Annotated in this window: 106 protein-coding genes and 1 pseudogene; 54 read left to right on the top strand and 53 right to left on the bottom strand. The window is 71.7% G+C overall.

Going from position 1 to position 103,474, the window contains the following annotated elements; genetic code table 11:
- From ABD296_RS16275 to rimP, 4 genes are all read right to left on the bottom strand, one after another.
- On the bottom strand, positions 1-423 hold a 423-nt coding region (locus ABD296_RS16275; protein ID WP_344267304.1), incomplete at its 3' end, for a translation initiation factor IF-2 N-terminal domain-containing protein.
- Between the two features lie 108 nt (positions 424-531).
- Positions 532-834, bottom strand: coding sequence for a YlxR family protein (locus tag ABD296_RS16270; protein WP_344267302.1), 303 nt, complete (start codon positions 832-834; stop codon positions 532-534).
- Between the two features lie 4 nt (positions 835-838).
- A complete protein-coding gene (gene nusA / locus ABD296_RS16265; protein ID WP_344267314.1) occupies positions 839-1,906 on the bottom strand; it encodes a transcription termination factor NusA in 1,068 nt (355 codons plus the stop codon).
- A gap of 25 nt (positions 1,907-1,931) precedes the next feature.
- Positions 1,932-2,579, bottom strand: a complete 648-nt coding sequence (gene rimP, locus ABD296_RS16260) for a ribosome maturation factor RimP (protein WP_344267301.1) — start codon at positions 2,577-2,579, stop codon at positions 1,932-1,934.
- A gap of 170 nt (positions 2,580-2,749) precedes the next feature.
- On the opposite strand from rimP, the gene ABD296_RS16255 reads away from it, so the two are divergent.
- The 3 genes from ABD296_RS16255 to ABD296_RS16245 all read left to right on the top strand — a co-directional run bounded on the left by ABD296_RS16255 (position 2,750) and on the right by ABD296_RS16245 (position 5,660).
- Entirely contained in the window at positions 2,750-3,808 is a 1,059-nt protein-coding gene (locus tag ABD296_RS16255) for a ferritin-like domain-containing protein (protein WP_344267299.1), read from the top strand.
- An 86-nt stretch (positions 3,809-3,894) separates the two neighbouring features.
- The gene (locus ABD296_RS16250) at positions 3,895-4,512 is read left to right on the top strand and encodes a hypothetical protein (RefSeq protein ID WP_344267297.1); all 618 of its coding nucleotides are present in this window, start codon (positions 3,895-3,897) and stop codon (positions 4,510-4,512) included.
- Positions 4,513-4,607: 95 nt separating this feature from the next.
- Positions 4,608-5,660 carry a TRM11 family SAM-dependent methyltransferase gene (locus ABD296_RS16245; RefSeq protein WP_344267295.1) on the top strand — a complete coding sequence of 351 codons (1,053 nt, stop codon included), beginning with the start codon at positions 4,608-4,610 and terminating at the stop codon, positions 5,658-5,660.
- A gap of 22 nt (positions 5,661-5,682) precedes the next feature.
- On the opposite strand, the gene ABD296_RS16240 is transcribed toward ABD296_RS16245, so the two are convergent.
- Positions 5,683-6,384 carry an HAD family hydrolase gene (locus ABD296_RS16240; protein ID WP_344267293.1) on the bottom strand — a complete coding sequence of 234 codons (702 nt, stop codon included), beginning with the start codon at positions 6,382-6,384 and terminating at the stop codon, positions 5,683-5,685.
- A gap of 111 nt (positions 6,385-6,495) precedes the next feature.
- Here ABD296_RS16240 and ABD296_RS16235 point away from each other — a divergent pair, with 111 nt between their 5' ends.
- From ABD296_RS16235 to ABD296_RS16220, 4 genes are all read left to right on the top strand, one after another.
- Complete coding sequence (locus ABD296_RS16235; protein ID WP_344267291.1) at positions 6,496-8,043, top strand: hypothetical protein; 1,548 nt, start codon at positions 6,496-6,498, stop codon at positions 8,041-8,043.
- Positions 8,044-8,125: 82 nt separating this feature from the next.
- The gene (locus ABD296_RS16230) at positions 8,126-8,395 is read left to right on the top strand and encodes a hypothetical protein (protein WP_344267289.1); all 270 of its coding nucleotides are present in this window, start codon (positions 8,126-8,128) and stop codon (positions 8,393-8,395) included.
- A gap of 157 nt (positions 8,396-8,552) precedes the next feature.
- Positions 8,553-9,833: a lysylphosphatidylglycerol synthase transmembrane domain-containing protein gene (locus ABD296_RS16225; RefSeq protein WP_344267287.1), complete on the top strand. Its 1,281-nt coding sequence runs from the start codon at positions 8,553-8,555 to the stop codon at positions 9,831-9,833.
- Positions 9,834-10,045: 212 nt separating this feature from the next.
- Positions 10,046-10,552, top strand: coding sequence for a flavin reductase family protein (locus ABD296_RS16220; RefSeq protein WP_344267285.1), 507 nt, complete (start codon positions 10,046-10,048; stop codon positions 10,550-10,552).
- A 40-nt stretch (positions 10,553-10,592) separates the two neighbouring features.
- On the opposite strand, the gene ABD296_RS16215 is transcribed toward ABD296_RS16220, so the two are convergent.
- From ABD296_RS16215 to ABD296_RS16190, 6 genes are all read right to left on the bottom strand, one after another.
- The gene (locus ABD296_RS16215) at positions 10,593-11,834 is read right to left on the bottom strand and encodes an ROK family transcriptional regulator (protein WP_344267312.1); all 1,242 of its coding nucleotides are present in this window, start codon (positions 11,832-11,834) and stop codon (positions 10,593-10,595) included.
- Positions 11,834-12,592 carry an ATP-binding cassette domain-containing protein gene (locus tag ABD296_RS16210; protein WP_344267283.1) on the bottom strand — a complete coding sequence of 253 codons (759 nt, stop codon included), beginning with the start codon at positions 12,590-12,592 and terminating at the stop codon, positions 11,834-11,836. Before ABD296_RS16210 ends, ABD296_RS16215 begins: the two co-directional genes overlap by 1 nt.
- Positions 12,593-12,832: 240 nt before the next feature.
- Entirely contained in the window at positions 12,833-14,116 is a 1,284-nt protein-coding gene (locus tag ABD296_RS16205; protein ID WP_344267281.1) for a sugar ABC transporter permease, read from the bottom strand.
- Between the two features lie 13 nt (positions 14,117-14,129).
- Positions 14,130-14,915 carry an ATP-binding cassette domain-containing protein gene (locus ABD296_RS16200; protein ID WP_344267280.1) on the bottom strand — a complete coding sequence of 262 codons (786 nt, stop codon included), beginning with the start codon at positions 14,913-14,915 and terminating at the stop codon, positions 14,130-14,132.
- 113 nt (positions 14,916-15,028) lie between these two features.
- Positions 15,029-16,117, bottom strand: coding sequence for a sugar ABC transporter substrate-binding protein (locus ABD296_RS16195; protein WP_344267278.1), 1,089 nt, complete (start codon positions 16,115-16,117; stop codon positions 15,029-15,031).
- Positions 16,118-16,672: 555 nt separating this feature from the next.
- A complete protein-coding gene (locus ABD296_RS16190; protein ID WP_344267276.1) occupies positions 16,673-16,969 on the bottom strand; it encodes a hypothetical protein in 297 nt (98 codons plus the stop codon).
- Between the two features lie 220 nt (positions 16,970-17,189).
- On the opposite strand from ABD296_RS16190, the gene ABD296_RS16185 reads away from it, so the two are divergent.
- The gene (locus ABD296_RS16185; RefSeq protein ID WP_344267274.1) at positions 17,190-17,804 is read left to right on the top strand and encodes a hypothetical protein; all 615 of its coding nucleotides are present in this window, start codon (positions 17,190-17,192) and stop codon (positions 17,802-17,804) included.
- A 63-nt stretch (positions 17,805-17,867) separates the two neighbouring features.
- Here ABD296_RS16185 and ABD296_RS16180 read toward each other — a convergent pair whose 3' ends face one another.
- Positions 17,868-18,539, bottom strand: a complete 672-nt coding sequence (locus ABD296_RS16180) for a hypothetical protein (RefSeq protein WP_344267272.1) — start codon at positions 18,537-18,539, stop codon at positions 17,868-17,870.
- A gap of 178 nt (positions 18,540-18,717) precedes the next feature.
- On the opposite strand from ABD296_RS16180, the gene ABD296_RS16175 reads away from it, so the two are divergent.
- The gene (locus ABD296_RS16175; protein WP_344267270.1) at positions 18,718-19,794 is read left to right on the top strand and encodes a hypothetical protein; all 1,077 of its coding nucleotides are present in this window, start codon (positions 18,718-18,720) and stop codon (positions 19,792-19,794) included.
- A 4-nt stretch (positions 19,795-19,798) separates the two neighbouring features.
- Here the strand turns inward: ABD296_RS16175 and ABD296_RS16170 are convergent, their stop codons facing one another.
- Positions 19,799-20,740, bottom strand: a complete 942-nt coding sequence (locus ABD296_RS16170; protein ID WP_344267268.1) for a UbiA family prenyltransferase — start codon at positions 20,738-20,740, stop codon at positions 19,799-19,801.
- A gap of 212 nt (positions 20,741-20,952) precedes the next feature.
- Here ABD296_RS16170 and ABD296_RS16165 point away from each other — a divergent pair, with 212 nt between their 5' ends.
- Entirely contained in the window at positions 20,953-21,930 is a 978-nt protein-coding gene (locus ABD296_RS16165) for a zinc-binding dehydrogenase (RefSeq protein ID WP_344267266.1), read from the top strand.
- A gap of 18 nt (positions 21,931-21,948) precedes the next feature.
- On the opposite strand, the gene ABD296_RS16160 is transcribed toward ABD296_RS16165, so the two are convergent.
- Positions 21,949-22,536 carry an HAD family hydrolase gene (locus ABD296_RS16160; protein ID WP_344267264.1) on the bottom strand — a complete coding sequence of 196 codons (588 nt, stop codon included), beginning with the start codon at positions 22,534-22,536 and terminating at the stop codon, positions 21,949-21,951.
- Between the two features lie 129 nt (positions 22,537-22,665).
- Here ABD296_RS16160 and ABD296_RS16155 point away from each other — a divergent pair, with 129 nt between their 5' ends.
- Positions 22,666-23,328: a TetR/AcrR family transcriptional regulator gene (locus ABD296_RS16155; RefSeq protein WP_344267262.1), complete on the top strand. Its 663-nt coding sequence runs from the start codon at positions 22,666-22,668 to the stop codon at positions 23,326-23,328.
- Here ABD296_RS16155 and ABD296_RS16150 read toward each other — a convergent pair.
- Entirely contained in the window at positions 23,325-23,747 is a 423-nt protein-coding gene (locus tag ABD296_RS16150; RefSeq protein ID WP_344267260.1) for an MMPL family transporter, read from the bottom strand. The genes ABD296_RS16155 and ABD296_RS16150 overlap by 4 nt on opposite strands.
- Positions 23,720-25,450, bottom strand: coding sequence for an MMPL family transporter (locus ABD296_RS16145; RefSeq protein ID WP_344267258.1), 1,731 nt, complete (start codon positions 25,448-25,450; stop codon positions 23,720-23,722). The genes ABD296_RS16150 and ABD296_RS16145 overlap by 28 nt, the downstream gene beginning before the upstream one ends.
- Before the next feature lie 258 nt (positions 25,451-25,708).
- Between ABD296_RS16145 and ABD296_RS16140 the strand changes: the two genes are divergently transcribed.
- A complete protein-coding gene (locus tag ABD296_RS16140; protein WP_344267256.1) occupies positions 25,709-25,936 on the top strand; it encodes a hypothetical protein in 228 nt (75 codons plus the stop codon).
- Here ABD296_RS16140 and ABD296_RS16135 read toward each other — a convergent pair.
- The 3 genes from ABD296_RS16135 to ABD296_RS16125 all read right to left on the bottom strand — a co-directional run bounded on the left by ABD296_RS16135 (position 25,911) and on the right by ABD296_RS16125 (position 27,653).
- Positions 25,911-26,585 (bottom strand): response regulator transcription factor, encoded by a 675-nt coding sequence (locus ABD296_RS16135; protein WP_344267254.1) that lies wholly within the window; start codon positions 26,583-26,585, stop codon positions 25,911-25,913. The two genes, ABD296_RS16140 and ABD296_RS16135, sit on opposite strands and share 26 nt — an antisense overlap.
- Before the next feature lie 284 nt (positions 26,586-26,869).
- Complete coding sequence (locus ABD296_RS16130; protein ID WP_344267252.1) at positions 26,870-27,169, bottom strand: Dabb family protein; 300 nt, start codon at positions 27,167-27,169, stop codon at positions 26,870-26,872.
- 28 nt (positions 27,170-27,197) lie between these two features.
- Complete coding sequence (locus tag ABD296_RS16125) at positions 27,198-27,653, bottom strand: flavodoxin family protein (RefSeq protein WP_344267251.1); 456 nt, start codon at positions 27,651-27,653, stop codon at positions 27,198-27,200.
- 194 nt (positions 27,654-27,847) lie between these two features.
- Here ABD296_RS16125 and ABD296_RS16120 point away from each other — a divergent pair, with 194 nt between their 5' ends.
- The 4 genes from ABD296_RS16120 to ABD296_RS16105 all read left to right on the top strand — a co-directional run bounded on the left by ABD296_RS16120 (position 27,848) and on the right by ABD296_RS16105 (position 32,239).
- The gene (locus ABD296_RS16120) at positions 27,848-29,506 is read left to right on the top strand and encodes a bifunctional lysylphosphatidylglycerol flippase/synthetase MprF (protein ID WP_344267250.1); all 1,659 of its coding nucleotides are present in this window, start codon (positions 27,848-27,850) and stop codon (positions 29,504-29,506) included.
- Positions 29,507-29,628: 122 nt separating this feature from the next.
- A complete protein-coding gene (locus ABD296_RS16115) occupies positions 29,629-30,432 on the top strand; it encodes an SMP-30/gluconolactonase/LRE family protein (protein ID WP_344267248.1) in 804 nt (267 codons plus the stop codon).
- A gap of 41 nt (positions 30,433-30,473) precedes the next feature.
- Positions 30,474-30,989, top strand: a complete 516-nt coding sequence (locus tag ABD296_RS16110; protein ID WP_344267246.1) for a nitroreductase family protein — start codon at positions 30,474-30,476, stop codon at positions 30,987-30,989.
- Between the two features lie 80 nt (positions 30,990-31,069).
- A complete protein-coding gene (locus ABD296_RS16105; protein WP_344267244.1) occupies positions 31,070-32,239 on the top strand; it encodes a serine hydrolase domain-containing protein in 1,170 nt (389 codons plus the stop codon).
- A gap of 6 nt (positions 32,240-32,245) precedes the next feature.
- Here ABD296_RS16105 and ABD296_RS16100 read toward each other — a convergent pair whose 3' ends face one another.
- Positions 32,246-32,980 carry an SDR family NAD(P)-dependent oxidoreductase gene (locus ABD296_RS16100; RefSeq protein ID WP_344267242.1) on the bottom strand — a complete coding sequence of 245 codons (735 nt, stop codon included), beginning with the start codon at positions 32,978-32,980 and terminating at the stop codon, positions 32,246-32,248.
- 95 nt (positions 32,981-33,075) lie between these two features.
- Between ABD296_RS16100 and ABD296_RS16095 the strand changes: the two genes are divergently transcribed.
- From ABD296_RS16095 to ABD296_RS16085, 3 genes are all read left to right on the top strand, one after another.
- The gene (locus ABD296_RS16095; protein WP_344267240.1) at positions 33,076-33,762 is read left to right on the top strand and encodes an endonuclease V; all 687 of its coding nucleotides are present in this window, start codon (positions 33,076-33,078) and stop codon (positions 33,760-33,762) included.
- 108 nt (positions 33,763-33,870) lie between these two features.
- Entirely contained in the window at positions 33,871-34,440 is a 570-nt protein-coding gene (locus tag ABD296_RS16090; RefSeq protein WP_344267238.1) for a TetR/AcrR family transcriptional regulator, read from the top strand.
- A gap of 106 nt (positions 34,441-34,546) precedes the next feature.
- Positions 34,547-35,308 (top strand): glucose 1-dehydrogenase, encoded by a 762-nt coding sequence (locus ABD296_RS16085; protein ID WP_344267236.1) that lies wholly within the window; start codon positions 34,547-34,549, stop codon positions 35,306-35,308.
- 18 nt (positions 35,309-35,326) lie between these two features.
- Here the strand turns inward: ABD296_RS16085 and ABD296_RS16080 are convergent, their stop codons facing one another.
- Positions 35,327-36,721, bottom strand: a complete 1,395-nt coding sequence (locus ABD296_RS16080) for an amidase (protein ID WP_344267234.1) — start codon at positions 36,719-36,721, stop codon at positions 35,327-35,329.
- A gap of 74 nt (positions 36,722-36,795) precedes the next feature.
- Here ABD296_RS16080 and ABD296_RS16075 point away from each other — a divergent pair, with 74 nt between their 5' ends.
- The 3 genes from ABD296_RS16075 to ABD296_RS16065 all read left to right on the top strand — a co-directional run bounded on the left by ABD296_RS16075 (position 36,796) and on the right by ABD296_RS16065 (position 38,627).
- A complete protein-coding gene (locus ABD296_RS16075) occupies positions 36,796-37,356 on the top strand; it encodes a TetR/AcrR family transcriptional regulator (RefSeq protein ID WP_344267232.1) in 561 nt (186 codons plus the stop codon).
- A gap of 415 nt (positions 37,357-37,771) precedes the next feature.
- The gene (locus tag ABD296_RS16070; protein ID WP_344267230.1) at positions 37,772-37,993 is read left to right on the top strand and encodes a hypothetical protein; all 222 of its coding nucleotides are present in this window, start codon (positions 37,772-37,774) and stop codon (positions 37,991-37,993) included.
- The gene (locus ABD296_RS16065; RefSeq protein WP_344267228.1) at positions 37,986-38,627 is read left to right on the top strand and encodes a DUF2637 domain-containing protein; all 642 of its coding nucleotides are present in this window, start codon (positions 37,986-37,988) and stop codon (positions 38,625-38,627) included. The genes ABD296_RS16070 and ABD296_RS16065 overlap by 8 nt, the downstream gene beginning before the upstream one ends.
- A 63-nt stretch (positions 38,628-38,690) precedes the next feature.
- Here the strand turns inward: ABD296_RS16065 and ABD296_RS16060 are convergent, their stop codons facing one another.
- Both ABD296_RS16060 and ABD296_RS16055 read right to left on the bottom strand, forming a co-directional pair.
- Positions 38,691-42,254 carry an NACHT domain-containing protein gene (locus ABD296_RS16060; protein WP_344267226.1) on the bottom strand — a complete coding sequence of 1,188 codons (3,564 nt, stop codon included), beginning with the start codon at positions 42,252-42,254 and terminating at the stop codon, positions 38,691-38,693.
- A gap of 404 nt (positions 42,255-42,658) precedes the next feature.
- Positions 42,659-43,429, bottom strand: coding sequence for an XRE family transcriptional regulator (locus ABD296_RS16055; protein WP_344267224.1), 771 nt, complete (start codon positions 43,427-43,429; stop codon positions 42,659-42,661).
- A gap of 175 nt (positions 43,430-43,604) precedes the next feature.
- Here ABD296_RS16055 and ABD296_RS16050 point away from each other — a divergent pair, with 175 nt between their 5' ends.
- From ABD296_RS16050 to ABD296_RS16040, 3 genes are all read left to right on the top strand, one after another.
- Entirely contained in the window at positions 43,605-43,967 is a 363-nt protein-coding gene (locus ABD296_RS16050; RefSeq protein ID WP_344267222.1) for a hypothetical protein, read from the top strand.
- Positions 43,968-44,138: 171 nt separating this feature from the next.
- On the top strand, positions 44,139-44,729 hold the full coding sequence (locus ABD296_RS16045) for a GntR family transcriptional regulator (protein ID WP_407061478.1): 591 nt from the start codon (positions 44,139-44,141) through the stop codon (positions 44,727-44,729).
- Between the two features lie 53 nt (positions 44,730-44,782).
- Positions 44,783-45,337 (top strand): HD domain-containing protein, encoded by a 555-nt coding sequence (locus ABD296_RS16040; protein WP_344267218.1) that lies wholly within the window; start codon positions 44,783-44,785, stop codon positions 45,335-45,337.
- Between the two features lie 4 nt (positions 45,338-45,341).
- On the opposite strand, the gene ABD296_RS16035 is transcribed toward ABD296_RS16040, so the two are convergent.
- A complete protein-coding gene (locus ABD296_RS16035) occupies positions 45,342-45,818 on the bottom strand; it encodes an NUDIX domain-containing protein (RefSeq protein ID WP_344267216.1) in 477 nt (158 codons plus the stop codon).
- Between the two features lies 1 nt (position 45,819).
- A complete protein-coding gene (locus tag ABD296_RS16030; RefSeq protein WP_344267214.1) occupies positions 45,820-46,566 on the bottom strand; it encodes a helix-turn-helix domain-containing protein in 747 nt (248 codons plus the stop codon).
- Positions 46,567-46,746: 180 nt separating this feature from the next.
- Between ABD296_RS16030 and ABD296_RS16025 the strand changes: the two genes are divergently transcribed.
- On the top strand, positions 46,747-47,010 hold the full coding sequence (locus ABD296_RS16025; protein WP_344267316.1) for a hypothetical protein: 264 nt from the start codon (positions 46,747-46,749) through the stop codon (positions 47,008-47,010).
- Positions 46,968-47,423 (top strand): tyrosine-type recombinase/integrase, encoded by a 456-nt coding sequence (locus ABD296_RS16020; protein ID WP_344267310.1) that lies wholly within the window; start codon positions 46,968-46,970, stop codon positions 47,421-47,423. Before ABD296_RS16025 ends, ABD296_RS16020 begins: the two co-directional genes overlap by 43 nt.
- Before the next feature lie 349 nt (positions 47,424-47,772).
- Here the strand turns inward: ABD296_RS16020 and ABD296_RS16015 are convergent, their stop codons facing one another.
- Positions 47,773-48,189, bottom strand: coding sequence for a hypothetical protein (locus ABD296_RS16015; RefSeq protein ID WP_344267212.1), 417 nt, complete (start codon positions 48,187-48,189; stop codon positions 47,773-47,775).
- 235 nt (positions 48,190-48,424) lie between these two features.
- A complete protein-coding gene (locus ABD296_RS16010) occupies positions 48,425-49,024 on the bottom strand; it encodes a TetR/AcrR family transcriptional regulator (protein ID WP_344267211.1) in 600 nt (199 codons plus the stop codon).
- Positions 49,025-49,105: 81 nt separating this feature from the next.
- Here ABD296_RS16010 and ABD296_RS16005 point away from each other — a divergent pair, with 81 nt between their 5' ends.
- From ABD296_RS16005 to ABD296_RS15985, 5 genes are all read left to right on the top strand, one after another.
- On the top strand, positions 49,106-50,305 hold the full coding sequence (locus ABD296_RS16005) for an alpha/beta fold hydrolase (RefSeq protein WP_344267210.1): 1,200 nt from the start codon (positions 49,106-49,108) through the stop codon (positions 50,303-50,305).
- Between the two features lie 411 nt (positions 50,306-50,716).
- Positions 50,717-50,896 (top strand): DUF4236 domain-containing protein, encoded by a 180-nt coding sequence (locus ABD296_RS16000; protein ID WP_344267209.1) that lies wholly within the window; start codon positions 50,717-50,719, stop codon positions 50,894-50,896.
- Positions 50,897-51,042: 146 nt separating this feature from the next.
- Positions 51,043-51,480: a DUF6069 family protein gene (locus ABD296_RS15995; protein ID WP_344267207.1), complete on the top strand. Its 438-nt coding sequence runs from the start codon at positions 51,043-51,045 to the stop codon at positions 51,478-51,480.
- A 160-nt stretch (positions 51,481-51,640) separates the two neighbouring features.
- Positions 51,641-52,132, top strand: coding sequence for an SH3 domain-containing protein (locus ABD296_RS15990; protein WP_344267205.1), 492 nt, complete (start codon positions 51,641-51,643; stop codon positions 52,130-52,132).
- Between the two features lie 54 nt (positions 52,133-52,186).
- On the top strand, positions 52,187-52,684 hold the full coding sequence (locus ABD296_RS15985) for a DinB family protein (RefSeq protein WP_344267203.1): 498 nt from the start codon (positions 52,187-52,189) through the stop codon (positions 52,682-52,684).
- On the opposite strand, the gene ABD296_RS15980 is transcribed toward ABD296_RS15985, so the two are convergent.
- Both ABD296_RS15980 and ABD296_RS15975 read right to left on the bottom strand, forming a co-directional pair.
- Entirely contained in the window at positions 52,685-54,028 is a 1,344-nt protein-coding gene (locus tag ABD296_RS15980; protein ID WP_344267201.1) for a sensor histidine kinase, read from the bottom strand. It lies immediately after the preceding gene.
- Positions 54,025-54,711 carry a response regulator transcription factor gene (locus tag ABD296_RS15975; RefSeq protein WP_344267199.1) on the bottom strand — a complete coding sequence of 229 codons (687 nt, stop codon included), beginning with the start codon at positions 54,709-54,711 and terminating at the stop codon, positions 54,025-54,027. The genes ABD296_RS15980 and ABD296_RS15975 overlap by 4 nt, the downstream gene beginning before the upstream one ends.
- A gap of 39 nt (positions 54,712-54,750) precedes the next feature.
- On the opposite strand from ABD296_RS15975, the gene ABD296_RS15970 reads away from it, so the two are divergent.
- Positions 54,751-55,251, top strand: a complete 501-nt coding sequence (locus ABD296_RS15970) for a hypothetical protein (RefSeq protein ID WP_344267197.1) — start codon at positions 54,751-54,753, stop codon at positions 55,249-55,251.
- Positions 55,252-55,328: 77 nt separating this feature from the next.
- Here the strand turns inward: ABD296_RS15970 and ABD296_RS15965 are convergent, their stop codons facing one another.
- Positions 55,329-55,727, bottom strand: a complete 399-nt coding sequence (locus ABD296_RS15965; RefSeq protein ID WP_344267195.1) for a hypothetical protein — start codon at positions 55,725-55,727, stop codon at positions 55,329-55,331.
- Positions 55,728-55,737: 10 nt separating this feature from the next.
- Positions 55,738-56,295 carry a hypothetical protein gene (locus ABD296_RS15960; protein WP_344267193.1) on the bottom strand — a complete coding sequence of 186 codons (558 nt, stop codon included), beginning with the start codon at positions 56,293-56,295 and terminating at the stop codon, positions 55,738-55,740.
- Between the two features lie 515 nt (positions 56,296-56,810).
- On the opposite strand from ABD296_RS15960, the gene ABD296_RS15955 reads away from it, so the two are divergent.
- On the top strand, positions 56,811-57,815 hold the full coding sequence (locus ABD296_RS15955; protein WP_344267191.1) for a DUF1259 domain-containing protein: 1,005 nt from the start codon (positions 56,811-56,813) through the stop codon (positions 57,813-57,815).
- Between the two features lie 293 nt (positions 57,816-58,108).
- The gene (locus ABD296_RS15950) at positions 58,109-59,443 is read left to right on the top strand and encodes an MFS transporter (protein ID WP_344267189.1); all 1,335 of its coding nucleotides are present in this window, start codon (positions 58,109-58,111) and stop codon (positions 59,441-59,443) included.
- Between the two features lie 24 nt (positions 59,444-59,467).
- Here the strand turns inward: ABD296_RS15950 and ABD296_RS15945 are convergent, their stop codons facing one another.
- Positions 59,468-60,100 carry a PaaI family thioesterase gene (locus ABD296_RS15945; RefSeq protein WP_344267187.1) on the bottom strand — a complete coding sequence of 211 codons (633 nt, stop codon included), beginning with the start codon at positions 60,098-60,100 and terminating at the stop codon, positions 59,468-59,470.
- 191 nt (positions 60,101-60,291) lie between these two features.
- Here ABD296_RS15945 and ABD296_RS15940 point away from each other — a divergent pair, with 191 nt between their 5' ends.
- Complete coding sequence (locus tag ABD296_RS15940) at positions 60,292-60,792, top strand: DUF4870 domain-containing protein (RefSeq protein WP_344267185.1); 501 nt, start codon at positions 60,292-60,294, stop codon at positions 60,790-60,792.
- A 7-nt stretch (positions 60,793-60,799) separates the two neighbouring features.
- Here the strand turns inward: ABD296_RS15940 and ABD296_RS15935 are convergent, their stop codons facing one another.
- Positions 60,800-61,624 (bottom strand): TIGR03619 family F420-dependent LLM class oxidoreductase, encoded by an 825-nt coding sequence (locus ABD296_RS15935; RefSeq protein ID WP_344267183.1) that lies wholly within the window; start codon positions 61,622-61,624, stop codon positions 60,800-60,802.
- 150 nt (positions 61,625-61,774) lie between these two features.
- On the bottom strand, positions 61,775-62,200 hold the full coding sequence (locus ABD296_RS15930; RefSeq protein WP_344267181.1) for an ATP-binding protein: 426 nt from the start codon (positions 62,198-62,200) through the stop codon (positions 61,775-61,777).
- 148 nt (positions 62,201-62,348) lie between these two features.
- On the opposite strand from ABD296_RS15930, the pseudogene ABD296_RS15925 reads away from it, so the two are divergent.
- The 3 genes and pseudogenes from ABD296_RS15925 to ABD296_RS15915 form a co-directional block, all read left to right on the top strand.
- Positions 62,349-63,116: pseudogene (locus ABD296_RS15925) on the top strand (helix-turn-helix domain-containing protein); the annotation flags it as partial.
- Positions 63,117-63,147: 31 nt separating this feature from the next.
- Positions 63,148-63,333 (top strand): DUF397 domain-containing protein, encoded by a 186-nt coding sequence (locus ABD296_RS15920; protein WP_344267179.1) that lies wholly within the window; start codon positions 63,148-63,150, stop codon positions 63,331-63,333.
- Between the two features lie 299 nt (positions 63,334-63,632).
- Positions 63,633-64,124 (top strand): DinB family protein, encoded by a 492-nt coding sequence (locus ABD296_RS15915; protein ID WP_344267177.1) that lies wholly within the window; start codon positions 63,633-63,635, stop codon positions 64,122-64,124.
- 9 nt (positions 64,125-64,133) lie between these two features.
- Here the strand turns inward: ABD296_RS15915 and ABD296_RS15910 are convergent, their stop codons facing one another.
- Positions 64,134-64,889, bottom strand: coding sequence for a PP2C family serine/threonine-protein phosphatase (locus tag ABD296_RS15910; RefSeq protein WP_344267175.1), 756 nt, complete (start codon positions 64,887-64,889; stop codon positions 64,134-64,136).
- A gap of 182 nt (positions 64,890-65,071) precedes the next feature.
- Here ABD296_RS15910 and ABD296_RS15905 point away from each other — a divergent pair, with 182 nt between their 5' ends.
- The gene (locus tag ABD296_RS15905; RefSeq protein WP_344267173.1) at positions 65,072-66,151 is read left to right on the top strand and encodes a hypothetical protein; all 1,080 of its coding nucleotides are present in this window, start codon (positions 65,072-65,074) and stop codon (positions 66,149-66,151) included.
- On the opposite strand, the gene ABD296_RS15900 is transcribed toward ABD296_RS15905, so the two are convergent.
- The gene (locus ABD296_RS15900) at positions 66,148-66,813 is read right to left on the bottom strand and encodes a cyclase family protein (protein ID WP_344267171.1); all 666 of its coding nucleotides are present in this window, start codon (positions 66,811-66,813) and stop codon (positions 66,148-66,150) included. The genes ABD296_RS15905 and ABD296_RS15900 overlap by 4 nt on opposite strands.
- 45 nt (positions 66,814-66,858) lie before the next feature.
- Between ABD296_RS15900 and ABD296_RS15895 the strand changes: the two genes are divergently transcribed.
- A complete protein-coding gene (locus ABD296_RS15895; RefSeq protein ID WP_344267169.1) occupies positions 66,859-67,686 on the top strand; it encodes a HipA family kinase in 828 nt (275 codons plus the stop codon).
- Complete coding sequence (locus tag ABD296_RS15890; protein WP_344267167.1) at positions 67,683-68,084, top strand: DUF3037 domain-containing protein; 402 nt, start codon at positions 67,683-67,685, stop codon at positions 68,082-68,084. Before ABD296_RS15895 ends, ABD296_RS15890 begins: the two co-directional genes overlap by 4 nt.
- A gap of 4 nt (positions 68,085-68,088) precedes the next feature.
- Here the strand turns inward: ABD296_RS15890 and ABD296_RS15885 are convergent, their stop codons facing one another.
- From ABD296_RS15885 to ABD296_RS15835, 11 genes are all read right to left on the bottom strand, one after another.
- On the bottom strand, positions 68,089-68,997 hold the full coding sequence (locus ABD296_RS15885; RefSeq protein WP_344267166.1) for a hypothetical protein: 909 nt from the start codon (positions 68,995-68,997) through the stop codon (positions 68,089-68,091).
- A gap of 116 nt (positions 68,998-69,113) precedes the next feature.
- The gene (locus ABD296_RS15880; RefSeq protein ID WP_344267165.1) at positions 69,114-70,055 is read right to left on the bottom strand and encodes a hypothetical protein; all 942 of its coding nucleotides are present in this window, start codon (positions 70,053-70,055) and stop codon (positions 69,114-69,116) included.
- A 92-nt stretch (positions 70,056-70,147) separates the two neighbouring features.
- Entirely contained in the window at positions 70,148-70,990 is an 843-nt protein-coding gene (locus tag ABD296_RS15875) for a GNAT family N-acetyltransferase (protein ID WP_344267308.1), read from the bottom strand.
- Positions 70,991-71,182: 192 nt separating this feature from the next.
- Entirely contained in the window at positions 71,183-72,778 is a 1,596-nt protein-coding gene (locus ABD296_RS15870) for an alpha/beta hydrolase (protein ID WP_344267164.1), read from the bottom strand.
- A 139-nt stretch (positions 72,779-72,917) separates the two neighbouring features.
- Entirely contained in the window at positions 72,918-74,522 is a 1,605-nt protein-coding gene (locus tag ABD296_RS15865; RefSeq protein ID WP_344267163.1) for an alpha/beta fold hydrolase, read from the bottom strand.
- A gap of 295 nt (positions 74,523-74,817) precedes the next feature.
- Positions 74,818-76,470 carry an alpha/beta hydrolase gene (locus ABD296_RS15860; RefSeq protein WP_344267162.1) on the bottom strand — a complete coding sequence of 551 codons (1,653 nt, stop codon included), beginning with the start codon at positions 76,468-76,470 and terminating at the stop codon, positions 74,818-74,820.
- Between the two features lie 353 nt (positions 76,471-76,823).
- Positions 76,824-78,017 carry a flavodoxin-dependent (E)-4-hydroxy-3-methylbut-2-enyl-diphosphate synthase gene (gene ispG / locus ABD296_RS15855; protein ID WP_344267161.1) on the bottom strand — a complete coding sequence of 398 codons (1,194 nt, stop codon included), beginning with the start codon at positions 78,015-78,017 and terminating at the stop codon, positions 76,824-76,826.
- A gap of 109 nt (positions 78,018-78,126) precedes the next feature.
- Positions 78,127-79,329, bottom strand: coding sequence for a M50 family metallopeptidase (locus tag ABD296_RS15850; protein ID WP_344267160.1), 1,203 nt, complete (start codon positions 79,327-79,329; stop codon positions 78,127-78,129).
- A 107-nt stretch (positions 79,330-79,436) separates the two neighbouring features.
- On the bottom strand, positions 79,437-80,657 hold the full coding sequence (dxr, locus tag ABD296_RS15845; protein ID WP_344267306.1) for a 1-deoxy-D-xylulose-5-phosphate reductoisomerase: 1,221 nt from the start codon (positions 80,655-80,657) through the stop codon (positions 79,437-79,439).
- A 629-nt stretch (positions 80,658-81,286) separates the two neighbouring features.
- The gene (locus ABD296_RS15840) at positions 81,287-82,510 is read right to left on the bottom strand and encodes an extracellular solute-binding protein (RefSeq protein WP_344267159.1); all 1,224 of its coding nucleotides are present in this window, start codon (positions 82,508-82,510) and stop codon (positions 81,287-81,289) included.
- Positions 82,511-82,978: 468 nt separating this feature from the next.
- Entirely contained in the window at positions 82,979-83,326 is a 348-nt protein-coding gene (locus ABD296_RS15835; protein ID WP_344267158.1) for a hypothetical protein, read from the bottom strand.
- Between the two features lie 360 nt (positions 83,327-83,686).
- Here ABD296_RS15835 and ABD296_RS15830 point away from each other — a divergent pair, with 360 nt between their 5' ends.
- The gene (locus tag ABD296_RS15830) at positions 83,687-85,222 is read left to right on the top strand and encodes a hypothetical protein (RefSeq protein ID WP_344267157.1); all 1,536 of its coding nucleotides are present in this window, start codon (positions 83,687-83,689) and stop codon (positions 85,220-85,222) included.
- Here the strand turns inward: ABD296_RS15830 and ABD296_RS15825 are convergent.
- Together ABD296_RS15825 and ABD296_RS15820 are read right to left on the bottom strand one after the other, a co-directional pair.
- Positions 85,158-86,675, bottom strand: coding sequence for a CoA-acylating methylmalonate-semialdehyde dehydrogenase (locus ABD296_RS15825; protein ID WP_344267156.1), 1,518 nt, complete (start codon positions 86,673-86,675; stop codon positions 85,158-85,160). The genes ABD296_RS15830 and ABD296_RS15825 overlap by 65 nt on opposite strands.
- A complete protein-coding gene (locus ABD296_RS15820; RefSeq protein ID WP_344267155.1) occupies positions 86,675-88,006 on the bottom strand; it encodes an aspartate aminotransferase family protein in 1,332 nt (443 codons plus the stop codon). Before ABD296_RS15820 ends, ABD296_RS15825 begins: the two co-directional genes overlap by 1 nt.
- Before the next feature lie 170 nt (positions 88,007-88,176).
- On the opposite strand from ABD296_RS15820, the gene ABD296_RS15815 reads away from it, so the two are divergent.
- The 4 genes from ABD296_RS15815 to ABD296_RS15800 all read left to right on the top strand — a co-directional run bounded on the left by ABD296_RS15815 (position 88,177) and on the right by ABD296_RS15800 (position 92,703).
- Positions 88,177-89,808, top strand: a complete 1,632-nt coding sequence (locus ABD296_RS15815) for a PucR family transcriptional regulator (RefSeq protein ID WP_344267154.1) — start codon at positions 88,177-88,179, stop codon at positions 89,806-89,808.
- Between the two features lie 81 nt (positions 89,809-89,889).
- Positions 89,890-90,669, top strand: coding sequence for an alpha/beta fold hydrolase (locus ABD296_RS15810; protein ID WP_344267153.1), 780 nt, complete (start codon positions 89,890-89,892; stop codon positions 90,667-90,669).
- Between the two features lie 40 nt (positions 90,670-90,709).
- On the top strand, positions 90,710-91,477 hold the full coding sequence (locus tag ABD296_RS15805; protein WP_344267152.1) for a methyltransferase domain-containing protein: 768 nt from the start codon (positions 90,710-90,712) through the stop codon (positions 91,475-91,477).
- A gap of 89 nt (positions 91,478-91,566) precedes the next feature.
- Positions 91,567-92,703 (top strand): carboxylate-amine ligase, encoded by a 1,137-nt coding sequence (locus ABD296_RS15800; RefSeq protein WP_344267151.1) that lies wholly within the window; start codon positions 91,567-91,569, stop codon positions 92,701-92,703.
- Positions 92,704-92,711: 8 nt separating this feature from the next.
- On the opposite strand, the gene ABD296_RS15795 is transcribed toward ABD296_RS15800, so the two are convergent.
- Positions 92,712-93,545 (bottom strand): TrmB family transcriptional regulator, encoded by an 834-nt coding sequence (locus tag ABD296_RS15795; RefSeq protein WP_344267150.1) that lies wholly within the window; start codon positions 93,543-93,545, stop codon positions 92,712-92,714.
- A 59-nt stretch (positions 93,546-93,604) separates the two neighbouring features.
- On the opposite strand from ABD296_RS15795, the gene ABD296_RS15790 reads away from it, so the two are divergent.
- On the top strand, positions 93,605-94,240 hold the full coding sequence (locus ABD296_RS15790) for a class I SAM-dependent methyltransferase (RefSeq protein ID WP_344267149.1): 636 nt from the start codon (positions 93,605-93,607) through the stop codon (positions 94,238-94,240).
- A gap of 19 nt (positions 94,241-94,259) precedes the next feature.
- Here the strand turns inward: ABD296_RS15790 and ABD296_RS15785 are convergent, their stop codons facing one another.
- A complete protein-coding gene (locus ABD296_RS15785; protein WP_344267148.1) occupies positions 94,260-94,445 on the bottom strand; it encodes a hypothetical protein in 186 nt (61 codons plus the stop codon).
- Between the two features lie 69 nt (positions 94,446-94,514).
- On the opposite strand from ABD296_RS15785, the gene ABD296_RS15780 reads away from it, so the two are divergent.
- The gene (locus ABD296_RS15780) at positions 94,515-95,177 is read left to right on the top strand and encodes a lysophospholipid acyltransferase family protein (protein WP_344267147.1); all 663 of its coding nucleotides are present in this window, start codon (positions 94,515-94,517) and stop codon (positions 95,175-95,177) included.
- Positions 95,178-95,352: 175 nt separating this feature from the next.
- On the opposite strand, the gene ABD296_RS15775 is transcribed toward ABD296_RS15780, so the two are convergent.
- A complete protein-coding gene (locus ABD296_RS15775) occupies positions 95,353-95,883 on the bottom strand; it encodes a helix-turn-helix transcriptional regulator (protein WP_344267146.1) in 531 nt (176 codons plus the stop codon).
- Between the two features lie 199 nt (positions 95,884-96,082).
- On the opposite strand from ABD296_RS15775, the gene ABD296_RS15770 reads away from it, so the two are divergent.
- Positions 96,083-97,345 carry a hypothetical protein gene (locus tag ABD296_RS15770; RefSeq protein ID WP_344267145.1) on the top strand — a complete coding sequence of 421 codons (1,263 nt, stop codon included), beginning with the start codon at positions 96,083-96,085 and terminating at the stop codon, positions 97,343-97,345.
- Positions 97,346-97,388: 43 nt separating this feature from the next.
- Here the strand turns inward: ABD296_RS15770 and ABD296_RS15765 are convergent, their stop codons facing one another.
- The gene (locus tag ABD296_RS15765; protein WP_344267144.1) at positions 97,389-97,517 is read right to left on the bottom strand and encodes a hypothetical protein; all 129 of its coding nucleotides are present in this window, start codon (positions 97,515-97,517) and stop codon (positions 97,389-97,391) included.
- Between the two features lie 268 nt (positions 97,518-97,785).
- Here ABD296_RS15765 and ABD296_RS15760 point away from each other — a divergent pair, with 268 nt between their 5' ends.
- The 4 genes from ABD296_RS15760 to ABD296_RS15745 are packed head-to-tail and all read left to right on the top strand — an operon-like array spanning position 97,786 to position 103,350.
- Positions 97,786-99,795 (top strand): tetratricopeptide repeat protein, encoded by a 2,010-nt coding sequence (locus ABD296_RS15760; RefSeq protein WP_455363859.1) that lies wholly within the window; start codon positions 97,786-97,788, stop codon positions 99,793-99,795.
- A complete protein-coding gene (locus tag ABD296_RS15755) occupies positions 99,792-101,171 on the top strand; it encodes a protein phosphatase 2C domain-containing protein (RefSeq protein WP_344267142.1) in 1,380 nt (459 codons plus the stop codon). Before ABD296_RS15760 ends, ABD296_RS15755 begins: the two co-directional genes overlap by 4 nt.
- The gene (locus ABD296_RS15750; RefSeq protein ID WP_344267140.1) at positions 101,168-102,523 is read left to right on the top strand and encodes a VWA domain-containing protein; all 1,356 of its coding nucleotides are present in this window, start codon (positions 101,168-101,170) and stop codon (positions 102,521-102,523) included. Before ABD296_RS15755 ends, ABD296_RS15750 begins: the two co-directional genes overlap by 4 nt.
- Positions 102,524-102,525: 2 nt before the next feature.
- Positions 102,526-103,350: an FHA domain-containing protein gene (locus ABD296_RS15745; protein WP_344267138.1), complete on the top strand. Its 825-nt coding sequence runs from the start codon at positions 102,526-102,528 to the stop codon at positions 103,348-103,350.
- The last annotated feature ends 124 nt before the right edge of the window (positions 103,351-103,474 follow it).

Below are 103,474 nucleotides of genomic sequence, written 5' to 3'. Positions count from 1 at the left end.
TGCTACCGGCGTGCTCGCCGCGGGCGGGACCGGCGGACGCGGACCCGGCTTCGGGCCGCCGGCGGAACCGCCGGGGGCGCCTGGACCGCCGGGGCCGGGACGGGGCCCGGCCGGGCGCGGAGTCGCGGGCCGCGGGGCCTGCGGGCGCGCGCCCTGGGAATCCGACCCGCCGTTGGACGGGCCGGGACGCGGCGCGGACGGGCGCGGCCCCTGGGGCCGCTTCTGTCCGCCGACGCGCTTGCCGTCCCCCTGCTTGGAGGACGAACCGTTGGAGAAGGCTTCTGTGAGCCTGCGAACGACGGGCGCCTCGATGGTCGAGGACGCCGACCGTACGAACTCGCCCATTTCTTGGAGCTTGGCCATGACGACCTTGCTCTCGACACCGAACTCCTTGGCGAGTTCGTAAACCCGGACCTTGGCCACTGCACTCCCTACTCGGTCCGGGGGTGCGGCCACCGGACCGTCGTTAACCTGCCGTACTCATCGCGGCGTGCTCATCGAGCGCTCATAGCAATCTCGACCTGCTTCCGACTAGGCGTCGCTTACCATTCGGCCATCCTGCTGCTGCGCGGCGTTCGCCGCAAGCCGGTCCCGCAGCGCACTGGCGCCGAGCGGCCCCGTCAGGCGGAACGCCCTGGGGAACGCCCGACGTCGCTCTGCGAGATCGAGGCACCTCGGATCGGGGTGCAGATGAGCACCTCGTCCCGGGAGCCGCCCGCGGGGATCGGGGACGATCTCGCCCTCGATCACCACCAGGCGCAACAGGTCGGACTTGGCCGTGCAAACCCGGCAGCCCACGCACGTGCGTCGTGGAACCGCCCGGCCACGTTCCATGAGTCTACCGCGCCGAGGCGTCGGCGGGACCTGTCGCATGCTCTCCTGATGCGGAAGATCCGGAATCGCCGCCCTCGGGCGCCTTCGAGGAGGTCTCGCCCTGCGCCCGTCCGGACGCCGGCTCGGTGTCGGACCGGATGTCGATCCGCCAGCCGGTGAGCCGGGCCGCGAGCCGGGCGTTCTGCCCTTCCTTGCCGATCGCCAGGGAGAGCTGGTAATCGGGGACGATCACCCGGGCCACGCGGCCGTCGAGGTCGACCACCTCGACCGCTGAAACACGGGCCGGGGACAGCGCATTCCCGACGAACTCGGCCGGCTCGTCCGACCAGTCGACGATGTCGATCTTCTCGCCGTGCAGCTCGGCCATCACGTTGCGGACCCGGCTGCCGAGCGGGCCGATGCAGGCGCCCTTGGCGTTGACGCCCGGCTTGCGCGACCGGACCGCGATCTTGGTGCGGTGGCCGGCCTCGCGGGCGATCGCGGCGATCTCCACGGTGCCGTCGGCGATCTCCGGGACCTCCAGCGCGAACAGCTTGCGCACGAGGTTCGGGTGGGTGCGCGACAGCTGCACCGACGGGCCCCGGTGGCCCTTGCGGACCTGCACGACGTAGGCGCGCAGCCGCTCGCCGTGGTCGTAGCGCTCGCCGGGCACCTGCTCCTGCGGGGGCAGCACGGCCTCCAGCCGGCCGAGGTCGACCAGCACGTTCCGCGGGTCCTTGCCCTGCTGGATGATGCCGCTGACGATGTCGCCCTCGCGCCCGGCGTACTCGCCGAACGTCAGCTCGTCCTCGGCGTCGCGCAGCCGCTGCAGGATGACCTGCTTGGCGGTCGTCGCCGCGATCCGGCCGAAACCGGTCGGGGTGTCGTCGTACTCGCGGAGGGCCTCGCCCTCCTCGTCGGTCTCGGTCGCCCACACGGTCACGTGCCCGCTCTTGCGGTCCAGCTCGACGCGGGCCCGCGGCGCCGCGCCCTCCGTGCGGTGGTAGGCGATCAGCAGGGCGTCTTCGATGGCCTTGACGGCCACGTCGAGCGAGATGTCCTTCTCGCTCTCCAGGCCGCGCAGGGCGGTCATGTCGATGTCCACGAGGTTCCCCCCTCTAGTCCGGCTCAGCCGGAGAACGCTTTTCCTCGGCCTCGCCGGCCGGAGCGGGCGGCTTGAACTCCACCTGGACGCGGCCGCGCCCCAGCTCGCCGAGGCCGAACCGGCGACGCTGCGTCCCGGTGTCCCTCGGTCCGGCGGACTTGCCGCCGCCCTTGCCGGGCCCCTTGGCCCGGCCCGCGGCGACGTCGATCTCGACGGCCTCGTCGTCGGCCGCCACCACGCGGCCCTCGACCTGGCCGCCCTCGGCCAGCGGGACGGCGACCAGCCTGCCGACGGCGCGGCGCCAGTGCCGCGGCTCGGTGAGGGGACGGTCGACGCCGGGCGAGGTCACCTCCAGCACGTACGGCGAGGCGCCCATCACCTCGGAGCCGTCCAGCAGCGCGGAGGCCTGCTCGCTCAGCCGGGCGATGTCGTCCAGCGCCACCCCGTCGTCGCCGTCCACGACGATCTTGACGAGCCGGCGGCGCCCGGCGGGCCGCACGTCGACCTCCTCCAGGTCGAAGCCCGCCGCCCCGACCGCGGGCGCGAGCGGCGCGGTCAGCTCGGCGATGGCGGCGTCGCGGGCCGGCCGCGCCGGCGCGTCGCCGCGTCCGGCCCGGGCGCGGCCCCCCTGAGCGCGGCCACCGCGGGACTCGACGCTCATGGGACCCTCCTCCTGTTGTGCCTTCCCCGCCCGCCGGTGAGGGCGGCGGGGACTGTCGCTGAAGTCACCGCTTGTCCGCTGACTCCTCAAGACTATCGAGAGCCGGACACCTCAGCGGCCTTTCGAACAGCTCACCGGCGCGCCGGATATGGAATGCTTGAGCTGGCCTGATGGACGCGTCCGGCGACCGGGACGGAGCCGGCGGCGCGGCGCGGGCCGCCACCACCACACCACCGGGTGAGGAGACTCCCTTGCCAGAGGCCGTGCCGCGCCTGCCGGGAACCGTGTCGCGCCGGGGGCTGCTGCTGGGCGGCGGCGCCGTGCTGGCGCTGCCCTGGCTGGCCGGCTGCGCGGCGGAGGCGGCCGGGCCGCACCTGGACGTGTCGACGCTCGTCGGAGCGATCACCTCCGAGCAGGACCTCATCGCCACCTACGAGGCGGCGAAGGCCGCGGACGCTTCGCTGGCCCGCCGCCTCGATCCCGTCCTCGCGCACCATCGGCGGCATCTCACCGTGCTGAAGCGGCACTACGTGCCCGGATCGGGGAACAGGGCGCACGAGGGCGGCACCGTCCCGCCTCCGCACGCGGCGGAGCTGCCCGACGGCGCGGGGCAGATCATGTCCGCGCTGCGCCTGGTGGAGGACCGCGCCGCCGCCGCCCGCCGGGCCGACGCCGCGAAGGCCCCGCCCGGGCTGGCGCAGCTGCTGGCGAGCATCGGCGCCTGCGAGGCGGGCCACGCCATGACGGTGCGCGCCCATCCGCCCGCCGATCCGGCCAGGTCCGCCGCCCAGGTCGTCCAGAAGGCCCTCGCCGCCGAGCACGTCGCCGTGTACGGCTACGGAGTCCTCGGCGCCAGGCTGCGGGGCTCCCTGCAGCAGACCGCGCAGACGTACTGGGAGGCCCACCGCGCGCAGCGCGACAAGCTGATCTCGATCCTGTCGGTGGAGCCGGTCGCCGCCGCCGCCGGGTACCGGCTGCCGGTCAAGGTCACCAGCGCGCGCAGCGCCGCGCGGCTCGCCGCCGCGCTGGAGGACGACGTCGTCCCCGCCTACGTCGCCCTCGCCGGCGCCCCCGCCGCCGACCTGCGCGTCTTCGCCGCAGACAGCGCCGAGCGGGCCATGGCGCGGTCGGCGAGATGGCGGGCGAACGCGGGCGAGAGCGCCCCGCCGGACGCCTTTCCCGGCCTGCCCGCGACGGCCCTGGCACCTCGCCCGGAACCGGGTGAGTGATCTCCCGCACGCCGGGAACGAATGCGCTCCATGTACGCGTTGTCGCTATTGCACTGGATCACTCGGGGGAGGAGCCCAGACCTGCCATGACCAGCACCCCGCAACGGCACGAGGCCGACGGGACCGGCACCCGCGCGCCCAGTGCCCTGGACGAGTTGCGCGCCGCCTACCGGGAGCAGCTGAACCAGCTCGCGGCGGAACGCGACGAGGCCCGCCGCCAGGCCCGCCGGGCCAAGGCGCAGGCCGCCGTCGCCCGCGCCGATCTGGCCAGCCTGAAGAGCCGCGTGCAGGAGCTGCTGTCCGCGGCCGCGCAGCACCTTCCGGATCTTCCCGCGGTGGAGCCGGCGGCCCGCCCCGCGGAGATCGAGGCCGTGCCCGCCGCATCCCGCGCGCTTCCGGCGCCCTCCGCGGAGCCGGCCAGGATCGAGCCCGCCGCCGCGCAGGCCGCGAACACCGTCCGTCGCACGGCGGACACGAGTCCCGTCCCCGCTGGAGTGGACGCCGCCGTTCCCGGCAGGCGTCGCCCGGCAGGCGATCCCGACGACATGGGCGCCCCTGAGCAGGCGGCGCACGCGAAGCCGGCCGCGCCGGCGGAGCCGGTGGCAGCGGAAGGCCCGGCCGAGCGGGCGGGCGGCGAGATCGTCCGGCACCAGACCAGGCGCAGGTCCCGCAAGGACCGGCGAAGGCGCGTCCGGACGGGTTGACCGGGGAGGAACGGCCCGCACATGGGCCGCATGGAGGCCGCCGGGGAGGATTTCCCGGCGGCCTCTCCTCGGCCCTGGACTGCTAATGTCCTGCGGTGACCTCGTACGGCCTTCTCGTCTCCCCCTCGCACAACCGGGTCTACGCGCAGGCCGCGGCGGGCCTGGTGAAGGCCGAGCTCGCGGTGTTCGGCGAGCGGGCGCTCGACGGGCGCATCCGCGACATCGAGGAGACGTCCATCGGCGGCGTCCCCTACGTGACGTTCTCGTCGGACGAACTCGCGGAGACCGACGTCCGGCTGCTGTCGAACCTGTCGTCGCTGTACGCGCTGTTCGAGATCGAGGGCGGGCTGCTCCGGCCGGTCGAGCTGAAGCCCCTGGACCTGTTCGGCAGCGACCTGCTGACCATCCAGAAGTACTCCGGGAAGACCAACGAGTACTTCACCAAGCTGCTGCTGAACGTCACCGCGATGGCGACCGACTCCCCCATGGACCTGGTGACCGGCAGGCCGCGCCTGCTCGACCCGATGTGCGGGCGGGGCACGACGCTGAACCAGGCCATGATGTACGGCCTGGACGCGGCGGGCATCGACATCGACGGCAAGGACTTCGACGCCTACGCGGCGTTCGTCAAGACCTGGCTGAAGAACAACCGGGTGAAGCACCAGGCGGAGATCACGAGCATCCGGCGGGAGAAGGCCGTGCTGGGGCGGCGGCTGCACGTCACGCTCGGGGCGTCCAAGGAGCTGTACAAGAGCGGCGAGACGATGGAGATCACCGTCGTGAACGCCGACTCGGTCGAGGCGGAGAAGTTCTTCCGGCCCCGCTCGTTCGACCTGATCGTGACGGACGCGCCGTACGGCGTGCAGCACGGCAGCCGCGCCAAGGGCGCGCAGCCGGGCCGCAGGCAGCAGCTGTCGCGCAGCCCGGTGGAGCTGCTGGGCGCCGCGGTACCGGGGTGGGCGCGGCTGCTGCGGCCCGGCGGCGCCGTCGGGATCTCGTGGAACACCTTCGTGGGGCGCCGCGAGGAGCTGGCGGAGATCCTGGCCTCCAGCGGGCTGGAGGTGCAGGACTCCGAGGCCTATCTGGGCTTCCGGCACCGCGTCGACCAGGCGATCTCCCGCGACCTGATCGTCGCCCGCAAGCCCTGAACCCCGAGGGCGCGGGCCCGTACTAGGACGCGTGCCAGGTCTCCACGTGCGGGAGCAGCTCGCCGATGTCGCGGATCAGCGCGTCCGGCGGCGTGAGGCCAGGACGAGTGAACGCGTGCGTCGTCTGGTGCCAGATCTGGACGGCCCGCAATCCGACGGTCTTGGCGCCGTGGATGTCGTCGTAGGGGCGGTCGCCGACGAAGACGCAGGAGGCGGGGTCGGTGGCGCCGACCGCGTCCATGGCGGCGCGGAACGCCTCGGCGTGCGGCTTGGTCCAGGGGATCTCGCTGGAGTAGACGGCGCCGTCGAGCAGGTCGAGGACGTCGTCGCGGGCGAAGATCCGCTCGTGCACCTCGCGGCTCCACATGGTGTTGGACAGCACGCCGACCTTGATGCCGCGCTCGCGGAGGGCCGCCAGCAGGCCGGGGACGGCGGGGTCGGTCCAGGTGTGCGGGGTCCACGTCTCGAAATGGGTGTCGAGCAGGGCCTCGGTCGGTTCAACGCCGGCCAGGGCGAACAGGTCGGCGAGGGTGGCGCTGCTGTGCTCCTCGGCGCCGCGCCGCCACAGTTCGAGCTCCGCCTCGACGAGGGCGGTCGCGACCGTCTCGACGCTGTCGGGGGGCAGGTGCGCGGAGCAGATCGCGCGCCACATGTCGGGCAGTTCGACGTCGTGCCAGGGGGTCAGCGTGCCGCCCCAATCGAAGATCACCGCTTGTAGGGCCATGCCGGAAATCGTAACCATCCGGGCGCCGCGCACGATGATCCGTTCACGCGGTGGAATCAGTCCCGGAGGGCGCGACCGGGGCCGCCCTCGTCCCCGGTATAGGAGCCCTCCATGCGCAGACCGCTCGCCGCCTCCGCCCTGTCGGCCGTCCTGCTCGGCGCCGCCGCCGTCCCCGCGGCCGCCGGCGCCATCCCGGACGGCCCGGGGAAGGGCCTGGTCCCTCGCTACATCGGCGGTCCGGCGACACCGAAGCCGCTGGCCGGCGAGCCCGTTCCGGCCAACCCGCACCAGGGGCCGGTCGGCACGTCGTCGATGCACGCCGACGGCTACGCGTCCGACGCCTACCCGTTCATGGGGCCGCTGGGACGCGACCCGCAGGTGCTCAACGACGCCAAGGGAGGCGGGCTGCCCGGGCTCTGCTCGACGGTCACCTTCGCGAAGCGGACGGGCCTGATCGTCGCGCAGTGCACGCAGGGGCAGAACTTCATGCTGCGGCTGATCGACCCGGTGACGCTGAAGGACCTCGCCACCTACCAGCTGCCGCCCAGGCCGTCCACGGTGCAGGCGGTGTTCTCCGGCAGCCTCGACAAGGTCTTCACCGACACCTCCGGCGGCGCGTACTACTACCTGGACCCGCAGGACCGGGCGGTGCTGGCCGACTCGCAGTTCCACCTGCGCCGCTTCGCGCACGAGAAGGGCCCGGACGGCGCGTGGCGGTTCACGGTCACCGACGACTGGGACCTGTCGCGCTACCTCCCGCACGACTGCGCCACCTGGACGAACCCGTGGCCGAAGGGCGACTGCGACCCGATCACCGCGGTCGGCGCGGACTGGACGGGGCTGATCTGGTGGATCACGCGCGGCGGGCGGATCGGCACGGTGAACCCGGCGTCGGGCGCGGTGAAGACGACGCGGCTGCCGGACGAGCAGATCCAGAACTCGTTCGCCGCCGCCGCGGACGGTGTGTCGATCGTGTCGGACCACGCGCTCTACCAGATGAAGGCGGGGCCGGACGGCACGCCGCGGACGCTGTGGCGCGAGACCTATGACCGTGGCACCGGACGTAAGCCGGGGCAGATCGACCAGGGTTCCGGGACGACCCCGACATTCCTCGGCAAGAAGTACGTGGCGATCACCGACAACGCCGACGACCGGATGCACGTGATCGTGCGGCGCCGCGACGACGGCGGGCTGGTCTGCCAGGTCCCCGTCTTCAACAGCGGCGCCAGCGCGACGGACAACTCGCTGATCGGTTACGGCGGCAGCCTGTTCGTGGAGAACAACTACGGCTACCGCAACTTCTTCGAGCTTCCGCCCGGCGGGTCGTCCACGGGCGGGGTGAGCCGGGTGGACGTGAACGCGGACGGCAAGGGCTGCCGCACGGTCTGGACGAGCCCGGAGCGGTCGCCGTCCACGGTCGCGAAGGTGTCCGTCCCCGCCGGGCTGCTCTACCTGTACACGAAGGAGCCGCGCAAGGACCTCATCGACGCCTGGTACCTCACGGCGGTGGACGTGCACACGGGCAAGACCGTCTACAAGGTGCTGACGGGCACGGGCAAGTGGTTCGACAACAACTGGGCGCCGGTCACCGTCGGCCCGAACGGGACGGTCTATGTCGGCGTCATCGGCGGGCTCGTGGCCGTCCGCGACCGCGGCTAGCGGCGCCGGACCGTGAGTAGGCGCGGCGGTAGCGGGGATACCGGTCGGATCGGACGAAACCGACACGGACCGGGGAGGGGCCATGAGGGCACGCAAGCCCGGTGAGACCCGCGACTTCCGCGAGGACGTCGACGACATGGGCGACAACGATCAGGACGTACAGATCGGCCTGACCGAGGAGTACGTGACCGACCCGCCGGACGACCTGCGGATCGAGGACCCGCAGCCGAGCCCGGACGGGGTGAGCATCACCGACTACGAGGAGGAGGCGGACCGGGGCGACGGCGAGGAGCGACCGCGCCCCGACACCGCCGCCGAGTCCGACGCCGTGAACCCGACGCGGCGTCCCTGACCCATCCACCCCTGATCCGACCGGCGAGCCCGCCGGACGGGGCCTGCGGGGCTCCCGTGGCAAAGATCACTTTGTGGTTCCGTTACCTGCTTACGGGGAATGTCATACCGGAGCCGTAGGTTGCGCAAGGCGGGCGAACTTGCGAGGTGACCGGGACATGCAGGAGACAGTCGCGGTACCGGCACATCCCCCGGCCGACGTCGCACCACCCCGTCCGGCCCCGGACGGGCCACGACGAGACGAGCCGATCCCGGACGAGGCGTCCGCCGACGATCTCTTCCTCGGCGGAGGGAGCGGTGCGCACGCCGCGCCGGACGCGGCGCCGCGGCCCTGGTGGCGGCGCAGAGCGGGCCTTCTGGTGCAGGTGACCGTGCTGCTCGTGGCGGTCGCCGCGCTGCCGCTCTACCGCGACTCGCTTCCCGACGTCGGCGCGATCTGGGGAGCGATCCGGCACGCCGATCCCGGCTGGATGGCGATGGTGGTGCTCGCGGTGGCGGGCTCCATGGCCGCGTTCGCCCGGCTCCAGCGGCGGCTGCTGCGCATCGGCGGGCTGCGGATGCCGCTGCGGCGCGCGTTCGCGATCACCTACGCGGGCAACGCGCTGTCCACCACGCTCCCGGCGGGGCCGGCCGTGAGCGTCGTCTACACCTTCCGCCAGTTCCGCCGCGGCGGGGCGTCGGCGAAGCTCGCCACGGCCGTGATCCTGGCGGGCGGCGTCATCACCACGACCGTGTACTCGGCGATCGGGCTGGTGGCGCTGCTGGCCGACCGGGACGCGCGGGGCCCGGCGCTGACGGCGCTCGCGGTGCCGGCCGTCCTGCTCCTGCTGCTCGTGCCGCTGCTGCGGTGGCCGCGCCCGCGCGCGCTGCTGGCGGCGCCGCCGCGCCGCGCGTACCGCGCCGCGCTGGCGCATCCGCGGCTCGGCCCGTACGCCGAGCGGCTCGCCGGCGTCCGCGACGTGCTGCGCCCGAACCGGCGCGACTGGGCGGCGCTGATCACGCTCGCCACGCTGAACTGGGTGCTGGACATCCTGGCGCTGCTGGCCTCGGCCCGCGCGGTCGGCATCGACGTCGACCCGCACGCCGCCGCGCTCGCCTACTTCGCCGCGCAGGCGGCGGGCAGCGTGCTGCCGCTGCTGCCCGGCGGCCTCGGCGCAGTGGAGGGCAGCATGGCCGCCTCGCTGGTCGCGTTCGGGGCGACACTGTCCCCGGCCGCCGCGGCGGTGGGCCTGTACCGGCTGGTCTCCTACTGGGCCGTCGTCGCCGCCGGGTGGATCGCCTGGCTCGGCCTGCACGAGGGGCCGCGGCTGCCCGCACCGGCGAAGGCCCGGCTGGCGGGCGCCGGACGGCTCGTCGTGGAGGGCCTGACCTCCACCGCGACCCTCAGCCCGTACAGCGCGGTGCCCCTGGTCATGCCGGCCGAGGCGCGCCGCCCATAGCCGCGCTCCCAGCCCCGCAGAGCCCCGGGCGGCCCGACGGCCCGGGGCTCGGTCGTGCGACCGAGACCGGGCCGGGACCTTCGACGGAGATCGTCCGCTCGGGGAATCAGCGTCCGCGGACGGGGGCTTTAGTGGTCATGACGGCCGAACCCCCGCGAACCCCCCGGGCCGGCCTGCGAGCAAGCACTTGGCCAACAGAAGGGACCGAGTCCATGGCGCACGGAGCCGCGGTGCCGGCGACCGACCTCGACGGCGCACGGTTCCGGCAGGTGATGGGCCGCTTCGCGACCGGCGTGGTCGCCATCACGGCCGTCGACCCCGGTACGGGACGCCCCACCGGGCTCGCCGCCAACTCCTTCACCTCCGTCTCCCTGGACCCGCCGCTCGTGGGATTCTGCGTCGCCCACACCAGCACCACCTGGCCCGGCCTGCGCGGCGCCGCCCGGCTCTGCGTCAACATCCTCGGCGGCCACCAGCTGGAGGTCTGCGAGCAGCTGGCCGCCAAGGGCGGCGACAAGTTCGACGGCATCGAGTGGACCGGCACCCCGGACGGCGCCCCGCTCATCGACGGCGCCCTCGCCTGGCTCGAATGCTCCGTCGAGCAGGAGCACGTCGCCGGCGACCACGTCATCGTCGTCGCCCGCGTCCACGCCCTCGACGAACACCACGACGGCACCCCGCTCCTCTTCTATAGAGGCGCCTACGGCCGCATCGCCTGACTCAACAGAGCCTCTGCCCCGCCACGAGCTGGCAGGCCTTCTAGCGGCCTGACGCCGAGGGTGACGCGATTTCTGCGCTACGGAGTCGGGCGAGGACCTGGACGGGGTCGGACAGGACCTCGGCGAACGCGAACTCGGCGGCGCCGACGAGAGTGGTGTCGTCGCCGAGGGCCGCGGTGCGGAGCCGGACCTTCTCGCGCGGCGCGTCCAGCGCGCCGGTCGCCAGCACGCTGCGGATCTGCGCGGCGGCGCCGAGATAGATGTCGCGCAGCGTCCCGCCGAAGATGACCAGGCCGGGGTTGAACACGTTGACGAGGTTGGCGACGCCGAGGCCGAGCCAGGTGCCGACGCGGTGCAGCGCCTCGCGGGCGACGATGTCGCCGCGGTCGGCGGCGTCCACGACGTCGCGGACGGCGTCGCGGCCCGCCTTGTTCACCGGTTCCTCGCGGCCCGCGTGGGCGAGCAGCGTCCGCTCCCCCACCTCGGCCTCCAGGCAGCCCTTCGAGCCGCACGCGCACTGCCGGCCGCCCGGATTGACGATCATGTGGCCGATCTCGCCGCCGAAGCCCTCGTCGCCGCCGAGCAGCCGGCCGTGCGCGATGATTCCGCCGCCGACGCCGACGTCGCCGTGCAGGTAGATGAGGTTGTCGCAGTTCACCCCGGCGCCGCGCTCGTGCTCCGCGAGCGCGCCGAGGTTGGCGTCGTTGCACACCGACACCGGGATGCCGAGGCCGAGCCGGCGCGACAGCGCGTCGCCGAGCCGCAGGTCGCCGACGTCGAGGTTCGGGCCGAACATGATGGTGTCGTCGGAGCGTCGGACGGTGCCGGGGAAGCCGAGCGCCGCGCCGACGCAGACGGCGTCCCGCTCGGCCTTGCGCACCAGCGAGCGGGCGCCCGCGACGAGCATGCCCAGCAGGTCGGCGGGGTCGGAGTCGCGGGCCCGGGTGCCCTCCCGGCGGTCCAGGATGACGCCGCCGAGGCCGACGCGGGCGACGACGAGCCGGTCGACGCCGACCTCGAACGCCAGCACGTACACGCGCGTGGACTCGGGCCGCACCACCAGGGACGGCCTGCCAGCGCGCCGGCCGGGCCCGCGCGGCAGCTCCTCGCGGACGAGCCCGGCGGCGGTGAGGTCGGAGGTCAGCGCCATGATGGTGCTGCGGTTCAGCCCGAGGGACTCGGCGAGCGTCGCGCGGGACGCGGGGCCGCGCAGGTGCACGAAGCGCAGCAGGGTTCCGAGGTTGTGGCGCCGGATGTCCTCCTGTGACGGGCCCGCCTTCATCATCGCCGCAGCCCCAGGTCGCCGCTGACGCCGGAGGTGATCAGCTCGACGACCTGCCGGTGGGTCACGTCGGCGGTGCGGACCTGCGCGACCATCCGGCCGAGGTACAGCGCGGCGATCCGGTCGGAGACCGCGAACACGTCGTTCATGTTGTGCGAGATCAGCACGACGGCCAGGCCCTTGTCGGCGAGCCGCCGGACGATCTCCAGCACCTGCTGGGTCTGCGCGACGCCGAGCGCGGCGGCGGGCTCGTCCAGCACGACGAGCTTGCTGTCCCAGAGCACGGCGCGGGCGATCGCGACGGTCTGCCGCTGCCCGCCCGACAGCGTGGAGATCTTCTGCCGCACCGAGCCCATGGTGCGCACGGACAGGCCGGAGAGGGTGGTGCGGGCGAGTTCCTCCATGCCGGACTCGTCCAGCGCGATGCCGCGGCGGCGCTCCCGGCCGAGGAACAGGTTCTGGACGATGTCGAGGTTCTCGCAGAGGGCGAGGTCCTGGTGGACGACCTCGATGCCGAGGGCGGCGGCGTCGCGCGGGCTGCCGAGCCGCACCGGGCGGCCCTCGAAGCGGTACTCCCCCGCGTCCGGCGGATGGATGCCGCCGATGCACTTGACCAGCGTCGTCTTGCCGGCGCCGTTGTCGCCGACGAGCGCGGTGACCTCGCCCGGGTACGCCGAGAACGCGATGTCCTGCAGGACCTTGACGGAGCCGAAGCTCTTGTCGATACCGCGCATGTCGAGAACGGGCGTCACTGCCATGCCGAGGGGCTCCCACCGTGCCGCGTCGCCGCGCGCCGATCGGTCGTGGGCAGTGAGCGTATCAGCAGCGTGAGCGGCCCGGGAAACGCGTGCGGCGCCGCCGGAACGCGGCTCCGCGGGGCCCGGGGGCAGGGCGGGACCGTACGGCAGGGCCCGGGAGCCGGTGGCGCGTGCCATCGGCTCCCGGGCGTCCCGGCCGTTCACGGGGTCCCGGCCTTCAGCGGCTCGGCCGGCACGGGGTCACCGGCCGGTGTTGCTGCGCCGGCGCCGGGCCAGCGCGTCGATGCTCGCCGCGAACAGCAGCACCACGCCGGTGATCAGGAAGCTCAGGTACGCCTTGGTGCCGAGCAGCCCGAGACCGTTGTCGATGATGGCGATGACCAGGCCGCCGAGCACCGCGTCGCGGGCCTTGCCGCGCCCGCCGAACAGGCTCGTCCCGCCGATGACCGCGGCGCCGACCGCGTACAGCAGCGTGTTGCCGCCGCCCGCGTCCGGGGTGACCGAGTTCAGCCGGGACGCGGCGACGATGCCGCTGACCGCCGCGAACCCGGACGCGATGATGAACACCGAGATCTTGATCCGGGTCACGTTGATGCCGGCGCGGCGCGCCGCCTCGGCGTTGCCGCCGACCGCGTAGATGTGCCGGCCGTACGGGGTCCGCGCGAGCACGAACGTGCAGACGATGAGCAGCACGCCGACCAGCGGGACGCCCCACGGCACGCCGCCGAGGAAGATCAGCGGGCTGGCCGCGCGGTCCTGGCTGAGCAGGTAGGTGCCGAGCAGCAGCGCCGCCGCCACGACGACCGACTGGGCGACGACCAGCTCGACCGGCCGGGAGTGCAGCTTGCGGGCCTGCTGGCGGCGCCAGCGCAGCAGCTGCGTCGCGGCGTAGCCGACCGCGCAGACCGCGGCGAGCGTCCAGCCGAGCCAGACCGGCATGTTCTTGTTGGCGAGCGCCACGATGAAGTCGTCGCGGACGGGCACCGTGCCGCCGTCGCCGATCAGCTTCAGGGTGATGCCCTGGATGCCGAGGAAGAACGCCAGCGAGACGACGAACGACGGGATGCGGATGACCGCGACCAGCCAGCCGATCGCGGTGCCGATGATGACGCCGACGGCCAGCGCGGAGATGACCGCGACGTACCAGGGCTGGCCGCTGTCGGCGATCAGCTTGGCCATCACGGCGGCGCAGACGCCGCTCGCCACACCGGCGGACAGGTCGATCTCGCCCAGCAGCAGGACGAAGACCAGGCCCATCGCGAGGATCACGATGGGCAGCGCCTGGGTGAACAGGTTCGCGATGTTCTGGTTGCTGAGGAAGGTGTTGGGCCGCAGCGCGAAGAACAGCACGATGAGCCCGGCCAGGCCGAGGATGGCGGGCAGCGCGCCCAGCTCACCGGCCCGGATGCGGCCCCAGTAGTCCAGCAGCGCCGAGCGCGCGTCGTGCTCGACGCGGTCGGCGGAGAAGTCCGAGTCCGCCAGCTTCACGGCGGTCTCCTTGCCCTCGGGGAGGTCGGTGGACACCTCGGTCCCCCTTTCAGATGCTCTCGGCGGCGGTCTGCGGCGCGAGGCCCAGATCACCGGAGCGGCCGGCGGTGATGAGCTCCACGACCTGGCCGTGGGTGACCTCGGAGCGGGCCACGTCAGCGGCGACCCGGCCAAGGTAGAGCGCGGTGATGCGGTCGGCCACCTCGAACACGTCGTTCATGTTGTGCGAGATGAGCACGACGGCGTGACCGGTGTCGGCGAGCCGCCGGACGAGGTCGAGGACCTGCCGGGTCTGCGCGACGCCGAGCGCGGCGGTCGGCTCGTCCAGGATGACGACCTTGGACTCCCACAGCGCGGCCTTGGCGATCGCGACGGTCTGCCGCTGCCCGCCGGACAGGCTCGCGACCTGCTGGCGCACCGACTTGACGGTGCGGACCGACAGCCGGGCGAGGGTCTGCCGGGCCGCCTCCTCCATGGACGCCTCGTCGAGCACGATGCCCTTGCGGCGCTCGCGGCCGAGGAACATGTTCTGCACGATGTCGAGGTTGTCGGCGAGCGCGAGGTCCTGGTAGACGACCTCGATGCCGAGGTCGGCCGCGGCCCGGGGCCCGTCGACGGTGACCTGCCTGCCGTCGAACTCGATCGTTCCCGAGTCGGCCGGGTAGATGCCGGCGATGCACTTGATGAGGGTGGACTTGCCCGCGCCGTTGTCGCCGACGAGGGCCATGACCTCGCCCAGCCGCACGGTGAAGTCCACGTCGTGCAGCACATGGACGGCGCCGAAGCTCTTGTTGAGCCCGGTCAGGCGGAGGACGGGGTCTCCGTTTTCTGCCACGTGATTCCTTCCAGGTGGAGCGCGGGCCCGTGGCGGGCCCCCGGACGTCCCGGGGTTCCGGGCTCCCGGGACGTCCTCAGCGGATGGGGCCCGCCACGAGGGTCAGTGAGAGGTCACTGGATGCCGGCGGTCTTGCACTTGGCCGCGTACGCGCCCTTGCACAGGTCCGCGGCCTTGACGAACTGGTCGTCGGTGACCTGCTTGACGTTGTCCTTGAAGACCCCGATCGGGTTCAGCAGCACCGAGGGGACGTCGCGCTTGCCCTGCGGGTCGTTGGTGGTGCCGTTGGTCGCGCCCTTCTCGCCCTTGATGAGGGCGACGGCGAGCTTGGCCACCGCGTCGGCCTCCTGCTTGACCGGCTTGTACACGGTCATGCACTGGGTGCCGTCCAGGATGTTCTGCAGCCCCTGGAGGGTGGCGTCCTGGCCGGTGACCGCGACCTTGCCGGCCTGCTGGTTCTTCTTCAGGATGGAGATCGCGGCGTTGCCGAGGCCGTCGTTGGCGGCCAGCACGCCGTCGATCTTGCCGTGCTGCTCGGTGTACATCTGCTCGAAGATCGTCGCGGCCTTGTCCGGCTTCCAGTCCGGGACGGCCTGCTCGGCGACCTTCTTGTAGTTCGTCGCCGCGTCGAGGACGTTGTGGGCGCCCTTGGCGAACAGCGTGGCGTTGTTGTCGGTCGGCGAGCCGTTCAGGTAGGCGATGTTCGCCTTCTTGTCGCCGAGGCACTTCTGCAGGCCCTTGCCGAGCTCCTCGCCGACCTTCACGTTGTCGAAGGAGACGTAGTAGTCGGAGACGCCGCCGAGGGTGAGCCGGTCGTAGTCGATCGTCTTGACGCCCTGGGACTGCGCCTTGCGCTGGACGGCGCCCGCGGAGTTGGAGTCGATGCCGTCGACGATCAGCACGGTCACGCCGCTGGTGATCATCTGGTCGGCGATCGTCTGGAACCGCTGGGTGGAGCCTTCGGCGTTCTGGATGTCGTACTGGACGCCGGCCGTCTTGAAGGCCTGCTCGAGGTAGGGCCGGTCGAAGCTCTCGTAACGCACGGACGAGGTGGTGTCGGGCAGGATCACGCCGACCTTGCCCTTCACCGCGCCGGAACCGGAGCCGGAGCCCTTGTCGCCGCCGTTGTCGTCCCCGCACGCGGAGAGGGTGAGCGCCGCGGCCGCCGAGAGGGCCATGAAGCTGAGGATCCCCTTGCGCATTGCCCGGGTCCTTTCTTGGGGGTGGCCGCATCGCGCGGCCGGGGGGTTCGCAGCGCCGGTGAGCGAGATCGCACATCCACCGGCGTGAATGTTGTGTCCCGCAACTTATGTCCGCCTCGTCCGGTACGCCAGTCCTGCGGCCCGGCTAATTTGTTGTGGCCAGTAACAATCCCGTAACGCGAGATCAACACGGGGGAAACAGCGTGCGCCGCCGGTCGGCACCGGTGACCTGGCACGGCGCCGCGGCGGAGCCCGCAGGGGGCATATGTTCTGCGGCTCAACATTCACCCCGACCAGCGGTCAACCGCCGCGCGGAACACCCGGCCCCGGCACGGAGGTGCGGCAGGAACGCGGGCAGGGACGCGGCACGGGCGCAGGCGCGGGCACGGTGCGATGGGACGGCGCGCACGGCGTGGGCGCGGTGCGGTGCGGTGCGAGTTAGGGCGCGGCGGACGCCGTGGTCATGCGGCCGCGTCCCGGAGTGCGCCGGGACGGTGCCGCATGACCAGGTGCCTCAGTGCCTCAGCCGCCGCGCGAGCGCGTTGCCCCGGATCGCTACAGAACCGCGAGGACCAGCGCGACCCGGTCGGCCGCGACGGCGACGTCGTCGGCGGGCGCGATGCGCTCCGCCCACGACCACCAGTACCACCATCCGTCGGCGCCCCGCTCCGCGAGGATGTTCTCCGTCAGGGCGGAGGCGTCCGGATTCATCACGTGCAGGCTGGGCGACTGGCCGCGGGGCAGGGTGAGGCGCACCCGCAGGCCTCGCCTGACCAGCTCGTCGCCGAGCTCTTCCAGATATTCGATCCGCGTCCGAGCGGGCGCGGCGGTTCCCGTATCGTCAGGCGTCATCCTCGTCTTCCCCATGGATTCCGCGCGGCCCGACGAGGACTCACCCTCCACCTTCACCGGCCCGGGTGCAAGCACTTCGGGCCCGTCGGCGCGATGCGCCGCGAACTCCGCGGCCGCGGCGAGCGTCGCAATGGGCGCGGTGTCCGGCGGCCGGGAACGGCATCCGGGATATCTTGCGCTTAGCACTCGAAGGGGGAAGTTGGGGCGTATGGCGATGGCGATGGCGAGCGCGAACCCGGAGTGGACCAGGCCCGACCAGCGGCTGCCCGAGCGCCCGGCGGACGGCGCGACCGGGCCTCCCGCCGCGCACGGCACCTGGCACCGGATGCACTACGCGGTCGGCGTGTTCCTCGTCGCGTACGGCCTGACGGGCCTGGTCGGCGCGGCGCTGCTCTGGAGCGACCGGCGCGACGAACTCGGCGACTACTTCGGCGCGGGGAACGCCGGGACGCTGCTGGTCCTGGCCAAGGCGGTCGAGGCGCTGCTCGTCGCGGCCGCCGCCCTGGGGATGGTCCGGCGCCGCGACGTGTGGTTCGTCCCGGCGCTGGCCGGCTGGATGGCGGGCTTCGCGGTGTTCGCCGTGCTCGACGTGTTCGACGGCCGGTGGGGCGGGCTCCTGGAGCATCTGCTCTACCTGGCGGGCTTCGTCGTGCTGCTGTTCGTCTCGTACGGGCTGAGCGCGAAGGCGCAGGTTGGCAGCGGTGCGGCGGTCCGCGCCACCGCCGCGCCCGCGCCCGGCGAGGGCGCCGAGGCGGGCCAGGACGGCGGACCGCGGCGCCTCACCCGGACGCAGGAGTTCGCGCTCGCGGCGCTCAACCGGCTGCCGCGCCCCTGACGCCGTCGCTGACACGGGCGCCGATCCGGCCGCCGGTCCGGCGCGTCCCGGCGGTTCCGGACGTCAGCGGACGATCCAGGCGACGGCCGTCATCGTCCCCGGCGGCACCTCGGTGAACCCGCTGTCGCGGACCGCGACCGTCGCCTCCTTGACGCAGCGCGCCCACGGAACGTCCCTGGTCAGGTGGACGCGCACGCCGCCTTCGAGCCACGCCGCGACGTCCTTGCGGCGGCCCTGGCGCAGCAGCGACTGGGCCACGTGCCCGCTCTGCGCCGCCGCCTTGCCGGTCGTCATCGTCACGTCGGGGTTCAGGGCGAGCGCCGCGTACGGCGGCTCGGGCGGCGGCGCCGGCTCCTCGGCCTCCGCCAGGTCGAGCCCGGCGACCTGGAGTTTCGCCAGCCGCGGCGGGACGTCCGCGACGGGGCACGGCGGGAACGCGCGCACCTGCGCGCCGGCGTGCTCGACCGTGATGCCGGGCAGCGCCTGCGCCTCGGGCCAGCGGACGCCGCGCGCCCGCCGCGTCACCTTCCGGATCCGGCGCGACTCCCACTCGTGGACGGCCTGCCGCCATTCGCCGTCGGGCTCGGCGGCGCGCGGGTCGGTGAGCAGCCGGACGACGGCGGTCGCCGCGGCCTCGCAGACGGCGCCGTGACCGGGCGGATCGGCCTTCTCCGCGCGTACCACCAGCTGCATCGCCCACGGCGGGTCGTCAAGAGGGTCGTAGTCGGGTCGCACCCGTGGAGTATTCCAAACCGGTTCCGATGTCCACGACGCGGCTTTCCCGTGGACGATGTGGGTAATGCAACTGTTGTCGTCTCCCGGGCGTCGGTCCTGTTGCGGGCGCAGCACGGTGGGACGGCCCTCGCCGGAGGGGGGCGAGGGGCACGGCGAGAGGTCGGGTCGGAGGTCGCCGGTGACCAGTGGCGCGTGGAACGAGTCCATCCCCGGAATCGGTACGTACTTCGTCGGTATCGACGTCGCCCCGGGACGGTACCGGTGCGACGACGCGGGCGGCGGCTGGTGGGTCCGCTTCGCGGGCCCCGGCGGCGGCGACCCGGTGGGCATGTGGCCGCTGCCGGCCGGTGCCGCCGAGGTGGAGATCGAGTCGGCCGACTTCGCGTTCGAGACCCACGTCGGCACGTACTGGCGGCGGATCGCCCCGCCGCGCCGCGCCGGGGACGGCCCGGCGGCCGAGCCCCGCCCGGTCGCCGATCCCGCGCTGCGCGCCGAACTCGACACGCTCGTGGCGCGACGCCGCCCGCTGCTGTGGCTGGCGCCGCTGACCGTCCTCGGTCTCGGGCTGCTGGGCTCGCCGCTGCTCGGTTCGCTGTGGCTGATCGGCCTCGGCATGCTCGCGGTCCTGGTCGCGCTCGGCACCCCGTCGGTCTCGCTCGACCTGCGCCGCGCCCGCGAGCTGGAGCGGCGCCGCCACCGCTACCTCACCCCCGAGGACTTCGACGACCGGGGCCGCCTGATGCTCACTCGCGTGCAGACCGCCGTCGACACGGTCCGCGACTCGCAGGTGAACCGCGAGGGGCTGCTGGACGCGGTCGACAACGCGGTCACCCTGCCCAGGCAGGAGTGGGAGATCGCGCAGGTGCTGGCGCGTCAGTCGAAGCTGCGGCGCGAGCAGGAGGAGATGACCGAGAGTTCGCCGCTGCCGGAGGTGGAGGCGGCGCTGCGTCCGCTGCGCGAGAAGCTCGACATCTCGGTGGCCGCGGTGACGCGCCGGATCGAGGCGCTCGAACGCTACGCCGAGCGTGCCCGCGCCGCCGACGAGGCGCTCGCCGCGCACCGCCACCTGGAGTCCATCGCGGCCAAGGCGCACGAGTACGACGAGCTGCTCGCCGACACCGTCCGCGACGACCTGGCGCTGCCCGCGATCGAGCGGCTCACCGAGCAGGGCGATGCGCTCGTCCGCACGCTGCGCGAGCGTCTCGCCAAGGCCGCCGAGGCCGGCGGCGAACTCCCGCCGCCCCCGTCCGGCTGACTCCTCAGAGCACCCGCGCGTACATCAGCGCGAACACCAGGTACGGGACGAGGAACGTCCAGCTCGCGACGATGATGCCGTGCAGCACCTCGCCCGGTTCGCGCGCCCGTCCGAGGAAGCGGTGGTACACCCAGACCAGCAGCGGCGCGAACGCGGCCTGCGTCCACAGCGTCCGGTGCGGGAACACGTGGCCGGTCGCGGCCAGCGTCACCGCGAGCGCGCAGGACAGCGTCCACGCCGCGAGCCCGATCCGGTAGGCGCCGCGCGGGCCGAGCCGTACGGCGATGGTCCGGTACCCGCTGGCGAGGTCGGCCTTGTAGTCGGTGACGGTCGTCGGGATGTACAGCGCGGTCGCCACCAGGACGCCCTCCACCGCCATCACCCACGGGAAGCCCCCGATGGGGCGCACGACCGTCCATCCGGCCAGCAACGCGAACCCGCCGACGCCGACCGCGTTGGTCGCCACGTCGAACCCGGGCCTGTCCTTCAACCGGACCGGCGGCACGCTGTAGAGCCATCCGAGCACCAGGAACCCGAGCGTGACCAGCGCGAACGCCGGACGGACCGTCAGCGCGACGAGCAGCGCGGCGGCCGCGGTGACGTGCGCGGCGACCAGCGCCCCGCGCACGCTCAGCCGTCCCTCCACCAGCGGCGCGTCGTCCTTGCGCGGGTTCTTCAGGTCGCCGTCCAGGTCGAAGGCGTCGTTGATGGCGAGGACCGCCAGCCACACCAGCGGCCCCCACACGACGAGCCCGGTCAGCACGGGCGTGACCGCCTCCAGGCACCCGCCGCTCACCGGCACGCACGCGTCCTGGCCGGCGATCAGCCACCGCGTCGCGAGCAGGTGCCCGACGTAGAACGGCACCAGCGAGACCAGCCAGATCGCCGGCCGCGCGATGAGCCACAGATCGACCAGCACCCGCGACCGCCGCACGGCCGCCCGCACCGGAACCCGGTGCCGCTGAGAAGCGTGATGCCGCTCAGAACCGTGATGTCGCTGAGAAGCGCGCATGCCCGTCACCCCCAAGGGTCCCTCGACGCGCGCCCACCTCTATTGGACACTACGTCCATTTGACGTGCGGTGGCTAGTTCCCGGGAGGGTCCGGTTCATGCGCGGCCACCGGGATGATCTCGGCGGGGCGGGTGGTTCTCTCCTTCGTGGAATCGACGATGATGCGGGCGGTGGTCGCGGAGCGGCCGGGGCCGCCGGACGTGCTGCGGGTGCGCGAGGTGCCGGTGCCGGAGCCGCGGCCCGGGTGGACGCTGGTCAGGGTCCGGGCGTTCGGGCTGAACCGGTCGGAGATGTACACCCGGCAGGGGCACTCCCCCGACGTGCGGTTCCCGCGCGTTCTGGGGATCGAGTGCGTCGGGGAGGTCGCCGCCGGCGGCGTGCTGGCGCCGGGGACGCGGGTCGCCGCGGTCATGGGCGAGATGGGGCGGGCGTTCGACGGCGGCTACGCCGAGTACGCGCTGCTCCCGGACGACCTGCTCATCCCCGTCGCGACCGAGCTGGACTGGGAGGTCTTCGGGGCGCTGCCCGAGACGTACCTGACCGCGCAGGGGTCGCTCGACGCGCTGCGCCCGGACGGCGGGACGCTGCTGGTGCGGGGCGGGACGTCTTCGGTCGGGATGGCGGCGCTGTCGCTGGCCCGGGGCCTCGGCCTCCGGACGATCGCGACGACGCGCAACCCCGCGAAGGCGGAGGCGCTGACGGCGGCGGGCGCCGACCACGTCGTCGTGGACGAGGGCGGTATCGCGGACGGTGTGCGGGCGATCGTGCCGGACGGCCCCGACCACGTGCTCGAACTCGTCGGCGCCGCGACGCTCGTCGACTCGCTCGGGCTCGTCCGCAAGGGCGGGACGGTGTGCATGACCGGCATCCTGAGCGGCGAATGGACGCTCAAGGAGTTCGGGCCCATGCAGGCGATGTCGACCGGGACGCGGCTCACCGTGTTCCTCAGCGACGACGTGCAGGGGGCGGCGGGTGCCGCCGCCCTGCAGCGGCTCGTGGACGGGGTGGCCGACGGGACGTTCCGCCCCAACATCGACCGCGTCTTCGCGCTCGACGAGATCGCGGACGCGCACCGGTACATGGAGGCCGACAAGGCGACCGGCAAGCTCGTCGTGCGCCTCTAACCGGGCTCTGGCCGGGGTCTAGCCGAGCAGGGCGCGGATCTGGTCGGGGCCGGTGAAGACCTCGGCGGCCATCCCGGTCTCGCGGGCGGCGAGCACGTTGCGCTCGGTGTCGTCGATGAACAGCACGTCGGCGGGCTTCACGCCGAGGCGTTCGGCGCAGATGCGGTAGGCACGGGGGTCGGGCTTGGCGACGCCGATGGTGCACGAGTAGGTGAGCGCGTCGAACCGGGACAGCCAGCCGCGGTGCCGGGCCTCGAAGCGCGGCACCAGGTCGGCGATGATGTTGGAGAGCAGTCCGAGGGTGCGGCCGCCGTCGGCCAGTTCGTGCACGAGCGCGACCATCCGCTCGTCGACGTTCGTCCAGCTGCGCAGGTCGGCGTCGATCAGGGCGGGCACGTCGGGGAACTCGGTGCCGAGGGCGGCGGCGACGTCCGCCCAGTAGGCGGTGCTGTCCTGGCCTGCGTCGTAGCCGGGGCGCAGCGCCCAGTACGCGTCCCAGAAGGAGGCGCCGGAGACGCCGGCGATCTCCTCGATCTCCCGCACCGCCTCGGGGGTCTGGGTGCGGGCGATGACGCCGAACAGGTCGAAGACGATCACATCGGGCATGGTCCGAGGGTATGCGGACGGCCGGGTGCGGGCGGCGCCGGGATCTAGAACAAGCGCTTGTGCAGACCGTAAACTGCCGTTGATGCGCGGACTGAGCAAGCGGTTGGGCGCGCACGGCATAATGAGAGGGTGACGACCACGAGCGCGAATTCCGGGCGGGCCGGGGCCCGTGCCGAGGGCGGCGCGCGCCGCCGCGGCAAGGGCTCGCCGGCCCTGGCGTCGGAGCGCCGCGAGCACCTGGTCAGGCTGGCCGCGGAGCTCTTCGCGGAGAAGGGCTTCCAGGCCACCACGGTCCGCAACATCGCCGACGAGGCGGGCATCCTGTCCGGCAGCCTCTACCACCACTTCGACTCCAAGGAGTCGATCGTGGACGAGATCCTCACCGGCTTCTTCGACGAGACCATGGCCGCCTACCGGGCCGAGGTCGAGGCGGGCCGCGACCCGCGGGAGACGATCGCGGGGCTCGTCCGGGTCGCGTTCAACGGCCTGGAGCCGCACCGTGCCGCGATCACGGTGATGCAGAACGACTGGAACTACCTCCAGGGCATGGACCGCTTCGCCTACCTCACCAAGTCCGAGGACGAGGTGGAGAAGATGTGGGTGGAGACCATCGCGGCCGGCCAGGAGCAGGGCCTGTTCCGCGAGGACATGGACCCGCGGCTGACCTACCGGATGATCCGCGACACCATCTGGGTGGCCGTCCGCTGGTTCAAGCCCGGCGGACGGCTCGACGCCCAGAGCCTCGGCGAGCACTACATCAAGGTCATGTTCGACGGGATCAACACCCACTAGCCCCGGACCGGCACCCCCGTGCGCGCCTCGGCCGCCTCGGGGCGGCGGCGCGGCAGCAGCCGGGCGATCGGCCCGGGCAGCCACCAGTTCCTCTCCCCGAACAGCTCCATCAGCGCGGGGACCAGCACCATCCGCACGACCGTCGCGTCGATCAGGATGGCCACACCGAGCCCGAGGCCGATCTGCTTGACCGCGATGTTCGCGCCGAGCAGCACCGACAGGAACACCATCACCATGATCGCGGCGGCCGCGGTGATGACGCGCGCGGTGCCGGCGAGGCCGCGCGCGACGGCCTCCCGCGTCGGGACGCCCGACTCGTACGACTCGCGGATCCGCGACACGAGGAACACCTCGTAGTCCATGGACAGCCCGAACAGGATCGGGAACATCATCAGCGGCACCCAGGTGGTGACCGGCATCGAGGTCGGGAAGCCGAGCGCCTGCCCGCCCAGCCCCACTGGACGACCGCGGTCAGCACCCCGTAGGCGGCGGCGATCGACAGCAGGTTCATCAGCGCGGCCTGCAGCGCCACGGTCAGCGAGCGGACGAGCGCGACCAGCAGCACCAGCGACAGCCCGACGACGACCGCGATGAGCCACGGCAGCCGGGTCTGGACGTCGTCGGCGAAGTCGATGGACGCCGCGTTCTGGCCGCCGACGTAGGCCCGCAGGCCCTTCCCGTCGGTGACGCGGGGCAGCACGTCGTCGCGGAGCCGGTGCACCAGTTGCGGGGTGGCCTCGTCCTGCGCGCCCGTCGTCGGGAACGCCATGATCATCGAGATCGCGCCGTCCGGGCTGGTGCGCGGCGGCTGGACGGCGGCGACGCCCGGCGCACCCTGCACGGCCGCGGCGACCGGCGCCGGGTCGCCGCCCCGGGTGACGATGACCAGCGGTGCGGCGGTGCCGGGGCCGAAGCCCTCGGCCATGATCTGGTTCGCGGCGTAGGCGCTGGTGTCGTGCGGCTGGGTGCTGGAGTCGGGCAGGCTGAGCCGCATCGACAGCGCCGGCACCGCGAGCACGAGCAGCAGCGCGGCGGCGCACAGCCCGGTGACGACCGGGTGGCCCTGGACGACCCGGGCCCACCGCTCGGCGAGCGGGCGGCGCGCCCGGCCGAGCCCCGGCACGCGCAGCCGGTCGATGGCGCGCCCGGTGAAGCCGAGCAGCGCGGGCAGCAGCGTGACGGAGGCGAGCATCGTCATCAGCACCGCCACGCCGGCGGCGACGGCGACGGCGTTGAACAGCTTCTGCTGCATCACGAACAGGCCCATGAGCGCGATCACGACGGTGCTGCCGGCGAACAGCACGGCGCGTCCGGCGGTGGTGATGGCGGTGACGGTCGCCTCCTCCGGCTCCTTGCCGGCGGCGAGTTCCTCCCGGTAGCGGGTGACGATGAACAGCGCGTAGTCGATGCCGACGCCGATGCCGATGAGCGCGGCGACGATCGGCCCGAACGACGGCGCGGGCAGCAGGTGCGCGATCAGCGCGATGAGCCCGAGGCCGGAGCCGATGCCGAGCAGCGCGGTGACGATCGGCAGCCCCATCGCCAGCACCGAGCCGAACGCGACCAGCAGGATGACGACGGCGGCGAGCACGCCGATGCCCTCCGACGATCCGCCGCCCGCGGTCTCGGCGTTGTCGATCGCAGCGCCGCCGAGCTCGATCCGCAGGGGGCCGGAGTCGCTGCGGACGTCCTTGATGAGCTTGTTGACGTCCGAGGCCGGCACGTCGTCGGTGGGGACGTCGAGGTTCGCGGTGGCGAACGCCGTCCGGCCGTCCTTGGAGATCTGCCCGGGGACCTCGTACGGCGAGGTCACCGAGGCGACGTGCGGCGTTTTGGCGAGCCGGTCGATCGCCGCGGTGACGCGGGCCTTGGTATCCGGTGCGCGCACCCCGGCGTCCGCCCGCACGGCGAGCGTGATCGTTTCGCCGCTGCGCTTCGGGAAGTGCTCGTCCAGCAGCTTCTTGGCGGTCGCCGACTGGGAGGCGCCGCCGGTGAAGTCGTTGAGCGGTTTCGCGGCGAAGCCGTAGCCGAGGACGAGGACGGCGAGCGCGCCGACGATCCAGGCGACGACGACGAGCCGCCGCCCGCGGTAGCAGACCCGGGCGAGCCTGGCCAGTTTCATGGGAACCACCTTCGCGGGAGCCCGCGGGTAGAGAACGTGTCGTTCCCCGAATCGTGGCTCCCGCACCCCGCCCGGGTCGTCGGGCGTGCGGCGGCATCCGGGCCGTCCGCTACTTCCGCTGGAGTACATCCGGCGCGGTATCCCACCGTTGACCGCGCCGAACGTCCATAGTGTGCTTAGTCACAATTTGCCGAGTAGGGGTGTCGCATTGGCCCGTGGGGACGCTGTTACTGAGGAGATCTTCGGGGGGAGGGCGGCATGACGGCTCCACAGGGCGCCGGCGGGGACGAGCCGACGCCCGCGGCCATCCGCGCCGCCACGGCGCGCGGGCTGCAGGAACAGTTTCCGGGAGTACGGGTCTGGTACGGGCGGGCCACCGGCTCCTGGTGGGCCATGGTCCCGCTGCGGGGCGGGCCGAGGCTGCTGGAGGCCCCCACGCCGCAGCAGCTCCGCGACGAGATCATGAACTCGCGGACCCGGGGGTGACCAGCCCCGACTCGTAGGCGAGCACCACCAGCCGGGCCCGGTCGCGCACGCCGAGCTTGCTCATCGCCCGGCTGACGTGGGTCTTGGCGGTGAGCGGGCTGACCGCGAGCGCCTCGGCGATCTCGGCGTTGGACAGCCCCCGCCCGACCAGCCGCACCACCTCCCGCTCCCGCTCGGTGAGCGCCGCGAGCCGGCCGAGGGCCGCGGGGGCGGGTCCGGGGCGTCCGCCGACGAACCCCTCGATGACCGCGCGGGTGACGGCCGGGGCGAGCAGCGACTCGCCGCCCGCCACCACCCGGACGGCGCTCACCAGCTCGGCGGGCTCCATGTCCTTGACGAGGAATCCGGCCGCGCCCGCGCGCAGCGCCAGGTAGATGTGCTCGTCGTCGGTGTAGGTGGTGAGGGCCAGCACGCGCACGGTGTCGAGCGCGGGGTCGGAGGCGATCCGGCGGGTGGCGGCCAGCCCGTCGGTGCCGGGCATCCGCAGGTCCATGAGGATCACGTCGGGCCGCAGCCGGCGGGCCAGCTCCACCGCGGCGTCGCCGTCCTCGGCCTCGCCCACGACCTCGATGCCGTCCTCGCCGGTCAGGAGCATCCGGAACCCGGCCCGCACCAGCGACTGGTCGTCGGCCAGCACCACTGTGATCACGGCTGCTCCCCCGCTCCGCCGGGCCACGGCGGCCCGGACCCGACGGCGCAACCGTACGACGATCCGGGCGGCGTGCGGAATCGGACCGTTCCCACGAGGGCGCCGCTGGGCGCCGCGCGGAGGGCGCACGGGAGGAAGGCCGTCCGCCGGGAACGGGGCGCGATCCGTTCCCGGCGGGCGTTTTGTGAAACTAACCCGAAAAGTGCTCAGACACAAGCGCTTGCTCGGTAAGGGTTGTGTGGGACAGCGCACATCGCCGGGCCCGGCCGGCGGCCGGGCCCGCGTCAGGTCTCGTACTGGATGGCCGCCCGCTCCGCGACGAGCGGCGCGACGAACTCCTCGACCACCGCGCGGTGCGTCGGATGGTCGCGGTACACCAGGTAGTCGTCCTTGCCCGCGAAGTCCGCGACCACGATGAACTCGTAGGTCCCCGGGTCCACCCCCGCGTCCAGGCCGACGCTGTACCCGCGGATCTGCGGGATGACCCCGGTCAGCTCGCGCAGCCGCGCCGCGACCTCCTCCTGCTGGCCGATCGTCGTGCCCTCGGCCCACCTGAACATCGCCACATGACGGAAACCGCTCATGCGGGCACGCTACCGAGAAGCGGCGGGCTCAAACGGTCCCGAGCTCCGCGGCGACGATCGCGCCGAGCTCCCAGCACGCCTCCAGGTCGGCCTTGCCCGGCACCCCCGTCACCACCACGGGCGGCTGGACGGCCTTCCACTTCAGCCCCGTGGTGATGGACTCCAGCGCGCGCAGGGCCCCGGCCGCCTCGTTGTTGCCGTGGAGGAAGGCCCCGAACGGGCGGCGGATTGTCTCCTCCAAGCACGGGTAATAAATCTGATCGAAGAAGTGCTTGAGCGCCCCGGAGAGGTATCCGAGGTTCACAGGGGAGCCGAGGAGGTAGCCGTCCGCCTCGAGGACGTCCACAGCGGAGGCGGTCAGCGCCGGACGGGACACGACCTCCACGCCCTCGACCTCGTCCGTGGACGCCCCCGCGCGCACCGCCTCGAACATCGCCTGGACGGACGGCGAGGGCGTGTGGTGAACGAGCAGGAGCCTCTTCATCCCCACGAGACTAGCCAGTTTCCCTCCCGGTGGCCGGGTACGGCCGTCCTGGGGCGAGAGACCGCCGGGGACGCCGGAAGCGGCGTCAAAGGAGGTGTCCGGACGACGCTGACCATGAGCGGCCAAAGATAACGTCCGATCCGGGGAATGAGTTCCAAAGGATCTTGGTTGGAGCTCTGCGGAGGTGTCCTTCTGTGCATGCAGCGAAATCGGCCGAGCGGCCCGACGGCCAGGCGCTCCCCGTCTGGCCGCTGGCGCTCGTCGCCGCGTTCGTCGCCGTACTGATCGCCGTGCCCGCCATGACGCGGGCCCCGCACTGGCTCGACCGGCTCTCGCAGGTGGTGACCGGAACGCCGCTCGCCCCCGCGCACGCGGTGTCGCTGGCCCTGGTGCTGCTGCTGGTGGCGCGCGGCGTCCTGCTGCGCCGCCGCGCGGCCTGGTACGGCCTCGTCGCACTCGTCGTCCTCGGCCTGCTCGCCGTCGTCGCGGGCGATGACGCGCTGTGGCGGGTGCCGCTGCTGGCCGCCGTCCTCGTCGGGCTCTGGCTGGAGCGCGACCGGTTCCCGGTCCGCCCGCACCCCGACCGCGTCCGCACCGCGGTGAAGACCGGCGCGATCCTGGTCATCGGCGCGGTGGCCGGGTCCCTGCTGGTGGGCGGCGTGTCCGTCCGGTCCGTGCAGGTCGTGGCGAGCGGCCTCGGCGCCACCGGCGCGCGCATCGACGGCGCTTCCTGGTTGCCCGGCGTGCTCGGGCTGGCCGGCGCGGTCGGCCTCCTCGCACTCGTGATGACGCTGCTCGCACCGGACCCGGCGCCGCCGCCCGGCGACGAGGACGAGCGGCGCCGCGTCGCCGGCCTGGTCGCGCACCCGGGCTCGGACACCCTGGCCCCGTTCGCGCTGCGCCGCGACAAGTCCTACGTCTTCAGCCCGGACGGGCGCGCCGCGATCGGCTACCGGGTGCTGTTCGGCGTCGCGGTGGCGGGCGGCGACCCCGTCGGTGACCCGAGGTCGCACGCCGCCGCCGTCCAGGAGTTCCTCACGCTGTGCCGGACGACCGGCTGGCGTCCGGCGGTGCTCGGCGCGAGCGCCGACCTGCTGCCGGAGTGGGGCCCGCTGCGCTCGTTCGGCTTCGGCGACGAGGTCGTCGTCCGGCCGGAGGAGTTCACGCTGTCGGGCCGGCAGATGCGCAACGTCCGGCAGGCCGTCAAGCGGACCGTCAACGCCGGCGTCACCACCGAGATCGTGCCCGAGCGCGAACTCTCCCCTGGCCTGCGCGCCGAGCTGCTGGAGGTGGCGTCCGGCTCGCTGGGCGGCGCGGCCGAGCGCGGCTTCTCGATGAACCTCGACGAGCTGCTCACCGGCTACCACCCGGGCGCGGTCGTCGCCATCGCCTACGGCGAGGACAAGAAGCCGATCGCCTTCCAGCGCTACGTGACCGCCGGCGAGGGCATCAGCCTGGACGCGATGCGCCGCGCCCCCGGCGGGCCGAACGGCGTCAACGAGCGGCTGATCGTCGAGATGGTCGAGTACGCCGGCGAGCAGGGCCACGCACTGGTCTCGCTGAACTTCGCGGCCTTCCGCGAGCTGCTGGACGCCGAGGAGCGCGGCGCCCTGGAGAAGGCCGGCTACCAGGCCCTGCACCTGCTGGACCCGCTGATCGCGGTCGAGTCGCTGTACCTGTTCGACAAGAAGTTCCGCCCCGCGTACAAACCGCGCAGCATCGTCTTCCGCTCATGGTTCGACATCGTGTGGCTGGCGGCGGCTCTGCTAACGCTGGAGTTCGGCCGCACCAAGCCCGCGTCCGCCGCGAAGGAGCCCGTCACCGAACCCGCCCACAATTACAGCCGCTACTAACCCACAACGGCTTGGTGTCGATATCGGGCCGGGTAGTTCGTGTAGGGGGTGAGATCTACCGGCGAGGGGTGAGGGTGATGAAGGTGCGGGAGGTTCGGGTGTTGGTCGGGGGGCGGGGGTTGGTGGAGTCGCCGCGGTGGCATGGCGGGCGGGTCTACTTCTCCGACTGGTCGGCCGGTGAGGTCGTCGCCGCGGATCCGGACGGGCGCAGCGAGGTGGTCGCGCGGGTGGAGTCGCTGCCGCTCTGCACGGCGTGGCTGCCGGACGGCGGGCTGGTGGTCGTCGATTCGCCGGGCGGCCGGCTGCTGCGGCGGGAGGACGACGGGTCGCTGGCCGTGCACGCGGAGCTCGGCCGGACGGGGTGGAACGACATCGTGGTGGACGGCCGCGGCAACGCTTACGTCAACCGGCCCGGCTTCGACCCGATGGCCGGGGAGGAGTTCAGGCCGGGTTCGGTTTTCCTGGCGGCGGTGGATGGGACGGTTCGGGAGGTGGCCGGCGACATCGCGTTCCCGAACGGGATGGCCGTGACGCCGGACGGCTCCACGCTGATCGTCGCCGATTCCTACCGCGGTGATCTGGTGGCGTTCGAGATCGGCGCGGGCGGCGGGCTGTCGGGGCGGCGGGTCTGGGCCGATCTGGGCGACGGGACGCCGGACGGCATCTGCGTCGACGCGGATGGGGCCGTCTGGTACGCGGACGTCCCCCATAAGAGGTGCGTGCGCGTCGCCGAGGGCGGCGAGGTCCTGGACACGGTCGAGTTGGACCGGGGCGCGTTCGCCTGCGTGCTGGGCGGGCCGGCCGGGACGACGCTGTTCATCACGGCCGCGGAATGGCAGGGCATGACCGAACCGGAGCCGGTGCGGCCTGGAAGCGGCCGGGTCCTGGTCACGGACGTCGAGGTGCCCGGCGCGGGATGGCCCTGACCTCGCCGTTTCCCAGGGTGGGGGGCGGGTAGCGCACCGGCGTGGAGACCTCGAACGCCATCATGTCCCGGCGCAACGTCCGGGAGTACAGCGACCGGCCGATCCCGCCGGACGACCTCGACCGCATCCTCGAGGCGGCGCGGCGGGCGCCGTCGTCCAAGAACTGGCAGCCGTGGGACTTCGTCGTGGTGACCGGGCGCGAGCAGTTGGAGGAGCTGGCGGCCGCGGGAGAGTACGCGGCGCACATTCCTGGTTCGGCGGCGACCATCGCGCTGGTCATGCGGGACTACGACGCCCCCGGCGAGCGCGAGACCGCGCGGTTCGACCTGGGGCAGGCGATGCTGAGCATCATGCTCGCGGCGGTCGACCTCGGGATCGGCAGCGGACACGCGACGGTGATGGACCAGGGGGTGGCGCGCCGCGTTCTCGGGCTGCCGGACGATCGGTACTGCGCCTACCTGGTCGCGCTCGGGTATCCGGCGGGCCGTCCGCTCAAGCCGGTGCGGAACCCGGCCCGGCGGGACTTCGAGGACGTCGTGCACCGCGACCACTGGTGATGCGCTGAGGCGGGGGCCGCTGCCCGGTCCACTGGAATCTTCGAGCATGATTCTAGAAACCCCCGTTGAGAGGACCGGGCATGAGCAGCACTGTGCAGGGCCACTGCGATCCGGCGTTCACCGCCGTCCGCGAGGTGTTCGAGCAGAATTTCGCCGACGGGAGGGAACTGGGCGCCGCCGTCACCGTGTACGCGGGCGACCGCAAGGTCGTCGACCTGTGGGGCGGCGTCGCCGACCACCGGACGGGACGCGAATGGGCCGCCGACACGCCGTGCTTCGGCTTCTCGTGTACCAAGGCGGTGACCGCCGCGGCGGCGATGCTGCTCGCCGAGCGCGGCGCCTACGAGGTGGACGGCCCGGTCACCGCGTGGTGGCCGGAGTTCGGCGAGCACGGCAAGGACGGTGCGACCGCCGCGCACCTGCTGTCGCACCAGGCCGGACTGCCCGCGTTCGGCCGTCCCGTGTCGGCGGAGGACGCGGCGAACCCGAAGGCGCTCGCCGACCTGCTGGCCGGGCAGGCTCCCGAATGGACGCCGGGCGAGGCGCACGGGTACCACGCGCTGACGTACGGCTGGCTGGCCGGGGAGATCGTCCGGCGGCTGTCGGGCAAGACGGTCGGCGAGTTCGTGAAGCAGGAGTTCGCGAGCGACCGGGACCTGTGGATCGGGGCGCCGGACGCGGTGATCGAACGGGCCGCGAAGATGACCGCCAAGGGCCGGGTCTCCGGCGGCGCCGACGCCCCGAAGACGGCGGTCGGCGACGTGCTGGAGCGGCTCGCCGCGGCGTACACCGATCCGCGGAGCGCGACCAACCGGGCGCTGAACAACCCGCATCCGGGCAAGGGCGGGTACAACAACCCGGTGGTGCTGCGGGCGGGCTGGCCGTCCGCCGGGATGCTCGCGACCGCGCCGGCGTTCGCGGGGCTCTACCGCGACCTGGTGGCGGGCCGGATCCTGCGCCCGGACACGCTGCGCGAGGCCATGCGCCGCCGGGTGTCCGGGCCGGACCGGACGCTGATCGTGGAGAGCTCGTTCGGACTCGGCTTCATGCGCCCGTCGCAGACGTTCTTCGTCCCGAAGGCGGCCCGGGAGACGGCGTTCGGGCACACCGGCGCGGGCGGCTCCATCGGGCTCGGCGACCCGGACGCCGGGCTGGCGCTGGCGTACCTGCCGAACAGGATGGGCGAGCAGTTGTCCGGTGACCTGCGGGCCTTCCGGTTGACGGAGGCCGCGTACGCGTCGCTGGGCTGAGCCGGGTCACTGCATGGTGATGCCGCCGCTGACCGAGATGGTCTGGCCGGTGATGTATCCGGCGCGGTCGGTGCACAGGAACGCGATGATGCCGGCGACGTCGTCCGGGCGGCCGATGCGGCGCAGCGGGATCTGCTTGGCGAGTTTGCCGAGCAGATCCGGGTGCCGGTCGGACACCGCCCGGACCATCGGCGTGTCCGTGGGGCCCGGGCAGACGATGTTGGAGGTGACGCCGCCCGCCGCCGCCTCGCGGGCGAGGGTCTTGGCCAGCCCGAACAGGCCCGACTTGGTGGCCGCGTAGGCGCCCTCGCCGCCGGATCCGGCGCGGGCGCCGTCGGAGGAGACGAAGACGAGCCGGCCCCAGCCGCGCCCGGTCATCCCGGGCAGCAGGGCGCGGGTCAGCTGCATCGGGGCGCGCAGGTTGACCCGCCACATCAGGTCCCAGTGGGCGGGGTCGCTGTCGGCGAACGGCTCGACGATACTGACGCCCGCGTTGTGGACGAGCACGTCCACGGGCCCGGCCCCGGCGGTGAACGTGTCGATGGACGCGGGGTCGGCGAGATCGACGTGCGCGGCGGTGCCGCCGATCCCGCCCGCGACGTCCTCGGCGGCGGGAAGGTCGAGGTCGGCGACGACGACGCGGGCGCCGAGCGCGGCGAGGTCGGCGCAGATCGCCCGGCCGATGCCGCCGGCGCCGCCGGTGACGACGGCGGTGCGCCCGCCGAGTGCCATGCCGTCCATCGGGCCTCCGTTCCGCCGCTCGCACCGACCTTCGTCACGGTAGTGCGCAGGCCGTCCGGGCGATGGGGCCGGTCCGGGCGGTAGCGTGCCGGTTCATGGAGGTACGCGACCTGCACCCGTGGCCGTCCACGCCGGAGGAGGCGGAGGCGATCCAGGACCGGCTGCGCCCGCTGCTGGAGCTGGACGTCCCCGGGCCGGCGAGCCCGCGCACGGTCGCGGGGCTGGACGTCTCGTACGCGGGCGACGGCGGCGGGACCGGGACGCGGCTGGCCGCCGCCGTGGTGGTGCTGGACGCGGCGACCCTCGACGTCGTGGAGGAGTCGGTCGCCGTCGGGACGGCCGCCTTCCCCTACGTCCCCGGCCTGTTCGCCTTCCGCGAGCTGCCGACGCTGCTGGACGCGCTCCGGAATCTCAAGACCACGCCTGACCTGCTCGTCTGCGACGGGTTCGGGGTCGCACATCCGCGCCGGTTCGGCCTCGCCTGCCATCTCGGAGTGCTCACCGGCCTGCCTGCGATCGGCGTGGGCAAGACCGCGTTCGTCGGGACCTACGACCCGCCGGGCGGGCGGCGCGGCGACGCGAGCCCGCTCATGCACGGCGACGAGGAGGTCGGGCGGGTGCTGCGGACCCGCGATGGCGTCAAGCCGGTGTTCGTGTCCGTCGGGCACCGCGCCGACCTCGGCTCGGCGTGCCGCACCGTCCTCGCGCTCGCTCCCGAGTACCGCCTTCCGGAGACGACCCGCAGGTCGGACCGGCTGTCGCGCGACGCGCTCGGAACCTGAGGGCGGACAACACCGCCCTCCTCGACGTACGTCCGGCAAGATGGCAGGCTTTTCGGGTAACAGGCGGCGGCCGGTCCCGGCCGTCCGCGCCACCGCTGGACGGTGCCCATGCAACCGCGCCCGATGCGGGCCGACGCCCGCCGCAACTACGAGCGACTGATCAGCACGGCCCGCGCGGCCTTCATGGAACACGGCACGAGCGCGTCCCTGGACGACATCGCCCGGCGTGCGGGCGTCGGGTCCGGGACGCTGTACCGGCACTTCCCCACCCGCGACGACCTGCTGCACGCGGTGCTGAGCGAGCGGATCGACGGGCTGCTCGCGCACGCCGCGCAACTGATGGGCGAACCGGACCCGGAGGTGGCGCTGGCCGGCTGGCTGCGCGGCTACCTGGACGGCGCCATGAGCCCGCGCGGCACCTCGACCGTGATCATCGAGGCGATGTCGGCGCGGTGGGCGGCGACGCGGCTCGGCACGGCCGCCGGGGCGATCCGCGACGCGGTCGGCGGGCTGCTGGAGCGGGCGCAGCGGGCGGGTGCGATCCGGACGGACGCCGACGCCGCCGACCTGCTGCGGCTGACCAACGCGATCGGCGTCGCGGCCGAGCGCGCCCCGGATCCCGCGGGCTACGCCGACCGGATGCTGGCGCTGCTGTTCGACGGGCTGCGCACGCGGTGACCGGGCGTCCGGCGCCGGGCCGGGGCCCTCTTGTTGCCGAAACCAAGCGTTCGCTAGTTTGGTGGGACGCCGCGGTCGCGGTGCCCGCTGGGAACGAGGAGCGTTGATGGGGCAGCTTGACGGCAAGGTGGCGCTGATCACCGGTGGTGCGCGGGGCATGGGCAAGGCCCATGTGAAGCGCTTCGTCGCCGAAGGGGCGAAGGTGGTGTTCGGCGACGTCCTGGAGGAGGAAGGCGCGAAGCTCGCCGCCGAACTCGGGGACGACGTCCGGTTCGTCCGGATGGACGTGACCTCACCGGACGACTGGCAGACCGCCATCGACACCGCGACGTCCGCCTTCGGGGCGCTGAACATCCTGGTGAACAACGCCGGCATCCTCCGCCACAAGACCATCGAGGACATGGCGCTGGAGGAGTTCCGGCAGATCATCGAGGTCAACCTGATGGGCCAGTGGCTCGGCATCAAGTCGGTGACGCCCGCGATGCGCGCGGCCGGCGGCGGCTCGATCGTCAACGTCTCCTCGACCGAGGGCTTCGTCGGCGCGGACGGCCTCGCCGCCTACAGCGCCAGCAAGTTCGGCGTCCGCGGCCTCACCAGGTCCGCCGCCCGCGAACTCGGCAAGGACGGGATCCGCGTCAACTCCATCCACCCCGGCGGCATCATCACCCCGCTGTTCATGCAGGACGACATCATCGCGGCCAAGGCCGACAGCGCCGACGCGCTCATGAAGGCGCTCCCCCTCGGCCGGATGGGCAAGACCAAGGAGGTGTCCGGCCTGGTCGTCTACCTGGCGTCGGACGACTCGTCCTACTGCACCGGCAGCGAGGTCCAGGTCGACGGCGGCCTGCTGACCGGCGGCGGCTACTGACGCCCCCGGGCCGCCGGATCACGAACCACCGGCGGCCCGATCCGGTCGGCGTTCCGTCCACCTCTCGACGACCTCGAGTTGCGCGGCCAGCGAGATCAGCGTCGCCTCGTCCGAATCGTGTCCGAGAAGCTGCGCCCCGATCGGCAGGCCATTGCGCGTGAATCCCGCAGGGACGTTCACACCGGGCCATCCCAGCACATTCCACGTCCACGCATAGGGGCACGCGGCGGCGACACCGGACTGCGTCTTGTGATACCCGGCTCCGTCGAAGGCGCCGACCTTCAACGGCGGCTGCGCGGTCGTCGGCGTCAGCACCACATCGGCGAACCGGAAGATGCGGCCGACCTTTCTCCTCAAGTACGGGTCCATCTTCCTGGCCAGCGGGAGCAGCCGTTTCCCCAGCGTCCGCCCGATCCGCGCCTCGACCTCCGTGCGCGCCTCCGGCCGCGGGTTCGGCATCGCGTCGAGCCAGTCCGCGACCCCGGACGTCCCGCGCGGGATGAGCCCGAGCCCCACCAGGCCGTAATCGGGGTCGGCCGGAAAGACCTTGTGCCCCAGCTCGGTGAGCCTTCTCGAAAGCCGCTCGACGGCCTCCCGGATCTCCGGATCGAGTTTCCCGCTCACCCCGAACGCCGTCCGGTACGAAACGGCGATGCGCAACCTCCCGGGTTCCCGCCTCGTCGCGTCCACGAAAGGCAATACAGGACGGCCCACCTGGTAGACGTCATCGGGATGGCTGCCCGAAAGCACGTCGAGCATCAACGCCGCGTCCTTGACGCTTCGCGCCAACGGACCCCAAACGGTGATCCCATTGAAAGGGTCGGTGTGGGGATGGCCGGAAACCCGCCCCCGCTGCGGCTTGATGCCGACCAGCCCCGTCCACGCCGCCGGAATCCGGATGGACCCCGCCCCGTCGGACCCCACGGCGCCCGCGACCATGCCCGCCGCGACCGCCGCCGCCGACCCGCCCGACGACCCGCCCGGCGTGTACTCCGGGTTCCACGGATTCCGCGCGATCCCGTACTCCGGCGACTCGCTGAACGGCCACAGTCCGATCTCGCACGTCGTCGTCTTGCCCACGATGACCGCGCCGGCGGCCCGCAGCTTGCGCACGACCTCCCCGTCCCGCTCCGCCGGCCGGTGGTCGCCGGCGACCGCGAACGGCGTGGTCTCCCCCACGATGTCCGTATCGTCCTTGATCGCCACGGGCACCCCGAGCAGCGGCAGCCGCTCCCCCTCGGCCAGCCGCTTGTCGGCCTCCCGCGCCTCCTCGACCGCGGCCTCCCGCACGACCCGGAAGGCCCCCAGCGACTCCTGCCGCCCGATGCTCTCCAGCGACGCCTCGATCAGTTCCGCGGAGGAGACCTCCCCCTTCCGCAGCGCGTCCGCCTGACCGGCCAGACCCAGCTCCACGCCAGCCTCCCGTGTATCGTTCGTTCGAACGAACGATAGCGGTCCGCGCCGCCCGTAGGGAAGACTGTGCAGCGATGAGCGCCCGCGACCAGATCCTCCACGCCACCCTCCGCCTGATCGGCGAGCAGGGCATCGGCGCCGTGACCAACCGCGCCGTCGCGAGGTCGGCCGGCGTCTCCCTCGGCTCCCTCACCTACCACTTCCCCAGCCAGGACGAACTGCTCCGCGAGGCCCTGCGCGCCTTCGTGGACGCCGAGATCGCCCGCATCGCCGCCTATGCCGAGAGCCTCCGCGAATCCGGCATCGCCCCGGTCGACGCCGCCGACCTGGTCGAGAAGGCCGTGGTCGACTTCGCCAACGGCCCCGAGCAGATCGCCAACCTGGAACTGCACCTGCACGCCGCCCGCGACCCCGGCATCCGCGACACCTCCACCCGCTCCGTCGAGGCCTACGACCGGCTCGCCACCGCCGTCCTCACCGCCCTCGGCATCCCCGACGCCGAACGCCACGCCCCCGCGATCGTCGCGATGCTCTACGGCCTGGCCGTCCGCCGCCTGGCCACCGGCGACACCGCCGCCACCGGCACCGCCGACGCCCTCCGCCTCCTCCTGCTCGGCGCCCTCCCCCGCGACTGAGAACAGGCCTCTGGCCCGCACGGCCCCAGAGCGGGGTAACGGGGCCGTGCGGGCCAGAGACCTGTCTCAATCAGGAACCTCAGTCGGAACCTCAGCCGACGTTCGCTCTGCTCTCCGCCTGTGCACCTCCGCCGTCTTCCGATGTGAACAAGCCCAACGCTAAGCCGCCCCCACCCAACCCAGAACCCCCTTAACCCTCACTTAGGGAACCACTGAGCAAGCCTTATTCAGGCCCCGTCCGGGGCCGTCCGGGGAAGTCGACTAGGTAGCCGCCCACCTGCGAAAACAAGGAAGGGAGACCGGGGGAACCGTCCGGCACAGTCGAAGCGAGTCGGACCATCTCGACTCACGTTGGCTCCCGAGATTGGCTCCCCTGGCTCCCTCCCTCCCTCTCAGCAGGGAGGAGGCCCAACCCATGGCCCTCGAAATCACCGAAACCACGATGACCGCCACCACAAACGGCAAGGTCATAGCCACAGCAACCCGCACCGGCAAGGTCTGGCACGCCACTACATGGTCCTCGCCCCTAGACCGCAACGGCGCCATCACAGCCCTGACCCTCGCGGAGCTCACCCTCGACCACGGCGAAGACGACCCCTGCGTCATCGACCTCCGAGAGGAGCTGACGCGTGGTTGACCGCCTCACCCGCATCACAACGGCCCTCGCCGTGGTGACGGTCGCCGGCGTGGCCGCGATCATTTCGTACCGCCACGCCTACGAACTCGTCCGCTCCCACGGCGAGGCAGGCACCACCGCACGCCTCGTCCCCTTCACAGTGGACGGCCTCATCTGGGCCGCGTCCATGGTGATCCTCGACGCAAGCCGCCGGAAGCAACCAGCACCGGCCCTAGCCAAGTGGAGCCTCGCCGTGGGCATCGTGGCAACGGTAGGCGCCAACGTGGCGCACGGCGCGTCCCACGGCGTCATAGGCGCCCTCGTAAGCGCATGGCCAGCGCTCGCCCTCGTGGGCTCGTTCGAACTCCTCATGACCCTCACCCGCGGCGCATCAACCCACACCGCACCACCGCGGGAACAGGCACCGCACCACAGTGGAACACTCCGAACCAACGCGCACCGAAGTGGAGCAAACCCCCGGAAAAAGCGGTACTCGCCGAGCACCCCGCCAGCCTGCTGGCGCTGGCTGCACCGTACTCCCCGTATCGGCCCAAGCTCATCAACCTCGCAGCGTAAAGTGGGCACCGCAGCGGGAGCGACGCGTCAGCAACTCAACCGCAGCCATCAACAAGGCATTGTTTGCGGCACCCGATAAAACCAACTATTTTGAAACTGGCAAAGCAGTCTGAGAGCGAAGATATGAGCGGACGTAGTCCAATCAATCCACCATGTCCCTGTCAAACCATTCCTGACTAGCAGCAGTGACAGCTAGCGGCGTAGCCTTGCGAGCGACTTCGCCAGTCAGAGTTTCATTAGCAGAGTATCTAAGGGACGGAGGAAGTTCAGTTACTCGTTTAAGCAACTCGCGACTCGAAGCCAAATTGAGAGCTTTACGCCGAGGTGCCCTCGATGCTCGAAAGTACGGCATGAAGCGAGCATACCCGTCATATGATTCAACGATATCTTCTATTGATTCGCTCAAATCCTTTCGAGCAACCTGCATTGTCAGCGAGAGGATCTCGGCATCAATCAGTCCGATGAGTTCTCTATTGCGACAGGTTCCTCTGGCCAGCCTAAGCATATCGAGGCCCTTCGCGCCTCCTACACAAGCTGACAGCAGATAGAGCACCTGAGGCGAGCGCCCCGAGTACCATTCCCCGGCGACGTCTACCGCGGGCCGCCCTGGCGCACCTCCGGTTGTTGTGCGGAGAACATACAAAGCGCCGGGATCAAGTTTCTTTATCCATTTTTCCAGTGAAGTTGAATTACTCGCGATGACTGAAATGGGTGCCCAGCGCAGCGTACAACAAAGAACAAAGAACGCATCGTTCTCGCTTTCTATAGCCGCGATCTGTTCAGTCCACCAAGCTTCATCATTCCGCCGCTGCCTAGCGTAGCGAGAACGAAGGACTGGAGAGATTGCTTTATTGCACAGGCCGCCAGCGACCTTACGGCTAAGATTTCCGCTACGCACTTCTCCGAAAGCTGCAGCCACGAGAAATGTGCGTCGACACTCGCCACCAAGTATCTCTTCGAGATCTTTATGAAATCTTATAAACTCATCCAGGCGATTCGCCTGAGAAAATGTAGCATTGAATTCCCGAAAGAGATTGTTGATCTCTTTAAGGAGATCAATATACGGCTTCGCGCTCAAGGATTCATCGAGGTAGAAGGGATAACCCAGCCGCCCGGGATGCCGAGCATAATACCTAACATAGAATGCCGAAGTTAAAGTAATGCACATTCCGTGCGGCGAACTATCCGAAGCAGCTCCGGGAGCACTACGTTGAACGCCATTGCGGAATGCTTTCATATATGACTCGAAGCCGGCTGTCCCTAGGGGCACAGTCTCGAACAAGTCGCTAGAGAGGAGGATGTTCCAGAGATAAGGTTCGGCCCCCATAATTTCAACTACTGCCTTTTCCTGGTCCGGCGTTAGCGCATCAACAACATGCAGATGCATTCCAATAAAGAGCCACAGACGCCGCGTTTGCCTCCCTCGGGCCCGCGACCATTTAGTGAACCACCAGTCCAGGAGCTCCTTACTTGTAGCATTCTCGGCGAGCAGCTTGGCAGCATCAGTGTCTGCGAATCCGGTACCCATGCGCTTTTCGATGCGCTGTTTCAGGCACTCGACGAGCTGCTCGCCGCCCGAATCTGCCGGCAATGATTGTTCAGTAGCGGTCAATCCTTTGCAGTGCAGGAGACTAACAGAGGTTTCCGATGCGACAAGGTCAATAAGCCTGGCCACTGAGCGAGGCTTTTGTGAAAAGACCTGATCGCGAAGCAGGGTAAGCGCAACCTCCCTTGAATACGAAATAAGCGAAAAGTCGTCTCCAGATACTATGAGCTCTTCGAGCAGGTCTACCAGGTTGGCAAGCTCGCCGATGTCAGAGAAACCTGCGTAGAAGCGGGTTACATTCCACCAATGGGGATTACGCAACAAGGCCTCGAACCGATCGGAACGATTGCCGGTCCGCTCAGCACCGGGACTAGACGACCGCGCAGTAGAATATAGATACCTTGCGGCAAAGAATTCACGAAGAGGCTGCACCTCGAACTCGAAAGTATTCTGGACGCGACTGGTTAGTACCATTACGCGGTCGGTCATGCCAGTGAATAGTTCGTCGACAAGGTTGATCTTTTTCTTGGGATATCCTCGAGTCTGCAGGTACTTTTTTAGAAGCGCCTTAAGCTTAGGCTCTGAAATACTTCCATTTGAGGCACCGGTCTCCGCAAGACAGTGAAGCTCCCATGCCACGTACCCATGCAAATCCAAGATGAGCTCTCGCTCATCTCGCACAATCTTGCTTTTCTCAGCCTCGCGGTCAAGGAACGTTTCCATGTACTCGCGATAAAGCGCCGTTCGCTTGTCCGGAAGTGATGGCCCTTTCTTGCGAACAAGCCAGAGCAGAATTGCCAGCTGCATCGGATTACGCGCCAAGTCGACGATATGTGGCTGCCCTAGTTTTAGGCCAAGAATTTCACGTATCTCATGAGCCGCCTGATGGCCGATCTTCCGTGACTCCAGCCAACCGTCAGCATATTCGAGGACCAATCCCAATGGAAGGTCACCCAAAGTGAAGTATGTGTACTCGCGCTTGGAGAATCCGGGTGATTTCGAGAAGGAGCTTGGTCGACTCGTGACTAAAGTACGAAATGAGGGACTAAAAGGTTCTATGCGATTCAATGCTTCGTTGACGCAAGCCACTACCGCACGTCGATCATTAAGATCAGGTACTTCGTCCAAACCATCAAGGACTAGCAGCGCACTAGTTGCTCGTAGCACCGCGTCCAGATCGGAGACGGAAAAATCTATGCCTCCCGACGACCGTCTTACCTGTGCTGCGAGAAACGACTCAAGGGTATCGGACCAGCCTGTCGGAACTCCCAAGTTCCTTACGTCGAAGGGGTCCTGACGACGGAGCCATGCGGCCAAGTCGCGGAGATCTACGTGGAATGGTAGGCGCACCGGACTGGCTTGATGACTAGGCGAAAAGCGTTCCAAATCTTCAAGCCCTAGTAGGCGCGCTCGATGAACTTGGCAGATATACTGTCCAATGGTTGACTTTCCCTGTCCCGGAGCACCTTCCAGAACAACTTTTGAAGTAGATGGCGCCTCCTTGTCTACGATCATCGTGTCTGATAGCAGCACAGTTGCCGCCGGGCGGCCGCTACTCCGGTTACTTGTCATAAAGGCTGACGAAGCCTCGGCAGAGACCAACCCGGCCCAGCGTTCTTCAGCCGCCGTATTGTTAGCTGATGGAATTTGAGAGGCTCCATATTCAACAAAGCGTTCTTCGTTGAAGTAGCGCCTCTCGTTTCCACTCGCAGCCAAAGGGGTATCGATAAATACATCGAGCAACTGTGGTTCAAGCTCTGCCTGTTTGAACTTGACTATCCTGTCTCGATCATATTGATGCATCATGTATTTAGTTAGCGCGCTCACGCGACGATCACTTCGAGCGACCTTTATGAGTTCTTTTTGATCGACCTCGCTCGCCTTCAGGCCTAACAGTTCAGCAAGGCCGACGAGATCTCTGATAAATCCGTACGTGCGCTTGATCTCAGTCTGGCTATCCAGGCGCCGGTCTAAATCATCGCGCCACCAGACTTGCGAGGGGATGGGCAGATTGTCGTCGAGCCATGTCTGCACCCGATCTCGTGTCCCAGACATTGAATGAGAGGAACATTGTGCATTCGTCATTACAATGTAACTTTCGGCACCATGAGAAACGAGTTTTTGGACTTTTTCGATTTCTTTTTCGAGTGCCCCGGTCATCCAACTAACGATTAGCTCGGGGGAGGCGAGTTTATTAGGTGTTGGCTTGCGGAATTTAACTTGGTATATAACGGAGTCCGAAGTATGGCCACGAGGTACTACAGCGTCCCTGCCTCCGTCTGGCATACCAACAGGAAAGCATTGGGCGTTCGGATAATACGCTACGAGAACCGCTTGACAAAGCTGCTGAAAGGTGTCAGCGCCCAGCATTTCGTAATCGTATCTCTCCGGCACCTTGACTCCTCGTCGCCCGGCTGCGCACACAATCGAAATTCATGTTAGCAAAGCGTCTCGGCCCGGAGGGCTGCTTCGCAGAGAACGGTTCATCAGCCAGCAGAGGTGGCATGCTCACGGCCCCTCCGGCGTCCGCCATACGCCACACGCCCGACAACGCGCGAAAGTGCTCAATACGGCTGTTTTCGGGCGTCCATCGCACACCTGGCTATGCCGAGCGTGCCAGTGCCTGACCAGACGCGCTCGAAGCTGTGTTGGTAGGTGGCGGCCATGTCGTTGGGTTGGGTGTTGCGGAGGTGGAGGACGGGGGCGTGGGATGCGGGGATGCCGTAGGCGTGGGGGTTGATCAAGAGGTCGTCGTCGGCTTGGTAGATGGAGTTGTAGAGGACTGTGTCGTGTAGGCGGATCTCTACGTTGTCGAGGTCGCGGAGGGGTTCGTAGAGGACCAGGGCGTTGCGGATCTTGGCTGCTAGGGAGTCGCCTACGCCTTCGTCTGCGCCTCGTTCTGAGATGCGGGGGCCGTTTGGGTTGCCGAGGAGGATGCGGACGGCGACGCCGTCTCGGGCCCTATCGGCGATGGTTCGCATGACGCCTTGGTCTTCGGCGAGGAAGAGGCCGGCGTAGGCGAGGATGCCGATCTCGTGGCGTGCGCTGGCGAAGTGGTGTTGCCAGACGGCTCGGGGGACGGCCCAGCGATGCGGGTAGGTAGCGAGGATTTGCGCGCCCGGCGGTTCGGGGAGTGGGCGCGGGGCGGAGAGCTGGGGCCACAGGTCCTCGGCGGTGTGGTCCAAGAGGTCACAGAGGGTCGCTCGGTGGCGGGGGTAGGGGATGCGGCCAGCCAACCAACGGTGGACGGTTTTGGGGTCTACGTCGAGACGCTTGGCCACGTCGTCTTCGGTGAGTTGGGCCTCTTCGAGGGCTCGCCGCAACAGGTCGTTCACCGGACCTCCCGAGATGCAAGGTAGGACTGACGCTAACAGAGGACGTCCCTAGACGTCCCTAGTTGCCGGTGGAGAGGTCCCGGCCGGCCAACGAGGCTTCTGGACACGCCCGAGGCGCCGCGCCTGCGGTTCCCCGGTGGTCAAGTCCCCAAGAAACCTTGTTGAGGAGGCGCCCATGTCCTTCGACCGGCCCCGTGAGACCGATGCCGAGCCGACGTCCTTTTCTGGTCTGAGTGCAGCCGAGGCGCGGTTGGCCGCGCTGGGCGCTCATCTGCGCGCGCATCGCCTCGTCGTTGAGTTGACCTCGGCGGGACTGACGGTGCGCAATCCGGACGCTCCCGGTTGCTGCGACGAAAACCCAGTGCTGTCCGACAAGATCACATGCCGACCGTTCGAACGGGACGGCGGTCACCTCTGGTTCTTCGACTCATCGGGGCATCCGATCGCCGAGGCCGAGCGCATCGTCGACGCGGTCGTATGGGTCAAGGGCAGGCTCGCCAACCGAGACGGCCTTCCGGCAACGGAGGGCAAGCACTGATGGCGCGGGTGGCCGGGCGGCATCGGCGTACCTGCTCGCCGCCACAGCCCTCCCGCAGGGCCGTCAGCCCTCGTCCACAGACGGACGCAACGGGGCGATGGGTTTCCGTCTCCCCGAGGGGCGGGCCCATGCGCCCGGTTGCTTCCCGTCCGTCTGTGCCGAGTTTCGACGGTGGGGGCGGAAGGCATCGGCGTGGACTTGCCCAACGTATCCTCGGCGCCTTCGTGGATCTGGGGTGAAGGTCGGAGGCGAGGTGAGGCCTGGAGCGGTCGCCGCTCTGGGCCTCACCCGTGTGTGGTGGGGTGCACGGTGACACGTGCCTCGGGTGCCGCTTACCGAAGGATCGCCGCGGTGCTGCGAGGACGTATCGCAGACGGCACCTATTCCGCCGGCGGGCGATTGCCTGGAGAGCATGAGCTGAGCAGAGAGTTCGCTGTCGCTCGTGGCACGGTGCGCCATGCACTGAAGGTGCTCCAGGACGAGGAGCTGATCACGATCGTGTCGGGCCTGGGCAGGTTCGTGCAGCCCGCCCCCGCCGGCAACGTGCGGCCGATGTACGAGCGCATCACGGCTGATCTCCGGGCGCTGATTGAGAACGGATCGCTGCCGGAGGGCAGCGTCCTGCCTAGCGAGGCGAGGATTTGCGAGCGCTACCGCGTCACGCGGTTCACCGCACGGCGGGCGCTTGAACTGTTGGAGGCCGCTGGCCTGGTGGAATGCGTCCACGGTCGGGGACGGTTCGTGCTGGCAAGACGTCCCTAGATGCTCCCGTGGCGTCCGTGGACGTCCAGTGACCTGCCCGTAGCGTCAGAGACATGGACAGCACCGCCGAGTGGGCACGCGAGATCGCACGTCATCACCTAGAGAGCGCGATGCCGCGCCGCTGGGCACACACGCAAGGTGTCGCGCGGCAGGCCAGGACTCTCGCGCCCCTACTCGGCGACCGTGCCGGCCTGCTCGAGGCCGCCGCTTGGCTGCACGACCTCGGATATGCGCCCGACCTGGTGGTGACCGGATTCCATCCCCTCGACGGTGCACGCTTCCTGCGGGACGCTCACCACGCGGACGAGCATCTGTGCCGGCTCGTGGCTCACCACTCATGCGCGGTTGTGGAGGCTCGGGAACGAGGGCTCGTTGACGAGTTGACGAGCGAGTTCGGGGCCGAGCCTCCGGAACTGACGGATTCACTCATCTACTGCGACATGACCACGAGTCCAGACGGCGAGGAGTTGGCCGTAGAGGATCGGCTTTCGGAGATCCTGTCCCGCTACGGTGACGGTCATCTTGTCGCCCGGTCCATCACTACGTCGTCCCCGCACATCATTGGTGCCGTTCACCGTGTTCGGGACGAGTTGATATCGCGCGGGTGAGCCGTCAGGTGATGACTGGCTGTTGCCTGTTTTCCAGGTAGTGGCCGATGCGGAGCTTCATCGATCGGTCCATCTGCCTGTCTGCGGCCTTGTCGGCGGGGATCCAGAGGACTTCGCTTGACTCGTCGCTTGGGCGAGGTTCACCGCCTGTGGGGCGTCCTGTGAGCAGGATCGAGAACTCTTGGCGGACCTCGTCGTTGCTGGTGTAGTGGATCAAGTGCCTGGGGTCTGAGTAGATGCCGACGAGGCCGGTGATCTCGCAATCGACGCCGGTCTCTTCTTTGGTCTCGCGGATCGCTGCCTGTGCGACGGATTCGCCCAGGTCGATCGCGCCTCCCGGTACTGCCCAGTTGTCGTTGTCGGTACGGCGAATCATGAGGATGTCGCCGTTGTCGTTGGTGACGACGACGTTGACGGACGGGACGAGGCTGTTGGCCTCGGGGGCGTTGGGGTCGTCGTAGTAGTCGATCCTGCGGCCCAAGTCAGTCCCCCGGTGGTAGTGGCTTGGCGGCTTCCCAGACGCGCTCGAAGCTCTCCATGTAGGTCGTGACGACCTCTCCGCCGGGGAGCCGGCGCAGATGCCAGAACGGGGCGTCCGAGGCGCCTACGCCGTAGACGTGTGTATTGACGAACATCTGGTCATCGGCGAAGTAGATCGAGTTGTAGAGCACCGTGCCGTGCAACCGGAACTCGATGTTGTCCAGGGCGCGCAGTTTCTTGTACAGCACGATCACGTATTGGATCTTGCTGGCAAGGGTGTCGCCGATGCCCTCGTCGTCGCCACATTCGGCGACCTGTGGAGATTCCGGGTCTCCGAGGAGGATGCGGACGCGAACGCCGGCTTTGGCCTTGTCGGCGAGGATGCGTTGAGCGCCGGTGTCCTCGGCGAGGAAGACGCCGCTGTAGACCAGGATGCCGATCTCGTTGTGCGCTTCGGCGAACAGACGTCCCCACGCGTCCCTTGGGACGGCCCAGCGATGCGGATAGAGGGTGACTAGCTCGCTGTCGGACGCCGAGGTGATCTGTTCCTTCGTCAGAGCCTCGGGCCAGAGGTAGGTCTCATCCACGCCGAGATGAGAAGCCACTGCGTAACGGTGTCGTCGGTACGGAGTGCGGTCCTGTGTGATCCACCGTTCGACGGTCTTGGGATCGACCTCGATCGCCTCGGCGAGCGCGGCGAGGGTCATGCCCCGTTGAAGCAGCGCGGCGCGTAGGCGTTCGTTGGGCAAGGCACCTGTCCGAATCCGGGACGTCCTGGGACGCGGTCAACCCTACGAGGACGTCATGAACACGTCCAGTCATGTAGTGATCCCGTCCCGCGGGTCAGGCGCACTCTCTTCTCACACCGCGGCACCGACCGCCCGAACCGTCCCCACCGGACACGGGCCTTACGAGAGGAGTGGTCGCAAATGATCCTCGTTCTGGCCTCCATCATCGCCGTCTTCCTCGCCGGCTCCACCTGCGGCATCTTCGCGATGCTGGTCATCGGCATCCACGCCAAAGAGCGCCGCGCGATGCGGCGCGATTCCTCGCCCTCCCGTATCGGCAACGCGTCCCGTCGCGTCCTCACCACGCGCTTCGCACGCTCAAGTGGAGTGACGTCGACCTCGACAAGGCCACCGTCTACGTCCTGCGTGCCGATCGGCACAAGGGCGAGACCAAGACGACGCTGAGCCGTCGCGGACTCGGCATCGCAGACATGGCCGTTGACGCGCTGCGCAGCCTCAAGACGAGGCAGGCGGCGGAGCGACTTAAGGCCGGCGAGGCGTACCAGGAATACGACCTCGTGTTCTGCCACGAGGACGGACGGTCCTACGCCGCGCAACACGTCCGGTACCGGTTCGCCAAGGTGCTCAAGGCGGCGGACCTCAACCCGCGCGAGTGGTGCCCGCGCGAACTGCGGCACACGTTCGTCTCCATCATGAGTGACCACGACGTGCCCATAGAGAAGATCAGCATCCTCGTCGGGCACTCCAGCACGAAGATCACCGAAACCGTCTACCGCCACCAGCTCAGGCCCGAGATCCGCGATGGTGCCGAGCACATGAACGATATCTTCGCGAGCAAGACCGTCAAATCCGCGTAGGCGTGTGGCTCCCGTGTTGGCTCCCCTAGACCCTCGACAGACTCAGCGCACTCCCCCACCTGCGGCGCCACAAGTTCCGCCCGTGGCCCTCACTTAGGGAACCACTGAGCAAGCCTTATTCAGCCCCCGTCCGAGGACGTCAGGGGAAGCCGAGCCGATAGCCGCCCACCTGCAAAAACAAGGGAAGGAGCCCAGGGGAACCGTCCGGCACAGTCGAAGTGGGTCGTACCGCCCCGCCTCACGTCGGCTCCCGAGATTGCGATGACCGCCGCCACAAACGGCATGGTCATAACCACAGCGACCCGCGCCGACGCCGCTTTTGCCGCCGTCGCTGAATGCGGGTGGAGTGTTAGTCGTTGAGGTTGGGTTCGTCCTGGTCGGCTTGGGCGGCGGTGGATCGGGTGTGTTCGGTGTTCAGGAGCGTTTCGACGCGGGACTGGGCGTGCTTCACCGCCTCGGCGAGGTGGCGTTGCTCCCTGCGGATGCCGTCGGGATCGACGAGCGAGACGAGGCCGGCGTCGAGGCCTGCCGAGCGGGCGAACGAACGGATCCAACCGCGGATCTCGGAGTGGTCGATCGGGAACTCGTACGAGGGAACCGAGCAGAGGGCGCGTCCGAGGTTCTCGGCGTGGAAGGAGATGCGGGAAAGGTCCTCGATCAGCTCGTTGGAGAAGCCGACATCGAGGTCGTAGATGCGGCGGTGCGCCCGGTCGACGGCGCGGAGGCGGGCGAGGGCGCGGCGGGCGGAACGGCGGCGGGTGTGCATGAACGCAATGGCGTGGGTGCGCTCGCGCAGGGCCCGGTCGAGGAGGGGGGCGACGGACGCGACCTTGTGGGCGATGCCGGTGAGGATGAGGGCCAGTTCGCGAAGCGCGGCGCTTCGGCCGGCGGGAGCGGCGTTCAGCGGTACCTCCTCAGGACACGCGGGGCGCCGGACGACGTCATCGCGATGTTCCCATGTGGCTGGCCCACAGAGGGTCGTTCGGCGGGCGCCGAGGGCGCTATTGGAGGCCTAGGGAGTGGGCGAGGTGGGTGGTCCACCAGCGGAGCTGCGGGCCGGGGGTGGTGGCCGCACGGCCGGTGATGCCGGCGCTGCGGCGGAACGCCGGGCCGTACAGGGGCTCGGTGGCGAGGGCCTGGTGGAGAGCGGCGACGGCCAGCCGTGTGTCCTCGACGGGGATGTCGGCGGCGCCGGGGCGCAGGGAGTGCAGCGCGTCGACGACCGGGTCGAGCATTCCCGCCCCTTCGTCCCGCCATCCGGCGGCGTGCAGCGCCACCGCCAGTTCGCCGTAGCCCCGGCGGTAGAAGACCGCCAAGGCGTCGACCAGCTCACCGATGTCGGCGCCGCGGTCGAGCCAGGACTTCAGCACGTCCGAGACGCCGGCGCGGATCTTCCGGCCACCGTGGCGGAGCAGTGCCTCCAGGAGACGGTCACGAGTGCCGAAATGGTGGTTGACCCCCGCGTCGGTCATGCCGACCTGGGCGGCGACGGCCCGGACCTGGACGGCGGCCACACCGCCTTCGGCCAGGAGCCTCTCGGCGGCGTCCAGGATCAGGCGCCGTGCCTCCTCGGGCGGGCGGCGCACCCGCGAACGTGTCACTCGGTTGACCTTACCTTGACAGGCCAAGGTGGGCGTGCTTAGCGTCTTACCTTGATATTCCAAGGTTAGGGAGGCGTCGCCGTGATCGACCTCAGCGTCCCTCGGGCGCGGAGCATCATCCGCCCTGACGCGGTCCTGCGCGGTGAGGAGGTCGGTGCCGGGACGACCGTCCTCCTGCTCCACGCCGGTGGTGAGCGGCGGCAGGTGTGGACGCCGGTCACCGACGTCCTGGTCCAGTCCGGGTTCCGGTGCGTGGCCTTCGACCAGCGCGGGCACGGTGACAGCGGCGGCTCGGCGCGGGCGCTCGCGCCCTGCGCGGACGACGTCGCCGCCATGCTCCACGCCGAGGGGCCGGGATGCGTGGTCGTCGGTGCCTCGCTGGGTGGGCTTGCCGCGATCGCCGCCCTGGGCGACCCGGCCGTCCGGACGAAAGTGGCGGGCCTCGTGCTGGTGGACGTCGTGCCTGATCTGGAACCCCAGCGGGTCCGCCGCTTCCTCGCCGATGGGGGCATGCTCGACGTCCACAGCGAGCTCGTCGAGGACATCCTCGCCCAGGTTCCGTGGTTGCGGCGGATCACCGCGGAGCTCGACCTGCCCGTCCTGCTCGTGCGTGGCAGTAGCGGGTCGGCCGTGACGGACGGCGACGTCGACCGGTTCCTGCGTCTGGCTCCTCACGCCACGGTCACACGCGTCCGCGATGCCGGGCACCTCGTCGCCCGCGACCAACCCGTGGCATTGGCCGAGGCGGTCTCCGCCGAGTGGCCGGCGCTGGAGCTGCTGCGCGATCTCGGCGCGGGGGATGTCGACCACCCCGGCGGGAACCTCCTCGACCACCTGCAGCGGGTGCGCGAGCTGGTGGCCGGCTGGGGTGGGGGCCGGCGTCTCAGCCTCGCGGCGCTCTGCCACGCCGCCTACGGCACCGACGGCTTCCCGCACGCGCTGCTGCCGCTCGACCGGCGGGCCCGCCTGCGGGAGGCGATCGGCGACGAGGCCGAAAGCCTCGTCTACCTCTACGACGCCTGCGATCGGAGCGAGACCTACGCCCGCCTCGGCGCGGCGCCGCTCCCGCTCACCGACCGCTTCACCGGTGAGGTCGTCTCCCTGGCCGACGCCGACCTCACCGGCTTCGCCCTCCTCACCATCGCCAATGAACTCGACGTCGCCCGCCACGCCTCGCTCACCTCGGACGTCCGCCGCGGCATCCGCGCCCTCATCGCCGCGATGGCGGCCTACGTTCCCGACGCCTCCGCCCAAGCCCTCGCCGACTCCTCCCTCCGCTGAAGCCAGGGCTGAGCCGGCGCCGGTCAGGGGGTGTAGAGGCAGTACGCGGTGGCGCGGGCGACGATCCGGTTGGTCGCCCGGTCTGGGTGTAGACGGTGTTGACCCACGTTCCGTCGGCCGAGGCCGTGAAGTCCTGCTGGGCGGCCAGGTAGGCCGTCGTTGTCCCCGCGGTGTACTGGTAGACGGGCTTGTTGTAGTACTCCACCTTGAGTTGCTGATCCGGGGTGAAGTTCTGGCCCTTCTTCATCGGTGACGGGCATTCTGACCAGCCGCCTTGTTCGATGGTGCGGCGGCGGCTCGGTCCGACCGTTGTCGGGATAGTGGGCCGTCCGCTGAAGGGCGCCTGTTTGGCCGACGATCTACGGGGCAGTTCCGCGTCGCTTGTAAGGGATCGAGAAGGGAGCAGCGGCGATGGGCATCATGTTCCGGAAGCGCAAGCGGTACGGACCTCTGATCCTGAACTTCACCGAGAACGGGTTCTCGTCCTGGACGATCAAGGTCGGGCGGTGGTCCTGGAACTCCCGTGCGCGGGCGCACCGGGTCGACCTGCCCGGCCCGCTGTCCTGGAAGCAGGACAAGCCACGAACCTGACGCGCGGTCGGGTGTCGATTCCGGTGCGCCCACGTCGTTGACGTGCGGGAATGCCGCCGTTTCGATTCGAGCGATGAGTTCGCTCGGTCCGCCTGGTCTGCCCTTTCGAACAACGTCATCTCGAACGAAGACGAAAGGGAAGGCTCATGAGCATCTCCAGCTACACCGCCGCTCCGTCCACGGCCGCCGCGACCTCGACTCGCACCGTTCCGCTGTGGCGCACCGGCGGGCTCGCCGCCATCGGCGCCGCCATGGCCACCACCGCCCTCGCCGCCGTCGCGAGAAGCGCGGGAGTGTCCCTGGAGATCGACGGCGCACCGATTCCGCTGCTCGGCTTCACGCAGTTGACGCTGGCCTGTGCCGCGATCGGCTTGGTCCTGGCCGTGGCGCTGCGGCGCTGGGCCGCGTCCCCCAGGCGCACGTTCGTGGCGGTTACCGCCGTTCTCACGGCGCTGTCGTTCGTACCCGACCTCATCGTCCCGGCTGCCCCGTCGACCAGGGCCGTCCTCATGGTCGCCCACCTGGTGGCCGCGGCGATCGTCGTGCCGCTCGTCGCCGGCCGCCTGCCCGTACGCACGCGCTGACACCGGACTGAGGCACTCGCTCAGGCGCCACCGGGGCGGTTCGTCCGGGTGAGGTCGGTGCGGGCGGGTGGAGCGAACTCAAGAGTCGTTACTTTCTGATGCAGGTCTGTCACTCTGGGTGGTGACCGAGCCGTCGGTCTGGACGAATCTGGAGGAACAGATGCATGTAGGAGTAAAGCTCGGCGCGACCCTGGCCGGTGCCGTGCTCGCCGGGACGGCGCTGGGCGCCGGCGCGGCGGCGGGCGAGCAGCCGCCGCCGAAACCGGGGCAGGGGCAGGGCGGCGCGCAGCAGGCGCAGCCGCGGCCGCCGCACGACGGGGAGGAGGGGCACGGGCCGGGCGCCATCAAGGTCGGCCGCAAGGGCGCCGCGAAGGCGATGCACCGGCTGATGGTGCGGGACGAGCTGCGCCAGCACTGGTGCCACGGCCGGGTCCTGCCGACGGGCGGGCTGAACCTGCGCGAGGGGCCGGGGCTGCGCTACCGCGTCGTCCGCGTCCTCAAGCACAACAGCCAGGTCACCACGGACTGGGACACCGTCCAGCGCAGGGACGGGTACCTGTGGGTGCGGCTTCCGGACAAGTTCTGGATCGCCGACTACAAGCTCGGCAACGGGAACGGCAAGTGGTACATCAAGTACTCCGACTGCCGCTGACGTGGTGAACGGGGGCCGGCGTCCGTCGGGGCGCCGGCCCGGTACGGTCGTCGGATGAGGAATGTGCCGTTCGTCGGCGATGAGAAGGAAAGCCTGCAAGCGAGCCTCGACCGGCACCGGGACGTGGTGCTGTGGAAGCTGGACGGGCTCGACGACGAGCGGGTGCGGCGGGTGATGACGCCGTCGGGGACGACGCTGCTGGGGCTGACCAAGCATCTGGCGGCCATGGAGTACTCGTGGTTCTGCGAGACGTTCGGGCGGGAGACCGAGCCCCTGCCGCTGGACGACGACGATCCGGAGAAGGACCTGCGGATCGAGGCGGACGAGACCACGGCGGGGATCATCGCGTTCTACGAGCGGGCGCGGGCGGCGGCGGACCAGGTGATCGATGAGCTGGACCTCGACACGACGGGCACGTCGTGGTCCGGCCGGACGGTGTCGCTGCGCTGGGTGCTGATCCACATGATCGAGGAGACCGCGCGGCACGCCGGGCACCTGGACGTCCTGCGGGAGCTGATCGACGGGGCGACGGGCGACCACGTCCGCGACTGATCAGGTGCGGGAGTGCCGGCGGCGGACGAGGCGGCGGGAGCGGCGGGTCGGGGGGAGCCACTTGGTGCGGAACCACATCTGCACCTGGGCGCCGCCGAGGACGCTGCGGTGGATGCGCAGGTAGCCGCCGGTGGACTCGGCGGCGCGGCGCGCGATGTCGAGGCCGAGGCCGGTGGAGCCGCCGCCGCTGCTGCCGCGTTTCAGCGCGGCGTCGGGGTCGGTGATGCCGGGTCCGCCGTCGGCGACGAGGATGCCGGTGACGCCCTGGCCCTGGTGGAGGGTGACGACGAAGCCGGTGCCCTCGGCGGTGTGCCGGAAGACGTTGCCGAGCAGCGCGTCGACTGCGGCGGCGAGTTCGGTGCCGGGCAGCGGCAGCGGCGCGGGCCCCTCAGCGCCGATCAGCTCGCAGGAGCGGCCCTCGTCCTCGGCGAGCACCGACCAGAACGCGACACGGTCGCGCAGCACCTTGGACGCGTCGCAGCTGCCGCGCCGGGTGGGGCGCCGGACGGTCCGGATGATCTGGTCGACCTCGCGCTCGATCCGGTCGACGGCCTCGCGGGTCTGGTCGGGGACCGGTCCGTCGCCGAGCGCCTCGGCGTTGAGCCGCAGGGCGGCCAGCGGGGTGCGCAGCCGGTGCGACAGGTCGGCGGCCATCTCCCGTTCGGCCGACAGCAGCTGGACGACGTGGTCGGCCATCGCGTTGAACGCCAGGCCCGCCTCGACCAGCTCCGGCGGCCCGTCCGGCTCGATCCGGACCGACATCTCGCCGTCGCCGAACGCGGCGGCGGCCTCGGCGAGCCGGCGGGTCGAGCGGATCATCCGGTTGCCGAGCCGGTCGGCGACCACGACGGATCCGGCGACGAGCGCGGCGGCGACGGCCGTCATCACCAGCCACGCCTTCCACACCCCGCGCGTGAGGTCGCCGTCGGGAAGGAACACCTCCACGACGGCGGTGCGGCCGGCGTCCAGCGACACGGGCTGGAGCAGCGCGTACCCGCCGGAGACGCGCGCGGTGTAGGACCGGCCGCGGCGGCCCGCCTCCATGAGCTGCTCGGGACCCGCCGCCGGGTCGCCGGCCTCGGGCTTCGGGACGAGGGTGCCGTCCGGCATGTGCACGGTCATGCGCCCGGCGGCGCCGGCCTGGGTGCTGGCGACGGCGCGTTCGAGCGCGGCCGGGTCCTCGGTGACGACCAGCACGGGGCCGAGCGCGCTGGCCTGCCGCTCGGCGGTCGTCAGCGCGCGGTCCCGGGCGATCTCCCGGACGGTCAGCGCCAGCGGGATGAGGAAGGCCAGCGCGACCATCGAGGTGACCGCGAGGGACACCAGGACGAGCGTGCGTCTCATGCGCGCGGACCGGGCTCGGCCAGCCGGACACCGACGCCCCGGACGGTGTGCAGGTACCGGGGTTTCGCGGCGGTCTCGCCCAGTTTGCGGCGCAGCCAGGACAGGTGCACGTCGATGGTCTGGTCGTCGCCGTAGGCCTGCCGCCACACCTCGGCGAGCAGTTCGCGGCGCGCGACGACCCGGCCGGGCCGGGCGGCGAGGTAGGCGAGCAGGTCGAACTCGCGGCGGGTCAGCTCCAGGGACTCGCCGTCCAGCCGGGCCTCGCGGCGGTCCAGGTCGATGTGCAGGCCGCCGACGCTGATCTCGGCGGCCGGACCGGACCGCGCGGAGCGGCGCAGCACCGCGGCGAGCCGGGCGCTGAGGTGCTCGGCGGAGAACGGCTTGATCAGGTAGTCGTCGGCGCCCGCGTTCAGCAGCCGGACGATCTCGGGCTCGTCGTCGCGGGCGGTGGCGATGATGACCGGGACGTCGGACACCCCGCGCAGCATCTTCAGCACCTCGGCGCCGTCCAGGTCCGGCAGCCCGAGGTCCAGGATGACCACGTCCGGCGGCGACTGGGTGACCTCGCGGAGCGCGTCCATCGCGGTGCCGACGCTGCGCACGACGTGCGAACGGGCGCTCAGTTCGCGGATCAAGGCGGTACGGACGTTCGCGTCGTCCTCGACAACCAGAACACTCGCCATGGCGGAACCGTATGCCACCATGTGTCGATGCGTCGGGCGATGTCGTATGTTGCCCCGTGGGCGGTGGCGACCGCGCTGGCGGTCGCGCTGTCCTGGCTCGGGGTGCGCGGGGTCGTGCGCGGCGCGGTGTCGGAGCGCTCGGCGCCGCCGCCGATCGCGGGCCCGGTCATCCACGGCAGCCCGTCCACGCTCCCGGGCCCGCCGGCGAGCGTCGGGTCGCCGACGTCGGCGCCGCGGCCGGCGGCCGGCGAGGACCAAGGCCCGAAGCCCAGCAAATCCCCCACGCCTTCCGACAAACCCACCAAGCAGAAGCCGTCCGGCAACGTGCGGAGCTTCGCGACGCGCGGCGGGCAGGCGGCGCTGGCGTTCACCGACGGCCGGGTCAAGCTGGTGTCGGCGACACCGAACCCCGGCTACGAGACGCGCGTGACGGAGGCGGCGCGCTGGCTGCGCGTCGACTTCCTCTCCGACGAGCACACCTCGTCCGTCGTGGCGACCTGGGACCGGCGCCCGCCCACGGTCAAGGTCTACGAGTACTGACCGGAGACCACCGAGCGCCGGCGCGCGGAAAGGCGGGCGGCCCGTGCGCCGGCCGCCCGCCCCTTGGTCCGCGGTCGCTACTGCTGGCTCTTCTTGAACATGAGGTAGCCGGAGATGATGCGGTAGGCGCCGTAGAGCATGGGGCCCCAGGCGACGACGTACACGCCGCCGCTCGGGCCGGAGGCGTTGCTGTAGGTGATCAGCGTGATGAGCAGCCCGGCGACGAACCACGCGGCGCCGAAGCCCATGCCGCGCTTGCCCTTGGCGTCCCAGATGCGCCGCTGCTCGTCGCTGACCTGCTGGTAGTGCGCCGTCTGCGGCGCGGGCCGCTGGTAGTGCGGGACCTGCTGGTCCTGCGGCGCCTGCTGGTGGGGCGGAGCCGGCTGGTAGGGCGGAGCCGGCTGCGGAGGCTGCTGGTAGTGCGGAGCCTGTTGCGGGGGCTGCTGGTACTGCGGCGCGGGTTGCGACTCGGTCATGTGCTCTCCCTCAGGTGACCGGGCGGCCGTGCGAGCCCGCCTCGGCGATGATGCGGTCGATGAAGGCGTCCCTGCCCGCGGTCAGCAGCAGCGGGACGGGGATGGTCGTGCCGTCGCGGCCCTCGACCTTGTAGCCGGCGACCTTGCCCTCGTCGCCCTGCCTGCGCTTGTAGACGGCCTTCACCGCGGTCAGGTCCTGCCAGGCGATCACCAGCGGGCCGCCGCGGCGCCGGGCGACCAGGCCGCCGTCGAACAGGTAGGTCGCCCGGGAGCCGACGGTCAGGCCGCGGATCGCGTAGACGATTCCCCAGATGAAGCCCATCAGCAGGACGAAGTGGATCGGGTACGCCAGCGAATGGACCCAGGAGAAGGCGTCCATGGACCCGGGGATGAGCGACAGCAGCCACATGAGCAGGACGCACACCACGGCGGTCGCGGCGCCGCCGGCGATGGCCGTCGTCGCGGTCACCTCGCGCCGGACGTCGGAGAGTGCGCCGAACCCGTGCCGGGCGGCCGCGCCGGTCACGTCGTCGGGAGGGATCGTGGTAGTCGCCGCCCCGTCCATCATTCCTCCGATCGGTGACAGAGCCTGAGCGAGCACGATGGCGGATGCCGGTACACGTCCGGTACACGCGCGGGGAAGCGCGGGCCCCCGGCCATCATGCAGACACTATTGTCTTTTTGGGCGCTGCGTCAACGGGGACCGTCCCGCGGTGTCTCGGCTTCAGGCGTGGAGCGATCGTCAAGAGGTGTCCGCCCATCGTCAAAGCCCACCCGGCGCCTGCCGTTGACTTTCCAGAGTGATCACCGGGGGAATTGCGAGAGACGGCGGGCTTGGAGCGCCTCCATTCTTGCGCCTCCCCGCTTCGGCGCTGGCAAATTGCTTTCCGAGCCGTCCCCGCGCAGGCCGCCCCCAAGGTGCCCGCGCGGCCGGGCGACTTCGACGGCGACGGCGGAACGTCCCGGAGCCGATCCCGAACGACACCGCCACTCCGGCAATGCACTTTTATGATCATTTCTCGCGTTCACCCTTGCGCAGGTCAGGGCAGAGTTCGGCACGAACCAGGGGGAGAACACGTGATCATGATCAGCACATCGGAAACAGCGCGGCGGGGGACGCTCGGCCGGTTCTGCGGCGGCGCCGCGCTTCTCGCCGGCCTCGTCGCGTCCGGAGGGGCGGCGGTCGTCGGCACCGCCACGGCGTCGACCGCGGGCACGGCGGGTCCGCGGGCCGGAACGTCGCAGACCGGAACCGGGACGGGACGGCTTCCGGTCAAGGCGATCGAGCGAACATTGCAAGCCGACGGCCACGTCAGCGGAAGCGGGGTCCTCGAAGTCGACATCGACCGCAAGGACCTCCACGTCACCGGGGGCCACCCCCGAGTGAGATTCAAGGACGGCTTCCAGATCCAGCACGAGCTGTTCTTCCAGTCGCTCGGGCATGGAAAGGCGATCCTGAACGGCGATCTGGCCCTGCGGCCCCGGGAGATCCAACCGGTCATCGACGCGTTCATCGCCCACGGGCTCACGTTCCAGGCGCAGCACCAGCACCTGTACGACCTGCGCCCGATGGTGTGGTTCCTGCATTTCCGGGCGGTCGGCGACCCGATCCGGCTGGCCGGTGCCGCTCGCGCCGTCATCGGCGTGACGTCCACGCCGCTGCCGCAGCACGCGCCGCCGAAGCCCAAGACCCCGCTTCCCGTAGGGAGGCTGGCGAGGATCCTCGGCGGGGACGCCACGGTCGGAGACAACGGGATCGTCACGGTGACCGTGCCGCGCACCGACAGGATCAGGCTCGGCGGCGTGGTCGTCGATCCGGACCTCGGGGTGTCCAGCAGCGTCCAGTTCCAGCCGCTCAAAAGGGGTGGGGCGGCCGTCGTCCCCGACTTCTCCATGACGGCAAAGGAGACGCAACCGGTCATCTCGGTCATGCGTCACCGGCACTGGGAGGTGGGCTGCCTCTACAACCAGGAGACCACCGAGTTCCCGCAGCTGTACTTCTCGCACATGTACCGCGTCGGCGACCCTGTCGCACTCGCCCGGCAGATCCGCGAAGGGCTCGACCGCACGGCCACCAAGCACGCCTGACCGGCGGGCTTACGGGGCGTCGCGATAGGGCGGGCGGCGGGATCCCACCCGCCGCCCGCATGCAGAAGCAGGCCCGCCGTGATCGATGAGGCCGGGGTGGCGGTCCGCACGCTGGAGGGCCCGTCCGAGGCGCTGGGAGTGACGCCGGGTCGCAGCCCGCCGCGGCGATCCCCGCGACCACCGTGCGAGTTGCCCGCCCGACCGTCCAGAAAGCGGTTTCCGGACGCGCCGGCCGGGGAATTCCGGGATCACAACGCTGGGACCGGCGGGGGCGGTCGGAAGGGATGGCTCCCATGGCCTCAGATCCCGGGGGCGCGGGCACGGCCCGCGCGGCGGGCGGCGAACGGCGCCGGCAGGTGCGGCTGGCCGCGGTGTCGAGCGTGATCGGCACCTCGATCGAGTGGTACGACTTCTTCCTCTACAACACCGCCGCGGCGATCGTGTTCAAGGACGTGTTCTTCCCCGAGTCGAGCGACTACGCGGGGACGCTGTCGGCGTTCGCGACGTACGCGGTCGGGTTCGCGGCGCGGCCGGTCGGCGCGGCGATCTTCGGGCACTGGGGCGACCGGCTCGGCCGCAAGGCGATGCTGATCGTCACGCTGGTGCTGATGGGCATCTCCAGCGCGCTGATCGGGGTGCTGCCGGGGACCGACTCCATCGGCGCGGCGGCGCCGGTGCTGCTGGTCGTGCTTCGGGTCCTGCAGGGCATCGCGGTCGGCGGCGAGTGGAGCGGCTCGGTGCTGCTGTCGATGGAGTGGGGCGACCAGAAGAAGCGCGGGCTGATGGCGAGCCTGCCGCAGATCGGGGTGCCGATCGGGCTGATCCTCGGCACCGGGATGATGACGGCCATCGCGCTGTCGGCCGACAAGGCGTTCAACGACTGGGCGTGGCGGGTGCCGTTCCTGTTCAGCCTGGTGCTCGTCGCGGTCGGGCTGTTCGTGCGGGTCCGGGTGATGGAGACGCCGCTGTTCGCCGAGGTCGTGGAGAAGCGGGAGGTCTCCCGGGTGCCGGTCGCCGAGGTCGTCCGGCGGTACCCGAAGGAGATCCTGCTGAGCGCGCTGCTGCGGTGCTCGGAGCAGATGCCGTTCTACATCTTCACCTCGTTCGCCCTGACCTACATCCACAAGGATCTCGGGATGAAGCAGGGGCTGGCGCTCAGCGCGGTGACGGCGGCGGCCGTGCTGGAGCTGTTCACCATCCCGGCGGCGGGGCATCTCGGCGACCGGGTCGGCGGGCGCCGCGTGTACGCGGTGGGGTCGCTGCTCATCGCGGTGTTCGCGTTCCCGTACTTCGGGCTGGTCAACACCGAGTCGGCGGCGCTGGTGGTCATCGCCGTGGTGGTGGCGCAGATCCCGCACGCGGTGCAGTACGGCCCGCAGGCGTCGCTGATCGCCGAGAGCTTCCCGACGCGGCTGCGGTACGGCGGCGCCGGCATCGGCTACCAGCTCGCGTCGGTGATCGCGGGCGGCCCGGCGCCGCTGCTGGCGACGTGGCTGCTGCACGACTACGGCTGGTGGGCGATCGCGGTCGCGATGATCGTGTCGTCGGTGCTGACGCTGGGCGCGCTCGCGCTGCTGCCGGACCCGCGGCGGGCGGGGGCCGTCCGGGAGGCGGGCGCGCCCGCCTGACCTGCGGGCGGGGGCCGCTCGTGCTCAGCGCTCCTGGACCAGGAAGTGCTGCGGCGTGACGAACATCGCGGTGGCCTCGACGGTGACGCGGCCGTCGGGGCCCGCGATCGTCCCGGACGCGTAGATCTTGCGCCCCTCGACGCGGCTGGCCTTCGCCTCGACGGTCAGCGGGACGCCGAGCGGGGTCGGCCGCCGGTAGCGCAGCTCGAGGGTCGCGGTCATCCCGCCGGCGCCGGTCCGCGCGGCGGCCATGCCGAGCGCCTGGTCGAGGACCATCGCCGACACCCCGCCGTGCACGTAGGACGGCGGTCCCTCGTAGACGTCGCTGAGCGTGAACTCGGCGCGGACGATGCCGTCCGGCGCGGGATCGAGGTCGACGGGCGGCGCGATCGGGTTGAGGACGCCGGTGACCGGGTTGCCGCCCTGCCGGTCCATGCGGTGGCCGTCGGTGACGAGGAACGGCGGGGCGTCGCGGCGCACGGCCCGGAGCCGCGCAGTGAGCGCGGCGATCTCGTCGGAGACGGCACGCGCCTCGGCGGCGTCGACGCCGGTGAGGACGGCGGCCTCGGTCAGCTCGCGGACCCGGGCGGCGAGCCCGGCCAGCGGCGCCGCCTCGTCCTCGCCGAGCATGTGCCGTTCGGTCATCGCCCCGCTCATGCAGCCTCCTTCAGAGCCGAACGAGATTCTAAAATGTGCGGGCGGGTGCTCGGTGCGCCGGGTCCCGCCCAGCGGGCGGATCAGCTCGGCCGGACGCCGCCCAGGCCGCTCCCCGCCCTTCATGGGCGGTGACCGTGGCGCGCTTTATGATTCATGCGACCGACCGTCCCGCAGGCGCGAAGGAATCCCCCGTGACCGACCAGCCACCGCCCTACGGGCAACCGTACGGACAGCCTCCGGGGCAGCCCTCCGGCCCGCCGCCCGGAGGGCCGTACGACTCGCAGTGGGGGTACGGGCCGCCTGGCGTTCCCCACGGACCGCAGTACGGTCCGCCGCGCAACGACGACAACACGTGGGCGATCTTCGCCTACATCGGGACGCTCGTGGTCTCGTTCATCGCGCCGCTCGTCATCTACCTGGTGAAGATGCGCGACGCGCCGTTCGCCCGCTTCCACGCGGCGCAGGCGCTGAACTTCCAGATCACGATGCTGATCCACCTGCTCGCCGTGGCGGCGGTCTGCGTCCCGCCGACGATCATCACCAAGCAGCCCGCGTTCCTGGTCCCGCTCATCTTCCCCTACGTGGAGCTGCTCATCGGGCAGTGGGTGTTCCTCATCCTCGGCGCGGTGAAGGCCGGCAAGGGCCAGTACTACCGGTTCCCGACGTTCTTCTGCTTCCGCATGATCCGCTAACCGCGCGTCACAGGTAGGCGCGGGCGTACTCGTCGAGCACGGGCAGGACGGCGTCGCGCCCGCCCGCCGGGACGCGCAGCACGACCTCCTCGACGCCGGCCGACGCGTAATGGTCCAGCTTCTCCGCGCTCGGCACCGTCCCGAACGGGACGACCGGGACCATGTCGCGTCCCGCCTCCGCGCAGGCGCGGCGCAGGTCCGGCAGCGCCTCGCGGATGCCGGCGCCGCCGATCGGCAGCCACCCGTCCCCGTACTCGGCGATGTGCGCGAACAGCGTCGGACCCGGGGCGCCGCCCAGCAGCACCGGGACGCGTCCGGCGGGCTTCGGCCACGACCAGCTCGCCTCGAAGCTCACGAACTCCCCTTTGAAGGACGCCTCGTCGCGCGTCCACAGCTCGCGCATCGCCAGCACGTGCTCGCGCACCACCGCGCGCCGCCGCTTCCACGGGACGCCGTGGTCGGCGCCCTCCTCGGCGTTCCAGCCGTAGCCGACGCCGAGCGCGACCCGTCCGCCCGCGAGCCGGTCGAGCGTCGCGACGGCCTTCGCGGTGACGATCGGCTCGCGCTGCGCGGGCAGCAGGATGCCGGTGCCGAGGGTGATCCGCTCGGTCACGACCGCCGCCGCGGCGAGCGCCACGAACGGGTCGAGCGTGCGCGCGTACTCGGGCGCCAGGGTCGCGTCGCCGGTCGGCGGAGCCGTCGTCCGCGCCACCGGGATGTGGGTGTGCTCGGGGATGTACAGCGAGGCGAACCCGCGCTCCTCGGCCTCCCTGGCCAGCTCATGCGGCGGCATGGTCAGGTCGGTCGCGAACATGGTGATCCCCAGCCGCACGGCGGCCCTCCCTCTCCCTCGCTCGGCGCCACCCTAGACAAGGTCGTCCGAACGACGGCCCGGCCGTCCCACTCTCAGGGACGCGCCGGCGCCTCCCCGCACACCGGGTGTGAGCGCGACCGCCGGTAGCTCCAGGTACCGCTGAGCAGCTCACCGCCGAGCCGAAATCTTGACGACCGCCCAGACGACCTTCTCCCCGTCCGCAGGCGGCGTGCAGCCCCACCGTGCGGCGAGCATCTCGACGATCCACAGCCCGCGCCCGGACGTGGCGTCCTCGCTCGGTCCGCGCAGCTCCGGCATCCGGCACCCGCGATCCACCACCTCGATCACCGGCCCCTCCGCCGACTCGTACGTCCGGACGATCACGGTCTCCGTCCCCCCATACCGGACGGCGTTGGTGGCGAGCTCACCCGCGACCGTCTGCGCGAGATAGAGCGCCTCCGAGCCGAGCGCGTGCCCGTGCACCTCCGCCACGAAATCCCGCACCCGCTTCACCGCCCGCGCCTCGGCCCTGACCGTGATGAACGACGTACGCCCCGTCGCCTCCGGACGCGCCTGAACCGGTTCCCTGATCACACCCGTTGCCTCCGTTCACGCGATCACTCTTCGTCATCGAACGGTCACCATTCACACACGAATCGGCGTACGGTACGAGGAGAGCAGCGATTTAGGTGGACCTAGTTAGCGATCAGTAGCGCCCCCGTACTCCCCCGAGGAGATCGTTATGGCCCCCGGCGAACGTAAGATGAAGATCGATCCCGAACTCCTAGGCTTCGGAGCAGAGGTGGCGCGCCATCGCGAAGCAGCCGGCCTGAACCAGACCCAGCTCGCCCCCCTGGTCAACGTCACCCGCGGGTACATCGGCCACGTCGAGTCCGGACGCACCAGATGCCGGCGCGACTTCGCCGTCAGGCTCGACAACGCCCTCGACAGCGGCACCCAGATCGCCGACGCCTGGGACGAACTCCTCGAGAACCTCAAGAGGGCCAAGTACTCGAAGTACTTCATCGACTTCCCGAAGGCCGAAGGAAAAGCCCTCATGCTGCGCGCGTATGAGGAGAGGCTCGTCTACGGGCTGTTCCAGATCGAGTCCTATGCCAGCTACCTTCTGAACGACGACGAAGCGGTCAGAAGCAGAATCAGACGGCAAGAGATCCTCGACCACACTCCTCCCCCAATAGTCTCTGTCGTCATGGACGAGGGCGTCCTCTACCGCGAGGTCAGCGGATCGGAGGTGATGAGAGCTCAACTCGAGCATCTGCTGCGGCTATCCCATAGAGATCGAATCAACATACAAATAGCTCCGACTGAGACCTACATTCGTGGCGTTCGAGGCTCATTCGCCATCGCCACTCAGCCCGACCACAGGCTTGTGGCCTACGCGACCAAGGCTTTCGGCGGCGAAACATCAACCGATACAGACGAGATCGAGATGGTCAGCGAGGTGTTCGTTGCGCTCCAGGCAGAGGCATTGAACGTTCGAGACACCCGAACGCTGATCAGAGGAAGGTGCTTGAAGAAAGATGGACGTGAACACGATTGTTTGGCGGAAGGCATCTCGCAGCAGCGAGCAGGCAGACAATTGCGTGGAGGTCGCGTCGCTACTCGACACAGTGGCGATCCGGGACAGCAAGGATCCGGACGGCGACAAGATCCTCCTGGCCCCTGACGGCTTCCGGCGCATGACCGCCGCGATCAAGAACCTCTGAGGCTGGGCGCGGCCTCCCGGCGCGCTCGGTCGTGCGTTGACTTGCGGCGAGTCGTCGTTATGGGGCGCCCCATAACGACGACTCGCCGCAAGTCAACGATGAGCGCCGCACGGCCTTGCGCGGTTTGGGGGTCATCGGTTTGCCATGTTGGCAACTCGGCATGCGGTTCGCGGCGAGGCTGGGCGAGAGTGGCTGCTCGACCGACCTTGCGAGGGGACCATGAACATTCGAGATCGAGCCGCACGCTTCCGGTACGAGCAGGAATGCCGCCAGGCGGGAGTGAAGCCGGCGGGACGGCGATGAGCGGGAAGCGCAAGCGCGACGCCGGTCCGCCGGCGACCGGACCCGGCGAGAGGGACGTGCTCGTCGGCTTCCTCGACTATCTGCGCGACGCCGTCGCGGCCAAGGCCGAGGGCCTGACCGAGACCGAGGCCCGCGCGCCGGGCGTGCCGTCGGGGACGAACCTGCTCGGGCTCGTCAGACACCTCACCTGCGTGGAGCGGTACTGGCTGCTCGGCCGAGACGTCTCCGACTGGAGCGCCACGTTCCACGCCGCGCCGGACGAGACGGCCGAGGGCATCATCGCCGCCTATCGGGAGACCCATGCCGCGGCGAACGCGGCGATCGCCTCTTGGGACGACCTCACCGAGGCGGGCCCGCGCCCGCCCAAGCAAGGCCGTCCGGCGCCGTCCCGGCGGTGGACGCTGGCGCATCTGATCGAGGAGACCGCCCGGCACGCAGGGCACGCGGACATCCTGCGGGAACTCAGCGACGGTGCGACCGGCCGCTGAGGTCCCGCTTCAGGCGCCCGGGAACTCGCAGACGGCGAGGGTCGCGTCGTCGTGGATCTTGCGGCGCGGCCACCGCAGGCCCTGCGGGTCGGTGCGTTCCGCTTCGCGGGTCCGTTCGATGACGCCGGCGGGGCCGTGTTCCACGGCCAGCCGGGCCAGGCCCGGCCAGTCGGTGGCGCCGATGGTGTCGGCGAGCCGCGTCGCGCCGTCCGTCAGCATCAGGACCCGGCGCAACTCCCCGACCGGCACCGTCCCGGTGATGGCGAAGTCGGCCACCGACGGGTCGGCCGCCGCGAAGTGGGGGCCGCCGGTGATCTCCTCGACCTCGCCGGTGGTGCGCTCCAGCAGGATCGTCGAGTCGGCGAGGACCAGGTAGTCCACCAAGTCGCCGCGGACGCGCAGTGCGAGCACCGTCGCGGCCGGAGTGGTCGGGACCGCCAGGTCGCAGGTCGCCCGATGCGACGCCGCGACGTCCGCGACGGCCCCGGCCAGCCGCGCCACCAGCGGACGCCGCGCCGGACGGTGTGCTCCTTCCGGAGGCGCCACGGGCGGCGCGGCCTGCGGGCCCAGGCCGTCGAGGATCCTCGCGAGCAGCCGCGTCCCGAGCGAGCGTGAATACCAGGCCGTCCCGTGGACGCATCCGAGGTCGGTGCCGAGCGGAAGCCCGCACCCGTCGAGGACCACCACGGCCCCGCCGGCGGCCGCCACGAAGTCCTCGTTGAGCCGTTCGGGACTCCCCTGGTCCGTCGCCCACGAAACCCGCACCGGGTCTCCCTCCGTCGCGCGTCCTCGGCCTCCCATGATGGACGGCGCCGCGCGCGAACGGTCGACTTTCGGTCCCCGCGTCCGGCGACTTTGGTCGGCGCGGGTGTGGCCTGGTGGTCGCTGCCCGGACGCGCCGTCCCGGAAAGACTCGTCGCAGGCCGTCCGACCAGCGAGGAGCACCCATGGCACAGGCACCGATCAGCCGCAGAACAGCGCTCGCCGGGACGGCGGCGGTCATCGCGTGCGGAGCCGCCGCCCGGCCGGCGCGCGCCGCGTCGCCGGGACGGCGGCTGCCGCAGCACGGCGTCAACTACGACACCGAGCGCGAGGTGTGGAATCCCGCGTACGTGCGGCGCGAGATCCGGGCGATCCGCCGTGACCTGCACTGCAACGCGCTCATCATCCTCGGCTCCGACCTGCGGCGCCTCATGCTCGCGGCGCGCTGCGCGGCGGACGAGGGCATGTTCGTCTGGTTCGAGCCGCGCCAGTTCGACCGGGACGCCCGCACGACGCTGCGGTTCGTGACGTCGGTCGCCAGGGAGGCCGAGCGGCTCCGCCGCGCGCATCCGGGCGTCGGCGTCTCGCTCGGCTGCGAGCTGACGATCTTCATGGCCGGTCTCGTGCCCGGCAAGGACTGGCAGGAGCGCGCCGGCAACCTCGGCACGCCGGCGGGCGAGGGGTACGACGAGCGGCTGAACGCCTTCCTCCGGCGGGCGCTGAAGGCCGTCCGGCCGGTGTTCGGCGGGCGCCTGACCTACACGTCGGGCGTCTGGGAGGACGTCGCCTGGCACGGCTTCGACGTGGTGGGCATCGACCTGTACCGGGACGCCTCGAACGAGGCGACCTATGTCCGTGACGTCCGGGCGCTGCACCGCTTCGGCAAGCCCGTTGTGATCACCGAGTTCGGATGCTGCACGTACCGGGGCGCGGACGAGCGCGGCGGCGACGGGTTCGACATCATCGACTGGACGCAGGATCCGCCGCTCGTCCCGCCGGGTTATGTCCGTGACGAGAAGACGCAGGCCCGCTACATCTCCGAGCTGCTCGACGTCTACGAGGCCGAGGGCGTGCACGGCGCGTTCGTCTACAACTTCATCGACCCCGGCTCCCCCTCCTCGCCCGATCCGCGCCACGACCTCGACATGGCGGGGTTCTCCCTGGTCAAGGTGCTCCCGCCGGGTTCGCGGCTCGGTTACGAGAAGACCGGCCACTGGGAGCCGAAGCTCGCGTTCCGCACGCTCGCGCGCCGCTACGCGGCCTAGCCGAGGTGGGCGATCGCGCGGATCGGGGCGCCGTCGGCAGCGGCCAGGGCGATCGGGAACAGCGAGACCTCGATCGGACGGCCAGCGGCCTGGGCGTCCAGGAGCGGGGCCAGGCCGGTGAGGTTCTCGGCTATGACGGCGCCGGCGCCGCAGAGGACGCGGTGGGCGGCGAGGGAGAAGTCCTCCGCGCCGGGCGGCGGGGTGCGGTCGACGCTGAGGGCGTCGATGCCGACCGTGCGGACGCCGGCGGCGACCACGGCCTCGGCGGTTTCGGGCGACGGGTAGGGGTGGGCGAGGTAGCCGTCCGTTCCCCAGTGCGACGACCAGCCGGTCGCGATGAGGAGGACGACGCCGGGGGCCAGGCCCCTCGGGAGCAGGTCCGGCGGGATGGGGGTTCGGGGCGGCAGGCCGCGCGCGTCCATGACGACCGCCGGGCCGGTGAAGCGGGTCAGGGGCAGCTCGTCGAGGCGGGGCAGCGCGTCGTCGATGTGGAACGGGGCGTCCACGTGGGTGCCGGTCTGCGACCCCATGTGCAGGCGCAGGATGTTCACGCCCGAGTCCGCGACGGTCAGAGCGGGGACGGCCTCGACCTCGGGGTCGCCCGGGTACACCGGCATCCCCGTGGCGATCGGGACGGACAGGTCGAGCAGCTCAACGGCCATGCCGCCGATTATCCCGGCCGCACGCGCACCCGGTAGCGTTGCGACGTGTTGCCACATGTGACCGCCATCCGGTACGTGACGCCGCTGCGCGAGGGCGGCTCGCTGCCGGGCGTCGTCGAGGCCGACGACCTCGGCACCTATGTCATGAAGTTCCACGGCGCCGGGCAGGGCCGCAAGGCGCTGATCGCCGAGGTGATCGCGGGCGAGCTGGCCAGGCGGCTCGGGTTCCGGGTGCCCGACCAGGTGCTCATCGACCTCGACCCGGCGATCGGCCGGCACGAGCCCGACCCCGACGTGCAGGACCTGCTGAAGGCCAGCCCCGGCTGGAACCTCGGCGTCGACTTCCTGCCCGGTTCGCTCGGGTTCGACCCGCTCGGCTGGAAGCCGGACCGGCTGTTCGCGTCGCGGGTGCTGTGGCTGGACGCGTTCATCGGGAACGTCGACCGGAGCTGGCGCAACCCGAACATGCTGGTCTGGCACGGGGACGTGTGGCTGATCGACCACGGCGCGAGCCTGATCTTCCACCACGCGTGGGCGAACGCCGCCCGGCTGTTCTCCGGCCCGTACGACGTGGACGACCATGTGCTGACCCCGTTCGCCACGCGGCTGGAGGAGGCGGAGGCCGACCTCGCCCCGCGGATCACCGAGGGGCTGCTGCGCGAGGTCACCGCGCTGGTGCCCGACCTGTGGCTGGAGGGCGAACCCGGGTTCGCGGGCCCGCAGGAGCTGCGGGACGCCTATGTGGACATCCTGCTGCCGCGCGCCGGCAAGCCGCGCGACTGGCTGCCCGACCTGGACGTCAGCGCGCACCGGCCGGACACCGGGACGCGGCGCGGGGAGAACCGTCCGGGCTGGCTGGGCGGTCCCTCGTGAGCAACATCCGGACCGCGGGCGAGCCCACGGTGTTCGAGTACGCGGCGCTGCGCGTCGTGCCGCGGGTCGAGCGGGGCGAGAGCATGAACGTGGGCGTGGTGGTGTACGCCCGGGCGCTGGACTACCTCGGCTGCCGCATCCACCTGGACGAGCGGCGGCTGCTCGCGCTCGACCCGGCGCTGGACCTGGAGGGCGTGCGGGCCGCGCTGAAGGGCGTGGACGCGATCTGCTGCGGCGGCGAGGGCGCCGGGCAGGCGTCGAAGGAGGCGCCGGGCGCGCGGTTCCGCTGGCTGACGGCGCCGCGCAGCACGATCGTCCAGCCGGGGCCGGTGCACGCCGGCCTCACCGACGACCCGGCCGCCGAGCTCGACCGCCTCCTCGGCCTGCTCGTGAAATGACCGGCTAGGACCACTCCCAGCGGATGCCGTGGTAGCCGGCCGGCATGCCGAACTCGATGAAGTGGACGTTGTGGTAGCTGGACAGCCGCAGGTCGGCGGCGTCCTCCAGGGCGGTGTGGCCGTCCGGGCGCCAGGTCCGGTAGCAGCGGGCGGGCAGCGCGGCCGGGTGGAAGCTCACCTCGATGAGGTACTCGTGCTGGGGCGTGCGGAACCCGCGGCCCTCCTCGGTGACGGGCGGGCCGGTCTCGTCGAACCCGAAGACGTACTCGAGCAGGTACGTCTCGCCGCGTCCGAGGGCCCGGTCGAACAGCAGCTCGGCGGCGATGAGACCGCTGGAGGCGTCCATCCGGACGCGGCCGAACCGGCAGCCGCGCGCGGTCCGCGACGACGGCAACAGCCCGTGCGGGTGGTGGTAGACGGCGATCCAGCGGTCGACGCCGCGCTGCTGCGCCTGGAACACCGCGCGGGTGCGCACCTCGCGCAGCTCCCGGCGGCGGCCGATGACGTGCTGGTCGTGCAGACTGAGCCCGGTGAGCCGGCGCTCTCCGCCGTCGCCGATCTCGTCCAGCAGGTCGCGGACGCCGGGTTCGGGGCACAGCTCCTCGATGGGCGGCCACGGCCCCGGCGGGCGCTCGGCGTTCGGCTTGAGCAGGGTGAGCAGGGAGTGCCGGGGCAGTTCGAGGATGACCTCCAGGCCGCGGACGGCGCGCAGCGAGCCGGCGCGTTCGGGACGGGTCCGGCCGCGCTGCCAGTAGCTGAGCGTGGACAGGCTGACGGCGACACCCTGCGCGTCGAGGCGGCGGCGCAGCGATTCGAGGCTGAGACCGCGGGCCTGGATGGCGGCCTGCAGCGCCACGTTGAACGGGCCGTACCGCAGGACCTGGAGAAGATCGTCCTCCGCGACGCTCTGCAATGCTCGGCCTCCGGATCCGCTCCGGCCGGCCCCCGCCTTACGGCCTTGACTGATGGGCTTGCAACTTTCAGCCTCACTGTAAGGCTCCGATGCCTGCAAGTCGACAGCCGGTTCGGTCACTGCCACTCCCACTCGATTCCGACGATGCCGTGCCGGACGGGCCCGGCCGCGATGTTCGCGCTCCCCGACGTGCCGATCCACAGCTCGCCGAACCGCCGCCGGGGCGCTCGCGGCCCATCGGCGGTGAAGCCGTAGCAGCGGGCGGGCAGCCGTCCGGCGCCGAACTCGACGACCGCGACGTAGTCGTGCACGGGACGGGAGAAGCGCCGGTCGTAGCCGTCCGGCGGCCCGGGCGGGCGGGGCCCGGACGGCCGCAGGTCGTACTCGACCACCGCCGTGTCGCCGGCCGCGAGCACGCGGTCGAAGACCAGCTCGAACGCCATCAGGCCGCCGCCGGCGCGGACCCGTCCGGGCCTGCAGTACCGGACGCCGGCCAGCTCCGCCGTCTCCGCGTCCCCGGGCTGCTCGGCGGGCTCTTCCACAGGGTCGGCGGGGCCGGTCCGGTGGACGCAGACGACGCGGTCGATGTCGTCGCCGGCCGCCCGCAGCACCGCGCGGACCGACAGGGACCAGCTCCGGCCGTCCGCGCCGAGCCGGTAGACGTCATGGACGCCGAGCCGTTCGAGCCGGTGGTCCCCGGACCGGTCGAGCTGCCCGACGAGCGCCGCGTACCGCCGCGGGTCCGGCCACAGCTCACTTGCCGAGGCGGCCGACATCGTGGGCGGCACGGTGGACAGCGCGGCGGGCGGCGCGCCGTCGTGCGCCGGGGCGGGGGCCGCGCCGTCCAGCAGGCCGGTCAGCGTGCCCGGCGGCACCCCGAGGACCTGCTCCAGGGTCGCGACGGTGGCGCGGGACCGGGGGCGGCTGCGGCCGCGCTGCCAGTAGCTCAGCGTGGCCACGCTGACGGCCACGCCGCGCCGGCCGAGCCGGTGGCGGATCCGCTCCAGGGTCAGCCCGCTGGCCTGGACGGCCTGCCGCAACGCCACGGCGAAGTCCACGGCCGGATCGTATCGGCCGGTGGGCACCGAGTCAGGCATCCATCGCAGATCCGGCACACAACGACAAGTCCGGCGGCTTCAAGAGCGGACGGTCAGAACAGGATCGACATGAACGAGCCGTACTCGGCGAAGCCGACCCGCCGGTAGGCGGCCCGCGCCCGCGTGTTGTAGTCGTTGACGTACAGCGACACCGTCGGCGCGATGCTGCGCAGCGCCTCCCGCACGACCGCCGACATGCCCGCCACCGACAGGCCCTGCCCGCGCAGGTCCGGCGGCACCCACACGCCCTGCACCTGGCAGGCGCGCGGGGTGACGGCGCCGACCTCCGCCTTGAACATGACCCGGCCGTCCTCGATGCGGGCGAACGCGCGGCCGTCCCGGATCAGCTCGGCGACCCGCGCGCGGTACAGCACTCCCCCGTCGCCGCTGTTCGGGGAGATGCCGACCTCCTCGGTGAACATCGCGACGCAGGCGGGGTAGACGACGTCGAACTCCTCCATCCGCACCCGCCGGACGCCCGGGTCGGCGGGCACGTCCGGGACGGTGGAGGTCGCCATCACCGGCTGCGCCGAGCGGACGGCGCGGGGCGGCCCCCAGTACGGCGCGAGGATCTCCCACAGGTCGCCGACCGCGTCGACGGGGCCGACGATCGACGAGCAGCGGCGGCCCTGCGCCTGCGCCCGCTCGGCGAACGCGCGGACGGCCTGCGGACCGGCGGCGACCGGGATCAGGTTGGCGCCGGAGTAGCACAGCGCGGACAGCCGGCCGTCGCGCATGTAGCCCCACATCTGGGCGCCGAGGCGGCGCGGGTCGAGCCCGGCCGCGTGCACGCGGGACCCGACGAACACGTTGGCCACCGGGTCGGCGTCGAGGATCGCGAGCGCCTCCGCGCGGTACCGGTCGTCGAGGACCCGTACCGGCAAAGACCCCAGCATGCGCACGGCTACCGGCTCCCGGCCCGGACCGCGCCGGGCGCGGTCTCCCGGGGCGCGGCTCCCCGGCCGGCCTTCCGGGGCACGGCGGCGGCCGGCGCGGCGTACAGCACTGTCAGCACCACGCTGACAAGCCTATGCCGTCCCCGGCCCTCCCACCTCCACCGGCTCCCTACCGGCCGGTTCGCGCGCGGCTCACCGATGGGCGGCGTGGTGCGACCGCCCGGGCTTCTTCTTGACCGCCTTGGGCTCCGGCGGAGCCGGGGCCTTGCAGGTCGCGTCGGGGCCCGGCTTGTCCGCCGGAAGGGCGCCCTTGCCCAGGTAGGCGGCGACGGCGCGGTCGACGCACCGGTCGCCCGACAGCGACACCCCGTGGTTGCCGCCTCCGACCTGCGCGAGCAGCCGGGACGTGGGGAACAGCCGGTGGGTCTCCAGCGCGCCCGGATACGGCGTGGCGGCGTCCTCGGTGCCCTGCACCAGCAGCATCGGGGCGAGCGACCGGCCGGCCCCCACCGCGGGCGGCGGCCCGCCCGGTGCGCCCCAGAACGCGCAGGGCGCGTTGTACCAGGTGTTGCTCCAGGTCTCGAACTTGTAGCCGGCGCGATAGAGCCGCCGGCTGTCGGCGTGCCAGCGTTCCCAGTCGCGGGGCCAGGCGGCGTCGCGGCACTGGACGGCGTTGTAGACGGCGTAGTTGTTCTGGTCCAGCCAGGTCGGCGGCTGCCACGCCCTGCGCAGCGGGGCCGGGTCGTGCCGGACGGCGTACGCCGACAGCGCGGCGGCGTGCGCGGGCCAGCCGTAGTCGCCGTAGCCGTCGGCGAGGAACAGGTCGTCCAGCTCGTCCGGGCCGAGCTTGCCGTCGATCGGCTTGGCCTTCAGCGCGGCGCGGGCGCGGGCGTAGGCGGCGGCGACCCGGTCGCCGGTCTTCCCGAGCCGGTAGTTCGCGTGGTGCCGGGCCGTCCAGCGGAAGAACGCCTTGATCCGCTTCTCGAACGCCACGTTCTGGTCGAGGTTGTCGCCGTACCAGACGCCGCTGGGCTTGACGACGCTGTCGAGGACCATGCGGCGGACGCGCCCGGGGTGGGTCGAGGCGTACACCGCGCCGAGGTAGGTGCCGTACGAGTAGCCGAAGTAGTTGATCTTCTGCTGGTGCAGCGCCTGCCGGATCGCTTCCATGTCGCGCACCCAGTCGGCCGTCCCCATGTGCGGAAGGATCTTGCCGTACTTCTTCGCGCAGTCGTCCGCGTAGGCGCGGGCCCGCGCCTTCCAGGCGCGCTCCGCCGCGGCGTTCTCCGGGAGGGTATCGGGGCGCGCGCGCCCCGGGTCCTGGTAGCTCTTGTCGCAGACCAGCGCGGGCCTGCTGGCGCCGACGCCGCGCGGGTCGAAGCCGATCCAGTCGTAGGACGCGGCGACGCTCTTCGGCATCGCCGAGTGGAAGACGCCCGCGAGGTCGCGGCCGTGCGCGCCGGGGCCGCCCCGGTTGAGCAGCACGACGCCCTGGCTCTTCTTCGCGGTGTGCCGCACCCGCGACAGCGCGAGGGTGATCTGGTCGCCGTCCGGGCGGGCGTAGTCCAGCGGGACGCGCAGCGTCGCGCACTGCAGGCCCTTCAGGCGGCCGCCCTCGACCGGGTCCTTGGCGGGGCAGGCGTGCCAGGCGAGTCCGGAGGGCCGGGGAGCGGGGTCGGGACCGGGCCGCGCGGGGGCGGCGGTCGCGGGCGCCGCGGCGGTGCCGCCGAGCGCGGCTGCGGCAACGGCCGTCGCGGCGACGGCCCTTCTTCCAGCGTGGTTCAGCACTCCCGCTTTCTACCGGCGCGCGCCCGCACGCCGCGGGAACCTCCGGGTTCGCGCGATTCCCGGCGAAAACGGATCTCGCGGCGCACCCGTCCGATGGAGGGACGGGCGCGCCGCGAGCATCACGCGGTGAACCGGGGCGTTACGGACGGCCGATCGGCAGGTCCTTGCCCGCGGCGGCGCCGGCGGCCTTGGCCGTCATCGCCGTCGGGTTCGGGTCGTTCAGCGCCGGGACTGCCTGGCAGTAGGCGTCCGCGCCCTTGCTGCTCTTCGGCAGCGCGCCGCTGTCGAGGTAGGCGGCGACCTTGTCGTCCAGGCACGCGTTGCCGTTCAGCGTGTTGGCGTGGGTCTTGCCGCCGACCTCCAGGACGAGCCGCGAGGACGGGAACACCTTGTGCATGTTGTAACCGCCGGCGACCGGGGTCGCGGCGTCCTGCGACGACTGCACGAGCAGCATGCCCGGCAGGTTCTTGCTCGCCTTCAGCTTGAGGGCGGGGCCGCCCTGGAACGGCCAGAACGCGATGGGCGCGTTGAACCAGACGTTGCTCCAGGTGTTGAAGCGGTAGCCCTCCTTGTAGAGCTTGGCCGCGTCGTTGTGCCACTTGTTCCAGTTGCGGGGCCACTTGGCGTCCGCGGCCTGGACGGCGTTGTAGACGGCGAAGTCGTTGTCCTCGCCGCCGGTGTTCAGCCAGTCGAGCAGGCCCGAGGAGTCCTTCTTGTTCGCCCAGTCCGAGAGGGCCTGCGCGAACGGGATGTAGTAGCCGGTGTTGTAGCCGGCGGTCAGGACGATGTCGTCCAGCTCGTCCGGGCCGATCTTGCCGGCGATCGGGGACTTCTTGGCGGCGGCGCGGATGGCGTAGTACTTCGCCTCGACGGCCTTCTCGGACGTGCCGAGGTGGTAGAGCGAGTCCCACTTGGCGGTCCACGCCCACCAGGACTTCATGTTGCGCTCGAACGCCTTGTCCTGCTCGAGCTGGGCGTCGTACCAGACCGTCTTCGGGTTGACGTTGCCGTCCAGCACCATGTGCTTCACGCGGTTCGGGAACAGCGTGGCGTAGGTGGCGCCGAAGTAGGTGCCGTAGGAGAAGCCGTACCAGCTGAGCTTCTGCTGGCCGAGCGCGGCGCGGATGGTGTCGACGTCGCGGGCGGCGTCGGTGGTGCGCATGTGCGGCAGCATCCAGCCGAACTTGCGCTGGCAGTCCTGCGCGTACTTCTTCGCCTTGGCCTTCCAGACGGCCTCGTCCTTGGCCGAGTGCGGCACGTAGTCCGGCCGGACCGGGTTGTACCAGGTCTTGTCGCAGGTCAGCGCCGGCTGGCTGGATCCGACGCCGCGCGGGTCGAAGCCGATGATGTCGTACTTGGCGGCGGTGGCGGCGTGGCCGACGCCGCCCATCCAGCGGGCCAGGGCCGGCGCGTACTCGATGCCGGTGCCGCCGGGCCCGCCCGGGTTGACGAACAGCACGCCCTGGTAGTTCTTCTCGTCGGTGTGCTTGTAGCGCGACACCGCGATCGAGATCTTGCGGCCGTTCGGCTTGGTGTAGTCGAGCGGCACCTGGACCTGGGCGCATTGGGCCTTGTTCATCGGGTCATCGGGGCCGCTGACCTCGCACTTGCCCCAGTTGATCCCGCTCGCCGCGACCGGGGCCGCGGCCGACGGGCCGGTGGTGGCGCTCGCGGAGACGGCGGCCACGGTGCCGCCGCCCGCCGCCACGGCCGCCGCGGCCGTGGCGATGACGATCCTCTTCACTTGACCCCCTTGGGATCGGCGGCTCCGGAGCCCCGGTCGGGCTCGGAGGGGGGAGCAGCGCCGATGCAGAGCGGATGCGTGGATTGCGAGGAGATTGTGGCGTTTCTGGGCGATATGGCGGGAGAGTCCATCGTGACCAGATATGAAATCGTGACAAGATCAACGACTGTTCGTGATGTCGACGGCCCCGCCGACCGCCCTCGGCCGGCACGCGAAGAGGGCCCCGGGGATCGCTCCCCGGGGCCCTCCTCCGCCGTTCCGCGGGCCGGCCGGATGGATCAGCCGGTCACGGGGTTCAGCGGATGACGTCGTCGCCGAGGCGCGCCGCCTTCGTCACCGTCGCGGACAGGGACTTGGCGGAGGCCTGCGCCGGCGGCACCGGGTCGCCGAGCTGCGGGACGTGCGTGATGGACCGGCCCGGCCGCTTCCCCGTGAGGAAGTACTGGTCGAAGATGGCGTCCACGGCCGCCGAACCGCGGTGCACGATGCAGTGCGTGCGGTCGCCGTCCTGGATCACCAGCTGCGAGCCCCGCAGCCGGCGGTGCATGTCGAGCGCGCCGGCGAGCGGCGTCGCCGCGTCCTCGCTGCCCTCGAACTGCAGGATGTTGCCCGGCAGGTGCGGGGTGCGCCCGACGTTCACCGGCTTGCCGGCCTTGGCGGGCCAGGTCAGGCACGGCGCGTTGAACCACACGTTGCCCCAGGTGAGGAACGGGTGCTCCTTGTTGATCTTGACGTTGTCGCGCTCCCACTTCGCCCAGCTGGTCGGCCACTGGACGTCGGTGCACTGCACGGCGTTGTAGACGGCGAACTCGTTGTCGTCCGCGCCGCCGCTCGTCTGCGCGCCGAAGGTGCCGACGAACGTCGCGGCGTCACCGGTCTTGTAGGCGCGCAGGCCCACCGCGTAGCCGTCCCACAGCGACTGGCTGCGGCGGTACGCGGCGTTCTGGATCGCGTCGGTCAGCTCGTCCGGGCCCACGGCGAACTTCTGGCCGCTGCTCGGGTCGGTGTAGTACACCGGCTTGGTCTTGAGCGTGGCGCGCAGATTGTAGAAGAACGAGCGCACGGCCTTCTGCGTCGTGCCCAGGTGGTAGACGGAGTCGTACTTGGCGATCCACCCGAAGTAGTAGTCCATGTTCTTGTCGAACTGGACGTCCTGGTTCAGGTTGGCCTCGTACCACACGTCCGACGGGCCGACGTTGCCGTCCAGCACCATCCGGCCCACGGTCTTCGGGAACATCGTCGCGTAGACCGAGCCGAGGTAGGTGCCGTACGAGGCGCCGTAGTAGTCGAGCTCCTTGTCGCTCAGCGCCTTGCGGATCGACTCCATGTCGCGGACCGAGTCGGTCGTCTTGATGTGGTTCAGCAGGCCGATCTTGTCGGCCTTCCTGCACGCGTCCGTGTACGCCTTGGACTTCTTCAGCCAGACGGAGACCGAGGCGCGGTCACCGGTGCCGTAGTCGGGGCGGGGGGCGTTGGTGTAGTTCGGGTCGCAGCTCAGCGACGGGACGCTCATCCCGACGCCGCGCGGGTCGAACCCGATGACGTTGTAGGCGTCCTTCACCGCGGCGGAGTTCTGCGCGAACACGCGCGGGCCGAACAGCGCGCCGCCGCCGCCCGGTCCACCCGGGTTCACCACCATGTCGCCCTTGGCGGCGCCCGTGCCGGTGTGCGGGGTGCGGGTCAGCTGCAGGGTGATCTTCGTGCCGTTCGGCCTGGCGTAGTCCAGCGGCACCTTCAGCTCGCCGCACTGCACGATCTTGGAGACCGGGTAGAGCCCGTCGTACAGGTCGTGGACCTGCTGGACGAAGTCCGCGGGGCAGGCGTGCCACTTCACCGCGGCGGGGTCGAACCCCGTGGCCGCGGACGGGCCCGCGGCCTGTGCGCTCGCGGTGCCGAGCCCGGTCAGCCCGAGCCCGGCCACCGCGGCCACGACGACAGTCCTCTTCACACATCCCCCTCACCTGTCGACTCGGATGAGTCAGACATTTGGGTAAACAAGTGAAGATTGTTGTCCTGCAGACAAGTCGGACAACAGAGCTTGTCGTGACCAGATGCAGAATCGTGACAAGATCCACGGAACTTTGTGATACGCCCGAACGTTCCGGTTCCGGGCATTCTGCAGGGCGACGCATCGGCGCCCGCCCGGGACGCGCGCGCCGGCACCCGCGGCCACCGGCCACAACGCGAAAAAGGGCCCCCGGGCTCATCACCCGAGGACCCTTTTGGGTCCGTCTCCGACCGCCTACACGGCCGTCAGTTCACCCTGCCCGCGCCGGCCATCCGCCGGCGCGGAGTCCGGCGTCAGCTCACCACCACCTGCGCGCCCGGGCCGGACACCGACCCGTCCTCGCCGATCTCGATGCCCATGTCGTCGGCGATGCGCATGGCCTCCTCGATCAGGGTCTCCACGATCTGCGCCTCCGGCACGGTCTTGACGACCTCGCCCTTGACGAAGATCTGGCCCTTGCCGTTGCCGGACGCGACGCCGAGGTCGGCCTCGCGCGCCTCGCCGGGCCCGTTCACGACGCAGCCCATGACCGCGACGCGCAGCGGCACCGGGAAGTCCTTCAGACCCGCGGTGACCTGCTCGGCCAGCGTGTACACGTCCACCTGCGCCCGCCCGCACGACGGGCACGACACGATCTCCAGGCCGCGCTGCCGCAGCCCGAGCGACTCCAGGATCGCCGTGCCGACCTTGACCTCCTCGACCGGAGGCGCCGACAGCGACACCCGGATCGTGTCGCCGATCCCCTCGGCGAGCAGCGCGCCGAACGCCACCGCGGACTTCACCGTGCCCTGGAAGGCGGGCCCGGCCTCGGTGACGCCGAGGTGCAGCGGGTACTCGCAGGCGGCGGCGAGCTTGCGGTACGCCTCGATCATCACGACGGGGTCGTTGTGCTTGACCGAGATCTTGATGTCGCGGAAGCCGTGCTCCTCGAACAGCGAGCACTCCCACAGCGCCGACTCGACCAGCGCGTCCGGGGTGGCCTTGCCGTACTTCTCCAGCAGCCGCTTGTCCAGCGAGCCGGCGTTGACGCCGATCCGGATCGGCACGCCCGCGTCCTGCGCGGCGCGCGCGATCTCGCCGACCTTGTCGTCGAACTTCTTGATGTTGCCGGGGTTGACCCGGACCGCCGCGCAGCCCGCGTCGATCGCCGCGAACACGTACTTGGGCTGGAAGTGGATGTCGGCGATGACGGGGATCGGGGACTTCCTGGCGATCGCGGGCAGCGCCTCGGCGTCGTCCTGCGACGGCACCGCCACCCGGACGATCTGGCACCCGGACGCGGTCAGCTCCGCGATCTGCTGCAGCGTGGCGTTGACGTCGGCGGTGAGGGTCGTGGTCATGGACTGCACCGACACGGGGGCGTCGCCCCCGACCGGCACGTTCCCGACCATGATCTGGCGCGACCTGCGGCGCGGCGCGATCGATCCCTGCGCCCCCTGTCCGTCGCCCTCACCGCGGACCGTCGGAATTCCCAGTGAAACGCTCATCCCTCTCCTCTGACTCGCTTTACCCAGCCTAGGCGCCCCGCATGGCCGACGTGACAGCGACCGGCATGCAATAGTGTGACCGCTCGGCTACGTTCGGTAAACCTTCTGCTCATTGCGGCATCTGCAGGGGGTTGACCAGATCGGCGAGGATCAGCAGGACGCCGAGCCCCACGAGCACCAGCACCGCCAGATACGTCAAGGGCATGAGCTTGGTCATGTCGACGGTGCCGGGGTCCGGGCGTCCCCTGATCCCGTTGAAGCGCACCCGCAGCCGCTCGTAGGCGACCACCGCGAGGTGCCCGCCGTCCAGCGGCAGCAGCGGCACCACGTTGAGCGCTCCTAGGAAGATGTTCACCGAGATGACAAGCGACAGATACAGAGCGATCTTGTCGCGGACGGAGCTGTGCGAGGAGAAGATCTGCCCCGACACCTCCGTCGCGCCGACGACGCTGCCGACCTGGCCGCCGGGCGAGCTCTGCCGCTCGGGGGTGAACAGCTTCGGGACGGCCGACGGCAGGTCCACCACGATCTGCCCCATGCTCTGCACGGTCCGGCCGATGCCGCGCCCGGCGAACACGGCGGCGTTGAGCGGGCCCGTCCGCTCGTAGCCGGCGCCGACGACCCGCGCGGACATGCCGACGAACGGCTCCCCGCCGACGTCCGCGAGCCGGATCCGCAGCGTCACCGGGCGCGCGGCGCCGGTGCGCTGGACGACGATCGGGACGGTCTCGCCCGGCTTGGCCTTGTCGATCGCGTCGCGCAGATGCTCCCAGTCCGACACGGGCGTGCCGTTGAACGAGACGACCCGGTCTCCCGCGCGCAGCCCTGCGGCCTTCGCCGGGGACGCCGGGCGGCCGCCGGTACCGCAGTCGTCCTGCAGCCGGGCCGGGACGCAGGAGCTGACCTGGTCGACGGTCGTGGTCACCGAGCCGGCCTGGCGGACGCCGACCGTCATCGCCATCGCCATCAGCAGCACGAACGCGAACACGAAGTTCACCACGACGCCCGCCGCGATGACGATCGCGCGCCGCCCGGCGGGCTGCCGGTAGAAGGCGCGCGGGCGGTCGGCCTCGTCGACCTCCTCCAGCGGCGTGTAACCGATGATCTTCACGAAGCCGCCGAGCGGGATCGCCTTGACCCCGTACTCGGTCTCGCCGCGGGTGCGCGACCACAGCGTCGGGCCGAACCCGACGAAGTACTGGGTGGCCTTCATCCCGAACCGCTTGGCGGTGAGCAGGTGCCCGCCCTCGTGCAGCATCACCGACACCAGCAACGCGATGACGAACGCCACCGCGCCCAAGGCGAAGGCCATCCGATCCCCCTCCCGGGGTCAGTGCCGCCCGAGGGGAACTCCCCCGCGCCCCGGCCGGTTCCGTCGCGGGGGACGGTCCCCCGCGCCCCCGGCCGGCTCCGCCGGGGTCAGTCGAGCCCTGTCATTTCCCTTGTCCGTGCGCGTGCCCAGCCGTCGGCGGCCAGCACATCGTCCAATGCGAGGTCACCGGACGTACCGGTCCCGTGTTCCTCCACTACCCGCGTGATCGTGTCGACTATCCCCAGGAACGGGAGCCGTCCGGCGCGGAACGCCTCCACACATTCCTCGTTGGCCGCGTTGTAAACGGCCGGGACGGTCCCGCCCAGCTCACCGGCGCGGCGCGCGAGCGCGACGGCCGGGAACGCCTCGTCGTCGAGCGGGAAGAACTCCCAGGTGTGCGCCTTCGTCCAGTCGACGCAGGGCGCGGCGCCGGGAACGCGGTCCGGCCACTCGAGGCCGAGCGCGATCGGCAGCCGCATGTCGGGCGGGCTGACCTGCGCCAGCGTCGACCCGTCGGCGAACTCCACCATCGAGTGGATGAACGACTGCGGGTGCACCATCACCTCGATCCGGTCCATCGGGACGTCGAACAGCAGGTGCGCCTCGATGACCTCCAGCCCCTTGTTCACCAGGGTCGCGGAGTTGATGGTGACGACCGGGCCCATGTCCCAGGTCGGGTGGTTCAGCGCCTGCTCGGGCGTGACCTCGGACAGCTCGGCGCGGGTCCGGCCGCGGAACGGGCCGCCGCTGGCGGTCAGCACCAGCCGCCGCACCTCCTCCGCGCGGCCGCCGCGCAGGCACTGCGCGAGCGCCGAGTGCTCGGAGTCGACCGGGACGATCTGCCCCGGCCGCGCCCGCTCCTTCACCAGCGGCCCGCCGATGATGAGCGACTCCTTGTTGGCGAGCGCGAGCGTGCGTCCCGCGTCGAGCGCGGCGAGGGTGGAGGCCAGGCCGAGCGCGCCCGTCACCCCGTTCAGCACCACGTCGCACGGCCACGCCGCGACCTCGGCGACCGCGTCCGGGCCGGCGACGATCTTCGGGATGGCGTAGTCGCCGGCGGCGTAGCCGCGCCGCTTGGCCTCGGCGTAGAACGCGAGCTGGAGCTCCTGCGCGGCGGACGCCTTGGCCACCGCGACCACCTCGGGGCGGAACTCCAGCGCCTGCTCGGCCAGCAGCCCGACCCGCCCGCCGCCGGCCGCGAGGCCCGCGATCCGGAACCGGTCGGGGTTGCGGCGGACGACGTCGAGGGCCTGGGTTCCGATGGAGCCGGTGGAACCGAGGACGACCAGTTCGCGTGCGGCGGGCGCGCCGGCGCCTGAGGGAGACATCACCGCACCATTGTCGGACATCACCTGGCGGGCGTCCTCCGATCCCGGGCCGGTGTCGCCGGCGGCACGGCCCGGCGGCGCGCCGATGCCTCTTGATGATCATGAATGGACGCCCGGACGCGTGAGCCTTTGCCGCCCTTTTCACCTTCGCTAGCAGGCACAACACCCGGTCGCGCCTATAAAGGAGTGACGTGATTCGACTCCCGCCAGGGGGAGGGGACATGGACCGGACGGGCGAGCCGACGTTCGACCCGGGAGCGCTGAGCACCGCTCAGCGCCTCGGCGACGCCTGCGTCGTCTGCCGCAAGAAATGGCCCCGGCCGCGCGTACGCGTCGGCCGCCTGCCGGACTCGTCCGGGGTGTTCGCGTGCGACGACTGCGCACCCGCCCCGCCGGCACCCCGCACGCCGCGGGGACCCAGGGAGCCGCTCACGAACGCCGCGCGGCCGGTCGGGGAGCCGGTCCCGGCGCGGGCGACGGCCCTGGACGCCGTCGTCGTGGAGGTCTCTCCAGGGAGAAGGGTGACCCGGGCCTTCGGGGGGACGCCCGGGACCACCCGAGAGGCGCGCCCGGCTGGGGGCGGTCGGGCGCGCCGGAGAGACGTCTGACGGCTCCGCCGGCCGTCCGCGTCACGCCTTAGTGGACTCGATCCAGGTCTTGGTCCACTCGGCGTAGTCGGTGCAGTCGGTCTTCTTGGACTTGCCGCCGCAGGCGCGGGTCGGCGCGTGCGCGAACATGATCTTGTCGATGTAGTCGCGGTCGCCGACGTGGAAGGCGGCGCAGAAGCCCGCCCGCAGCCGGTCGCCGGAGCACGCCTGCGGGTTGGCCGGGGCGACGCCCGTCCACTCGGCCACCTGCTGCTGCACGTCCGGGGACGCGGTCCACTGCAGCCACTGGTACATGCAGTTGGGGTGCTGGACGCGGGAGCCGATCATCCAGGAGTCCATCCAGCCGGTGATGCCCTCGGCGGGCGCGGCGGCCTGGACGGGCTTGGCGGCGCGGTCCAGCACGTCGACCTCGTAGGGGCCGGCCTCGCCGAGCACGGCCGCTCCCCCGGCGAACGCGCTGATCGTCTCGGCGGGCTCCGCGGCGTACTTCAGCACGTGCGGGCGCTGCTTGGCGAGCACGCGGCCCGCGGCGGCGAGCTGCCGGGTGGTCAGCGAGTAGGGGTCGCCGATCTTGAGCTTGCGGTCGTGGCCCTTGAGGTAGAGGGCGGCCTCGGCGATCGACAGCGGGCTGTCGCGCACGATCAGCTTGCCGGAGTAGCGGCGGGCCTGCCCGGGGTCGAACAGCGCGGCCCAGCTCGCCGGCGGCTGGACGGCCCTGGTGTCGTACATGAGGAGGTTCGCGCCCCAGACGTACGGGACGCCGTAGTACTCGCCGTTCTGCCGCAGCAGCCCGCGCAGCTTCGGCTGCAGCTTCTTGTAGCCGTCCACGAGGCTGGTGTTGACCGCGGTGACCTGGTGGTCGGCGACGAGGCGGCCGGCGACCTCCGGCGGCGCGGCGACCCCGTCGTAGCGGCGGTCCTTGTCGCGCATGAGGTCGGTCATCTCCTGCGGGGTCCTGACCAGCTTCACGCCGACCTTGCAGCCGGTGCGCTCCTGGAAGGGGGTGACCCAGTCGACCCGCGGGTCGGTGGTGCCGCTCTCCACCGAGCCCGGCAGCGCGAGCAGGTTGAGGGTGCCCTCGCCGGGGCCGAGGGTGCTCGCGACCTTGGCGACGCCGACCGGTTCGGGGTTCTCCTCGCTGCAGGCGCCGAGGCCCGCGCCCGCCAGCACCATGGCCGCCGCCAGGGCCGTCAGCCGCCCGGCGCGCCTCCCGCCGCCCGCCGCCCGGCCGGCCCTCCGCCGCATGTCGCTCCCGATCCGCTCCGCAGCGCCGTCTCCCGTCGCGGACGGCCCATCGGCGCAGCGTAGCGCCTCCGGCACCGCGGGGCGGCGCCCGCCCCCGTCCGGGACGTCGGCGAGCGGGTGCTGCCACCGCCATTCGCGACGGTGCCGGCGGCCGTCCGCAAGCCATTCGCCGGTTTTCTGCGCCTATTCTTCCGAGTCACCGCGGGATCTCCGTGGCTTACACGTGATCGCGACTCGGGTTCTTCACTCCGCAAGCCCGGATGATTCGGCCATGCGGGACCATTCTCGGAGCCATTTCCGTTTCCGTATACGGAAGCCCGTACACGGAAACGACACGGCCCCGGGAGGGCGGCGGGTGCCGGTGTCCGCGCCACACGGAGGTTGCTGGAGAGGGATGTGGCGCGGGCTGCCGCCCTTCCCGGGGCCGCGGCGTTGCCGGTGGACGTGGCGAGGTTGGGGAACAGCGGATCACCTTGCAGTGCTGCCTGGCCACGCGATCACCGGCGCCCGGCTGAGCGGCGGCGGTGTGACGCCCTCGAGACGGAGGAGATTCGAGGGACGCCGCGCGCCCTGCCGGGGGTCGCGGGACGGCCTGGGGCCGTCGCCGATCAGGGGACGCCTGGGTGGGGTGTGCTCGACCACCTCTATCCGTGCGATGAGGGTCTGCGGGTTGTCGGCCTCCAGGAAGTCGCCGGCGCCCGTTCCGCGGGGCGGCAGCGCCCACCAGTGGCGGGTGAACGGTCCGAACCAGATCGTCCAGCCCGGAAATCGCCTTCCGAGCGCGTCGACCTCCGCGGCATGGTCGTCAGCGGTCATAGCGCGGCTCTCCTGCTCGTCCCGTCCCCACCGGTCACCGAACGCCGGATCCCGGTTCTGACTCCGGAGCCTGACTTTTAATTTCGTCCCTTTTAATTGCGACAGTGCGATTGTGTCGCCCGTCACAGACGCAGTCAATGGGTGTAGCCATTATTCGTCCGCACCGTCCGGACGGAAATCAACGACGGAAATCGACGGGTGTGGGAAAGTACCGGACGGCCGGGCCGGCCTGGCGGTTCGCGCCGCGCGGCCGGGGCGGGATCACCGGCCGCAACCCCGCGTTCACCGGCGCGTCACGGGGCCCGGCTAGCGTGATCTCCTCCCGCGTTCCGACATCGAGCACCGCGAGGGCGGTCACGCGTGCCGTCAAGGCTTTTTGCGCCATTTATTGCTATCTGGGCGTTTCGTCGGTATCTCCGCCACGCACCGTTCGCTCTCGCGCTCGCGGGCGGTGCCGCGCTGCGCTGGACGGCGACGCTCGCCTACCCGCACGGGCTGTGGTTCACCGGCGACTCGTACTTCTACGTCGGCTACGCCCTGCGGCCCACGCCGTCCCCGAGCAAGACCCTCGGCTACTCGTTCGTGCTGCGGCTGCTGGAGCCGCTGCACAGCCTGACCGCCGTCGTGGTCGTCCAGCACGTCATGGGCCTGGCGATCGCGGTGATGGCGTACGCGGTGCTGTGCCGCGCCGGGCTGCCCGCCTGGGCGTCCGCCCTCGTCACGCTGCCCGTGCTGTACGACGCGTACCAGGTCGAACTCGAACACCTGGTGATGTCCGAGACGCTGTTCATGTTCCTGATCGCGGGCGCGCTGACGCTGCTGCTCTGGCGCGTCCGCGACGGGAAGGGCCCGGTCTGGTGGACGGCCCTGGCCGCGGGCCTCCTGCTCGGCTACGCGGTCCTCGTCCGGTCGGCGGGCGCGCCGCTGATCCCGGTCGCGCTGGTCTGCCTGCTGCTGTGGCGGCGCGGGTGGCGTCCCGCGCTGGCGTTCGGCGCGGCCGCCGCGGTCCCGATCGCCGCGTACGCGCTGTGGTTCCACGCCGAGCGCGGCACCTACGCGCTCACCACGTCCGACGGCATCTACCTGTGGGGACGGACGGCCGGGTTCGCCGACTGCGCGAAGATGCACCCGCCGCCCGACCAGGCGGCGCTGTGCCTGGACCCGGCGACCAAGGCCGAGGACGACGCGCCCGGCCACCTGATCTGGCGCAGCGACATCCCGCCGCGCGTGCTGCTGTCGCCCGTGGTGTCCCCGGAGGCCAACTCGACGCTGCGCGCGTTCTCCGTCCGGGCGATCCTGGCGCAGCCCGGCGACTACCTCCAGGCGATCGGCGACGGCATCGGCCGGGCGTTCAGCCCGCGCCGGTACCACTATCCGAACGCCACGACCGAGCGGCTGTACCACTTCCCCGACCGGCCGCAGCTCTTCCCCAGCGGGCTCGCCTACGCCACCAGGACCGGCCACCCGGGCACGGTGCTGGCGGACGCGATGCACTACGGCCGGACGGGCACACCGAGCGAGGTCGTCCAGCCGTACGCGGACCGCATGGTCGGCTACCAGAGGCACTGGTTCCTGCCGGGACCGGCGATCGGCGCCGTGTTCGGGCTCGGCATCGTCGCCGTCGCGGCCGCCCACCGGCGGCGCCGCGAGGTCCTGCTGGTGTGGGGGACGGCGGCGACGCTGCTGCTGTTCCCCATCGCCAGCGCGGACTTCGACTACCGCTATGTCGTGCCCGCGGTGCCGTTCGCCTGCCTGGCCCTCGGCCTCGGCCTGTCGGCGCTGCGCGTCCGCGCGGCCGGCGAGGACACCGGCCGCGCGGACGCCGAGGCCGTCAGCCGCTGGTGGGGAAGCCGAGGTTCACGCCGCCGTGAGACGGATCGAGCCAGCGTGCAGTGACGGCCTTGGTGCGCGTGTAGAAGTGCACACCCTCCATGCCGTGCGCGTGGCTGTCGCCGAACAGCGAGTCCTTCCAGCCGCCGAACGAGTAGTACGCCATCGGCACTGGGATCGGGACGTTGATCCCGACCATGCCGACCTCCACCTCGTTCTGGAAGCGGCGCGCCGCCCCGCCGTCGTTGGTGAAGATCGCGGTGCCGTTGCCGTACGGGTTGGCGGAGACGAGCTCCATGGCCTCCTCGTAGGAGCCCGCCCGCACGACCGCGAGCACCGGGCCGAAGATCTCGTCCTTGTAGGCGTCCATCTCCGGGGTGACGTGGTCGAGAACGGTCGGGCCGAGCCAGAAGCCGTCGCCGGCGCCGCCGAGCACGGGCGTGTCGCGGCCGTCGATCGCGAGCGTGGCGCCCTGCGCGACCCCGGAGTCCAGGTACGAGGCGACCTTGTCGCGGTGCGCCTTCGTCACCAGCGGGCCCATCTCGGACTCGGGGTGGTCGCCGGGGCCGATCCTGAGCTTGGCGACCCGCTCGCGGACCTTCGCCATCAGCTCGTCGCCGACCGGGTCGACGGCCACCACCACGGAGATCGCCATGCAGCGCTCCCCCGCCGAGCCGAAGCCCGCCGACACCGCCGCGTCCGCGGCGAGGTCGAGGTCGGCGTCCGGCAGCACCAGCATGTGGTTCTTCGCGCCGCCGAGCGCCTGCACGCGCTTGCCGTTCGCCGCGGCCGTCTCGTAGATGTACTTCGCGATCGGCGTGGAGCCGACGAAGCTGACGGCCTTGACGTCCGGGTGGTGCAGCAGGCCGTCCACCGCCGCCTTGTCGCCGTGGACGACGTTGAACACCCCGTCCGGCAGGCCCGCCTCGGCCCACAGCTCGGCGATCCGCACCGACGCCGACGGGTCCTTCTCCGACGGCTTGAGCACGAACGTGTTGCCGCACGCGATCGCCACCGGGAACATCCACATCGGCACCATCGCCGGGAAGTTGAACGGGGTGATCCCGGCCACGACCCCGAGCGGCTGCAGGATCGAGTAGGCGTCCACCTTCGTCGACACGTTCTCCGAGAACCCGCCCTTGAGCAGGTGCGGGATGCCGCAGGCGAACTCCACGACCTCCAGGCCGCGCGCGACCTCGCCGGCCGCGTCCGACCGCACCTTGCCGTGCTCGGACGAGATCAGCGCGGCCAGTTCGTCGCGGTGCGCGGCCATCAGCTCGCGGAACCGGAACAGCACGGACGTCCGCTTCGACAGCGACGCGTCCCGCCAGCCGGGGAACGCGGCCTTCGCGGCGGCGACGGCCGCGTCCACCTCGGCGGCGGACGCGAAGTCGACGTGCCCGGCGACGCGTCCGGTCGCGGGCTCGTAGATGTCGCCGCGCCGGGCGGCGTCGCCGTCGAACGGCTTGCCGCCGATCCAGTGGGTAATGTGCCTGGTCTGGGGCTCTGTGTCGGTCATCAGGTGGTCTTTCCGGTTGCGGTCTTCGCGGCGGCGCCCGCGGTCACGGACTCCAGCGAGGCGATCAGAACGCCGAGGCCCTCAAGAGCCTCGGCGTCGGTGAGGGTGAGGGGCGGTGCCATGCGCACCACGTTGCCGTACAGGCCGCCCTTGCCGACCAGCAGCCCCCGCTCGCGGGCCGCCTCCATCAGCGCGGCGGCCAGCGGCGGGCTCGGCTCGCCGGTCTCCGGGTCCGCCAGCTCGATCGCGAACATCAGGCCCTTGCCGCGGACGCCCCTGACGACCGGGAACCGCGACGACGCCTCGCGCAGCCCGCCGATGATCGTCCGGCCCTGCTTCGCCGCGTTCGCCTGCAGGTCGTGGTCCAGGACGTAGTCGAGCGTCGCGTTCGCCGCCGCCATCGAGATCGGGTTGCCGCCGAAGGTGGAGAGCCCGACGGCGTGCAGGGCGTCCATCAGCTCGCCGCGCGCGACGACTCCGCCGACCGCGAACCCGTTCCCGAGGCCCTTGGCGAAGGTCATCATGTCGGGCGTCACGCCGTGGCTGTCGATGCCCCAGAAGCCCTGGCCCGTGCGGCCCCACCCCGTCTGCACCTCGTCGGAGATGAACAGGATGCCCGCCTCGTCCAGGACCTCCTTGTAGGCGGCGAACAGCCCGTCCGGCGCCATCGTGAACCCGCCGACGCCCTGGATCGGCTCCGCGATCAGCGCCGCGACGTCGCCGCCGGTCGCGGTCGCCAGGACGTGCCGCAGGTCCTGCACGCACGCGTCGATGTACGTCTCGTCCGACATGCCGGCGAACTGTGGGAGGTGGCGGTCCGCGCCGTGCAGGAAGTGCACGTTCAGCGGCGAGTAGGACAGGTTCGTCCACGCCCGGTTGCCGGTGATGCCCGTCGCGCCGAACGAGCGGCCGTGGTAGCTCTGCCGCATCGCGAGGACCTGGTCGCTGCGGCGCGCGTACGCGGCCAGCAGCAGCGCCGTCTCGTTCGCCTCCGTGCCGGAGTTGGCGAAGAACACCTTGGCGTCCGGGATGCCGGACAGCCGGGCGATCTTCTCGGCCAGCTCGACCTGGCCGCGCAGCAGGTAGGCGGTGGAGGTGTGCACGACGCCGGTGGCGAGCTGCCGCTCCACCGCCTCCCGCACCTCGGGCACGTCGTACCCGATCATGTTGGTGAGGATGCCCGTGAAGAAGTCGAGGTAGCCGTTGCCCTCGGCGTCGGTCACGCGGTTTCCCTTGCCGCCGACGATCTCGATGGGGTCCTGGTAGTTGAGCGCCGTCCAGGACGGCATGACCGCCCTGTGGCGCCGGAGCAGGTTCGCGTGTTCCGACATGGCCCAAGTCTCGTTCGGGCGGAACCGCGGGGCCAGCGGCAGAGTGTCACGACACCGGCCCGCCGGTTGACGGAGTGGAACACCGCCCGGCCGGGCACTTCCCGGCCCGGCTACACCCTGTAAAGATCGCGGGCATGGCATTGACAGGTTGTCGGATATCATCGCGGGCGATGCTGCCCACACTCGACGACGTCCTCCAGCTCGACGCGGTCCGCCGCGGCCAGCCGCGCGTCGTCGCGGGCGCCGACCGCACCGGCAACCTCGTCCGCTGGGTGCACGTCGCCGAGGTCACCGACATCGCGCACCTGCTGCACGGCGGCGAGCTGGTGCTCACCACCGGCATCGCGCTGCCCGACGAGCCGGACCGGCTGCGCGCCTACATCGCCGACCTCGCCGACGTCGGCGTCAGCGGCCTGATGATCGAGCTCGGCCGGCGGTACGCCAGCCGGCTGCCGCCCGCCCTGCTCGCCGCCGCCGAGGACCTCGGCCTCCCGGTGATCGTGCTCGCGCACGAGCCGGCGTTCGTGGACATCACCGAGTCCGTGCACGCCCGGATCGTCCAGGAGCAGTTCGCCGAGCTGCGCGCCTCCGAGCAGCTGCACGAGATCTTCACCCAGCTGTCGGTCGAGGGCGCCTCCACCGACGAGGTCGTCCGGCAGGTCGCCGCGATCGGCGGGCACCCGGTCGTGCTGGAGAACCTCTCGCACCGGGTGCTGGCCGCCGACGCCGACGGCCGCGATCCCGCCGAGCTGCTGTCGGCCTGGGAGACCCGCTCGCGGGCCGTCCGGCCCGGCACCCGCACCGGCTACGACGCCGCGTCCGGCTGGCTCGTCACCACGGTCGGCGCCCGCGGCGAGGACTGGGGACGGCTGATCATCGTGCTGGGCTCGCCGCCGTCGCCGCGCGAGACCGTGCTGATCGAGCGGGCCGCGACCACCCTCGCGCTCGGCCGGCTGCTGGACCGGCACGCCGAGAGCGTCGAGCGGCAGGCGCACGGCACGATCATCGCCCGCATCCTCGCGCACGCCTACTCCGACCCGCAGGAGGCCGCCGCCCGCGCCCGCGCGCTCGGCGTCCCGCTGTCCGGACGGCGGCTGCTCGGCGCCGTGCTGCGGCACCGCGGCCCCGCCCATTCGCCGCGCGTGTCTCCGCCGCCCGTCGGCGAGCTGTCCGCGCTGGCCGAGACGGCCGCCGCCGCCTGCAAGGACGCCCGCCTCGCCGCCCTGGTCGGCGTACTGGACGAGGGTGGCCCGCAGGCCCGCGTCGGCGTGCTCGCCTCGCTGCCGGCCCGCGCCGACGCCGAGGCCGTCCTCACCGAGGTCGCCACCCGGATCCGCAAGCAGTCCGGCGGCGACACCGTGATGGCGGCCGGGTCCGTCGTGGAGACGATCCGGGACGTCCGCCGCTCGTTCCTGGAGGCCGAGCAGGTCGCCGACGTCGCCGCCCGCGGCTCCGGGAGCCGGCTGTTCTACCGGCTGCCCGACCTGCGGCTGCGCGGCCTGCTGCACCTGCTGCGCGACGACGCCCGCGTCCAGACGTTCGTCGAGCGCGAGCTCGGCCCGCTGCTGGAGTACGACGCGCAGCGCGGCAGCGACCTGACCCGCATCCTGGAGCTGTACCTGGAGTCCGGGCGCAACAAGGCCGTCGCCGCCCAGCAGGCCCACCTGTCGCGCCCGGCCTTCTACGAGCGCCTCCGCCGCATCGAACGCGTCCTGGACGCCGACCTCGACGACGTCGAGTCCTGCGTCTCCTTCCACGTCGCGCTGCTCGCCCTCAGCTCCGTCCGCTGGGAACGTCCCTGACCAGCGCGGAGGCCGGAGATCGGGCGGAGTCGATCGGCGAACGGTAGGCCGGAGCGTGGGGCGCCGTTTACGCTTTTCGGCATGACGGACGCGGCGTTGCATGTTCATCGGTTCGGGGATCCATCAGGGGCGCCGCTGGTCGCGCTGCACGGCGTCACGGGGCACGGGGCCCGGTGGCGGCGGACGGCCGAGCGTCATCTGGCGGACCGCTACACGCTGGCGCCCGACCTGCGCGGGCACGGGCGCTCGCCGCACGAGCCGCCGTGGGGGGTGGAACAGCACGTCGAGGACGTCCTCGCGGTCATGGACACCGAGGGCCTCGACCAGGCCGACCTGGTGGGGCACTCCTACGGCGGGATGATCGCGGTGCATCTGGCGCGGCTGGCTCCGCACCGGGTGCGGCGGCTCGTCCTGCTGGACCCGGCGATCGGGCTCGACCCGGTGGAGGCGGCGAAGAACGCGCGCGGGTACATGGCGGAGGTGTCGTTCGCGGACGCCGTCGAGGCGCGGGCGTCGCTGGTGGCCCGGTGGTCCGGGGCGACCGACGAGGCGGTGAACGACGAGGTCGGCGAGCACCTGCAGCACGGCCCGGGCGGGCGGACGCGCTGGCGGTACGAGCCGGCCGCGATCGTGACGGCGTACTCGGAGATGGCGCGCCCGCACGTGCCCCCGCCCGCCGACCTGCCGACCCACCTGGTGATCGCGACGCTCGCCGACCTGGTGCGGCCGGAGTTCGTGGTGGACTGCCGCGCGGCCCTCGGCCCGGGCCTGACGATCACCGAGATCGATTCCGGCCACATGCTCTACATCGACCGCCTGGAGGAGACCGGCGCGCTGCTGCGCACATGGCTGGCACCGTGAGGGCACATTTCCTCCACATCCGGCTGATTTGATCGGCGGCATGGCAGCGACCATCGACTACCTCGACAAGATCGCCGCGACGGACTCAGCGGGCGCCTACAAGCTCCACATGCTGGAGGCCCTCGCCGTCGAACCCGGCCACACGGTGCTGGACGTGGGCTGCGGCCCGGGCACCGACCTCGCCGCGCTCGCGTCCGCGGCCGGACCGTCCGGCGCGGTGGTCGGCGTCGACCACGACACCGCCATGGTGGACGAGGCGCGCCGCCGCACCGCGGGCCTGCCGGGCGTCCAGGTCGAGCAGGCCGACGCGCACGCCCTCCCGCTGGAGGCCGGCGGCGCCGACCGGGCCCGGATGGACCGGGTGATGATCCACCTGGACGACCCGCCCCGGGCGCTGCGCGAGATCCGGCGCGTCCTGCGGCCCGGCGGGCTGGTCGCGCTCGCCGAGCCCGACTGGCACACGCTCGCGATCGACCACCCGGACCTGGCGACGAGCCTGGCGTTCACCCGCTTCGTCGCCGAGCACGCCAACCGCAACCAGGCGATGGGACGGCAGGTCCCGCGGCTGGCCGAGGAGGCCGGGTTCACGGTCCTGTCGGTGCTGAACGCGGCCCCGGTGTTCCGGGACCCGGCCACGGCCGAACAGGTGTTCGGGCTGCGCCGCAACACCCGCCGCGCCGTCGAGGCGGGCTTCCTGGACCGGGAGGCCGCCGCCCGGTGGCGGGAACATCTGGACCGCGGTCCGGTCATGGTGACGGCCTCGTTCGTCATCGTGCTCGCGCGAGCAGATCATCCGGCGGAGCGCTAGGTCGATCGCGGGCATTATTCGCGCCACCTCCGGCCATCGCGGTGTCACCCGGAGGAGGTACTTCAGTGCGGTGAGGGCACAACCATCTGGTGACACTTCGCAGTTCGGCGGGCACGCGCACCTTCGGGGTGGAAGAGGAGCTCCTCCTGGTCGACCCCGCCAGCGGTGTGCCGCAGGCCGTCTCCGGGTCCGTCGTCCAGTACGCCCGGCGCCACGACGAAGTGCTGTTCAACGGCGGCAGGCGGTCCGAACCGCTGGAATGCGAGCTGCAGCGCGAGCAGTTGGAGATCTGCACACCGGTCTGCCGCACCCTGGACGAGGTGTCCGCGCACGTCAGGTCGGCACGGCAGGCGGCGGCGCAGGCCGCGGCGGGCGCCGGGGCCGCCGTCGCCGCGCTGGCGACCTCACCGGTCACCGTCCGGCCGTCGCTGTCCCCGTCGCACCGCTACCGGCGCATGTCGGACGCCTACGGCCCCACCGCCGACGAGCAGCTCACCTGCGGCTGCCACGTGCACGTCGGCGTCGAGTCGCCGGACGAGGGCGTCGCCGTCCTCGACCGGATCCGGCCCTGGCTGCCGCCGCTGCTGGCCCTCAGCGCCAACTCGCCGTTCTGGCAGGGCAGCGACACCGGCTACGACAGCTGGCGGTACCAGGTCTGGGGGCGCTGGCCGTCCAGCGGCCCGACCGAGCTGTTCGGCTCCGCCAAGGCCTACCGGGCGACCGTCGAGGCCCTGCTGTCCACCGGCGCGCTGGTCGACGAGGGGATGATCTACTACGACGCCCGGCTGTCGCGGCACTACCCCACCGTCGAGATCCGCGTCCCGGACGTGTGCCTGCGGGCCGACGACGCCGTGCTGATGGCCGCGCTGGTCCGCGCCCTGGTCGACACCGCCGCCGAGGCGTGGCACGCCGGCGAGCCGCCCGATCCGGTCCGCGCCGACCTGATGCGGCTGGCGATGTGGCGGGCCGGGCGGTCCGGGCTGCGCGCGGAGCTCGTGCACCCCGCGACCCGCCGCGCCGCGCCCGTCCGCGACGTCGTCCGGGCCCTGCTGGAGCACCTCGGCCCGGCGCTCGACCGGATGGGCGATCTGGAGACCGCCACCCGGCTGCTGCACGGCCTGCTCGACCGCGGCAACGGCGCCCAGCTGCAACGCGCCGTCTACGCCCGGACGCGCGACGTGACGGCCGTCGTCTCCGACGCCGTCGCCCACACCGCAGCCGCCTGAAAGACGCCTCAGCTGCGGCCGCGGCCCAGCAGGCGGAGCAGGCCCGGGTCGGTGGCGAACAGGCGGTCCAGCTCGCCGCCACCGACGCGGTCAGCGAGGATCTGCAGTGCGATGTCCTGCCGGACGTACTCCGCCGCCATCAGGGCGACCGCCGGATCCGCCGTGTAGATGCCCCATGCCGCGCCCTCGCCGAAGCCGCCCACCACGGCCTCCCGCCGGTCGCCGACGACCACCAGCAGCCGGTAGCCGAGGTCTTCGAGGACGGCCTCTGGCGCGGAGTAGCGGTGCTGGTAGACGTATCCCGTCCCGTCCCCGCCGAACGGGTCGGCGTCCTCGCCGAACGAGACGACCGACACCTCGACGTCCCGCTCGGCGGCGTCCACGACCGCCTCCCGCAGCCGCCGCGTCTCCTCCGGCCACACCGACATGAACAGGTCGCGCCGGGCGCCCGCCACCACGTCCCCCGCCCGGTCCAGCATGGCCTCGGCGTCCTTAAGGCCGTGGATGAGATGCCCCTCGGGCGCGGCGGCGACCGCGGGCAGCGCCGACCGCAGCATCGCGACCGACCCGTCGAACTCCCGCCGCATCCGGTCCAGCAGCGCCTCCGGCGGCAGCGGCAGGTACTCGGTCGCGTCCGACGACCCCCGCAGCTCGTACGCCGCGCCCCGCGCCACCAGCTTGCCGAGCGTCTCGTACACCGTGCTGCGCGGCACCCCGGACCGCTTCGCCACCTCGTACCCGTTGACCGGCCTGCCCGCCCCGACGAGGGCCACGTACGCCTTGGCCTCGTATCCGGACATGCCGAGCCGCTGCAGATGCTCAAGGACGTCCCGCGCGCTCACCGCCGCAATGCTAGTTCTTCAACCGCCCCGAACACTGCGCGCGATGCCAGAATCCGGGCATGGAGCAACGCCTGGACGACGCGGCGCTTGAAATGTCGCCCGTGGTGGCCAACTGCGCCATGAACCGGGAACGGACGCTCGCGTCGTATGGGCGGGAACTCGGGATCGACGTGCTCGCGGAGATCGGCGGCGGCTGGCTGGACCTGTGCTGCGGCGCGGGACGGGCATTGGCGGAGGCCGCCGCGCGGCGGCCGGACGCGCGGATCACGGGCGTGGACCTGGCCGGCCACTTCCTCCCGGCGGCGAGCGCGGTGCAACTGGTCACCGCCTCCGTCACGAAGTGGGCGCCGGACGAACCGTACGACCTGATCACCTGCGTCCACGGGCTGCACTACGTCGGCGACAAGCTGGGCGTCCTGGCCCGCGCCGCCTCGTGGCTCGGCGTGGACGGGCTGCTCGTGGCGAACTTCGACGTGGCGAGCGTCCGACTCGCGGACGGATCCCCGGGCGGGCGACGCGTCACAGCGGCGCTCCGCGAGGCCGGTTTCCACTACGACTCCCGGCGCCGCCGGATCTCCCTGCGCGGACGGCGCGAGGCGCGGCTCCCCTACCGCTACCTGGGCGCCGACGATCAGGCCGGGCCCAACTACACGGGCCAGCCGGCCGTCGACTCGTCCTACGAGCCCGACGTGTAAGCGTTCACTGACCCTCCTGTCAGGAGTGCCGGTCGGCCTCCCATACGATCGGCGCCATGCCCTCCCCTCTCGACTGGACACCGCCGTCCGCCACGCTGATCCGCGCCGCGAACCTGGCCCTGGAGCCGTGGCGCGCGTACACCTCGCCCGTCTTCCACGGCATGGAGAACGTGCCCCGGACCGGGCCCGCGCTGCTGGTCGGCAACCACACGGTGTACGGGGTCGTCGACGCGCCGCTGATCTTCTTCGAGATCCACCGGCGGCGGGGGTGTGGGTGCGGTCGCTGGCCGACCACGCGCACTGGCGGATCCCGGGCTGGCGCACGGCGATGGACATGGGCGGCTCGGTCGACGGGACCCGCGACAACTGCCGCGCCCTGCTGCGGGACGGGCAGATGGTCGTGGTGTTCCCCGGCGGGGCCCGGGAGGCCACCCGGGACCGCGCCGACCGGTACCGGCTCCAGTGGGAGGGCCGGCTGGGCTTCGCCCGCCTCGCGGTGGAGGCGGGCTGCCAGATCATCCCGTTCGGCTCGGTCGGCGTGGAGGAGATGTTCACCACCGTGCTGGACGCGGGCAGCCCGCTGCTGGCGCCGGTCCGGCCGCTGGCCCGCGCCGTGCTCGGCGAGCGCGGGATGCGCGACGACGTGCTGATGCCGGTGTCGCGCGGCATCGGTCCGACGCCGGTCCCGCGCCCGCAGCGGCTCTACTTCGGCTTCGGCGAGCCGATCGACACGTCCCTGTGGGCCGGCCGCGCCGACGACGACCGGGCGGTCACCGAGGTGCGCGACCTGACCCGCAAGGCCGTCGAGGAGATCGTCCACGGCCTGCGCGCCGAGCAGCGCGACGACCCGTCCCGCACGCCGGCGGGCCGCTTGTCCCGCAGGGCGGGCCGCCTGATCGGCCACGCCGTCCGCACCCCCCGCCGCCTCCTGCACTAGCCGAAAGGCGGGACCACAGCACCCGCACGCCCGAACCCCGGCCCCGCACCGACCGCAACGTTGCGATCGCGTGCGAAGCCGGGTTCGAGCTTGCGAGAACCTGATCGCGCAGCGAGCCCCTGGGCGAGCCGGAGCGATGCAGCGATCGCCGCAGGGCCCGCCGAAGGAAGGCGCCCTAGCGCCTGACGCCAAGGGCCCTGGATTGAAACGGCAGGTAGCGGTCGGCGCGGCGGGGGCGGGCGGGGAGGCCGGTGGACTCGACGGCGAGGATGCGGTCGAAGCGGAAGGCGCGGACGCCCCGCCGCATCCGGCACCAGCCGACGAGGTACCAGTGGTCGCGGTGGACGAGGCAGGTGACGGGCTCCACCTCGCGGATCGTCACGTTCGCGCCCGCGTCGCCGTAGCAGAGCCGGACGACGCGGTGCTCGGTGATGGCCGCGGCGATGACGCGGGCACGGTCGGCGGTGGAGGCGTCCAGGGGCGCGGTGAGGGTGGCCACGGTCGCGGCGACCACGTCGTCGTGGTCGACGGGCGCGGCGGGGTCGAGGAGGGCGCGCAGGGCGCGGCGGGCGGTGGTGGCCTGCGGGCCGGCGCCGAGGTGCGCGAGCGAGAGCGCGAGGGCCGCGATCTCGGCGGCGGTGAGCACGGTGCCGGCGGCCGCGTCGTGCGCGGGGGTGGTCCGAAGGTGCGTCGCAACGTTCGCCATGCTTCGATCATACGTTCGAACACTGACATTTTGCAGTGCCCCGGCACGCCCGGAAAGGGTCACCTGACGCACGGCGGGCGGCGGGACGCGGCCTGATCGCCCGCCTGCTTGAGATGCCCACCGCGCATGGGGAACACTGTGCCCCGAAACGTGCTCTATTCGGGGGAATCGGGGGCGAACACATGATCGCGGACGGGCGGTGAGCGACGCACGGGCGGCCCGGCCTCCCTTGGACCGGGACGAGGCCGACCGGACGCTGGCGCATCTGCGCGACGAGAAGGAGCGCATCAGTACGGCCCTGCTCGAACTGGAGGGGCACCCGGGGTATCGGCTGCTGGACGGCGCCGCCCTCGACGGCGCGACGCGCCGGGTGCAGGCCGAGGTGCGGTCACGGACGGCGGAGATCTGGGCGCTGTTCGACCTTTACGGGCGGACGCTCGGCGAGGCGGAGCGGCTGCGCGCCCGGCATTCGCGGCCGGGCCAGGCGCAGCTCGCCGAGCTGACCCGGCTGCTGACCGGCCCGTCGGTCGAGCTGCCCGCCGAGGAGGTTCCGCTCGAACGCCGGACGCTGCTGGCCGCCCCGGCGGGCGAGAGGCTGACCCTGCGGGCGGTCGTGGCGCGGATGACGCCGCTGTACGAGGACGTCGTGAAGACCGTCGCGGCGCTCGACGCCGTCTGGTCGGCGCTGCTGTCCCGGCTCGCCGAGGTCGAGGCCGAGCAGCGCGCCGCCGCCGACCTGCTGGCGTCGCTGGGCGGGACGGACCCGGACCTGGACCGGCTGACCGCGGACCTGCGGGCGGTGGCGGCGCTCGTGCGCGGCGATCCGCTCGCGCTGGCGGACGCCGGGCGCCCCGACACGAGCCGCCTGGACGCGCTGCGGACCGCGCTGGCGGGCGTGCGGCGCGGGCTGGAGGAGGCGCACCGCCTGCGCGACGGCTTCGCCGACCGGATCGGGGGGATCGCCGCGGTCCTGGAGGCGCTGCGCGCCGCGGAGGCCGAGGCGCGCCGCGTCCGCGGCGAGGTCCTGGCCAAGATCGCCTCCCCTGTCCTGCCGGACCTGCCCGACATGTCCGCCACGCTGGCCGACCGGCTCGCGACCGTCGGCCGCTCGCCGCACGGCGCGAACGTGCCGGCGGCGACAGGGCACGGCGGGTGGAACGAGCTGGCCGGCCGCGTCGCTGACCTGGAACGCGCGATGAACGGCGCCCTGGAGCAGGCCCGGCGGGACGTCGAGGTGATCCGGGGCCTGCTGGACCGGCGCGAGGAACTGCGCGGACGGCTGGAGGCGTACCGGGCGAAGGCCGCGCGGCTCGGCGGCGCCGAGGACGCCGGGCTCTCCGCCCTCTACGAACGGGCCCGCGAGCTGCTCTGGACCTCGCCGTGCGACCTGCGGAAGGCGACCGTGACGCTTTCGGAGTACCAGCAGGCCATTACCTCGCGGGTGAAGGGAGCGGAACGTTGAGCCAGTGCACTGTGGCGGGGTGCGGCGGAACCATCGAGGACGGTTACTGCGTCATATGCGGCATGCCGCCCGCCTCGCCGAGCCCGTCCGCCACGCCCGGTTCGCCGGCGAGCGGTTCCGCCGCGTCCAGCGCCGTGTCCAGCGCCTGCGCCCAGCCGGGATGCTCGGGCACGATCGTGGACGGCTACTGCGACGAATGCGGCTCCTCCCCGGCCGTCCAGGCTCCGCAGGCACCGGCCGCCGCGTCCGCGCCGCCCGACGACAAGTGCCGCCAGCCGGGCTGCTCCGGGACGATCGCCGACGGCTACTGCGACGAGTGCGGCTCTCCCCCGGACCAGGCGTCGGCCTCGTCCGGCACCACGGGAACGAGCGGGACGAGCGGGACGGCCCGGACGGGCAGCACGCGCACCGGCTCGTCGCGGTCGTCCGGACGCCGCGGGATGCTGGGCGCCGGCCTCGTGGAGGTGCCACGGATCGCGTACCGGGACCCGTCGTCGGCGGTGATGAGCGACCCGCAGGTCGCGGAGGGCAAGCGGTTCTGCTCCCACTGCGGCGAGCCGGTGGGCCGCGGCCGCGCCGACCGGCCGGGCCGCACCGAGGGGTTCTGCCCGAAGTGCGGTACCGGGTTCTCCTTCACCCCGAAGCTCAGCCCGGGCGACCTGGTCGCCAACCAGTACCGGGTGCTCGGCTGCATCGCGCACGGCGGCCTCGGCTGGATCTACCTGGCGCAGGACGAGCGGGTCAGCAACCGGTGGGTGGTGCTCAAGGGCCTGCTCGACACCGGCGACGCCGACGCGAGGATCGCGGCGGAGGCCGAGCGCGCCTACCTCGCCGCGGTCGACCACCCCAACATCGTCAAGATCTACAACTTCGTCGAGCACGAGGGCGACGACTACATCGTCATGCAGTACGTCGGCGGCCAGTCGCTCAAGGACATCCTGCTGGAGCAGCCGCAGCCCACCGGCGAGAAGCACCTGCCGCTCCCGCAGGCCATCGCCTACGGCCTCGAGGTCCTGCGCGCGTTCGACTACCTGCACGCCAACGGCCTGGTCTACTGCGACTTCAAGCCGGACAACGTCATCCAGTCCGAGGAGGAGCTGAAGCTCATCGACCTCGGCGGGGTGCGGCGGCTGGACGACCCGGACGGCGCCATCTACGGCACGATCGGCTACCAGGCGCCCGAGATCGCCGACCTGGGCCCGTCCGTGAGCTCCGACCTCTACACGGTCGGGCGCGCGCTGGCCGTGCTGAGCTTCCCGTTCAAGGGCTACACCCGCGCCTACGTCGACGGCCTCCCTTCACGCGACGAGGTGCCGCTGCTGCAGGAGTTCGAGTCCTACGACCGGTTCCTGCGGCGGGCGACCCACAAGGAGCCGGCCGAGCGGTTCCAGGACGCCGCGGAGATGGCCGAGCAGCTGACCGGCGTGCTGCGCGAGGTGGTGGCGGCGCAGGAGGGCGCGCCGCGTCCGGCGCCGTCCGCGCTGTTCGGCCCGGAGCGGTTCGCGCCGTGGATGGCGGGCGACCTGTCCGCAGAGTCCGCGCTGCCGCCCGTCCCGCCGCGGATCGCGGCGTCGGCGCTGCCGGTGCCGCTGGTGGACGACTCCGACCCGGCCGCCGCGTTCCTGGCCGGGCTGACCGCGCTGGACGACGAGCAGCTCGGCCCGGTGCTGGAGAGCGCGCCGGAGCGCACGCCCGAGGTGCTGCTGGCGCTCGCCCGCGTGAAGATCGAGACGGGCGCGCCGGGCGAGGCGTCGGAGCTGCTGAGCGAGGTCGCCCTGAGCCGTCCCGGTGACTGGCGGGTCGACTGGTACCGCGCGGTGTCGCTGCTCGCCGCGGAGCGGACGGCGGAGGCCGAGCGGTGCTTCGACCGGCTGTACGGGCTGCTGCCCGGCGAGGCGGCGCCGAAGCTCGCGCTGGCCTACTGCCGCGAGCACTCCGCGCCGGACGGCGCCGTCCGGCTGTTCGAGCTGGTGTGGCGGACCGACCACGGCTACCTCACCGCGGCGTTCGGGCTCGCCCGGGTGCATCTGGCCGCGGGCCGCCGGGCGCAGGCCGTCGCGGCGCTGGACGCGGTGCCGAAGATCTCCATCCGGTACGTGCCCGCGCAGGTCGCGGCGGTGGCGACGGCGGTGCGCGGCCGCGCGCCGGCGGAGCTGACGGCGGCCGATCTGGTCGCGGCGGGCGAGCGGCTGAACGGCCTCGACCTGGACGACGCGCGGCGCGACAGGCTCGCCGCCGAGATCCTGGAGGCCGCCCTCGGCTGGCTGCCCACCGGGACCGGCAACGGCGCGCGGGGCGGCGCGCTGATGGGCCAGCCGCTGGACGAGACCACGCTGCGGCGCCGGCTGGAACGCACCTACCGGGAGCTGGCGCGCCGCTCCCGGGACCGGGACGAGTCCCGGCTGCTCATCGACTCCGCCAACGCCGTACGCCCGAGGACGCTCCTGTGACCGACGACCCCACCGCCGACGCCGGCCTCGGCCCCGCCTTCGACGACGCCGCGGCCAAGCCGGCCGAGCCGACCTGCCCCGCGTGCAAGGAGATCGTCTACCCGGGCTACGTGTTCTGCGAGAACTGCGGGCACAAGCTCGGCGACCCGCCGCCCGCCGGCCCCGGCGAGACCGGCGTGCCGCCCCGGGAGGGCGCGACGATACGGCAGAGCTCGGCCTCGCTCGCGCGGCGCCGGGCGGGCGCCGGCGACGCGCGCCCCTGCCCCGAATGCGGCGGCGCGGCGATCGACGCGGACGGCTACTGCGAGCGGTGCGGCCTGCGGCAGCCCGCCGAGCGCGACCATGTGGAGGTCGGGCTTCCGGCGGCGGGCGCGGACGGATCCGGGGCGGACGGCCCGGGCGCGCTCGCGGCGGCCGGGGCCAGCGACCGCGGCAAGCGCTACAGCCGCAACGAGGACGCGCTCTCCCTCGCCGCGCACGCCGCCGGCATCGTGCCGGTCGTCTCGGACGGGGTCGGCTCGTCGCAGCGTCCGGACGAGGCGTCCCGCGCGGCGGCCGACACCGGCGCGGCCGAGCTGGCGGCGCTGCTGGACGACGGCGGGGACCCCGAGGAGGCGACCCGCACGGCCGCGCTGAAGGCGGCCGAGGCCGTGGCGGCGCTCGCCGCGTCCCCGGCCGAGGCGCCGTCGTGCACCTACGTGTCGGCGGTGACGCGCGGCGCGACGCTGACGGTCGGGTGGGTCGGCGACAGCCGCGCCTACTGGCTGTCCGCCGAGGAGGGCGCGACGGCCGACGCCGGCGAGGAGGACACGCAGCCGGAGGAGACCGGCCCGGCCGGCGCCGACCCCGGCGACACCGAGCCGAGCACCGGCGATATGGCCGAGCTGTCCGCGTCCCGGCAGCTCACCGAGGACGACTCCTGGGCCGCGATCATGGTGGCGCAGGGCGCGCTGACCGAGGCGGAGGCGGAGGCGCACCCGAACGCGCACGTCATCACCGCCTGGCTGGGCGCGGACGCGGGCGAGGTCCGGCCGCACGTCGCGACGTTCCGCCCGGCGGGCCCCGGCACGCTGCTGGTGTGCAGCGACGGCCTGTGGAACTACTTCCCCGCCGCCGCCGACCTGGCGGCCCTCCTCGGCGGGCCGGGCGACTCGGTGGCCGATCCGGCGAACGGCGGCATGCCCGATCCGGCGGACGGTTCCGCGGACGGCGGGCGGCCCGACCCGGCCGCCGACCCGCTGGGCGCCGCGCGGGCGCTCGTCCGGCACGCCCTGGACGCCGGCGGGCGCGACAACATCACCGTCGCGGTGATCCCCTTCCCCGCTCCCCCAGTCCCCCCGCGCACGCACCCCGAGAGCACGGAGCAGCACCGATGAGCGAGCAGCCGCAATTCACCGTCAAGGTCGACCAGAACAAGTACCTGCCCGCGGGCGGCCGCGAGGTGCACGCCGTCGTGTCCGTCGAGGCGACCGGCCCGGCGCTGCCGTCGCCGTCCGCGGTGGACGCCGCCGTGGTGATCATCATCGACACGTCCGGCTCGATGTCCTATCCGGACAGCAAGCTGCGCGCGGCGGTCGCCGCCGCGCAGACCGCGGTGGACACCCTGCGCGACGGCGTCGACTTCGCGATCATCTCCGGTTCCAACTCCGCGTCGATGGTCTTCCCGCAGCAGCCGGGCCTGGTCAAGGCCACCGAGGGCAACCGGCAGCGGGCCAGGCAGGAGCTGAAGCGGCTGAAGGCGTCCGGCGGCACCGCGATCGGGTCGTGGCTGCGGCTCGCCGACGAGATCTTCGACGCCCGGCAGGGCGCCGTCCGGCAGGCGATCCTGCTGACCGACGGCAAGAACCAGCACGAGACGCCCGAGCAGCTGAACGCCGCGCTGGCGCGCTGCGCGGGCCGGTTCGTCTGCGACTGCCGCGGCATCGGCACCGACTGGGAGGTCGCCGAGCTGCGCCGGATCGCCTCCGCGCTGCTCGGCAGCGTGGAGTTCATCCGCGACACCAACGACCTCGCGGCCGACTTTAGGGCGATCACCGAGGCGGCGATGGGCAAGGCCGTCGCCGACGTCGCGCTGCGCGTGTGGACGCCGAAGACCGCGTCGCTGAAGTTCGTCAAGCAGGTCATGCCGTCCGTGGACGACCTGAGCGACAAGCGCGTGGAGTCCGCGCCGCAGGCGGGCGACTACCCGCTCGGCGCCTGGGGCGCGGAGAGCCGCGACTACCACGTCTGCGTGGAGGTGCCGCCCGGCGAGGTCGGCAAGGAGGTGCGCGCCGCGTGGGTGAAGCTGGTCGTGCCCGGGGCGCCCGGCGAGGAGGCGCAGGTGCTGGCGACCGGCAACGTGCTCGCGCAGTGGACCGACGACGAGGCGCTCTCCACCAAGATCAACCCGCGGGTCGCCGGCTACACCGGGCAGGCGGAGCTGGCGCAGGCCATCCAGGAGGGCCTGGAGGCGCGCGCCAAGGGCGACACCGACACCGCGACGGCGCGGCTCGGCCGCGCGGTGGTGCTGGCCGACCAGGCCGGCAACGAGGAGATCACCTCGCTGCTGCGCCGGGTCGTGGACGTCGTCGACGTGGCCACCGGAACGGTCCGGCTGCGGCGCGACGTGGACAAGGCGGACGAGATGACGCTCGACACCCGGTCCACCAAGACCGTCCGGACGCGCGGGGCCGGGACACCGACGACCCGCAAGGACGAGACCGTGACGACGCGGCGGGGCGAGGGCTGAGCATGGTGATCTGCCCCAACGGACACACCTCCCAGGCCGCGGACTACTGCGACGAGTGCGGCGAGCTCATCGGCGGCTCCCCGCCTGCTGGGAGCGCGTCCGCCGCGCCGTCGCCCGCGGCCGCCGGGGAACGGACGTGCCCGGACTGCGGCGAGCGCGGCACCGACCGGTTCTGCGAGATCTGCGGGTACGACTTCGCGACCGGCGGCGGCAGGTCGACCCCGCCCTCCGCGCCGGTCCCCGCGCCACCGGTCCCCGCGCCACCGGTTCCGGCACCGCCGGTACCCGCGCCACCCGTCCCTGCACCACCCGTCCCTGCACCACCCGTCCCTGCACCGCCCGTGCCCGCGCCACCGGTGCCGGCACCGCCCGTGCCCGCGCCTCCCGTCCCGGCGCCTCCGGTCCCGGGCGCGGTGGGCTGGACGGCCGTGGTGGTGGCCGACCACGACTACTACAACGCGGTCATCGCCGAGGAGGGGCCGGACTCGGCGTCGCTGGCGTTCCCGCCGTACGCGCCGGAGCGGCGGATCCCGCTCCAGGGCCGGCAGATCCGCATCGGCCGGCGGAGTTCGGCGCAGGCCTCGCCGCCCGAGATCGACCTGCGCGAACCCCCGGAGGACCCGGGCGTCTCGCACGTGCACGCGGTGCTGCTGGCCAAGCCGAACGGCACCTGGACGCTCGTCGACCCCGGTTCCACGAACCGGACGTGCCTGAACGGCTCCACCGACCCGATCCCGCTGAACGTGGAGGTCCCGGTGTCCGCGGGCGACCGCATCCACGTCGGTGCCTGGACCACCATCACGCTCACCAGAGACGAGGCGATATGACGGCCGTCCAGCAGGCGCCGGCGGGTCCGCCGGGCCCACCGTCCGGACGTCCCGCCAGGGTCGCCGGGGAGGCCGCGCCCGCCGTCATCGCGTCCGCCCCGCCCGAGCGGCCGTCCGGGCGGCG

The sequence above is a fragment of the Actinomadura napierensis genome (genome assembly GCF_039529375.1).
Taxonomy (GTDB): domain Bacteria; phylum Actinomycetota; class Actinomycetes; order Streptosporangiales; family Streptosporangiaceae; genus Spirillospora; species Spirillospora napierensis.
This window is presented reverse-complemented; position numbering and strand designations above follow the sequence as displayed.

Bases quoted from the DNA above. Each gene is read 5' to 3' on its own strand.
- ABD296_RS16270 (WP_344267302.1), bottom strand. From the start codon at position 834: ATGGAACGTGGCCGGGCGGTTCCACGACGCACGTGCGTGGGCTGCCGG.
- nusA (WP_344267314.1), bottom strand. From the start codon at position 1,906: ATGACCGCCCTGCGCGGCCTGGAGAGCGAGAAGGACATCTCGCTCGAC.
- rimP (WP_344267301.1), bottom strand. From the start codon at position 2,579: ATGAGCGTCGAGTCCCGCGGTGGCCGCGCTCAGGGGGGCCGCGCCCGG.
- ABD296_RS16255 (WP_344267299.1), top strand. From the start codon at position 2,750: ATGGACGCGTCCGGCGACCGGGACGGAGCCGGCGGCGCGGCGCGGGCC.
- ABD296_RS16250 (WP_344267297.1), top strand. From the start codon at position 3,895: ATGACCAGCACCCCGCAACGGCACGAGGCCGACGGGACCGGCACCCGC.
- ABD296_RS16240 (WP_344267293.1), bottom strand. From the start codon at position 6,384: ATGGCCCTACAAGCGGTGATCTTCGATTGGGGCGGCACGCTGACCCCC.
- ABD296_RS16235 (WP_344267291.1), top strand. From the start codon at position 6,496: ATGCGCAGACCGCTCGCCGCCTCCGCCCTGTCGGCCGTCCTGCTCGGC.
- ABD296_RS16230 (WP_344267289.1), top strand. From the start codon at position 8,126: ATGAGGGCACGCAAGCCCGGTGAGACCCGCGACTTCCGCGAGGACGTC.
- ABD296_RS16225 (WP_344267287.1), top strand. From the start codon at position 8,553: ATGCAGGAGACAGTCGCGGTACCGGCACATCCCCCGGCCGACGTCGCA.
- ABD296_RS16220 (WP_344267285.1), top strand. From the start codon at position 10,046: ATGGCGCACGGAGCCGCGGTGCCGGCGACCGACCTCGACGGCGCACGG.
- ABD296_RS16215 (WP_344267312.1), bottom strand. From the start codon at position 11,834: ATGAAGGCGGGCCCGTCACAGGAGGACATCCGGCGCCACAACCTCGGA.
- ABD296_RS16210 (WP_344267283.1), bottom strand. From the start codon at position 12,592: ATGGCAGTGACGCCCGTTCTCGACATGCGCGGTATCGACAAGAGCTTC.
- ABD296_RS16195 (WP_344267278.1), bottom strand. From the start codon at position 16,117: ATGCGCAAGGGGATCCTCAGCTTCATGGCCCTCTCGGCGGCCGCGGCG.
- ABD296_RS16190 (WP_344267276.1), bottom strand. From the start codon at position 16,969: ATGACGCCTGACGATACGGGAACCGCCGCGCCCGCTCGGACGCGGATC.
- ABD296_RS16185 (WP_344267274.1), top strand. From the start codon at position 17,190: ATGGCGAGCGCGAACCCGGAGTGGACCAGGCCCGACCAGCGGCTGCCC.
- ABD296_RS16160 (WP_344267264.1), bottom strand. From the start codon at position 22,536: ATGCCCGATGTGATCGTCTTCGACCTGTTCGGCGTCATCGCCCGCACC.
- ABD296_RS16150 (WP_344267260.1), bottom strand. From the start codon at position 23,747: ATGCCGGTCACCACCTGGGTGCCGCTGATGATGTTCCCGATCCTGTTC.
- ABD296_RS16145 (WP_344267258.1), bottom strand. From the start codon at position 25,450: ATGAAACTGGCCAGGCTCGCCCGGGTCTGCTACCGCGGGCGGCGGCTC.
- ABD296_RS16140 (WP_344267256.1), top strand. From the start codon at position 25,709: ATGACGGCTCCACAGGGCGCCGGCGGGGACGAGCCGACGCCCGCGGCC.
- ABD296_RS16130 (WP_344267252.1), bottom strand. From the start codon at position 27,169: ATGAGCGGTTTCCGTCATGTGGCGATGTTCAGGTGGGCCGAGGGCACG.
- ABD296_RS16125 (WP_344267251.1), bottom strand. From the start codon at position 27,653: ATGAAGAGGCTCCTGCTCGTTCACCACACGCCCTCGCCGTCCGTCCAG.
- ABD296_RS16105 (WP_344267244.1), top strand. From the start codon at position 31,070: ATGAGCAGCACTGTGCAGGGCCACTGCGATCCGGCGTTCACCGCCGTC.
- ABD296_RS16100 (WP_344267242.1), bottom strand. From the start codon at position 32,980: ATGGACGGCATGGCACTCGGCGGGCGCACCGCCGTCGTCACCGGCGGC.
- ABD296_RS16095 (WP_344267240.1), top strand. From the start codon at position 33,076: ATGGAGGTACGCGACCTGCACCCGTGGCCGTCCACGCCGGAGGAGGCG.
- ABD296_RS16090 (WP_344267238.1), top strand. From the start codon at position 33,871: ATGCAACCGCGCCCGATGCGGGCCGACGCCCGCCGCAACTACGAGCGA.
- ABD296_RS16085 (WP_344267236.1), top strand. From the start codon at position 34,547: ATGGGGCAGCTTGACGGCAAGGTGGCGCTGATCACCGGTGGTGCGCGG.
- ABD296_RS16075 (WP_344267232.1), top strand. From the start codon at position 36,796: ATGAGCGCCCGCGACCAGATCCTCCACGCCACCCTCCGCCTGATCGGC.
- ABD296_RS16070 (WP_344267230.1), top strand. From the start codon at position 37,772: ATGGCCCTCGAAATCACCGAAACCACGATGACCGCCACCACAAACGGC.
- ABD296_RS16060 (WP_344267226.1), bottom strand. From the start codon at position 42,254: ATGACCGGGGCACTCGAAAAAGAAATCGAAAAAGTCCAAAAACTCGTT.
- ABD296_RS16050 (WP_344267222.1), top strand. From the start codon at position 43,605: ATGTCCTTCGACCGGCCCCGTGAGACCGATGCCGAGCCGACGTCCTTT.
- ABD296_RS16040 (WP_344267218.1), top strand. From the start codon at position 44,783: ATGGACAGCACCGCCGAGTGGGCACGCGAGATCGCACGTCATCACCTA.
- ABD296_RS16025 (WP_344267316.1), top strand. From the start codon at position 46,747: ATGATCCTCGTTCTGGCCTCCATCATCGCCGTCTTCCTCGCCGGCTCC.
- ABD296_RS16015 (WP_344267212.1), bottom strand. From the start codon at position 48,189: ATGCACACCCGCCGCCGTTCCGCCCGCCGCGCCCTCGCCCGCCTCCGC.
- ABD296_RS16000 (WP_344267209.1), top strand. From the start codon at position 50,717: ATGGGCATCATGTTCCGGAAGCGCAAGCGGTACGGACCTCTGATCCTG.
- ABD296_RS15995 (WP_344267207.1), top strand. From the start codon at position 51,043: ATGAGCATCTCCAGCTACACCGCCGCTCCGTCCACGGCCGCCGCGACC.
- ABD296_RS15990 (WP_344267205.1), top strand. From the start codon at position 51,641: ATGCATGTAGGAGTAAAGCTCGGCGCGACCCTGGCCGGTGCCGTGCTC.
- ABD296_RS15985 (WP_344267203.1), top strand. From the start codon at position 52,187: ATGAGGAATGTGCCGTTCGTCGGCGATGAGAAGGAAAGCCTGCAAGCG.
- ABD296_RS15980 (WP_344267201.1), bottom strand. From the start codon at position 54,028: ATGAGACGCACGCTCGTCCTGGTGTCCCTCGCGGTCACCTCGATGGTC.
- ABD296_RS15975 (WP_344267199.1), bottom strand. From the start codon at position 54,711: ATGGCGAGTGTTCTGGTTGTCGAGGACGACGCGAACGTCCGTACCGCC.
- ABD296_RS15970 (WP_344267197.1), top strand. From the start codon at position 54,751: ATGTCGTATGTTGCCCCGTGGGCGGTGGCGACCGCGCTGGCGGTCGCG.
- ABD296_RS15965 (WP_344267195.1), bottom strand. From the start codon at position 55,727: ATGACCGAGTCGCAACCCGCGCCGCAGTACCAGCAGCCCCCGCAACAG.
- ABD296_RS15960 (WP_344267193.1), bottom strand. From the start codon at position 56,295: ATGATGGACGGGGCGGCGACTACCACGATCCCTCCCGACGACGTGACC.
- ABD296_RS15955 (WP_344267191.1), top strand. From the start codon at position 56,811: ATGATCAGCACATCGGAAACAGCGCGGCGGGGGACGCTCGGCCGGTTC.
- ABD296_RS15950 (WP_344267189.1), top strand. From the start codon at position 58,109: ATGGCCTCAGATCCCGGGGGCGCGGGCACGGCCCGCGCGGCGGGCGGC.
- ABD296_RS15945 (WP_344267187.1), bottom strand. From the start codon at position 60,100: ATGAGCGGGGCGATGACCGAACGGCACATGCTCGGCGAGGACGAGGCG.
- ABD296_RS15920 (WP_344267179.1), top strand. From the start codon at position 63,148: ATGGACGTGAACACGATTGTTTGGCGGAAGGCATCTCGCAGCAGCGAG.
- ABD296_RS15915 (WP_344267177.1), top strand. From the start codon at position 63,633: ATGAGCGGGAAGCGCAAGCGCGACGCCGGTCCGCCGGCGACCGGACCC.
- ABD296_RS15905 (WP_344267173.1), top strand. From the start codon at position 65,072: ATGGCACAGGCACCGATCAGCCGCAGAACAGCGCTCGCCGGGACGGCG.
- ABD296_RS15900 (WP_344267171.1), bottom strand. From the start codon at position 66,813: ATGGCCGTTGAGCTGCTCGACCTGTCCGTCCCGATCGCCACGGGGATG.
- ABD296_RS15875 (WP_344267308.1), bottom strand. From the start codon at position 70,990: ATGCTGGGGTCTTTGCCGGTACGGGTCCTCGACGACCGGTACCGCGCG.
- ispG (WP_344267161.1), bottom strand. From the start codon at position 78,017: ATGAGCGTTTCACTGGGAATTCCGACGGTCCGCGGTGAGGGCGACGGA.
- ABD296_RS15850 (WP_344267160.1), bottom strand. From the start codon at position 79,329: ATGGCCTTCGCCTTGGGCGCGGTGGCGTTCGTCATCGCGTTGCTGGTG.
- dxr (WP_344267306.1), bottom strand. From the start codon at position 80,657: ATGTCTCCCTCAGGCGCCGGCGCGCCCGCCGCACGCGAACTGGTCGTC.
- ABD296_RS15840 (WP_344267159.1), bottom strand. From the start codon at position 82,510: ATGCGGCGGAGGGCCGGCCGGGCGGCGGGCGGCGGGAGGCGCGCCGGG.
- ABD296_RS15835 (WP_344267158.1), bottom strand. From the start codon at position 83,326: ATGACCGCTGACGACCATGCCGCGGAGGTCGACGCGCTCGGAAGGCGA.
- ABD296_RS15825 (WP_344267156.1), bottom strand. From the start codon at position 86,675: ATGACCGACACAGAGCCCCAGACCAGGCACATTACCCACTGGATCGGC.
- ABD296_RS15820 (WP_344267155.1), bottom strand. From the start codon at position 88,006: ATGTCGGAACACGCGAACCTGCTCCGGCGCCACAGGGCGGTCATGCCG.
- ABD296_RS15815 (WP_344267154.1), top strand. From the start codon at position 88,177: ATGCTGCCCACACTCGACGACGTCCTCCAGCTCGACGCGGTCCGCCGC.
- ABD296_RS15810 (WP_344267153.1), top strand. From the start codon at position 89,890: ATGACGGACGCGGCGTTGCATGTTCATCGGTTCGGGGATCCATCAGGG.
- ABD296_RS15805 (WP_344267152.1), top strand. From the start codon at position 90,710: ATGGCAGCGACCATCGACTACCTCGACAAGATCGCCGCGACGGACTCA.
- ABD296_RS15790 (WP_344267149.1), top strand. From the start codon at position 93,605: ATGGAGCAACGCCTGGACGACGCGGCGCTTGAAATGTCGCCCGTGGTG.
- ABD296_RS15775 (WP_344267146.1), bottom strand. From the start codon at position 95,883: ATGGCGAACGTTGCGACGCACCTTCGGACCACCCCCGCGCACGACGCG.
- ABD296_RS15760 (WP_455363859.1), top strand. From the start codon at position 97,786: ATGCTGGGCGCCGGCCTCGTGGAGGTGCCACGGATCGCGTACCGGGAC.
- ABD296_RS15750 (WP_344267140.1), top strand. From the start codon at position 101,168: ATGAGCGAGCAGCCGCAATTCACCGTCAAGGTCGACCAGAACAAGTAC.
- ABD296_RS15745 (WP_344267138.1), top strand. From the start codon at position 102,526: ATGGTGATCTGCCCCAACGGACACACCTCCCAGGCCGCGGACTACTGC.